Source organism: Acidobacteriota bacterium (genome assembly GCA_016712445.1).
Classification (GTDB): Bacteria; Pseudomonadota; Alphaproteobacteria; order Caulobacterales; family Hyphomonadaceae; genus Hyphomonas.
Genome location: JADJRB010000001.1, coordinates 557,291 through 670,023, shown reverse-complemented (window position 1 = coordinate 670,023; position 112,733 = coordinate 557,291). Strand labels below are relative to the sequence as shown.

General features: G+C 65.0%; 108 protein-coding genes (2 of these 108 running past the window's edge). 56 read left to right on the top strand and 52 right to left on the bottom strand.

Features of this window, described 5'->3' with window-relative positions; translation table 11 throughout:
- The 4 genes from IPK75_03345 to IPK75_03330 form a co-directional block, all read right to left on the bottom strand.
- A protein-coding gene (locus tag IPK75_03345; protein MBK8197383.1) for a glutathione S-transferase family protein crosses the window boundary here: on the bottom strand, positions 1-607 show its 5' portion. It extends 8 nt beyond the left edge of the window; the window shows 607 of its 615 coding nt (coding positions 1-607); its start codon is at positions 605-607; its stop codon lies off the left edge, out of view.
- 78 nt (positions 608-685) lie between these two features.
- Positions 686-2,116, bottom strand: a complete 1,431-nt coding sequence (locus tag IPK75_03340) for an aldehyde dehydrogenase family protein (protein ID MBK8197382.1) — start codon at positions 2,114-2,116, stop codon at positions 686-688.
- 138 nt (positions 2,117-2,254) lie between these two features.
- Entirely contained in the window at positions 2,255-2,452 is a 198-nt protein-coding gene (locus IPK75_03335) for a hypothetical protein (GenBank protein ID MBK8197381.1), read from the bottom strand.
- 5 nt (positions 2,453-2,457) lie between these two features.
- The gene (locus tag IPK75_03330) at positions 2,458-3,981 is read right to left on the bottom strand and encodes a DUF853 family protein (protein ID MBK8197380.1); all 1,524 of its coding nucleotides are present in this window, start codon (positions 3,979-3,981) and stop codon (positions 2,458-2,460) included.
- Positions 3,982-4,123: 142 nt separating this feature from the next.
- Between IPK75_03330 and IPK75_03325 the strand changes: the two genes are divergently transcribed.
- The 6 genes from IPK75_03325 to IPK75_03300 all read left to right on the top strand — a co-directional run bounded on the left by IPK75_03325 (position 4,124) and on the right by IPK75_03300 (position 13,705).
- Positions 4,124-5,233 (top strand): AI-2E family transporter, encoded by a 1,110-nt coding sequence (locus IPK75_03325; protein ID MBK8197379.1) that lies wholly within the window; start codon positions 4,124-4,126, stop codon positions 5,231-5,233.
- Between the two features lie 364 nt (positions 5,234-5,597).
- Positions 5,598-10,319: an NAD-glutamate dehydrogenase gene (locus tag IPK75_03320; protein ID MBK8197378.1), complete on the top strand. Its 4,722-nt coding sequence runs from the start codon at positions 5,598-5,600 to the stop codon at positions 10,317-10,319.
- 181 nt (positions 10,320-10,500) lie between these two features.
- Positions 10,501-10,842 (top strand): hypothetical protein, encoded by a 342-nt coding sequence (locus tag IPK75_03315; GenBank protein MBK8197377.1) that lies wholly within the window; start codon positions 10,501-10,503, stop codon positions 10,840-10,842.
- 43 nt (positions 10,843-10,885) lie between these two features.
- Positions 10,886-12,010, top strand: coding sequence for a tRNA epoxyqueuosine(34) reductase QueG (queG, locus tag IPK75_03310; GenBank protein ID MBK8197376.1), 1,125 nt, complete (start codon positions 10,886-10,888; stop codon positions 12,008-12,010).
- A complete protein-coding gene (mtgA, locus tag IPK75_03305) occupies positions 12,007-13,092 on the top strand; it encodes a monofunctional biosynthetic peptidoglycan transglycosylase (protein ID MBK8197375.1) in 1,086 nt (361 codons plus the stop codon). The genes queG and mtgA overlap by 4 nt, the downstream gene beginning before the upstream one ends.
- A 208-nt stretch (positions 13,093-13,300) precedes the next feature.
- Positions 13,301-13,705 carry a hypothetical protein gene (locus tag IPK75_03300; GenBank protein ID MBK8197374.1) on the top strand — a complete coding sequence of 135 codons (405 nt, stop codon included), beginning with the start codon at positions 13,301-13,303 and terminating at the stop codon, positions 13,703-13,705.
- A 115-nt stretch (positions 13,706-13,820) separates the two neighbouring features.
- Here the strand turns inward: IPK75_03300 and IPK75_03295 are convergent, their stop codons facing one another.
- Positions 13,821-14,738: an SDR family NAD(P)-dependent oxidoreductase gene (locus tag IPK75_03295; protein MBK8197373.1), complete on the bottom strand. Its 918-nt coding sequence runs from the start codon at positions 14,736-14,738 to the stop codon at positions 13,821-13,823.
- Between the two features lie 128 nt (positions 14,739-14,866).
- Here IPK75_03295 and IPK75_03290 point away from each other — a divergent pair, with 128 nt between their 5' ends.
- The 3 genes from IPK75_03290 to IPK75_03280 are packed head-to-tail and all read left to right on the top strand — an operon-like array spanning position 14,867 to position 16,390.
- Positions 14,867-15,517 (top strand): HAD-IA family hydrolase, encoded by a 651-nt coding sequence (locus tag IPK75_03290; protein ID MBK8197372.1) that lies wholly within the window; start codon positions 14,867-14,869, stop codon positions 15,515-15,517.
- On the top strand, positions 15,504-16,094 hold the full coding sequence (locus tag IPK75_03285) for a hypothetical protein (protein MBK8197371.1): 591 nt from the start codon (positions 15,504-15,506) through the stop codon (positions 16,092-16,094). Before IPK75_03290 ends, IPK75_03285 begins: the two co-directional genes overlap by 14 nt.
- Positions 16,091-16,390, top strand: a complete 300-nt coding sequence (locus tag IPK75_03280) for a 4a-hydroxytetrahydrobiopterin dehydratase (protein ID MBK8197370.1) — start codon at positions 16,091-16,093, stop codon at positions 16,388-16,390. The genes IPK75_03285 and IPK75_03280 overlap by 4 nt, the downstream gene beginning before the upstream one ends.
- Positions 16,391-16,948: 558 nt before the next feature.
- Here IPK75_03280 and IPK75_03275 read toward each other — a convergent pair.
- From IPK75_03275 to IPK75_03260, 4 genes are read right to left on the bottom strand one after another with little or no spacing between them, the layout of a single operon-like run.
- Positions 16,949-18,493: a GNAT family N-acetyltransferase gene (locus IPK75_03275; protein ID MBK8197369.1), complete on the bottom strand. Its 1,545-nt coding sequence runs from the start codon at positions 18,491-18,493 to the stop codon at positions 16,949-16,951.
- 9 nt (positions 18,494-18,502) lie between these two features.
- On the bottom strand, positions 18,503-19,813 hold the full coding sequence (locus IPK75_03270; protein ID MBK8197368.1) for a hypothetical protein: 1,311 nt from the start codon (positions 19,811-19,813) through the stop codon (positions 18,503-18,505).
- Positions 19,814-20,497, bottom strand: a complete 684-nt coding sequence (locus tag IPK75_03265) for a response regulator transcription factor (GenBank protein MBK8197367.1) — start codon at positions 20,495-20,497, stop codon at positions 19,814-19,816. It abuts the gene before it with no gap.
- A gap of 6 nt (positions 20,498-20,503) precedes the next feature.
- Entirely contained in the window at positions 20,504-20,968 is a 465-nt protein-coding gene (locus tag IPK75_03260) for a winged helix-turn-helix transcriptional regulator (protein MBK8197366.1), read from the bottom strand.
- Between the two features lie 51 nt (positions 20,969-21,019).
- Between IPK75_03260 and IPK75_03255 the strand changes: the two genes are divergently transcribed.
- Positions 21,020-21,904, top strand: coding sequence for a branched-chain amino acid aminotransferase (locus IPK75_03255; protein MBK8197365.1), 885 nt, complete (start codon positions 21,020-21,022; stop codon positions 21,902-21,904).
- A gap of 67 nt (positions 21,905-21,971) precedes the next feature.
- Entirely contained in the window at positions 21,972-22,496 is a 525-nt protein-coding gene (locus IPK75_03250) for a DUF1003 domain-containing protein (protein MBK8197364.1), read from the top strand.
- A 3-nt stretch (positions 22,497-22,499) separates the two neighbouring features.
- Here IPK75_03250 and IPK75_03245 read toward each other — a convergent pair whose 3' ends face one another.
- Complete coding sequence (locus IPK75_03245) at positions 22,500-23,483, bottom strand: DMT family transporter (GenBank protein ID MBK8197363.1); 984 nt, start codon at positions 23,481-23,483, stop codon at positions 22,500-22,502.
- Positions 23,484-23,511: 28 nt separating this feature from the next.
- On the opposite strand from IPK75_03245, the gene IPK75_03240 reads away from it, so the two are divergent.
- Positions 23,512-24,741, top strand: a complete 1,230-nt coding sequence (locus IPK75_03240) for an FAD-dependent oxidoreductase (protein MBK8197362.1) — start codon at positions 23,512-23,514, stop codon at positions 24,739-24,741.
- 21 nt (positions 24,742-24,762) lie between these two features.
- On the opposite strand, the gene IPK75_03235 is transcribed toward IPK75_03240, so the two are convergent.
- On the bottom strand, positions 24,763-25,722 hold the full coding sequence (locus IPK75_03235; protein ID MBK8197361.1) for a calcium/sodium antiporter: 960 nt from the start codon (positions 25,720-25,722) through the stop codon (positions 24,763-24,765).
- 167 nt (positions 25,723-25,889) lie between these two features.
- Between IPK75_03235 and IPK75_03230 the strand changes: the two genes are divergently transcribed.
- Entirely contained in the window at positions 25,890-26,900 is a 1,011-nt protein-coding gene (locus IPK75_03230; protein ID MBK8197360.1) for a PAS domain-containing protein, read from the top strand.
- Here the strand turns inward: IPK75_03230 and IPK75_03225 are convergent.
- Complete coding sequence (locus IPK75_03225; GenBank protein MBK8197359.1) at positions 26,873-27,598, bottom strand: response regulator; 726 nt, start codon at positions 27,596-27,598, stop codon at positions 26,873-26,875. The genes IPK75_03230 and IPK75_03225 overlap by 28 nt on opposite strands.
- A 69-nt stretch (positions 27,599-27,667) precedes the next feature.
- Positions 27,668-28,309 carry a peroxiredoxin gene (locus IPK75_03220; GenBank protein MBK8197358.1) on the bottom strand — a complete coding sequence of 214 codons (642 nt, stop codon included), beginning with the start codon at positions 28,307-28,309 and terminating at the stop codon, positions 27,668-27,670.
- Positions 28,310-28,428: 119 nt separating this feature from the next.
- On the opposite strand from IPK75_03220, the gene IPK75_03215 reads away from it, so the two are divergent.
- Positions 28,429-28,956: a histidine phosphatase family protein gene (locus IPK75_03215; GenBank protein MBK8197357.1), complete on the top strand. Its 528-nt coding sequence runs from the start codon at positions 28,429-28,431 to the stop codon at positions 28,954-28,956.
- Between the two features lie 119 nt (positions 28,957-29,075).
- On the opposite strand, the gene IPK75_03210 is transcribed toward IPK75_03215, so the two are convergent.
- The 3 genes from IPK75_03210 to IPK75_03200 all read right to left on the bottom strand — a co-directional run bounded on the left by IPK75_03210 (position 29,076) and on the right by IPK75_03200 (position 31,411).
- Entirely contained in the window at positions 29,076-29,378 is a 303-nt protein-coding gene (locus IPK75_03210) for a UrcA family protein (protein ID MBK8197356.1), read from the bottom strand.
- Between the two features lie 82 nt (positions 29,379-29,460).
- Positions 29,461-29,646 carry a hypothetical protein gene (locus IPK75_03205; GenBank protein ID MBK8197355.1) on the bottom strand — a complete coding sequence of 62 codons (186 nt, stop codon included), beginning with the start codon at positions 29,644-29,646 and terminating at the stop codon, positions 29,461-29,463.
- Positions 29,647-29,890: 244 nt separating this feature from the next.
- Positions 29,891-31,411, bottom strand: coding sequence for a deoxyribodipyrimidine photo-lyase (locus tag IPK75_03200; protein ID MBK8197354.1), 1,521 nt, complete (start codon positions 31,409-31,411; stop codon positions 29,891-29,893).
- Between the two features lie 105 nt (positions 31,412-31,516).
- Between IPK75_03200 and IPK75_03195 the strand changes: the two genes are divergently transcribed.
- The 4 genes from IPK75_03195 to IPK75_03180 all read left to right on the top strand — a co-directional run bounded on the left by IPK75_03195 (position 31,517) and on the right by IPK75_03180 (position 35,770).
- Complete coding sequence (locus tag IPK75_03195) at positions 31,517-31,765, top strand: hypothetical protein (GenBank protein ID MBK8197353.1); 249 nt, start codon at positions 31,517-31,519, stop codon at positions 31,763-31,765.
- 85 nt (positions 31,766-31,850) lie between these two features.
- Entirely contained in the window at positions 31,851-33,290 is a 1,440-nt protein-coding gene (locus IPK75_03190) for a glycosyltransferase (protein ID MBK8197352.1), read from the top strand.
- Between the two features lie 78 nt (positions 33,291-33,368).
- Positions 33,369-34,583 carry an acyl-CoA dehydrogenase family protein gene (locus tag IPK75_03185; protein ID MBK8197351.1) on the top strand — a complete coding sequence of 405 codons (1,215 nt, stop codon included), beginning with the start codon at positions 33,369-33,371 and terminating at the stop codon, positions 34,581-34,583.
- 50 nt (positions 34,584-34,633) lie between these two features.
- Positions 34,634-35,770, top strand: a complete 1,137-nt coding sequence (locus tag IPK75_03180) for an acyl-CoA dehydrogenase (GenBank protein MBK8197350.1) — start codon at positions 34,634-34,636, stop codon at positions 35,768-35,770.
- A gap of 15 nt (positions 35,771-35,785) precedes the next feature.
- Here the strand turns inward: IPK75_03180 and IPK75_03175 are convergent, their stop codons facing one another.
- The 11 genes from IPK75_03175 to IPK75_03125 all read right to left on the bottom strand — a co-directional run bounded on the left by IPK75_03175 (position 35,786) and on the right by IPK75_03125 (position 42,461).
- A complete protein-coding gene (locus IPK75_03175) occupies positions 35,786-36,676 on the bottom strand; it encodes an SIMPL domain-containing protein (protein ID MBK8197349.1) in 891 nt (296 codons plus the stop codon).
- A 206-nt stretch (positions 36,677-36,882) separates the two neighbouring features.
- Positions 36,883-37,245: a DUF2853 family protein gene (locus tag IPK75_03170; protein MBK8197348.1), complete on the bottom strand. Its 363-nt coding sequence runs from the start codon at positions 37,243-37,245 to the stop codon at positions 36,883-36,885.
- 161 nt (positions 37,246-37,406) lie between these two features.
- On the bottom strand, positions 37,407-38,306 hold the full coding sequence (locus tag IPK75_03165) for an SIMPL domain-containing protein (protein ID MBK8197347.1): 900 nt from the start codon (positions 38,304-38,306) through the stop codon (positions 37,407-37,409).
- 103 nt (positions 38,307-38,409) lie between these two features.
- Complete coding sequence (gene bfr, locus IPK75_03160; protein ID MBK8197346.1) at positions 38,410-38,886, bottom strand: bacterioferritin; 477 nt, start codon at positions 38,884-38,886, stop codon at positions 38,410-38,412.
- Between the two features lie 196 nt (positions 38,887-39,082).
- Entirely contained in the window at positions 39,083-39,283 is a 201-nt protein-coding gene (locus IPK75_03155; GenBank protein ID MBK8197345.1) for a (2Fe-2S)-binding protein, read from the bottom strand.
- Positions 39,284-39,359: 76 nt separating this feature from the next.
- Complete coding sequence (locus IPK75_03150; GenBank protein MBK8197344.1) at positions 39,360-39,587, bottom strand: helix-turn-helix transcriptional regulator; 228 nt, start codon at positions 39,585-39,587, stop codon at positions 39,360-39,362.
- Between the two features lie 3 nt (positions 39,588-39,590).
- Entirely contained in the window at positions 39,591-39,983 is a 393-nt protein-coding gene (locus IPK75_03145; protein MBK8197343.1) for a hypothetical protein, read from the bottom strand.
- A 147-nt stretch (positions 39,984-40,130) separates the two neighbouring features.
- Positions 40,131-40,922 (bottom strand): hypothetical protein, encoded by a 792-nt coding sequence (locus IPK75_03140; protein MBK8197342.1) that lies wholly within the window; start codon positions 40,920-40,922, stop codon positions 40,131-40,133.
- A 40-nt stretch (positions 40,923-40,962) separates the two neighbouring features.
- A complete protein-coding gene (locus IPK75_03135; protein MBK8197341.1) occupies positions 40,963-41,175 on the bottom strand; it encodes a hypothetical protein in 213 nt (70 codons plus the stop codon).
- A gap of 207 nt (positions 41,176-41,382) precedes the next feature.
- On the bottom strand, positions 41,383-41,532 hold the full coding sequence (locus IPK75_03130; GenBank protein MBK8197340.1) for a hypothetical protein: 150 nt from the start codon (positions 41,530-41,532) through the stop codon (positions 41,383-41,385).
- 2 nt (positions 41,533-41,534) lie between these two features.
- On the bottom strand, positions 41,535-42,461 hold the full coding sequence (locus tag IPK75_03125; GenBank protein MBK8197339.1) for an IS1595 family transposase: 927 nt from the start codon (positions 42,459-42,461) through the stop codon (positions 41,535-41,537).
- Between the two features lie 157 nt (positions 42,462-42,618).
- Between IPK75_03125 and IPK75_03120 the strand changes: the two genes are divergently transcribed.
- Together IPK75_03120 and IPK75_03115 are read left to right on the top strand one after the other, a co-directional pair.
- Positions 42,619-44,208 (top strand): lysine--tRNA ligase, encoded by a 1,590-nt coding sequence (locus tag IPK75_03120; GenBank protein MBK8197338.1) that lies wholly within the window; start codon positions 42,619-42,621, stop codon positions 44,206-44,208.
- Between the two features lie 60 nt (positions 44,209-44,268).
- Entirely contained in the window at positions 44,269-44,598 is a 330-nt protein-coding gene (locus tag IPK75_03115) for a hypothetical protein (protein MBK8197337.1), read from the top strand.
- 70 nt (positions 44,599-44,668) lie between these two features.
- Here IPK75_03115 and IPK75_03110 read toward each other — a convergent pair whose 3' ends face one another.
- Complete coding sequence (locus IPK75_03110; GenBank protein ID MBK8197336.1) at positions 44,669-48,130, bottom strand: indolepyruvate ferredoxin oxidoreductase family protein; 3,462 nt, start codon at positions 48,128-48,130, stop codon at positions 44,669-44,671.
- Positions 48,131-48,257: 127 nt separating this feature from the next.
- Here IPK75_03110 and IPK75_03105 point away from each other — a divergent pair, with 127 nt between their 5' ends.
- Both IPK75_03105 and IPK75_03100 read left to right on the top strand, forming a co-directional pair.
- Positions 48,258-48,755 (top strand): Lrp/AsnC family transcriptional regulator, encoded by a 498-nt coding sequence (locus IPK75_03105; protein MBK8197335.1) that lies wholly within the window; start codon positions 48,258-48,260, stop codon positions 48,753-48,755.
- A complete protein-coding gene (locus tag IPK75_03100; GenBank protein MBK8197334.1) occupies positions 48,748-49,899 on the top strand; it encodes a serine hydrolase in 1,152 nt (383 codons plus the stop codon). The genes IPK75_03105 and IPK75_03100 overlap by 8 nt, the downstream gene beginning before the upstream one ends.
- Here IPK75_03100 and IPK75_03095 read toward each other — a convergent pair.
- The 11 genes from IPK75_03095 to IPK75_03045 form a co-directional block, all read right to left on the bottom strand.
- Positions 49,886-50,788: a hypothetical protein gene (locus IPK75_03095; GenBank protein ID MBK8197333.1), complete on the bottom strand. Its 903-nt coding sequence runs from the start codon at positions 50,786-50,788 to the stop codon at positions 49,886-49,888. The two genes, IPK75_03100 and IPK75_03095, sit on opposite strands and share 14 nt — an antisense overlap.
- Before the next feature lie 81 nt (positions 50,789-50,869).
- On the bottom strand, positions 50,870-51,955 hold the full coding sequence (locus IPK75_03090; GenBank protein MBK8197332.1) for a DUF2332 domain-containing protein: 1,086 nt from the start codon (positions 51,953-51,955) through the stop codon (positions 50,870-50,872).
- The gene (locus IPK75_03085; protein ID MBK8197331.1) at positions 51,952-52,572 is read right to left on the bottom strand and encodes a hypothetical protein; all 621 of its coding nucleotides are present in this window, start codon (positions 52,570-52,572) and stop codon (positions 51,952-51,954) included. The genes IPK75_03090 and IPK75_03085 overlap by 4 nt, the downstream gene beginning before the upstream one ends.
- 82 nt (positions 52,573-52,654) lie before the next feature.
- Positions 52,655-53,836 carry a thiolase family protein gene (locus tag IPK75_03080; protein MBK8197330.1) on the bottom strand — a complete coding sequence of 394 codons (1,182 nt, stop codon included), beginning with the start codon at positions 53,834-53,836 and terminating at the stop codon, positions 52,655-52,657.
- An 86-nt stretch (positions 53,837-53,922) separates the two neighbouring features.
- On the bottom strand, positions 53,923-54,396 hold the full coding sequence (locus IPK75_03075; GenBank protein ID MBK8197329.1) for a glutathione peroxidase: 474 nt from the start codon (positions 54,394-54,396) through the stop codon (positions 53,923-53,925).
- 156 nt (positions 54,397-54,552) lie between these two features.
- Complete coding sequence (locus IPK75_03070; GenBank protein MBK8197328.1) at positions 54,553-54,912, bottom strand: DUF1801 domain-containing protein; 360 nt, start codon at positions 54,910-54,912, stop codon at positions 54,553-54,555.
- Positions 54,913-55,003: 91 nt separating this feature from the next.
- A complete protein-coding gene (locus tag IPK75_03065; protein MBK8197327.1) occupies positions 55,004-55,270 on the bottom strand; it encodes a hypothetical protein in 267 nt (88 codons plus the stop codon).
- A 204-nt stretch (positions 55,271-55,474) separates the two neighbouring features.
- Positions 55,475-57,682 carry a M13 family metallopeptidase gene (locus tag IPK75_03060; GenBank protein ID MBK8197326.1) on the bottom strand — a complete coding sequence of 736 codons (2,208 nt, stop codon included), beginning with the start codon at positions 57,680-57,682 and terminating at the stop codon, positions 55,475-55,477.
- A gap of 67 nt (positions 57,683-57,749) precedes the next feature.
- Positions 57,750-60,971 (bottom strand): efflux RND transporter permease subunit, encoded by a 3,222-nt coding sequence (locus IPK75_03055; GenBank protein MBK8197325.1) that lies wholly within the window; start codon positions 60,969-60,971, stop codon positions 57,750-57,752.
- Entirely contained in the window at positions 60,968-62,239 is a 1,272-nt protein-coding gene (locus tag IPK75_03050) for an efflux RND transporter periplasmic adaptor subunit (protein MBK8197324.1), read from the bottom strand. The genes IPK75_03055 and IPK75_03050 overlap by 4 nt, the downstream gene beginning before the upstream one ends.
- Before the next feature lie 21 nt (positions 62,240-62,260).
- Positions 62,261-63,706, bottom strand: coding sequence for an efflux transporter outer membrane subunit (locus IPK75_03045; GenBank protein ID MBK8197323.1), 1,446 nt, complete (start codon positions 63,704-63,706; stop codon positions 62,261-62,263).
- Positions 63,707-63,929: 223 nt separating this feature from the next.
- On the opposite strand from IPK75_03045, the gene IPK75_03040 reads away from it, so the two are divergent.
- Positions 63,930-65,300 carry a hypothetical protein gene (locus IPK75_03040; GenBank protein MBK8197322.1) on the top strand — a complete coding sequence of 457 codons (1,371 nt, stop codon included), beginning with the start codon at positions 63,930-63,932 and terminating at the stop codon, positions 65,298-65,300.
- A gap of 127 nt (positions 65,301-65,427) precedes the next feature.
- Here IPK75_03040 and IPK75_03035 read toward each other — a convergent pair whose 3' ends face one another.
- The 3 genes from IPK75_03035 to IPK75_03025 all read right to left on the bottom strand — a co-directional run bounded on the left by IPK75_03035 (position 65,428) and on the right by IPK75_03025 (position 67,227).
- Positions 65,428-65,727, bottom strand: a complete 300-nt coding sequence (locus tag IPK75_03035) for a hypothetical protein (GenBank protein MBK8197321.1) — start codon at positions 65,725-65,727, stop codon at positions 65,428-65,430.
- 107 nt (positions 65,728-65,834) lie between these two features.
- Positions 65,835-66,572, bottom strand: a complete 738-nt coding sequence (locus IPK75_03030; protein MBK8197320.1) for a hypothetical protein — start codon at positions 66,570-66,572, stop codon at positions 65,835-65,837.
- Positions 66,573-66,690: 118 nt separating this feature from the next.
- Positions 66,691-67,227, bottom strand: coding sequence for a GcrA cell cycle regulator (locus IPK75_03025; GenBank protein ID MBK8197319.1), 537 nt, complete (start codon positions 67,225-67,227; stop codon positions 66,691-66,693).
- A 229-nt stretch (positions 67,228-67,456) separates the two neighbouring features.
- On the opposite strand from IPK75_03025, the gene IPK75_03020 reads away from it, so the two are divergent.
- From IPK75_03020 to IPK75_02995, 6 genes are all read left to right on the top strand, one after another.
- Positions 67,457-68,290, top strand: coding sequence for an ABC transporter permease (locus IPK75_03020; protein MBK8197318.1), 834 nt, complete (start codon positions 67,457-67,459; stop codon positions 68,288-68,290).
- Between the two features lie 105 nt (positions 68,291-68,395).
- Positions 68,396-69,010, top strand: a complete 615-nt coding sequence (locus tag IPK75_03015) for a hypothetical protein (GenBank protein MBK8197317.1) — start codon at positions 68,396-68,398, stop codon at positions 69,008-69,010.
- Positions 69,011-69,228: 218 nt separating this feature from the next.
- Complete coding sequence (locus tag IPK75_03010) at positions 69,229-69,495, top strand: hypothetical protein (GenBank protein ID MBK8197316.1); 267 nt, start codon at positions 69,229-69,231, stop codon at positions 69,493-69,495.
- A gap of 192 nt (positions 69,496-69,687) precedes the next feature.
- Positions 69,688-70,677: a hypothetical protein gene (locus IPK75_03005; GenBank protein ID MBK8197315.1), complete on the top strand. Its 990-nt coding sequence runs from the start codon at positions 69,688-69,690 to the stop codon at positions 70,675-70,677.
- A gap of 1,027 nt (positions 70,678-71,704) precedes the next feature.
- Positions 71,705-72,688 (top strand): hypothetical protein, encoded by a 984-nt coding sequence (locus IPK75_03000; protein MBK8197314.1) that lies wholly within the window; start codon positions 71,705-71,707, stop codon positions 72,686-72,688.
- A 15-nt stretch (positions 72,689-72,703) separates the two neighbouring features.
- Positions 72,704-73,276, top strand: a complete 573-nt coding sequence (locus tag IPK75_02995) for a hypothetical protein (protein ID MBK8197313.1) — start codon at positions 72,704-72,706, stop codon at positions 73,274-73,276.
- Positions 73,277-73,292: 16 nt separating this feature from the next.
- Here IPK75_02995 and uvrB read toward each other — a convergent pair whose 3' ends face one another.
- Positions 73,293-75,476 (bottom strand): excinuclease ABC subunit UvrB, encoded by a 2,184-nt coding sequence (gene uvrB, locus IPK75_02990; protein ID MBK8197312.1) that lies wholly within the window; start codon positions 75,474-75,476, stop codon positions 73,293-73,295.
- Between the two features lie 130 nt (positions 75,477-75,606).
- Here uvrB and IPK75_02985 point away from each other — a divergent pair, with 130 nt between their 5' ends.
- Positions 75,607-75,933 carry a DUF2200 domain-containing protein gene (locus IPK75_02985; protein ID MBK8197311.1) on the top strand — a complete coding sequence of 109 codons (327 nt, stop codon included), beginning with the start codon at positions 75,607-75,609 and terminating at the stop codon, positions 75,931-75,933.
- A 3-nt stretch (positions 75,934-75,936) separates the two neighbouring features.
- Here the strand turns inward: IPK75_02985 and IPK75_02980 are convergent, their stop codons facing one another.
- Complete coding sequence (locus IPK75_02980; GenBank protein ID MBK8197310.1) at positions 75,937-78,264, bottom strand: hypothetical protein; 2,328 nt, start codon at positions 78,262-78,264, stop codon at positions 75,937-75,939.
- Between the two features lie 226 nt (positions 78,265-78,490).
- Here IPK75_02980 and IPK75_02975 point away from each other — a divergent pair, with 226 nt between their 5' ends.
- On the top strand, positions 78,491-78,862 hold the full coding sequence (locus IPK75_02975; protein ID MBK8197309.1) for a PilZ domain-containing protein: 372 nt from the start codon (positions 78,491-78,493) through the stop codon (positions 78,860-78,862).
- Here the strand turns inward: IPK75_02975 and IPK75_02970 are convergent.
- The gene (locus IPK75_02970) at positions 78,859-79,431 is read right to left on the bottom strand and encodes an RNA polymerase sigma factor (GenBank protein MBK8197308.1); all 573 of its coding nucleotides are present in this window, start codon (positions 79,429-79,431) and stop codon (positions 78,859-78,861) included. The two genes, IPK75_02975 and IPK75_02970, sit on opposite strands and share 4 nt — an antisense overlap.
- Before the next feature lie 307 nt (positions 79,432-79,738).
- Here IPK75_02970 and IPK75_02965 point away from each other — a divergent pair, with 307 nt between their 5' ends.
- On the top strand, positions 79,739-81,202 hold the full coding sequence (locus IPK75_02965) for a sigma-54-dependent Fis family transcriptional regulator (GenBank protein ID MBK8197307.1): 1,464 nt from the start codon (positions 79,739-79,741) through the stop codon (positions 81,200-81,202).
- Between the two features lie 55 nt (positions 81,203-81,257).
- Here the strand turns inward: IPK75_02965 and IPK75_02960 are convergent, their stop codons facing one another.
- Complete coding sequence (locus tag IPK75_02960) at positions 81,258-82,247, bottom strand: MarR family transcriptional regulator/GNAT family N-acetyltransferase (GenBank protein MBK8197306.1); 990 nt, start codon at positions 82,245-82,247, stop codon at positions 81,258-81,260.
- Positions 82,248-82,357: 110 nt separating this feature from the next.
- Between IPK75_02960 and IPK75_02955 the strand changes: the two genes are divergently transcribed.
- The gene (locus tag IPK75_02955; GenBank protein MBK8197305.1) at positions 82,358-82,897 is read left to right on the top strand and encodes a putative glycolipid-binding domain-containing protein; all 540 of its coding nucleotides are present in this window, start codon (positions 82,358-82,360) and stop codon (positions 82,895-82,897) included.
- Positions 82,898-82,901: 4 nt separating this feature from the next.
- Here IPK75_02955 and IPK75_02950 read toward each other — a convergent pair whose 3' ends face one another.
- On the bottom strand, positions 82,902-84,095 hold the full coding sequence (locus tag IPK75_02950) for an MFS transporter (protein MBK8197304.1): 1,194 nt from the start codon (positions 84,093-84,095) through the stop codon (positions 82,902-82,904).
- A gap of 111 nt (positions 84,096-84,206) precedes the next feature.
- Positions 84,207-85,118: a LysR family transcriptional regulator gene (locus IPK75_02945; GenBank protein MBK8197303.1), complete on the bottom strand. Its 912-nt coding sequence runs from the start codon at positions 85,116-85,118 to the stop codon at positions 84,207-84,209.
- Between the two features lie 327 nt (positions 85,119-85,445).
- Between IPK75_02945 and IPK75_02940 the strand changes: the two genes are divergently transcribed.
- The 12 genes from IPK75_02940 to IPK75_02885 are packed head-to-tail and all read left to right on the top strand — an operon-like array spanning position 85,446 to position 98,544.
- Positions 85,446-86,009 carry a division/cell wall cluster transcriptional repressor MraZ gene (locus IPK75_02940; protein MBK8197302.1) on the top strand — a complete coding sequence of 188 codons (564 nt, stop codon included), beginning with the start codon at positions 85,446-85,448 and terminating at the stop codon, positions 86,007-86,009.
- Complete coding sequence (rsmH, locus tag IPK75_02935; GenBank protein ID MBK8197301.1) at positions 86,009-87,037, top strand: 16S rRNA (cytosine(1402)-N(4))-methyltransferase RsmH; 1,029 nt, start codon at positions 86,009-86,011, stop codon at positions 87,035-87,037. The genes IPK75_02940 and rsmH overlap by 1 nt, the downstream gene beginning before the upstream one ends.
- On the top strand, positions 87,034-87,384 hold the full coding sequence (gene ftsL / locus IPK75_02930; GenBank protein ID MBK8197300.1) for a cell division protein FtsL: 351 nt from the start codon (positions 87,034-87,036) through the stop codon (positions 87,382-87,384). Before rsmH ends, ftsL begins: the two co-directional genes overlap by 4 nt.
- Positions 87,381-89,012, top strand: a complete 1,632-nt coding sequence (locus IPK75_02925) for a penicillin-binding protein 2 (protein MBK8197299.1) — start codon at positions 87,381-87,383, stop codon at positions 89,010-89,012. Before ftsL ends, IPK75_02925 begins: the two co-directional genes overlap by 4 nt.
- Positions 89,009-90,445 (top strand): UDP-N-acetylmuramoyl-L-alanyl-D-glutamate--2,6-diaminopimelate ligase, encoded by a 1,437-nt coding sequence (locus tag IPK75_02920; GenBank protein ID MBK8197298.1) that lies wholly within the window; start codon positions 89,009-89,011, stop codon positions 90,443-90,445. The genes IPK75_02925 and IPK75_02920 overlap by 4 nt, the downstream gene beginning before the upstream one ends.
- Complete coding sequence (locus tag IPK75_02915; GenBank protein MBK8197297.1) at positions 90,442-91,878, top strand: UDP-N-acetylmuramoyl-tripeptide--D-alanyl-D-alanine ligase; 1,437 nt, start codon at positions 90,442-90,444, stop codon at positions 91,876-91,878. The genes IPK75_02920 and IPK75_02915 overlap by 4 nt, the downstream gene beginning before the upstream one ends.
- Complete coding sequence (locus tag IPK75_02910; GenBank protein MBK8197296.1) at positions 91,878-93,071, top strand: phospho-N-acetylmuramoyl-pentapeptide-transferase; 1,194 nt, start codon at positions 91,878-91,880, stop codon at positions 93,069-93,071. Before IPK75_02915 ends, IPK75_02910 begins: the two co-directional genes overlap by 1 nt.
- Before the next feature lie 10 nt (positions 93,072-93,081).
- Entirely contained in the window at positions 93,082-94,497 is a 1,416-nt protein-coding gene (locus tag IPK75_02905) for a UDP-N-acetylmuramoyl-L-alanine--D-glutamate ligase (protein ID MBK8197295.1), read from the top strand.
- Positions 94,494-95,651, top strand: coding sequence for a cell division protein FtsW (locus IPK75_02900; GenBank protein MBK8197294.1), 1,158 nt, complete (start codon positions 94,494-94,496; stop codon positions 95,649-95,651). The genes IPK75_02905 and IPK75_02900 overlap by 4 nt, the downstream gene beginning before the upstream one ends.
- On the top strand, positions 95,644-96,744 hold the full coding sequence (murG, locus tag IPK75_02895; protein MBK8197293.1) for an undecaprenyldiphospho-muramoylpentapeptide beta-N-acetylglucosaminyltransferase: 1,101 nt from the start codon (positions 95,644-95,646) through the stop codon (positions 96,742-96,744). The genes IPK75_02900 and murG overlap by 8 nt, the downstream gene beginning before the upstream one ends.
- Entirely contained in the window at positions 96,741-97,115 is a 375-nt protein-coding gene (locus tag IPK75_02890) for a hypothetical protein (protein ID MBK8197292.1), read from the top strand. Before murG ends, IPK75_02890 begins: the two co-directional genes overlap by 4 nt.
- A gap of 13 nt (positions 97,116-97,128) precedes the next feature.
- Positions 97,129-98,544, top strand: coding sequence for a UDP-N-acetylmuramate--L-alanine ligase (locus IPK75_02885; protein MBK8197291.1), 1,416 nt, complete (start codon positions 97,129-97,131; stop codon positions 98,542-98,544).
- On the opposite strand, the gene IPK75_02880 is transcribed toward IPK75_02885, so the two are convergent.
- Positions 98,541-99,296 (bottom strand): hypothetical protein, encoded by a 756-nt coding sequence (locus IPK75_02880; protein MBK8197290.1) that lies wholly within the window; start codon positions 99,294-99,296, stop codon positions 98,541-98,543. The genes IPK75_02885 and IPK75_02880 overlap by 4 nt on opposite strands.
- A 164-nt stretch (positions 99,297-99,460) precedes the next feature.
- Between IPK75_02880 and IPK75_02875 the strand changes: the two genes are divergently transcribed.
- Complete coding sequence (locus IPK75_02875; GenBank protein MBK8197289.1) at positions 99,461-100,954, top strand: MFS transporter; 1,494 nt, start codon at positions 99,461-99,463, stop codon at positions 100,952-100,954.
- Here the strand turns inward: IPK75_02875 and IPK75_02870 are convergent.
- The 3 genes from IPK75_02870 to IPK75_02860 form a co-directional block, all read right to left on the bottom strand.
- Entirely contained in the window at positions 100,951-101,559 is a 609-nt protein-coding gene (locus IPK75_02870; GenBank protein ID MBK8197288.1) for a pilus assembly protein, read from the bottom strand. The genes IPK75_02875 and IPK75_02870 overlap by 4 nt on opposite strands.
- A 4-nt stretch (positions 101,560-101,563) precedes the next feature.
- The gene (locus IPK75_02865; GenBank protein MBK8197287.1) at positions 101,564-102,124 is read right to left on the bottom strand and encodes a pilus assembly protein; all 561 of its coding nucleotides are present in this window, start codon (positions 102,122-102,124) and stop codon (positions 101,564-101,566) included.
- A 138-nt stretch (positions 102,125-102,262) separates the two neighbouring features.
- Complete coding sequence (locus IPK75_02860) at positions 102,263-102,709, bottom strand: pilus assembly protein N-terminal domain-containing protein (protein MBK8197286.1); 447 nt, start codon at positions 102,707-102,709, stop codon at positions 102,263-102,265.
- 357 nt (positions 102,710-103,066) lie between these two features.
- On the opposite strand from IPK75_02860, the gene IPK75_02855 reads away from it, so the two are divergent.
- From IPK75_02855 to IPK75_02810, 10 genes are all read left to right on the top strand, one after another.
- The gene (locus IPK75_02855) at positions 103,067-103,225 is read left to right on the top strand and encodes a Flp family type IVb pilin (protein MBK8197285.1); all 159 of its coding nucleotides are present in this window, start codon (positions 103,067-103,069) and stop codon (positions 103,223-103,225) included.
- A gap of 144 nt (positions 103,226-103,369) precedes the next feature.
- The gene (locus IPK75_02850; GenBank protein ID MBK8197284.1) at positions 103,370-103,885 is read left to right on the top strand and encodes a prepilin peptidase; all 516 of its coding nucleotides are present in this window, start codon (positions 103,370-103,372) and stop codon (positions 103,883-103,885) included.
- Between the two features lie 97 nt (positions 103,886-103,982).
- On the top strand, positions 103,983-104,831 hold the full coding sequence (gene cpaB / locus IPK75_02845) for a Flp pilus assembly protein CpaB (GenBank protein MBK8197283.1): 849 nt from the start codon (positions 103,983-103,985) through the stop codon (positions 104,829-104,831).
- Positions 104,832-104,833: 2 nt separating this feature from the next.
- A complete protein-coding gene (locus IPK75_02840; protein ID MBK8197282.1) occupies positions 104,834-106,336 on the top strand; it encodes a type II and III secretion system protein family protein in 1,503 nt (500 codons plus the stop codon).
- 11 nt (positions 106,337-106,347) lie between these two features.
- Positions 106,348-107,058, top strand: a complete 711-nt coding sequence (locus tag IPK75_02835) for a CpaD family pilus assembly protein (GenBank protein MBK8197281.1) — start codon at positions 106,348-106,350, stop codon at positions 107,056-107,058.
- A gap of 33 nt (positions 107,059-107,091) precedes the next feature.
- Positions 107,092-108,483: an AAA family ATPase gene (locus IPK75_02830; protein ID MBK8197280.1), complete on the top strand. Its 1,392-nt coding sequence runs from the start codon at positions 107,092-107,094 to the stop codon at positions 108,481-108,483.
- A gap of 27 nt (positions 108,484-108,510) precedes the next feature.
- Positions 108,511-109,983: a CpaF family protein gene (locus tag IPK75_02825; GenBank protein ID MBK8197279.1), complete on the top strand. Its 1,473-nt coding sequence runs from the start codon at positions 108,511-108,513 to the stop codon at positions 109,981-109,983.
- Between the two features lie 11 nt (positions 109,984-109,994).
- Positions 109,995-111,017, top strand: a complete 1,023-nt coding sequence (locus tag IPK75_02820) for a type II secretion system F family protein (protein ID MBK8197278.1) — start codon at positions 109,995-109,997, stop codon at positions 111,015-111,017.
- Between the two features lie 12 nt (positions 111,018-111,029).
- On the top strand, positions 111,030-112,049 hold the full coding sequence (locus tag IPK75_02815; protein MBK8197277.1) for a type II secretion system F family protein: 1,020 nt from the start codon (positions 111,030-111,032) through the stop codon (positions 112,047-112,049).
- Between the two features lie 52 nt (positions 112,050-112,101).
- Positions 112,102-112,733, top strand: partial view of an aldehyde dehydrogenase family protein gene (locus tag IPK75_02810; GenBank protein ID MBK8197276.1) — the 5' end (the start) only. The gene runs 871 nt beyond the window's last position; the window shows 632 of its 1,503 coding nt (coding positions 1-632); the start codon lies at positions 112,102-112,104; the stop codon falls past the right edge of the window.

Genomic DNA, 112,733 nt, shown 5'->3' with positions numbered 1-112,733 from the left:
CGACTTCGAGCATTGCCTTGTAAGCAGGGCGGGCCGAGACCTTGTCGAGCCAGGCTTTGGTCGCCGGCCGGTTCGCGAGATCGCCGCGCGCGCCCATGCCTGCAATCTGGAAGCCCATCAGGCAGTCGGCCGCGCTGAAGGCGTCACCCGCGAAGTAGGCATGCTTCGACAAATGCTGTTCGATGAGGTTCGCAGCCTTGTCGCGTTCTTCGCCCATGCGGTTGACGAACGCCCCTTCGCTGACACCGGCGAGCCCGACATACATCGTCACCAGCGAGGGTAGGAACGCCGCACCCTCAGCGGCGTGCAGCCATTCGAGATAGCGCGGGAAATCAGGCGAATCCGGTTTCGGATGCAGCTTGTGGTCGGGGTCGAACTTGGCCAGCAGGTATTCCGCGATGGCGCCCGTCTCCGCGACAACGATTCCGTCATGCTCCAGCAGTGGCGACTTGCCGAGCGGGTGGATCTTCAGCAGCTCGGGCGGCGCCAGCCGGGTCGTCGGATTGCGCTTATGGTGGACGATCTCGTGCGGCACGCCGAGTTCCAGCAGCAGCCAGACGATGCGCTGCGAACGCGAGGCATTGAGGTGGTGAAGTTTCAGGGACATTCGAGTTCCTCTGTATCCGGATAAAAAGAAACGGCAGCTTGCGGCTGCCGTTTCCTGTGTTTCAGCGCAAAGCCAGGTTCACGCAGCCTTGTAGCCGATGACAGCCTTCACTTCGAGGAATTCCTCGAAACCGTGCTCGCCCCATTCGCGGCCGTTGCCGGACTGGCCGTAGCCGCCGAAAGGTGCGGAGAAATCCGGGCTGGAGCCGTTCACGTTGATCTGGCCAGCGCGGATGCGGTTGGCGATGGCGTAGGCGTCCTTCTCCGGACCCTGCACATAGCCGGCGAGGCCATACACGGTGTCGTTGGCCATCTCGACGGCCTGGTCGACGGTGTCGTACGGCAGGATGCAGAGCACCGGCCCGAAGATTTCCTCGCGCGCGATGGTCATGTCATTGGTCACGTTGGCGAACACGGTCGGCCGGGCGAAATAGCCCTTGTTGAAGCCTTCCGGACGGCCCGGGCCACCGGCGACGAGCGTGGCGCCCTCTTCGATGCCCTTCTGGATCAGGTCCTGGACCTTCTGGTACTGGTTGCCGTTCGAGATCGGACCAATGGCGCCCGGCGTCGCTTCGCCCGGCATCATCACCTTCACGGATTCGGCCGTCGCTTTCGCAATCGCGATCGCTTCGTTCTGCTGGTCCTTCTGGACGAACATGCGGCTCGGCGCGTTGCAGCTCTGGCCGGTGTTCGTCATCATCGACATCACGCCGCCAGCAACTGCCTTCTTGAGGTCGGCGTTCGGCAACACGATGTTCGGGCTCTTGCCGCCGAGTTCCTGCGCGACGCGCTTGACGGTCGGGGCAGCGGCCTGCGCGACGAGCACGCCGGCGCGGGTCGAACCGGTGAAGCTCACCATGTCGACATCCGGGTGCGAAGAGAGGACAGCGCCGACGCCCGGGCCGTCGCCGTTGACGAGGTTGAACACGCCCTTCGGCACGCCGGCCTCGTGCATGATCTCAGCGAAGATCATCGCGTCCAGCGGCGCAATTTCGGACGGCTTGAGAACCATCGTGCAGCCCGCTGCGATCGCCGGCGCAACCTTGCAGGCGATCTGGTTCAGCGGCCAGTTCCAGGGCGTGATGAAGGCGCAGACGCCGATCGGCTCCTTGCGCAGAAGGGTCGTGCCCTTCAGCTCTTCGAACTTGTAGCTGCGAAGGATCGCGGCGGCGGTGGCGAAGTGGCCCATGCCGGCCGGCACGTGTGCGCCGTTGGCCAGCCACATCGGCGCGCCCATTTCACTGGAAATCGCTGCGGCCAGTTCCGGCATGCGCTTCTGGATACCGGCCGTGATCTTGTCGAGCAGGTCGGCGCGGTATTCGACCGAGGTCTGCGAGAAGCTGGGGAAAGCTTTCTTTGCGGCGGCAACAGCCTTGTCAGCGTCGGCTTTCGAGCCGAGCGAGATGACGGCAAAGTTTTCTTCGGTCGCCGGGTTTTCGACTTCCAGCTTGCGCGGGGTCACCGGATCGACCCAGGCGCCGTCGATGTAGAACTTGAGGTATTCCTTCATTGGCCGGGTGCCTCCCTTTGGCATGACTGATCTGGGCTCTAAGTAGACTATAGGGCGCGCGCCGCATTTTCGCCACTGCTGACGCTGGGGGAGGGGCAAGCCTCACCGAAGTGTCATCCTGTAAGGCCCAGGCCGCGTTCAGCGCGGGGTGCGCGTCCAGCCGCGGCCCGCCATGCAGACCGTGAACTGGTCGGTATTGTTGTAGCTGGACTGGCTACAGGAGGCGACCGCGGTTTCGTAGGACTGGGCGCCGGGGCTACCGGTCCAGCCTTTTTCACGCGGGCCATAGGTGCAGGCCGAGAGGGCGACGAGGGTGAGGGCGGCGAGTGTGCGCATCGGCGTTACCGTTTCCGTGTTCCGAAAATACCGCGCAAGACATAGCGCACGACTTCGCGGCTGGCGGTCGAGGCGGCGTTGTTGACGGCGCGCTCGCTGGCGGTCATCCGGCGCGAGCGGGTGGTTGTCTTGCCTTTCGCCTTGGCCTTGGCGGCGGCTTCCTTCTCCTTGGCCTCAAGCTTGGCGAGCTTCTCCGCTTCCTTGGCGGCCGCCTCCTCGCGCTTCGTCAGGATCTCGTAGGCGGATTCCCGGTCGATCGCCTTGTCATACTTGCCAAGCACCGGGCTTGCCTTCTGCACCTCGGCACGCTCCGGATCGGTCGCCGGACCGAGGCGGGAAGAAGGCGGACGGATCAGCGTCTTCTGCACCATCGCCGGGGCGCCCTTGGCTTCGAGCGTGGAGACCAGTGCCTCGCCAACGCCCATCTCGGTGATCGCCGCTTCAGTCTTGAAGGCGGGGTTCGGACGGAAGGACGCGGCGGCAGATTTCACTGCCTTCTGTTCGGTCGGCGTATAGGCGCGCAGGGCATGCTGCATGCGGTTGCCGAGCTGCGCGAGGACGCTCTCCGGCAGGTCGCGCGGGTTCTGCGTGACGAAATAGACGCCGACGCCCTTGGACCGGATCAGGCGCACGACCTGCTCGATTTTCTGCATAAGGGCAGCGGGCGCATCGGCGAACAGCAGGTGGGCCTCGTCGAAGAAGAAGACGAGGCGCGGCTTCTCGGGATCGCCGATCTCCGGAAGTTCCTCGAAGAGCTCCGAGAGCAGCCAGAGCAGGAAGGTGGAATAGAGCTTCGGCGAGTTGATGAGCTTGCGCGCGTCCAGGATGTTGATGTAGCCGCGCCCGCTCGTCGTCGTGCGCATGAAATCCGAAAGCTCGAGGGCTGGCTCGCCGAAGAACCGCTCGGCCCCATCGCGTTCGAGCACGAGCAGTTCGCGCTGCACGGCAGAGAGCGAGGCCGGCGCGACATTGCCGTACTTGCGGCTGACTTCCGTGCGCACCGTATCGTCGCCGAGGCTGACCAGCAGCTTGCGCAGGTCCTTCAAGTCGAGCAGCAGGAGGCCGTTGTCGTCTGCATACTGGAAGGCGATGTTGAGCACGCCTTCCTGCACGTCGGTGAGGCCCATCAGGCGCGAGAGGAGCAGGGGCCCCATCTCGGTGATCGTCGCCCGGATCGGGTGACCCGTGTCGCCGAACACGTCCCAGAAGATGGTCGGCGCAGCTTCATATTTCAGTTCGCCCATGCCGATGGCTTCGGCGCGGGAGACGAGGCTGGCATGCGCCTTGTGCGTCTCGCTGCCGGGCATGCAGATGCCCGAAAGGTCACCCTTCACGTCGGCTGCGAAGACCGGCACGCCGGCGTCCGAGAAAGCCTGCGCCATGACCTGCAGCGTCACCGTCTTGCCGGTGCCGGTGGCGCCGGCGACAAGGCCGTGCCGGTTGGCCACCTTGAGGATCAGCGACTGGGCAACATCCGGCTTGCCGGTCGCGTTGGCGTCCGCGCCGCCCAGGAAGATCGTGTCGGTCATGCTCGGCCCTTCATTCTGAACTCCAGCGCTGCAGGCTAGTGGTTTGGCCGGATTCGGCAAGCCGCATCACCCGTGCGCGGCGCTTGACCGCGCCGGACGGAACGCTAAGCGTGCGCGCTGTTCTCCCGGAGATACTTAGCGCATGGACCGTTCTGCCAAGGTAGGAACCTGGATCATTGCCACCGGCGTGATCATTGCCCTGCTGTACTTCGGACGCGACATTCTCGCCACCTTTGCGATGGCCGTTTTCCTGTTCCTGATCATCGAAGGTTTCGCAGCGGCGATCGACAATGCGACCGACCGTCTGGACCTGCGCGCGGCGCGCCTGTTCGCCGTCCTGATCGTCAGCGGCGGCTTCATCGGCTTCATTGCCCTCATGGCGAACGGCGTCGCGGAGTTCGGACGCGATGCGGGCGACTATGAGAACAAGATCAACGCGCTGATCTATGATATCTACCGTGCCTTCGGCCTGACTGATGCCCCGTCGCTGACGCAGCTCGTCTTCAACGAGCGCGGCCAGGTGTTTTTCGCCACCATCGCCAATTCGGTCCGCGGCCTCTCCGGCGATATCGTGCTGATCCTCATCTATGTAGCCTTCCTGTTCGCTGCCCAGGGCGGCTGGTCGAACAAGCTGGACAATATCTTCCCCGATCCCGAGCGGCGGGCGCAGGTGCGCGCCATCGGCAGTGAAGCGCGGCTGGGCATCGAGAAATACCTTTGGGTCCAGACCCTGATCTCAGCCCTGATCACGCTGCTGACCTACGCCTCCCTGCTCGCGCTGGGTGTGCAAAATGCACTGTTCCTGTCGGCTCTGATTTTCGTACTCAACTACATCCCGACGGTGGGGTCGATCGTCGCAGCCTTGGTGCCGCCGCTGTTCGCGCTGGTGCAGCCGGCCGTGCCCGGATGGGTGCCGGGGCTCGTGCCGGAGGACTCCTATATCTACGCGGCCATCGTGTTCGGGATTGTCAGTTTCTGGCAGTTCTCGATCGGCAACTTCGTGCAGCCCCGAATGATGGGCGATTCGCTGAACCTGTCGGCGCTTGTGGTACTTCTGGCCCTTGCAATATGGGGTGTTCTCTGGGGCATTCCCGGCATGTTCCTGTCGGCGCCGCTGACCGTGCTGATGATGATCCTGCTGGCCCAGTCCCAGGAAACACGCTGGATGGCGATCCTCCTGTCGGCCGACGGAAACCCCCAAGGAACAACGCATCACAGCGATGCGGGAACGAATGCGTCCGCCGGTAGTTGATCAGTCGACTTTCCTGTATAGACTGCGCTTGCAGGAACGGGGCTGTTCACCGGTAGATGTCGAATCGTTAACTTTTATTAGACGATTTCGGCATTGATATCGTTGTTCTCGACCCGAAATATGAATTCAGGCTTCCGCGTGCGTCCCCCCACCCAGCCTGCGGAAGATTCTGAAGGGCCCGCCGGACATGTCCCCGTTCGGCGGGCCCGCTTATTTCCGGCCTGAACTCTCCCCCCTTTACGCGCACGCAAACGTCAACGCGCGTTTCCGTTTCTTCCGCTTTGATTCAGACCATGATTGTTGAAGCGCTCACCGCCCGGGAGTAGACCCGAGGGATCAGATTTCCCTTAGGTGAGTCGTATCCATGACCCGTACCGCAGCCGCCACCGGGCCCGAAGGCCAGGTTCTCGAACAGATCCTGCAGGAGGCCGCAGGTGAGGACCTGACCGGTCTCACCGACGCAGACATCAAGGCCCTCTCGGCGGGTCTCTGGAGCTGGGCCTCGCAGGTGCCGGCCGGCGAGCAGGCTGTGCGGGTGCTGCCGCATGCGGCGGGCGCCAAGGGACAGCTCGGGCGCGGCGTGCTTGAAGCGACCGGCCCCGACATGCCGTTCCTCGTCGATTCGCTGCTCGGCGAGTGCGCCGCGCAGGGCCATGAAGTGAAGACGCTGTTCCACCCGGTGGTCACGCTGGCCGACGGGCGGATGGTCTCGGTGATCCAGATCCACACCTCGCTGCTGACGCATGGCGAGGCTGAACTGCTCGAGGCGGGCGCGCGCACGACGCTGGCTGATGTGCAGCGGGCCGTCTCCGACCACCGGGCAATGCAGGCGCGCATGCGCGCCGAAATGAAGCGCCTTTCGGCCGTCCAGCACATCCAGCCGGCCGAGCGGGATGAAGCCGTCGCCTTCCTCGAATGGCTGCAGAAGGAACATTATGTTTTCCTCGGCAGCCGCGAGTATGATTTCGAGACCGATGCGGACGGCCATGTGATGGCGTCCGAGCCGCTGATGGTTGAAGGTTCGAACCTCGGCATCCTGCGCGACGAGAACCTCAACATCCTGTCGCGCGATTCCGAGCCGCTGGTGCTGACCCAGGAAGTCGGCGAATTCCTCGCCCAGCCGGCGCCGCTGATCATCGCCAAGTCGACCCTGCCGAGCCGGGTGCACCGGCGCGTGCCGTGCGACTATATCGGCATCAAGAAATATGACGCGCAGGGCCGGGTGAACGGCGAGGTCCGTTTCCTCGGTCTCTTCACGGCGGAAGCCTATGACGAGACGGCGCGCTCGATCCCGTTCATGCGCCGGCGGGTGCAGAAGATCATGACCGCCTCGGGCGCCGCGCCCGGCGGGCATACCGAAAAGGCGCTGGCCAACCTGATCGAGACCTGGCCGCGCGACGAGCTTTTCCAGACGCGCTCGACGCGGCTAGGTCCGATGATCATGGGCGCGCTGCACCTCATCGGGCGCCCGCGCACGAAGGTTTTCCTGCGGCGCGACGAGTTCGACCGGTTTGTCACGGCGCTCGTCTTCGTGCCGCGCGAGTCCTACGACACGGCGCTGCGCCAGCGCATCGGCGCGGTTCTGACCGAAGCCTACCGGGGCACGCTGCGTTCGTTCCAGCCCTATTTCGATGCCGGCCCGCTGGCGCGCGTGCATTTCGAGATCGGCCTGTCGCCCGGCCATCCGGAGCCGGACGCCGAGGAGATCGAACAACGCATCGCCACGCTGGCACGTACCTGGGACCAGGGTTTCCGCGACCAGCTGATGGAATCAGACCTCACCGGCGCCGACCGGGAAGGGGCCCGTGCCTTCATCGGCGCCTTCAACGCCGCCTACCGCGAAGCGTTCAGCCCGGAAGAAGCGCTGAAGGACGTCACCAGCATGGCCGCGCTCAGCGCCGGCCGGCCAATGGTTGCGCGCGCCTATCGGCGCGAAACCGATGATCTCTCGAAAATCCGTGTAAAGATCTTCGCGCGGGACGGCGCGATTGCCCTGTCGCGCTGCGTGCCGGTGTTCGAAAATCTCGGCCTGTTCGTGCATTTCGAGACGGGCTATCCGGTGCGCCCGCCGGTCAAGCCGGTCGCCGATGCGCCGGATATCTACTGGATCCACTCGCTGTCCATGGAAACAGCAGACGGCTCCGCGCTGGCCCTGAAACAGGTCGGCCATGCGCTCGAAGATGCCTTCATCGCAGTCTGGAGCGGCAAGGCGGATGATGACGGCTTCAACCGGCTCGTGCTGTCGGCCGGCGCCACCTGGCGCGAAGCCGCGCTGATCCGCGCGCTGGCGGCCTACCGGCGCCAGAGCGGGATGGACCAGCCGCAGGAAGTCCAGGAAGCGGCGCTGGCGAACTATCCGGCCGCCACTCGGCGCCTGCTTGACCTGTTCGCCGCCCGGTTCGATCCGAAGGCGCACAAGACGCTCGAGGCCCGCAGCAAGGTTGAAGCCCAGCTGGCGTCCGACTTCGAGGACGTGATGAAGAATGTCGCCAGCCTCACCGACGACATCGTGCTACGCCGGCTGTTCGCGCTCGTGCGAGCGATCCAGCGCACCAACTTCTACCAGTTGAGCGAAGACGGCGAGCCGCGCGACTGGATCAGCTTCAAGGTGGCGAGCCGCGAACTCGCTGACCTGCCGGAGCCAAAGCCCTTCCGCGAAATCTTCATGTCGAGCCCGAAGGTCGAAGGCGTCCACCTGCGCTTCGGACCGGTCGCGCGCGGCGGCCTGCGCTGGTCGGACCGCCCGTCTGATTACCGCACCGAGGTGCTGGGTCTCGTGAAGGCGCAGCAGGTGAAGAACGCGGTCATCGTGCCCGTCGGCTCGAAGGGCGGGTTCTATCCGAAACAACTTCCTCCGCGGACGGATCCGAGCTGGTTCGAAAGCGGCCGCGATGCCTACAAGCAGTTCATCACCGCTCTGCTGGGCCTCACCGACAACCTCGTGAAGGGCAAGCTTGTCCCGCCGCAGGATGTTGTGGTCTGGGACGGCGAGGATCCCTACCTCGTGGTCGCCGCCGACAAGGGCACGGCAACCTTCTCCGACACCGCCAACGCCATCAGCCTCGAGAAGGGCCACTGGCTCGGCGACGCGTTCGCCTCTGGCGGCTCGGCCGGCTATGACCACAAGAAGATGGGCATTACGGCGCGCGGCGCCTGGGAAGCGGTCAAGCGCCACTTCCGCGAAATGGGCCGCGACATCCAGACAGAGCCCTTCACGGTGATCGGTGTCGGCGACATGTCCGGCGACGTTTTCGGCAACGGCATGTTGCTGTCGCCCGAGATCCGCCTGATCGCGGCGTTCAACCACATGCACATCTTCCTTGATCCGAACCCGGATGATCCGGCGAAGGCCCTGGCCGAACGCCAGCGCATGTTCGACCTGCCACGCTCCACCTGGGCGGACTACGACGCGAAGCTGATCTCAAAAGGCGGCGGCATATTCGCACGCTCTGCCAAGTCGATTCCGCTGTCGCCGGAAGTGAAAGCGCTGACCGGCCTCGCCAAGGATGCGGTCACGCCGGATGAGCTGATCAACGCCCTGCTCAAGGCAGAAGCGGACCTTCTCTGGTTCGGCGGCATCGGCACCTACGTGAAGGCCGCCAGCGAAAGCCACGCGGATGTCGGTGACCGCGCCAATGACAGCGTGCGCGTCAATGGCCGCGAGTTGAAAGCCAAGGTGATCGGCGAGGGCGCAAACCTCGGCCTCACGCAGGCGGGCCGCATCGAGTTCGCGCTGGCGGGCGGGCGCCTCAACACGGACGCCATCGACAACTCGGCCGGCGTCGATTCGTCCGACCATGAAGTGAACATCAAGATCCTCGCCGCCGAAGCGATCCGCCTCGGCACGCTCAAGGAGCCGGACCGCAATGCGCTCCTGGCGCAGATGACCGACGACGTCGCCGCGCATGTGCTGAAGCACAATTACGACCAGTCGAACGCCTTGACGCTGATCAGCGCCACCGCCGTCGCCGATCACGAAGCGCTCGAACGGGCGATGGTCTATCTGGAAGAACGCGGCGTCCTGAACCGCGCGCTGGAAGGACTGCCGTCGACGACGGCGATGCAGGCCCGCAAGGAACATGGCCACCCGCTGACCCGGCCCGAGCTCGCGGTGATCCTTGCCTGGTCGAAGATCGTGCTGTTCGACGATCTCGTTGCCTCGACGCTGCCCGATGACCCCTGGTTCGAAACGGTGCTCAAGGGCTATTTCCCGCCGCCGATCGACGGCTTCTCGAAGGCCATGTCGCACCACCGCCTGCGCCGCGAGATCATCGCTACCGTGGTGGCGAACCGGACGCTGGATTTCTTCGGCCCGGTCGGTCTGCTGCGCCTGCGCGAGCTGACGGGCGCCGAGCCCGCCGATGCCGTGCGCGGCCTGGAGGCGGCGCGCGCGGTGCTCGACCTGTCGAACTTCCGCCGCGAAATCTTTGCGCTCGACACCGTGGTGCCCGCCGGCCTGCAGGCCGACCTGCAACTGGAAGCGGTGCATGCCGTCAGCGAGGCGGCCGCCTGGTTCATCCGCGCCGCCGCCGGCGAGACCATCGGCGAAGCGGTCAAGCGGACACAGGCGCCGCTGAACGAGCTGAAGGCTTCGCTGGCCTCGGTGCAGACGTCTTTCCCCGCCTCACGCATCGAGCGCGACGCGCGGGCCTTCGTAAAGCAGGGCGCGCCGGATGCGCTCGCCCGCTGGGCCAGCGCGATGAGCTACTTCTCGCAAGGCCTCGTCGTGGTGGAGGTTGCCCGGCACACGAAGAAGCCGGTGCTGGAAACGGCCGCGGCGTTTTACGCCATCGGGGATGCGCTGCGGCTTGACCGGCTGCGTGCTTCGGCCAGAGAGGGTCTCTCGCTGGCGCCGTTCTGGGACCGCGTGGCCGGCCGTCGCCTGATCGCTGAACTCGTGCGCCTGCAAGCCTCGGCCACCGAGGATGCGCTCGCGGTTGGCGGGGCAGAGGCCTGGCTCGAAGCGCGCAGCGAAGCGCGCCGGCAACTGATCGCCACGCTTTCCGCGCTCGGCAAGGACCGGTCCTGGTCGTTCGCCAAGTTTGCCCTGTCGACGGATGCCGTTCGCCAGTTCATGGGCCGGTGAGGCGTTGAGTTCAGGTGACGTTCAGTGCCTGCCGCTGAAGCTGGCGCAGGTCGGGATGGGGGAACGCATGCGGATGATCTTGCTGGCGGCAGGGACTGCAGCGACACTAGGCGGATGCGCGCTGAAGGCGCCGGCACCTGAAGCGGAACAGCTGGCCGTGCAAGAGACCCTAGAGCCCCCGGTGATCCCACGGCAAAATCCCGGTGACGACGTTTACGTCTATCACAACCTCAAGGGCGACTGCGCCTGGCTGACCCACGGCTATGGGCGCAACAATGCCTGGGGACTGTGGCGGCTCCCCCTCACGCAGGTAACCACCGGCGTGATCTCAGGCGATGAGGCGAACGGGTTCGAGCTCACCTACGCCTGCAAGGATGGCAGCGCCTGCATCGAAGCGGGCGATCTCGAGGAGACGCCCGACCGTGTCGGCGACCATACCATTCCCTTCCAGACACAGGCGCGCGCCGAAGACTGGCTCGCGCAGGTCGGGCGCCTCACGGCGGCCTGCACAGCCGCGCATTGAAGCGCCGTTCCAAGCGGGCGCCGCGGCTGGTATCTGTCTGCCGATGCCCGCGCCCGAAGACACCCTGAGCACCCTCCTGAAGCAGCGCGCCCGCGCGCTCGGCTTCGATGCGGCCGGCATCGCGCGCGCCGACGAGGCCTGGGAGGCCGGCGCGCGCCTCGCCGAATTTGTCGCCGAAGGCCGGCACGGCGAGATGGCGTGGATCGCAGACACGCTGGAGCGGCGCAGCGCGCCGACCGGCATGTGGGCAGGCGCCCGCAGCGCGCTCGTGGTCGCAATGAACTACGGCCCGAATCATGATCCCCTGGAGACACTGACTCAGCGCGAGACGGGCAACATCTCCGTCTATGCACGGGGACGCGACTATCACGACGTGATCAAGTCCCGCCTGAAGCAGCTGGCAGGGGAGGTGGCCGCCGCGACCGGGGCGGAGGTGAAAGTGTTCGTCGACACCGCGCCGCTGATGGAAAAGCCGCTGGCGGCGAAGGCCGGACTTGGCTGGCAGGGCAAGCATACCAACCTCGTCAGCCGCGACCTCGGCAGCTGGTTCTTCCTCGGCACGGTGCTGACGGCGGCGGCGCTTGAGCCAGACCAGGCCGAGCCCGATCATTGCGGCAGCTGCCGCGCCTGCCTCGACATCTGCCCGACGGCGGCCTTCCCGGCGCCCTACCAACTCGATGCGCGCCGCTGCATCTCCTACCTCACCATCGAACATTCTGGCCCGATCCCACGCGAGTTCCGCGCCGCGATGGGCAACCGCATCTACGGCTGCGATGATTGCCTCGCCGTCTGCCCTTGGAACAAGTTTGCCTCGCACGCGTCCGAGGCGGCGCTGTTTGCCCGGGCGGAGCTCAAGACGCCGGGGCTCGACGAACTGGCAGCGCTGGACGAAGCGGCCTTCCGGGAAGTGTTCTCCGGCTCGCCGGTCAAGCGGACGGGCCGCGACCGGTTCGTGCGCAACGTCTGCATTGCGATCGGCAATAGCGGGCAGCCGGCGTTGGCGCCGCGCCTGTTGCCGTTGCTGGACGATGCCTCGCCGCTGGTGCGCGGGGCGGCCGCGTCGGCGCTCGCCCGCCTTGATGCCGCCCGGTTTGCTGCTGAAAAGGCGCTGCGCCGGGGCGCGGAGCAGGATACGAGCGTGCAGGAAGAATGGGATCTCGGGGCATGAGCGACGACATTTTCCAACCTGCCGCAGATACGCCGGCCCCGGCGCCGGAGCCGGGCAAGCCCAAGCGCGACGTGCCCCTCTGGCGGCGTATCGCCGTCGGCGTGGTGCAGGCCGGCGTGGCGGCGTTCGCCCTGTTCCACGTGTACGCACTGGCATTGGCGCTGCTGCCATCGCCCGGCACGATCCTGATGATCCAGCGCTCTGGCGAAGGCCAGAAGGTCCAGCAGGACTGGGTGCCGCTGAGCAAGATTTCGCCCAACCTCGTGCTCGCCGTGATCAGCGCGGAGGATGCGAAGTTCTGTGAGCACGGCGGCATCGACTGGGACGCCATCGAGAAGGCGCGCGAATACAACAAGAAGCATGACGGCAAGAAGCGTCGCGGCGGATCGACGATCAGCCAGCAGACGGCGAAAAACGTGTTCTTCTGGAACGGCGGCGGCATGCCCCGCAAGGCCGGCGAAGCCTGGATGACCTATGTGATCGAGACCGTGTGGGGCAAGCGCCGGATCATGGAAGTCTATCTCAACGTCGCCGAATGGGGCGACGGATTGTTCGGCGCAGAAGCGGCCGCGCAGGCGCGGTTCGGCAAGTCGGCCGCTGACCTGACACCGCTGGAGGCTGCCCGCCTCGCCGCCGTCCTTCCGTCCCCGAACAAATGGAGCGCCGACAAGCCAGGCCCTTATGTGCGCAAGCGGACCGGCTCGATCCAGTCGCGCATGCGTGTGGTGGCGAACGAGGGCTATGCGGCCTGCGTGCTGGGCGACGACTTCCGCTCCAACCTGCCGAAACCTGAACCGGGCCAGCCTAAGCCTGAAGCGCCGGTGTTCGAAGACCTGCCGGAAGCCCCGGACGAGGGCGCGGAAGCGATCGGTGTCGAACCGGAGGCCGCGCCCGAGGTGAATGCCAATGACGCGCTCACCGACATTCTCAACTCGGCCGACGAGACATTCGAAACCGAACCTCTGACCGAGCCCGGCGCGGAGCCCGTTGATCCGCCTGCGGAGGAAGTGGCCCCGGTCGAGGCTGAACCTGAAGCGTCCGTCGAGGATGACGGCGGGCCCACAGTGATCACGCCGCAGTAGCCGGTTTTTGTTGCACAAGTTCGCCCTTGTGCAACGAAACCGGGGCAAGCCGCAAACTTTCTTCGTGTCATCCCGGCGACAGCCGGGACCCAGAAATCCAAGCCGTTCAAGGTCTTCGGGGTCCCGGCTGTTGCCGGGATGACACGGCGCTGAACTTTTTTGCGCGTTTCCAATCCGGCCGGGTCCGCAGCCAGTCTATACTGCGCAGATGTCGGCTTTCCTCAGCATACGGAACTACGTGCACTTCCGGCGTCTCTTCGACGCCGTGCACCCGTTCTTCTGGCCGATCCTCTATTGGCAGCTGAAAGCCGCCTGGCTCGCCCTGCAGCGCGAGAAGCGCACCGGCTTCCTGCTCGGCGTCAGCTGGTGGGGCGGTGTGCGCATCGTCCACCGCGGCGACGTGATGCACACGCCTGCGCCCGATCCGCTCGCGCTGACGCGGCCCCGTTTCGACCATCCCGTCTGGTCCACAAGCGTCCCGACCTGTCTCAGCATTGAGCCCCCGTGCGACGCCATGTCCCCCCGCCTCACGGGGGCTTGCCGGGACCAGCGATCGCACTGCGATCGCCCCGGTAAGGAATCAGGGACTCTTTTGACCCCCAACACTTCGTAGGGCGGGATAAAATCCCGCCATCCACCCTCACGGCATGGCGCATCCGGCGGAATGAAATCCCGCCCGACCTGAACCACCCGGCCAGCCCTCGCTGCGCCGGACGCCGGTGCTACGCCTAAACCGGGTCGTAAGGGAACACGCTCGCCGTCGCGCCGAGATCGGTGAAGCTGCCATTCATCGCCGGGAAGCAATGATCGATCAGCGAGTCCGGGGTCCAGCCTTCAAGGCGCGCCAACGTCTTCACCGGGCGCGGCTGGTCGAACAGGATGACTTCATTGCCGCGCACGCCAAAGATCTGGCCGCTGACCTGGGAGGCCGTGTCGGCGCAAAGCGCAACGGCGAGCTGCGCAACCTGATCGGCGCGCATGCCGTCCTTCATCCGCTGCACGCGCTGCGCGCCCGCTTCATCCTTCACCGGGATGGACGCGATCATGCGGGTCCAGGCGAACGGGGCGATGATGTTCGAGCGCACGTTCTTGGCGGCGCCTTCCATCGCGATGATGCGGCTGAGGCCGGCAATGCCGAGCTTGGCGGCGCCGTAGTTCGCCTGACCGATATTGCCGATCAGGCCGGTGGTCGACGTGAACAGGACATACGAGCCCGCTTCCTTCTCGCGGAAGTGCTCGATGGTGGCGCGGGTGACGTTGAACGAGCCATGCAGGTGAACGTCGATGACCGCTTTCCAGTCGCTTTCGCTCATCTTGTGGAACATGCCGTCGCGCAGGATGCCGGCCGGGTTGATGACCGCGTCGAGACGGCCGAACGTGTCCATGGCTTGGGTCACCATGCCGGAAACCGCCTTGTAGTCGGTGACGCTTTCGGAGTTGGAGACAGCCTCGCCGCCGGCCTTGCGGATTTCCGCAGCGACAGCTTCTGCCGGACCGGCCGAGCCTTCCTCGTCGCCCTTGAGGCTGCCGCCGAGGTCGTTGACGACGACTTTCGCGCCCTGGCGCGCCGCCAGCAGGGCGCACTCCTTGCCGATGCCGTTGCCGCCGCCGGTGATCAGTACGACTTTTCCGTCCAGGACGCCCATGATTTTCTCCCTTTTGTCTCGCGCCGGGACACTACTGCGCCAGCCCGCGCCTGCAAGGGCAGGGCGCCAGAATCGGGACAGAAAAATCAAGGTTTGAAATGGCCGCGCCGAACGGCTAGCAAGCGGCCATGACACGTACCTTCCAAGCCATCATCTGGGATTTCGGCGGTGTCTTCACCTCCTCTCCCTTCGAAGCGTTCAACCGGTATGAGGCCGAAAAGGGCCTGCCGAAGGACTTCATCCGTTCGGTCAACGCCGTGAACCCGCTCGAAAACGCCTGGGCCCTGCTGGAGCGCAGCGAAGTCGATGCCGCCAGGTTCGACGGTCTGTTCCGCGCCGAAGCCAACGCGCTCGGCCATGATGTGCCGGGCAAGGATATACTCGGATTGCTGTCCGGCAGCCTGCGGCCGCGCGTCGTCAACGCGCTGAAGGTCTGCAAGACGAAGGGCAAGGTCGGCTGCATCACCAACAATGCCCCGATCGGCAAGGGCGCCTCGATGACGAACGACGACGCGAAGGCAAAAGAGCTTGCGGCCGTGTTCGACCAGTTCGACCACCTGATTGAAAGTTCGAAACTCGGGATCCGGAAGCCCGATCCGCGCATTTATGCCTTGATGTGCGAAGCGCTCGACGTCGATCCGACGGCCTGCGTCTATCTCGACGACCTCGGCATCAACCTGAAGCCGGCGCGCGAAATGGGCATGGAGACGATCAAGGTGATCAGCGAAGAACAATTGCTCACCGACCTGGAAGCCGTGACGGGCTATGCGCTTCGCTAGCTTCCCCTCGCTGGTGGCTGCGCTGCTGCTGGCCGCCTGCTCGCAGGCCGAGCCGGAAGTGGTGATGGTGCTTCCTCCGGTCCCGGACGATCACCTCGCGCAGGCGCCGCAGGCGCCGCCGCCGGTGGAGATCAGCGATGCCGCCGCCGCAACACGCGACGCGCTGCTGAAGGAGGCGAGCCGGGGTTCATTGAAGGGCCTCGCAAAGATCGCCGCCGGCAATCCGGATTTCCGCTCGAACCTTGGCGGACAGGACCATTTGCAGTTCTGGGACCTGTTGCGGCGAACAGGCGTCGATCCGAACTGGAAGCTGCGCGATCTGTTCGAACAGCCTCCGGGCCTGCGCGAAGTGGACGGTGAACGCTGGTATGTGTGGCCCGATCTGGCAGCCAGGGACGCAGCGGACCTGATCCCGGAGAAGCTGATTTTCCAGGACCGGCGCCGCCTCGAGGACCTGATCCACGAAGACGGTATTGCGAAGATCAGGGCGGGCGAAGGTTATCCCGGCATGCGCACGGCAATCTCGGAAGAGGGTGTCTGGATTTACTTCGTACTCGGACAAGACGGAGAGGAATGACCATGGCTGCAAAGATTGGCGCGGCCGCCGCGCTCAAGGCACTGAAGGGCTGGAAAGCCGTCGAGGGCGACCACGACGCGATCCACAAGGCCTTCAAGTTCGCAGACTTCAAGACCGCCTTCGCCTTCATGTCGGGCGCAGCCCTGAAGGCCGAGCAGATGGACCACCATCCGGAATGGTTCAACGTCTATAACAAGGTCGAGGTGACGCTTACGACGCATGACGCGGACGGTGTCACGCAGAAGGACCTGGAACTCGCCGGTTTCATGGACCAGCTGGCGGCAAAGCTCGGCTAGTAATCGTGAACCCAGTGGCGCGACCAAAGACTCAGGTACGGGCCTGAGGTCTTTGTGGCGAATGTAAAATTGTCAGAATGACCCGCGTTGTAGGCCAGGTCCTGAAGTTGCACGAGGGATCCTGCTTTGGCTTTGGGGGACGCGTAGACTACGACGGCGCAGCCGGAGAATTCAGTGTGTATTCGTTCTAGATGTGTTTGGATCACTGTGGGGTCGGAGGATGCTCGATCTGGACCCCAGCCATAAATGGACACAACACCATTCTCAGATAGCTCAACATAATGCACGAATTCGCAATGGGGTGACGGAAGCCCTACATTGACGCCAATCACCTTTTCCGCGCCATACGGGGCCAAAATAAAAAACAGAACAGCAAGCGCCAGAACTACATCGACGAATGGGGCCAACGGCACATTCGAATCATCGGTCTTCGCCCGTCTCCGCCCCCGCATCGTGAGACTCCTGCTACTCACCCTCTGAGAGTGACAGAAATCACAGGAATTTCAATTCGGATTCAACTTTCAGGAGTTGCGGCCGAATGAATAGTCGATTGATGGTCTACTTCTTCCAGGCCACCCGGTAGAGATCGAACCGGCGGTCCTTGAGATTCTGCACGGCGCCGGACTGGCGGGCGGTCAGGAGATCAGGCAGGGAGAGGTCTGCCAGGGCAATCGTTTCGGTGTTCGGCGCGGTGTCGGCGGCGACGCCGTCGCGGGAGAAGGGGAAGTCCGACGGCGTCAGGATGCAGCTTTCGGCATAGTGGATGTCCATGTTCTCGACATTCGGCAGGTTGCCGACAACGCCGGAGAGGACGACGTAGCACTGGTTCTCGACGGCGCGGGCCTGGCAGCAATACCGTACACGGAGGTACCCACGGCGCTCATCGGTGCAGAACGGCACGAACATCATCAGCGCGCCCTGGTCGACCAGGTGGCGGGCGACTTCCGGGAATTCGGAATCGTAGCAGATCATCACGCCGATCGGGCCGCAATCGGTCTGGATGACGTGGTTGCCTTCGCCGCCCTTGATGTTCCACCAGGTGCGCTCGGACGGGGTCGGGTGCAGCTTCTGCTGGGTGTGGACCGAGCCGTCGCGCAGGAAGACATAGGCGACATTGTGGATGTCGCCGTCTTCCATCTCGGACGGATGGGTGCCGCCGATGATGTTGATATTGTAGGAGACCGCCAGCTTCTCCATGAAGGCGACGAAGCGCGGCGTGTATTCCGAAATCTTCTGGATCGCGGCGACGGGCCCCAGCGGCTTGCTCTCCAGCGAGAGGAGTTGCAGCGTGAAGAGTTCGGGGAAGGTGACGAAGTCGGCGCGGTAGTCGGAGGCGATGTCGACGAAGTACTCGACCTGCTGTTCGAAATCATCGATCGAGGTGATGCGGCGCATCTGGAACTGCACGGTGGCAACGCGCACGCGCTCCGGCAGGGACGTGTCGCCGAAGCCGGGCTTCGCCTTGATCTTGTCCTGCGCGACAGGATTGCGCCACAGCATCTGGGTGGCATGGGTGCCGGACTCGAGGTCTTCGGCCATGTAGTTCCTCAGCACACCAACGACTTCGAAAGTCTGCCGCAGCTGGAAAGACAGGACCGGATCGCGCAGCTTGGACTGGCGCACGGCCTCCACATAGTCGGCCGGGTCCGGATATTCCTTCGTGTGCCGGTGGTAGCCGGGGATCCGGCCGCCGAACATGATCCCCTTCAGGCCAAGGCTTTCGCAGAGTTCCTGGCGAACCTGGTAGAAGCGCTGGCCGATACGCAGACGGCGGAATTCGGAGTCGACCAATACATCCATGCCGTAGAGTATGTCGCCTTCGGGGTCGTGGCGCGCCGCGAAGCCGCCGCCGGTGATTTCGTTCCAGGTGTGCTGGGCCATCGCGATGGCAGAACCGATGACGAAGGTGACGCAGTGCCCGACAATGCGGCCTTCGAATTCGGCGACGAACTGGCCTTCCGGGAAACGGTTGATCTGGCCGAGGATCTGGTCGGACGTATAGCCATAGCCCGCGCCATAAACCTTGTCGTAGAGGGGCAAGAGGCTCGCAATGTCGCGCGGCAGGGCGTTGCGGATGATGAGTTTCGGCTTGGAAGTCGTCATTGCGGGGTCCTAGCGCGGCTCGGTCGGCACACGCAAGACCGCGCGCAGGCCGCCCATCGGGCTCGACATGAGGCGCACGTCGCCGCCATGCGCGCGCGCGGTGTCGCGTGCAAGCGTCAGGCCAAGGCCGGAACCGGACTCGTTCTGGCTGCGCGCGTCGTCGAGGCGCGAGAAGGGGCGGAAGGCTTCCTCGTGCCGGTCCTGCGGGATGCCGGGGCCATCATCGTCGACGACGACTTCGGCCCAGTGCGGTCCGTCGACGAGGCTGATGCGTGCCGTGGGCGCATATTTCACGGCGTTCGAGACGAGGTTTGTGATGGCGCGTTTCAGTGCGAGCGGGCGGCCGACGACCATCACGCGCGACGGGCCGATTACGGGGATATGGGCGCCGAAGCCGGCGGCGATCTCGCGCGTGGTCTGGCCGAGATCGAACGGCTGGGCGGCGTCGCCTTCCTCGCCGCGGGCAAAGGCAAGGTATTCGTCGAGCATCATCGACATGTCGTCGAGGTCTGACTTTGCCGCGCGGATATCTTCGGTCGGCTCCATCATGGCGAGGGCAAGTTTCAGCCGGGTCAGCGGCGTGCGCAGGTCGTGGCTGACGCCGGCGAGCATGGCGGTGCGCTGCTCGGCGAAGGCGGTGAGGCGTTCCTTCATGTCAATGAGGGCGCGCGCCGCGTCGCGCACTTCCGTGGCGCCGGAGGGGCGGAAGCCTTCGAGGTCGCGTCCCCGGCCGAAGGCGCGGGCGGCTTCCGACAGGCGCAGGATGGAGCGGACCTGCTGGTTCAGGAAGCCGATGGCGAGGAGCACCATCAGCAGCGAGAAGGCGATGACCCAGACGATGAAGATGTGCGAGTTGATCATGAAGGCGCGCTTGCGGTCGATGATGATCTCGCCGGTGCCTTGCGGGGTGGGGAAGCGGATATGCACGCGCGAGTCGCCGCGCGCGAGTCCGACGAAGGTCGGCGCGCCGAGACGTCCGGCCAGTTCGGACTTCAGCACGTCATCATACGGAAAGTCCTTCTTGAGGGCATTCTCGTTGAGCGCCTGCGCCGGCAGGGCGCAGGTGAAATAGGTCTCGATCTGGAACTGGATCCGGGTGTGGTCGCTCTCGGTATAACTTGCATTGTAGCAGGCGGCGCGGATCAGGCTGGCATCGCGCGCGATGGCCTGCGCGAGCTTGCGGTTCACTTCCGCGACCTGGCTGGAATAATAGTACCAAGTCATCAGGCTGAGGATCAGCAATACCGGCACCAGAAGCAGCAGCAGGCTGCGGGCATAGAGCCCGCGCGGCGTGAAATCGCGGAGTCGGGGGCTGGCCATCTAGTCGGGCATGAGGCGGTAACCGATGCCGCGCACGGTCTGGATGTGGACAGGCTCTTTCGGGTTCGGCTCGATCTTGCGGCGAAGGCGCGTGACCTGTACGTCCACGGAGCGTTCAAGGCCGGCCGATGTCAGTACGGCGAGATCTTCACGGCTGACCGGATCGCCGGCGTTGCGGGCCAGCACGGTGAGCAGCTGCAGCTCAGCGTCCGTGAGCCGGATACGCTCGTCGCCGGATTTCAGCTCGCCGCGCGCCGCATTGAACACGAGGCCGGACATCTCGATCTCGTCCGGCGGCGGCGCGGATTTCTGCGACCGGCGCAGGATTGCCTCGCAGCGCAGGACAAGTTCCTCCGGCTCGAACGGCTTCGAGAGGTAGTCGTCAGCGCCGGAGCGCAGGCCCTCGATCCGGTCGCTCGTCTGGCCGCGGGCCGTGAGCAGCATCACCGGCGTCTCGCGCGCCGGCCCCTTGCGGATGGACGACAGGAGCGACAGGCCGTCTTCGCCGGGCATCATGATGTCGAGGATGGCGAGGTCAAAGGCGAAGTTTTCCATCAGGCGGCGAGCGCCGGCGGCATCCGGAGAGGCACTCACACGAAAGCCCTTCAGTGTGAGGAAGCGCTTCGTCAGGTCGCGGATACGGTCGTCATCATCGACGATCAGGATATGGGCGGGTTCCTTCATGCGGCGCTACCGGACCAGCGCTTCGAGCAGGGAGCGGGCACCGGCGACGGCTTCCGGACCGCTGGCGCGAAAGGCGAGGCGCAGGCGTTCGCGCACTTCGATGGCCAGCGGCGTGGTGAGCGTGACGCCGGCATCCGACAGCGTCAGCTTGCGGCGGCGGGCATCGCCGGCCTGGCGGGCGCGCTCGATCAGGCCCCGTTCGTCGAGACGGCCGATCAGGCGGGCAAAAGTGGGCACGGTCATGCCGAGCAGGCTGCGCAGCTCGCTGACGGTCTGGCCCGGCTGGTAGCGTACGGCCATGAGAATTTGCAGCTCTGGCTTGCTCAAACCCGCCTTCTTCCGGGCCTGTTCGGCGGCCCGGGCGAGCGTGGATGCGCCTGAAATCAGGAGGCCGGCACTGCGGTCCAGCTCCTGGTCTGTCAGGAACAGCCGGGGGTCAAAAGGTCGGTTCAGGTTGACGTGCGCGGGCATAAGTCGGAAATGAGCCTGAATACGCAGAAAGTTCAAGCGAGGAGCGTTCCAATGGCTGCTGCCCCCTATGATGACCGCGACGGATACATCTGGATGGACGGCGCTTTCGTGCCGTGGCGCGATGCCAAGGTACACGTGCTGACGCACGCGCTCCACTACGCCTCCTCGGTGTTCGAGGGTGAGCGGGCCTATGGCGGCAAGATCTTCCGGTCGCTCGACCATTCGAAGCGCCTGCACCGCTCGGCCGGGATCATGGGGTTCGACATCCCGTTCAGCGTCGACCAGGTCGAGAAGGCCAAGACCGAAGCGCTGGCGAAATCCGGCCTCGAGAGCGCCTATGTGCGCGCGGTGGCCTGGCGCGGCTCCGAGATGATGGGCGTCTCGGCCCAGAACAACACCATCCACCTCGCGGTGGCCGTCTGGAACTGGGGCGATTATTTCGCTGACAAGATGAAAGGCATCCGCCTGACCCACGCCCAGTGGCGCCGGCCGGCGCCGGACACGGCGCCCTGCGAAGCCAAGGCGGCGGGCCTCTACATGATCTGCACGCTGTCGAAGCATGCCGCCGAGAAGGCGGGCTACCAGGACGCCCTGATGCTCGACTATCGCGGGCAGATTGCCGAGGCGACGGGAGCGAACATCTTCTTCGTGCGCGACGGCGTGCTGCATACGCCGACGCCGGACTGCTTCCTGAACGGCCTGACCCGTCAGACGACGATTGCCCTCGCCAAGGCGCGCAAGATCGAAGTGGTGGAACGGGCGATCTTCCCGAACGAGCTGTCGACATTCAGCGAGTGTTTCATCACCGGTTCGGCGGCGGAGCTGACGCCGGTGGCGGAGATCGGCGAGCACCGCTACAAGCCGGGCGCAATTTCCGAGGCGCTGGTGAACGACTATTCGGCGCTGTGCAACGGCAAGCTCGAACTGGCGCTGTAAGCAGGCCCCTGTTGGCCGGCGCGCAGACAGCGTAAAGACTGGCTCCCTGCAGTTTCAGGGAGTTTGCATGATCATTGAGACGGTTGTCAGCCTTGTGAACGCGGCGCTGCATGGGCCGGGCGGCAAGGAAAAATCCGAGCGCGCGGTGGCGGCGTTCAGGTCGCGCCGGCCGCTGGTGCCCGACGCCAATGCCAAGATCGACGCGGCTGCTTCGCGGGGTGACCGGCTGGCCGACACGATCGCGCAGGTGGGTGGATCGTGGCCGTTCATCATCGGTTTCCTGCTGTTCCTGCTTGTCTGGATCGTGACCAACGCCCTGCTGCTGGGGGGCGGTGACCGGTTTGATCCGTACCCGTTCATTTTCCTCAATCTTGTGCTGTCGATGCTGGCGGCGCTGCAGGCACCGATCATCATGATGAGCCAGAACCGGCAGGCCGCAAAGGACCGGCTGGTGGCGAACACCGACTACGAGGTGAACCTCAAGGCGGAGCTGGAAATCCTCGCGTTGCACGAGAAGATCGACCGGCTGCAGGCGCAGCAGGCAGAGGAGTTTGCGCGGCTAAACAACCTGATCGAGACCGGCCGGGCCTGACGATCAGGTCAGGATGTCGCTAGCCGGCATCTTCGCTTCGCGGCGCGCAGCGAAATGGGTGTCGAAGGCAACTACGAGGCAAGCGCCGATAATGATGGCGGCGCCGGCATAGACGCGCCAGCCGGGCACTTCCTGGAAGAAGGCGTAGCCGAGCAGGGCCGACCAGATGAGGCCGGTATATTCGAACGGTGCCAGGGTCTGCGCCTTGGCCTTGGCATAGGCGAGGGTCATCAGCCACCAGATGCCGATGCCGAGGAAGGCGACCCCGGTCATGGCGCCCCAGGAATGCGCCTCCGGCGTCCATTTGCTGAACAGCAGCATGAAGGGCAGCAGGAACAGGGCCGGGAACACGTTCATGAACGTCACCAGCGTCAGGCTGTCTTCCTCTTTCGTCCGCAGGCGGAGGAGGACGATATTGAGCGCATAGAGTACGGCCGACAGGAGGATGGCGCCGGTGCCGTAGAGGCGGTTGCCATCGGGCGGGCCGCCTTCGGTGTGGGCGGTGGCGGCAAGCGCCGCGCCGGCGAAGCCGACGAGGGAAGCGCCGATGGTGACCGGGCTCATCTTCTCGCCAAGGATCACGCGGGCGATCGGGGCGATCATCAGGGCGGCGGTGAAGCCCATCACCACGGCCTCGGCCAGCGCAATCTGGGTCAGGGCATAGAAGAAGGTGAAGGCAGAGATGACCTGCGCCAGCGAGCGCAGGGCGTGGAACCGGATGGCGGGCAGTCCCGGCAGCTTGCGGCGGCTGGCGGCGAACATCGCGAGCATGATCACGGAGCCGAGCATGTAGCGCCAGGTGGTCGCCGTCAGCACGCTCGTGCCGCCGAGCATGACGTGTTTCATCACGGCGTCGACGCTGCATCCGAAGATGACGCCGAAACAGACAAGCAGGATGGGATGGGGCAGGCGCATGCGAGCGCAGCCATTGCCGGGGAAATCGTCAGCGTCAAGCGCGGTCTTGCGGGGCCGGAGACAGGCTGTCATCTTCGCTGGAAACAGGGAGGATGGGCGGATGGCCATTACGCGGCGGACGGCGCTGGGCGCCATGGCGGCGGCGCCGTTGCTGGCCGGGTGTGCGCACTTGCCATCGACCCGGGGCTGGGACGCAATCGTCGTGGGAGCCGGCGTGTTCGGAGCCTGGACGGCCACCGCCCTTCAGGCGGCCGGGCAGAAAGTCTTGCTGGTGGATGCGTGGGGGCCGGCCCATGCACGGGCGAGTTCAGGCGGCGAATCCCGGTTGACGCGGGCCGGATATGGCAGCGATGCGATCTATAGCCGGATGTCGCGGGAATCGCTGGAGGACTGGAAGCGGTTGTCGCAGGACGCCGACCTGCCGCTGTTTCATCCGACCGGCGTGCTGAACCTGTTCCGTGACGACAATCCGTACACAAGCCACGCGACCGGGGGTGAGGCGGTGCTGAAGGATCTCGGCATTCCGCTCGAGCGGCTGACGCCCGCGCAGGTCGCCGCGCGGTTCCCGCAGGTGAATGCCGGCGATGTGTCGTTCGGCCAGTTCGAGCCGGACTTTGGCGTCCTGATGGCACGGCGCAGCGTCATGACACTCGTGCAGGCGTTCCTCGCGCAAGGCGGCGCCTATGCGCAGACGGCTATCCTGCCGCCTCAACCGGGGGAAGCGCTGCGCACGCCGCAAGGCGATACGCTGGAAGGGACGGCTTACGTGTTTGCATGCGGGCCGTGGCTCGCGAAGCTGTTTCCGGGCTTGCTGGCCGAGAAGCTGTTTGCGACGCGGCAGGAGATCTTCTTCTTTGGTCCGCCTGAAGGCGCCACGCGGTTCGGCCCTGCCACGATGCCGGGCTGGACGGACTTCACGCAGGAGGCCGTGCATTACGGCTTCCCGGACCTGGAAGGGCGGGGCTTCAAGATCGCCAATGACGACCACGGTCCGCTCGTTGATTTCGACGCGAATGACCGCCTGGTTACACCTGAAGGCCTCGCCGGCGTGCGGGCGTTCATGGCCCACCGGTTCCCGGCGCTGGCATCGGCGCCTTTGTCGGAATCGCGGGTCTGCCAGTACGAGAACAGTGCCACCGGCGACTTCCTGATCGACCGGCATCCGGCGTGGAAAAACGCCGTCCTGGTCGGCATGGGATCGGGCCACGGGTTCAAACATGGCCCGGCCGTCGGGCGGCGGGCGGCGGCGCTGGTGACCGGAAACGGCGCGCCGGAGTCCCGCTTCACACTCGCCTCGAAGGCAGACCGCCAGCAGCGCTCCGTCCACTGACGGATGCTGCGGCCGCGCGGATCAGACGGCGGCGTTGAGCCCCAGCCAGGTGCAGTAGGCCGTATAGGCTGCCAGCATCACGCCGCCCTCCAGCCGCGTGACTTTCCAGCGCGACAGGGCGGCGGCAAAGAGCAGCGCGGTGGCGGCAATCATCACCCAAATGTCGAACGCAGCGATCTGCGGCGGCACCGCGATCGGCTTGACCATGGCAGTGACGCCGAGGATGCCGAAGATGTTGTAGATGTTGGAGCCGACGATGTTGCCGAAGGCGATGTCGCCATGCTTGCGCAAGGCGGCCATCACCGAGGTGACGAGTTCAGGCAGCGACGTGCCGACCGCCACGATGGTGAGGCCGATGATCGTTTCCGAGACATGGAACATGCGCGCGATGTCGATGGCGCTGGAGACCAGGAAGCGGGCGCCGAGGATCGTGAGCCCGAGGCCGCCGATGACGAAAGCGACGTCCAGCGCGATCAGTCCGGCGGACGGCTTCGGGGCTTCGGCCTGCAAGCCGGCGGCGGCGTCGGAGGCGGCATTGGCGCGGCGCTCCTGCCGGAAGGCGAACCAGATGTAGCTCGCGAGCGAGGCCACGAAAACGCCGCCCAGCCAGACCGAAAGCTGGCCGAACAGGACAGCGCCAAGGCACATTGCGGTGGCGATCGCCAGCACGATGCCATCGCGCTTGAAGGTCTCACGCGCAATCGCAATCGGGTAGATCAGGGCAGCGACGCCGAGGATCAGCAGGATATTGGCGATGTTGGAGCCGACCACGTTGCCGACGGCAATGCCGGGCGAGCCTGAGAAGGCGGCCTGCAGGCTGGTGACGAGTTCGGGCGTCGACGTGCCGAAACCGACCAGGGTCAGGCCGATCAGCAGGGGCGAGATGCGGAACTTCTGCGCCAGCTGGACGGCGCCGCGCACGAGAAGTTCACCGCCGGCGACGAGGAGCACAAGGCCGGCGACCAGGATAAGGAGAGTCATCTGAAAGGGTTTCCCGGGGCACCTGCCCCCGGGCGAGGGATTTGGCCTATCCTCCCGGTTTCGGGAAGGGGCGGGAGGAAATAATTCTGCCGGTCAGGGCTGGCGCTCCCCGCTTTGCGCGCGCGCCGAATGGGGGCAATCTGGCGGCCGGAGAAGGAGCGATCTGCTTGCAACAGCCTGCCGAGTTCAGCGATTTCGCCGGCATTCTTGGCGCCGTGCCGATGCCGGTTGTCGTGTATGACCGCGAGCTGCGATTTGCGTATTCGAACGCGGCGTTCCTGAAGAGCGTGCATCGAGCCTGGGAGGAGCTTGCCGGCCGGTTTGTGGGCGACGTGTTTCCCGAGTCGGAAGAGCGGATGTCGATGATGCGGGCGCGCATGATGGCCGCGCTGGACGGCCAGAGCGGGGGCTATGCCGAGTTGCCCTACCACTTGCCGGGCCCTGACGGGGCGCCGCAGGAGCGCTATTGGCGCTCCACCATGCAGCCGCTGTTCGCGCCGGACGGAAGTGTCACGCATATCGTGCAGTCGGGCGAGGACGTGACGGAGCAGACGCTGCTTCGCCAACAGCGCGACGTGATCGCCTCGGAGCTCGAACACCGCGTGCGCAACACACTGGCGATGGCCGGTTCGCTGGCGATGATCATCGGGCAGAATACGCCAAGCGTCGAGGCGTTCGTCGAATCCTTCACAGACCGGCTGGACGCGATGGGCCGCAACCTTGCGATGATCGCCGACCATGACTGGCAGGGCCTGCCCCTGCGCGCCGTGATCGAAGCGGAGCTGGCGCAGGCGGTGGCGCCCGGCGATCCGCGGGTGCAGGTCACTGGGCCAGACCTGATGCTGACCATGCGATCCGGCCGCTGGGGCGCCATGCTGGCGCACGAGCTGGTCAAGAACGCTGTACGCCATGGCTGTTTCTCCGTGCCCGGAGGGTCCTTGCGCGTCAGCTGGACGCTGGAGGGCGAGACCCTGACGGCGGACTGGGTCGAAACCGGCCGCAAGCACACCGGCGAGCCGCAGCGCCGGGGTTTCGGCTCGCAGATGCTCGACCTCATGCCGGAAGTGTCGGTCGACCGGGTATTCCACGAGGGCGGCATGTCGGTGCGTATCAGGGCGCGGTCATCGACCTTCCGGCTGATCGAGCCGGATCAGCGCCCGCCGGAGACCTTGAAGTAAAGTGCCTGCGTGATCACGGCGCGCACATGTGCGGGTTTGAACGGCTTCGGGATCAGGAAGGTCGGCTCGCCGCTCTTGCCGGCCAGCATGCGCTGCGGGAAGGCGGTTACGAAAATGACCGGCACGGTGAAGGCCTTGCGGATCTCGGCGACGGCATCGGTGCCCTGCGAGCCGTCGGCCAGCTCGATGTCGGCGAGGATCAGGTCCGGGCGTTCAGCCAGCGCGCGCTCGACCGCGGTGACGCGCGTCGCGGAGACGCCTGTGACCGTGTGGCCAAGCTCGGTTGCGATCTGCGTGAGGCTTGCGCCGATCAGTGGCTCGTCCTCGATGATGCTGATCCGGCTCTTGGGCAGGGCGGCGATCTGGCGTTCGGCCTCCGCCACAAGGTCGGCGAAGCCGGCTTCGGTGACGCTCAGCACCGCTGCGGCGTCTGGCGCATTGAACCCTTCCATGGCGGTCAGAAGAAGGGCGCGGCGGGCCGGTGAAGCGGCGTTGGCCTGGGCCGGTTTGCGCGCGGCGAGCGCCCCGTCGAGCGCCTGGAAGAGGCCGATGCGGGTGATGTCGCCTTGCGCCTTGGCGAGCAGGTCTTCGAGGGCGGCTTCAACGCTGGTGTCGCCCTGCGCGGCAGAACCGAGCACCGCGCGCGCGTAACGCCGCAGGTAGGGCAAATGATGCTCGACCGCTTCAGTGTACTTCAAGTTTGCCCCGGCACGTCAGAATCACAGTGTGCACAACGAAAGGCGGTTCGGCAACGCCGATGCGGGCTGTCAGCCCTTGCCGGGCTGCGGCGTCACGCGCAGGTACGGCTTCAGCGCGGTATAGCCTTTCGGGAACAGGCGCGCGATTTCCGCCTCGTCCTTCAGCGACGGCGCAATGATGACGTCGTCGCCGTCCTGCCAGTTGACGGGCGTGGCGACCTTGTAGCCATCGGTCAGCTGCAGCGCATCGAGCAGGCGCAGGACTTCATCAAAGTTTCGGCCGACGCTCGGCGGGTAGATGATCGAGGCGCGGATCTTGCGCGACGGGTCAATCACATACACCGCGCGCACGGTGACCTTCGGGTCGGCGTTGGGGTGGATCATGTTGTAGAGCGTTGCGACCTTCCGGTCGGGGTCGGCGATCATCGGAAAATTCACGGCCGATCCCTGGGTTTCCGCGATGTCAGCGCTCCAGTCAGTGTGATGGTCGAGCGTATCGACCGAGATCACCAGCGCTTTGGCGCCCCGGCGGGCGAATTCATCCTTCAGCTTCGCCGTGTAGCCGAGTTCTGTCGTGCAGACCGGGGTGAAATCGGCCGGGTGGGAAAAGAAGATGACCCAGTCGTCGCCCGCCCATTTGTGGAACCGGATCCGGCCTTCGGTCGTGTCGGCTTCGAAGTCCGGGGCGGTGTCGCCGATCAAAAGGGTCATTCTGCGGTCCTGTCTCTTGATTTCTGCCGCGAAACTAGTGCCTAACGAGGCCCGAACAACCACAGCTGCCTGAAGCCGCCGATGAGAAATCCTCAATGCCGCCGGGAGCGGGTTCGCCCATGAAACGCCTGATCCTGATGCGTCACGCCAAGACTGAGCCCTGGTCGGAGGGCATCGACGATTTCGGGCGTGCGTTGACACCGCAGGGGCACGGCGATGCCAAGCGCATGGCCGAGGAACTGGTTGCGTTGGGCTGGAGTCCGGAATTGATTCTGGTCTCGAGCGCGCGGCGGGCACGCGAGACCTGTTCGGAAGTTGCCAGCATCTTCTCCGGCGAGAAGGTGCGCCCGATGGAGTCGCTCTACCTGACCGGCGTGCGCGGACTGACCGAAGCCGTCAGCCAGAACGACCGCGCGGGCACGTTGATGGTGATCGGTCACAATCCGGGCCTGCACGATTTTGCGCTTTCGATCCTGCGCGAGGGCGGCTCGGAAGACCATCAGGCCTCGCTGCGGCTGAACGAGAAGTTTCCGACCAGTTGCGCGGCGCTCTACGAGGCGCTGGCGCACGGCGCGTTCGTGCCCGCACATTTCCGGCTCGCGCATGTGCTGCGCGCCAAGGATTTCCGCGACGGCGACGGGGACTGAGCTTCTCCTGGCCCAAAAAAAAGAACCGCCTTCGTCTGGCGGGACGAAGGCGGCAGTGGGCGTTGTCGCGGCGAGGCGTATGGAGTGAGAGGCAGGGCGCCGCGACAGCGCAGGCCGGTTCAGCGGTTGGCGTGGACTTCGCTGAGATTGGCGTTGTTGATGGCGCGGACCGTGTTGGTCAGCGTGCGCTCGGTGCAGGCGCGGACCGCGATCTGCTTGCCGTATTTCACGTCGGCCAGTTCCGTTTCGCAGCGGTCGGCGACCTGCTTGCGGATATGGTCATACTCTTCGGCGGCGCTGGCCGGGGTGGCGAGTTTGGCCTTCGAGTAGCCGACATCCATGTTGAACGTGCTGGAGGCGGCGAGGGCCGGCGCGGTGAAGACGGTGACGGCGAGGGCGGCGGCGATGAGGGGGCGGTACATGAGGTGTTTCCTTCCTTGGGGGCTTTTCTGGGGGGGTAGAAGCACCGCCAGGGCAGGGGTTCCCGGCGGTGCTTCAGGGTCGCTACGAGCGGAGCTCGCGGCGGTTCTGGCGGCGGCGGCGGCGGGCGAGGATATCCATCCGTTCCACCGCGACCGTGTCGTTTGCAGCCTCGTACCGGACAGGGGCGGTTCCGGTGGGGCGGGCAAGCGCCGAGACAGCGGCGAATTTTTCGGCACCGATGTCGTTCGAAAGGGCGCGGGGGGACATGATCTATTCTCCTGTTTGTTGTGGGTCTGGTTTCTGTTTCTGCCTTGGCGGGCTGTTCCCGCTGCCGACAATTCGTAGATAGACCAGCACTTATCGTTTTTCAATATTAAATTATCGAAAAAAAATAAAATCAAGCAAAAACAAGGCGATAAATTCATCGAAAAACGATAATTGAGGCTGCGCGATGGCGTCGCGGACTTTTATCGTTGGTCAATATGGGTAGGAATCGGGGCTTGCGGCCGCTTCAGGAGGCGAAGGCGCGTCCGAAGTCGAGATCGAGTTGCGCTTTCGCGGCGGGCCGCTCAGCGGGCCGGGTCGCAGGCCTGCGGCGGCGCGCGCCGATCCGGGCCTGGAAGTCGTCAGCGGCAGCAGCCGGAGCCGCTTGCCGGCGAGCGGCAGCGATGCGGCTGCGCGCTTCATTGGCGGCTGCCTTGTGGTCGACAATCCGCATCGGATAGGTCTGGCCCAGCACGACCCCGGCGGCGGACAGGAATTCCGGAGGCGCATCCCAGGGCGCATGCAGGAAGGCATCCGGCAGCCGCGCAAGTTCCGGCACCCACTGGCGGATGAAAGCGCCGTCGGCATCGAGGAGGCGCGATTGCTTCACCGGATCAAAGATGCGCGGCGCCTCAACATCGGTCGCCGCCGCCTGAAGGCGGGCCTGGGCAAGGTGAATGGCGGGCTCGAAATCGGTGAACAGGCCGGCGAGGCGGCTCGCCGGCAGCCGCCAGTCAAGCCAGAGGTGGTGCGAAACAAAGCCGATCACGAGCGCCCGCGCCTCATGGTTTATCCAGCCGGCGGCCCTCAGCGCGCGCAGGTTGGCGTCAAGGAAGGGGAAGCCGGTGCGCCCTTGCAGCCAGGCGTCGAGCCGCGGATCCGCCGGATCGGCGCAGGGGCGAACGCCGTCATGTGCGGGCACCAGCGTACGCGGATCGAGCGCGGCCTGGCCTGCGTGGGCCTGAAGGCAGCGGCCGCGTTCCGTGAGCCGTTCAAGGAAGATGTGGAGCGACGCAGTGAAGCCTGCATCGTCGTCGGCCGCACGCAACTGCAGGGCGCGCTGCGCGGCTTGCCAGGCCTCGCGGACGGACAGCGTTCCGAAAGCAAGGTGCGGCGAAAGGCGGGAAGTCAGCTCGGTGCCGGCCTGCGGGTCTTCGAGGAAGGAGCGCAGGCATTCGACGGCCGCCGCCCGTCCACCCGGCTGGCGGGCAGGACAGTCCGGCTTGCCGAGGCCCAGATCTTCGGCGTCGGGCCAGACCGGCGCAGGCAGCACGAGTGACCGGATTGCATCCGGCGCCTTTGCGCGCGGCGCGCCCATAGCGGCGTTCCAGCGCGCGTAAAAGGAGCCGGACGGCTCCGGGGATCCTGTGAGGCCCGGTAACGGCTGCTCGCGCATCGCGACGCCGGCGTTGCGTGCCCAGCGATAGACCAGGCGGTCCCGGCCGGCGCACCATTGCAAACCGGTTTCCTGGTAGGCGTGGACGGCCTCAAGGCCGTACTCGCGATGCAGCGCGGCGAGCACTTCGGCGGCCGGGCCGGTGCGCACCACAAGCCGGCTGCCCCGGGCTGCGAGGGCGGCATCAAGCTCGCGCAGCGACTCCAGCAGGAAATCGAACTGGCGGCGCGAAATTTCCGGCTGCGACCAATACTCGGGATCGAAGATGTAGACCGGGAGCACAGGCGCGCCGCTCGCCGCCGCTGCCAGCAGCGGAGCGTGATCGTGGACGCGAAGGTCGCGCCGGAACCAGAGGGCATGAACGCCGGACATGGAACAAATGTAGAACAAACGAGCCGGGGCTTCAAGAGGCGGGCGCATGTGCCCCGTTCTGCCGGAATCCTGCGCCTATCCCAGTGAAGGCAGGAGGAACCACACATGTCCGGACCGACCGACCCTAAGCTTGGCCGACCCACGCATTGCTGGAACTGCGCGTCGCCTTTGCCGGTGTTCACCTATTCCTGCGGCATCTGCGGAACGGACAACACGCCACTGGATGAAATGTCGTCCAGCGCCGGCGGGGCGGACGACAGCGCGGCTGGTACGCCGCCGTCGTCGCGCGCGGCGTTGAAGGCCGCTCTGGAGCGTCAGAGGAAGGCGCTCCGCGACTCGCTGAAGCGCAAGTGAGGCCAAGACGATTTCATTGCGAACGTGAAACGATTGTGATCTAAGGTTTGTGGATAACTTGTGAAAATGCTGTGGGTGCTGGGGCGTGGCGGCCGACGGAGAAGGCTTTTTTGACCGGGCAGGTGAGCCCGGCGGGCAGGGTCTGTTACGCCCGCCCGCAGACCGGCGCGCGGCGCACGCGGCGGCTTTCGGCCTGCTCCTGCGCCGTCCCGGTCACTCCGCCGCTCGCACCCTGACACCGTCGCAGCGGCGTGCATTCGCCCGGCTGTTTGCGCTCATCGGCATCGCTGTCCTCGTTGCGCCCTCCACCATTGCCGCGTGCCTCGGCTGGTCTGGTGCGCTGTTCTTCTTCGCGGTGCTGGCGTTCCGGGTGCGGGTCTACGTTGCTGGCGCAAGCCGCGCTTCGCCGGCCGCGCCGGTCGCCGGGGCGTTGGAAGACTGGCCCGTCTACACGCTGTTGATCGCGCTGAAGGATGAAGCGGAGACCGCTGCGCAGCTCGCGGCGGCAATCCGCGCGCTCGACTATCCGGCTGACAAGCTCGACGTGAAGCTGCTGATCGAAGCAGGCGACACGGCCACGCTCTCCGCGCTGCGCTGCGAGCGCTGGCCGGCCGGGACCGAACTATTGGTCGTCCCGCCTGGTAACCCGCGCACCAAGCCGAGGGCGCTCAACTATGGTCTTGCCCGGGCGCGCGGCGCTTTTGTTGTCGTCTATGATGCGGAGGACCGTCCGCACCCGGATCAGCTGAAGGCGGCGGTGAGGGCGTTTGCGGCGGCCGGCAGCAGTCTCGCCTGCGTCCAGGCGCCGTTGGCCGGGGAGGGCGGCCGTGGCTGGATCGCGGGCCAATGGGCATTGGAATATGCCGTTCAGTTTGGCCGCGTCCTGCCGGGCCTTGCCCGCCTCGGCTTGCCGGTGATGCTGGGCGGCACGAGCAACCATTTCAGGCGTGCAGCACTGGTGTCGGCCGGCGGCTGGGACGCCTGGAATGTCACTGAGGACGCCGACCTCGGCCTGCGCCTCGCGCGCGGCGGCCAGCGTGTCGGGGTCATCGCGCCGCCGACGCGCGAGACGCCGCCCGAGGCCTTGCTTGTCTGGGTCAACCAGCGCTCGCGGTGGCTGAAGGGCTTTCTGCAGACCTGGCTCGTGGTGATGCGCCAGCCACTGGCGGCGCTGCGCGAACTTGGGGTCGGCGGATTCCTCGGGGTGCAGCTGACGCTGGGCGCCGCCATCCTGTCTGCGCTTGTCCACGGCCCTTGGGCGCTCTGGCTGTGCGCTTGCGCGCTGGTGCCCGGCGCCGTGATGGCGCCTGCCTTCGCCGGGCTGGCACTGCTGTCGTACGCGGCGGGCATCGCGATGGCGCTCGCCGCGCCGGGGCAGCTTGGCGTCCGCCGGCTGTGGCTTGCGCTCACCTTGCCACTCTACTGGCCGCTGCAGACGATCGCGATGGGCCGCGCGATCTATGGTCTCGCCAGGTGTCCGCATTTCTGGGCCAAGACACCCCACCGCCCCGCCGGGACTTTCTGACGCCGCGTGAACGCTTGGCGGATGCGGATGGCCGGCTTAGGGTGGCTCGATAATCCGAACATTCCAGGGAGTGAGCCGATGGCCTACGACAATGCCGAGCAACTCGAGGCGTTCCGCGCCGAGACCCGCAAGTGGCTGGAGGAAAACTGCCCGCCTTCGATGCGCACGCCGATGCCGGATGACGAGGTTGTCTGGGGCGGGCGCAATGCCACGTTCAAGAACCCGGAATCGAAACTCTGGCTCGACCGGATGGGAGAGAAGGGCTGGACCTCGCCGCAATGGCCGAAGGAGTATGGCGGCGGCGGCCTGAACCGGGACGAGGCCCGCGTGCTGGAGCAGGAGCTGCGCCGCATCAAGGCGCGCCCGCCACTCTTCTCGTTCGGCCTCTGGATGTTTGGCCCGGCGCTGCTGGAGTTCGGCAACCACGAGCAGAAGCTGCGCTTCATCCCGGATATCCTGAAGGGCAAGATCCGCTGGTGCCAGGGCTATTCCGAGCCGGGCGCGGGCTCTGACCTGGCCGGCCTGCAGACGCGCTGCGAAGACAAGGGCGACCACTACCTGATCAACGGCCAGAAGGTCTGGACGTCCTATGCCGACAAGGCGGACTGGATCTTCTGCCTCGTGCGCACCGACACATCGACCAAGCATGAAGGCATCAGCTTCATCCTGTTCGACATGAAATCGCCCGGCGTGGAAGCGCGCCCGATCCAGCTGATTTCCGGCGAAAGCCCGTTCTGCGAAACCTTCTTCACCGATGTGAAAGTGCCGAAGGACCAGCTGGTGGGCAAGGTCAACGGCGGCTGGGAGATCGCCAAGCGGTTGCTGCAGTTCGAGCGCTCGTCGATTTCGGCCGGCGGCTTCGGCGGCACGGGCGGCTCCGGCATCCTCGGGCCGGAAGAGTATGCCAAGCAGCATATCGGCACCGACGAGAGCGGCCGCCTGCTGGACGGCGACCTGCGCGGGCGCCTCGCCGATCACAAGATGTACTCGAAGGCATTCGCCCTCACTGTGCAGCGCCAGACCGAGCAGGCGAAGGCCGGGCAGGCGGTCGGCCATACGGCGTCTATCCTGAAGTACGGCGCCGCCAAGATGAACCAGGACCGGCATGAACTGCTGATCGAGGCGCTCGGCACCGAGGGACTCGGCTGGGAAGGCGAGGGCTTCGACAAGAATGCCAAGAAGGTCACGCGCCAGTGGCTGCGTTCGAAGGGCAACTCGATCGAGGGCGGCACCAGCGAGATCAACCTCAACGTCATCGCGAAACGCGTGCTCGGCCTGAAGGATCATCAGTAGCCGGACAGACCTTCCGCCCTTTGACCGAATTTGTACCAGGAAATTGAACCATGAGCTTTGTACTGACAGAAGACCAGGAGATGCTGCGCGAGACGGCGATGGCGTTCGCGCGCGACGAGCTGCCGGTGAGCCACCTGCGGGCGCTGCGCGATGGCGGCGCCAATGGCGATGACCGGGAGACGCGCAAGAAGCTGGCGGAGCTTGGCTTCTATGGCGTGATCATTCCGGACGAGCCGGGCGGGGAGACGTTCGGCCTGACCGGCCTTGGCCAGATCCTCGAGGCGCAGGGGCGCACGCTGGCGGCAACGCCGCTGCTGCAGACCGCTCTGATTGCTGCCTCCGCGCTGCAACTCGGCGGGACGCCGGCGCAAAAGGCTGAGTGGCTGCCGAAGATTGCGGGCGGGGAGGCGACCTTCGCGCTGGCGCTCGACGAGTCGGCGCACTTTTCGCCCTACAACATCGCCACCGAAGCCGAACGCGACGGGCAGGGGTTCACGCTGAATGGCCTCAAGAAGTACGTGCCTGACGGGCATTTCGCCGACATGTTCATCGTGGCGGCGCGCACGTTCGGTGAGCCCGGCGACCGGCACGGCATCAGCCTGTTCCTCGTGCCGCGCAAGACCAAGGGCGTGACCGTCAGCATCCTGAAGACCGTCGACAGCCACGGCGCGGCACATATCAGCTTTGATGATGTGCACGTGACCGAAGCGGCCCTGATCGGGCCGGCCGATGAAGGCGCGGACATTCTCGATCCGGTTCTGGACCGTGCGGCCATCGGCATGGCGGCAGAGATGCTCGGCTCCTCGCAGGCGGCGTTCGACATGACGCTGGAATATCTCAACAACCGCAAGCAGTTCGGCCAGCTGATCGGCTCGTTCCAGTCGCTGCAGCACCGCGCCGCGAAGATGTTCGTCGAGCTTGAGATGACACGCTCGTGCGTGGCGGCGGCGCTGGGCGCGGTCGATGCCGGCAAGAATGATGTGGCCGAGCTGGCAAGCCTTGCGAAGGCCAAGGCGAGCGACCTGGTGCATCTCGTGTCGAACGAATGCGTGCAGATGCACGGCGGCATCGGCATGACGGACGCCGCAGAGCCCGGCTTCTACATGAAGCGCGCCCGCGTGCAGGAAACCCTCTACGGATCCGCCAGCTGGCACCGCGACCGCTACGCGCGGCTGAACGGGTTCTAGCCGCCGCGTCCGGGATTACTTTCCGGCCGCGTAAACGACGCAGACGGAAGATGTGATCGTCTGCGGCCTTGCATCGGTCGGCAGGTCGAGGCCTGCGATCTGCTCATCCGTGATCGGCGCGCCGCGCTTCAGTTTTTGGCTGGTGACGGAGACGGTTTGCAGGCGGGACATCGCTTGTGGGAGTTCGTCCAGCATGGTTTCCGCTGTCAGGGTGCCACCCACGATGCCGATTGCCGCCTTGCTCCACCGGCCAAGGCAGGGGCCGTTGCCTTCCTGGATGACGAGCAGCTGGCCGAGCGTCGCGCCGGTCGCGGCGGCGCTGGCCTTTGCGCGCGCAGCGGCGTCAGCGGCGGCGGCCTCATAGGCGGCGCGGTACGCTTCGGCGCTGACCTTTGTGGATATGTCGAGCGATGAGGAATCTTCCGGTCCTGCGGCCAGCGCTGCCGCGCGCACTTTGCCGGCGAGGTCAAGGTCTCCGTTCACCTCCACTTCGATCGAGGCATAGGCGGCATATCCGCGGATCTTGTCGGCGCGCTCATTGTCGACGAGGTCGCCGTCTTCATCCTTGTACTGTTCATACAAGGGCTCCACCTCGACAGAGGTTTCTGCGATGACTTTTGTGCCGCCGGTGCGCTTGATGGCTTCGAAGGCCACTTTCGCGCGTTGAACGGCGCGGGTCATGGCCGTGGCGGCATCCTTGTCGGTCTCGGTGAAGGTCACGTCGAAGCTGGCGGTGTTTGGCGGGATTTCCAGTTCGGCGCGGCCCAGCGCTTCGATGACCGGCGCGCGCGTCCAGTAAGGCGTGACATAGGCATCTTCCTGATAGTCGCGGCCCTCCTTGATCTGGGAGAAGGCGGGCGCGGCAAGCGCGAACGAAACACAGGCGAGAAGGGCAGGGCGAAGCATCGGATTTCCTTTCCTTTGTGGAAGACCGGCATGAATGTCCGATGGTCTGCCTGTCCGGTTTGCAGCCCACCTGAGTTGATCGTTACGATCTTTTTGGTGGAAACCAAGTCACTTCACGCGTGAAAATGTGAGAGGGAAGGCCCGCACAAAAAATCGCCGCCTCGGGCTGGCCGGGGCGGCGATTTGATTCTCAAGTGAAAGATGGCTCAGGCGGCTTTCAGGGCGGCGGCCTTCTTCAGTTCCTTGGCGACGAGATAATAGACGACGGGGCGGTGTTTCGCGCGCACGGCGCGGCCGTACTTCTCTATGGCCGACTTGAGGGCTGTGTGGCCCTTGTCCTCGTCCGAGATTCCGAGCTTCTTCACAATGAAGCTCGTCCGTACACGTTCCATTTCGTCCTTGTTGGACGCGGCAACGGTTGCCGAATCCGGCTTGTAGATTGCGGGCCCGCAGGCCTTCACGCAGGCGTCGAGGAGTGCCATGTCAGGCCGCGCTTCGCCGACTTTCTCTTTCAGGTCGGCCACATACTTCTCGACAAGCAGTTCCTTCGCACTGGGCGCTTTCGCCATGGGATGTTCCTTTTCTGGTTTGTCTGCCTTGGCTCCAAAAAGGAGCGTGACAATGCGTTGGGAGGCGGAGCACAAAGCCCCGCCTCCCCTTAAGACGCCAGTTTGGAAGGTGGATCAACCCTTTTTCACGGGCTTTCCATAATACGTCCGTAGACGGATGTTTACTGATCAACCTTGTAGATCATGCAGACACTGGCTGAGACGCTCTGTGTCTTGTCGTCCGACGGCAGGTTCAGCGCGTCGAGATCGGCCTGCGTGATCGTCACCATGCGCCCGTCAATCATGCCGGAGGCAACCGGCGGCGGAGGCGGCGGGGGAGGCGGCGGCGGCGCGTAGGCCGGCGCGGCGCGGTAGTAGTCATAGTCGCTGCCGCCATAGGACGACCAGCTGCCGAGGCACGGGCCGCTGCCTTCCTGGACGACCATCAGGCGCCCGAGCTTTCCGCCGCTGGCCGAGGCAGTCGACTTCGCGCGGGCCGTGCCGTCTTTCACGGCGGCCTCGTAGGCTTCGCGGTTCATTTCAGTCGTGCGCTCAAGATAGGTCGTGAGGCCGCTCGAATTTTCCGGGCCAATCGCCAGCGCGCCGGCACGCGCCGTGCCAGCCTTCGAGACATCCTGCACCGTGACATTCAGCGACACGCGCGCCTCATAGGCCCGGATCTTGTCGGAGCGCTCGTTGTCGATCTTGTTGCCGTCCTTGTCCTTGTACTGCTCATAGAGTGCAGTGACGTTGACCGACGTGGTGATGACGGAGTCCTTGCCGGCGGATTTCTTGATCGTGTCGTAAGCCAGACGGCCGCGCTCGACGGCGAGCTGCATGGCCTTCTTCGAGTCCTTGTCGGTCTCGAGATAGGTCACCGAGAAGTTTGCGCGGTTCGGCGCGACCTGCATGTCGGCGCGGCCGATCACTTCGATCACCGGCACGCGGGTCCAGTAAGGTGTCGTGAAGGCTTCGTTCTGGAAATCCGGCGCGCCCTGAGCGAGGGCGGGAAGGAAGGCGGTGGCGGCACAGGCGGCCGTTAGGCCGGCCGCGAGGCGGGCATGCAGCGTGAGTTTCGACATTGGAGTCCCCAACAAGACGTGGATGGTTCAGCTGCCGCAGGCGCGCGGCAACGCGCTGAATATCCACGCCTTATTGCGTCGGCACAATGACCCGGACGGGGCCTTATCCGTTCGCTTCGGACTGGAGTTGGGTATAGCGCTCGATGCCGACCCGCTCGATCAGCGAGAATTGCGTCTCGAGGTAGTCGACGTGCTCCTCCTCGTTGTGGAGGATCTTGCCGAACAGGTCACGGCTCACATAGTCGCGCACCTTCTCGCAATGCTCCATGGCGTCGCGAAGGAGCGGGATGGCCAGGTTCTCCATCTTCAGGTCGGCGTGCAGGATCTCCTCGACGCTCTCGCCGATGTGCAGCTTGCCGAGGTCCTGCAGGTTCGGCAGGCCGCCGAGGAACAGGATGCGCTCGATCAGCCAGTCGGCGTGATGCATCTCCTCGATCGATTCCTCGTATTCCTTCTTGCTGAGCTTGGTGACGCCCCAGTCCTTCAGCATCCGCGAATGGAGGAAATACTGGTTGATGGCCGTCAGCTCGTTCTTGAGGGCGATGTTCAGGTATTCGATGACTTTCTTGTCGCCTTGCATGGACGGCTCCTGTGGGGATGGGAGGATAGGGAGATTTACCTAGCCTTATAGGCGAGCGGACGGGCTGGCGCAATAAAAAATCCAATGAAATCAATTGCATATGCAAGTGCGACACACTTGCAAACAGGTGTACGGCGCGTTCCGGCGCGCGGCAGGAACGGCTTGAATTGAAAGGATTTTGGAGTTGTCGCGGGGCCTATTCGGCCGCGAGGATGGCGCCTTGCGGAACGCAGCGATCCATCTGCTCGGCAATCATTTCGCCGATTGTGGTGGAGCACTTGCCGCAATTGAACTTGCAACCATGGTGCGACTGGACGGCTTTCGGGCTGCGCGCGCCCGATTCGACGGCCTCGCGAACCGACCGGCAGTTGATACGATTGCAGACGCAAATGATCATGAGAACCATTTGCAGCACTTGAGAATGAGTGTCAATCGAAGTTTGCGGTTAACGCCTGCGCTCCGCCGCCGCAGTCTCAGCCAGCGGGCGGCCCCTGCCAGCCGAACACGGATTCCACATCTGTCTCGAACACGCGGGCAATCCGGAATGCGCTTTCCAGGGACGGTGAATATTTGCCGAGCTCGATGGCGATGATGGTCTGGCGGGTCACGCCGATCGCCTCGGCGAGGGCCGCCTGGCTCATCGGACCATTCTGTTCGCGCAGTTCGCGGATGCGGTTGGTGATCGGCGGGGGCTTGGCCACGGCTCAGGCTCCCCGGCGGAAGAGGATGATCTGGAACGTGTATTCCGCAATCTGTCCAAGCATCAGCGCCAGGAAGACGAGGTGGAACAGCATGTTGCCGTCGCCGTTCACCGCAAAGTGCCAGAGTGCACCCAGCAAGGGCACCGCGAGGACATAGCCCGACCAATGACCAGCCTTGTCGAGGATGCGTTCTTCGCGCTCGTCGGCGGGGGCATCAGCTTCGCGAGGCGAAAAGACGGACAGGGCGATCATCGCCGTGACCGAGGCGATGACGATCACGACCACATAGGCGATGACGAGTCCGATGATGGGCGGCGCCGTCCGGCCAATGGCGTCAGTGATCCGGACGACCTTGTCGAAATAGAAGATCGCCCCGGCAATCAGGATGAGGGCCATGGCCCATGCGGTTTTTTCTCGGAATGACATGGCAGATCCTTTTCTGTGTCAAAAATATCTTACAAAGACGTGTAGTCTAAGATTTTTTACATGTAAAGTATATTCGACATGTTATATTTGACGTACCCACCCAATGATTCCAGCCTGTCAGCCTGTGATCTTTCGGCACTCGGCCTCAAGGTCATTGATGACAGCCTCTGCCTTTGCCGCGAAAGCATCGACAACCGGCATTGCCGGAACGTTCTTAAGTGCCCCGGATTCCTGAAAGACTACATGGAATGCAAAGCGGTAGTTGTTCTTGATCTTCAAGTTCCCGCCGTGGACCAGCACTGTCATCTCATTGTGCACAGGGTCCCAACGCAGAGCCGGGTGAATAACCGGTCCGATCTCGCCATTTCCAGTGGTGTAGGAGTCAGGGAACCTCCCTCCAGAAACATATCCGACGACTCTCACGCTGACGGTGTGCTTTTGGTTTGCGAGCTTGGCGATTTCCCGAATTTGGTTTCCGCTTTCCGAACCCGGATCACTTCGCGGGTATGGCTCGTGCTTTCGGATAACATCGTGAAGTTCCCGAGGAATGTTGGCTTTAGCGTTTTCCATTCGCCGGTTGAGGTCTTCGAGGCTGGACCTCCACGGGAAATGGACGTCGCCGCTTTTTGGCCGCCTGTTGATGGCACAAACCGCGGCGAACATGGCTTGGTCAAAGGCGTTCTTGGTGTTCGAGATCGCTTCAAAGATACGGCGATCAACGCGATCGGGGATGCTCTCGCTGAGTTTGACCTTAAAGTGATGCAGCCCCGTTTCAGGGTCGATATCAGTCACCTCCACACCGCGTACTCGGGCGAAGTAGCTTTCAAGAACGACGTGCGATTCCTGGATTGCTTCTTTTGCCCAGTTGAGTGAGCGGCGAGGAATTTCGAAATCGTTCAGTTGCGGCATGATGATATTGGGGTGCGAGAATACTCGCACCCCAACCTTTTCAGATCAGCGTCGGCTGTTCAGGCCCGCCAGCCTCAGGGAACTTGTGGCCGTTCAGCACTTCGCTGACGCGGCCGGGGTTCACATCGAACTCAGCGGCAATGCGGTTCACAAACCAACCACGGTCACGGAGATTGTGAAACTCCCGCGCCATCGTCAGCGTGACCCGCTTGCTGGGCTTCCGCTTTTCCTTGTCTTCAGGCTCATCTGCCATTCTAGCACCCAAATAAAGGTGCCGGTGCGGCTTGACTGTCCTACCCGAAACGACTCATAAGAATCATGTCTAGACACCCGCCCGCACCGGCGGTTTTGCACTAAGGCCGTCATGTTCGCGCATGACGGCCTTTTCCATTAGCGAGTGAGTCGCCGGATTCCGCAAGATTAAATTTGAGTCATTTCAAGGGCGTGGTAGATCGTCCGCCTACGGCCTTTTCTTGGCCTTCGGCACGACAGTTTTGAAAGCCTGCTCAAACGTCGCTTTGTCTTCGCCGGCCTCGACTTGCTTTGCGGTATCTAGAAACCTCTCGCGCTGAGGCTTTTCGTCCTTCGGCTTTTGCTTTTTGGCGGGCATTCCTACCGTCCTGAACGAGCTGTTTCGTAAGTGAGTCTCTTGCCTTGGATACCACAAACGATGGCGTTGGCGCGAGCCATGTCATCCACGCCGTTTGCGATGCGGTTGTTATAGCGGAAGTCAAACTCAGCGAGGTAGCGGTGCAGGTGCTGCTTGCCGCAGTGCTGGTAGGTGCCTTTCATGCCGCGCTTGAACACTGAGAAGTAGTTCTCGACGGTGTTGGTGTGCACGTCCGGCTCAGACTGGCTGACATACTCACCAATGCCGTGGTTGACGCTCTTGTGGCCGCTGAACTCCCGGCCGATGCCTCTGTACATATTGGCTTGGTCAGTCAGGATGCGAGCTTCCTTCGAGACGTTCTCTTTGACCAAGGGCCAGATGGTTGCGCGGGTCAGGTCATCGACAACAACCGAGCGGGCTTGCTTGGTGTTGCGATCAACAAGCGACAGGACTTTCATCTTGTGGCCAGCGCCCTTCTTCTTGGTCTTGCCGGGCTCGGTGCCGAAGAAGGTCTCGTCAACTTCCACGCTGCCACCGCCGCCGCCCATCGGAGCAAGGCCGCCAGTGCGCATGGCTTCGCGGATGCGGTGACCCATGAACCAAGCGGTTTTCAGGGTGACGCCAAGGGTGCGGTGAAGCTGGTTGGCGCTGATGCCCTTCTTGCTTGATGCAATCAGGAAGATCGCCTGAAGCCAGAGGTGCAGCTTGACCTTGGAGTCGTGGAAGATGGTGCCGATCTTCACGGTGAAAGGCTTGCGGCAAGCGTAGCACTTGTACACGCCAATCCTGGTGCTCTCGCCGCCCAGCTTGCCGGACTTGTCTACCACGCCGCAGTGCGGGCACACGCGGCCATCTGCCCAGACGCGGGACTCAACGAAGGCGTAAGCGGCTTCTTCGTCATGGAAGTGCGGGGAATTGAGGTATGACATGGGGAACTCCTATGCCGTCAATGTACTAGCTCAGGCTGGGTACGTCAAGTATAATATGTCGAGTATATTCGACATCAAGAATTCCGCCTCGCTTGACGCCTCAGGGCGCGGCCTCTAGGCCCGGCCATACTTTCGAGCCACAAGACTGACATTCCAGATGACCGACCTCTCCGCCCTTGCCCAATCCGCCAAGGCCTGGCCCTTCGAGCTTGCGCGCGCGCTCGAGAAGCGCGTGGCCGAGCAGGTGAAAGCCGGTGAGCGAAAGGCGGATGCGCCGGTGATCTTCGAGACGGGCTATGGCCCCTCGGGCCTGCCGCACATCGGCACGTTCGGCGAAGTGGTGCGCACGACAATGGTGCGCCATGCGTTCGAGGTGCTGACCGCTGGCAAGTATGTGACGCGGCTGATCTGCGTGTCGGACGATATGGACGGCATGCGGAAGATTCCGGACACCGTGCCGAATCCGAAATCGCTGGAGCCTTACCTGCAGCAGCCGCTGACGGCGGTGCCGGATCCTTTCGGCACGCACGAGTCGTATGGCCGGAATATGAACTCGCGCCTCTGCGCCTTCCTCGACCAGTTCGGATTCCAGTACGAGTTCCTGTCGGCGACGGACTGTTACAAGTCCGGCCGGTTCGATGCGATGCTGCGGCGCGCGGCGGAGAAGTATGACGATATCATGGGCGTCATGCTGCCGACGCTCGGCGAGGAGCGCCGCGCGACCTATTCGCCGTTCCTGCCGATCAGCCCGAGCACGGGGCGCGTGCTTTATGTGCCGATGAAGCATGTCGACGCGAAGAAAGGCGAGATCACCTTCGCCGACGAGGACGGCACGGACGTCACCCTTCCGGTGACCGGCGGCGCTGTGAAGATGCAGTGGAAGCCGGATTTCGGCATGCGCTGGGCGGCGCTTGGAGTCGACTTCGAGATGTTCGGCAAGGATCACCAGGCCAACGCGCCGATCTATTCGCGAATCGCCAAGATCCTCGGAGCGCGTCCGCCGGAACAGTACGTCTACGAACTGTTCCTGGACGAGAAGGGCGAGAAGATCTCGAAGACCAAGGGCAATGGCATCGCCGTCGAGCAGTGGCTGACCTATGCGCCGGACGAGAGCCTGTCGCTGTTCCAGTTCCAGAAGCCGCGCGTTGCGAAGAAGCTCTATTTCGACGTGATCCCGAAGGCGGTCGACGAATACCTGACCTTCCTCGAGAAGTTTCCGGCGGAGGATCCTGCGGCGCAGCTTGAAAACCCCGTCTGGCACATCCATTCCGGCCGTCCGCCGCAATGGTCGAGCCCGGTTTCCTTCGCGCTGCTCCTGAACCTTGTGGCGGTGGCCAACCCGACGGATGTCTCCCAGCTCTGGGCCTACATCACGCGCTATGCGCCGGAGGCCTCGCCCGAGACGCATCCGTTGCTGAACGATCTCGCCGGCTATGCGATGCGCTACTACACCGACTTCGTGCTGCCCGCTAAAACCTTCCGGGCACCGACGGAACAGGAACGCGCTGCGATGGCTGACCTGTCGGCGCGCCTCAAGGCGTTCGGCGAGGAGCCGACCGGCGAGAACCTGCAGACGATGACCTTCAGCGTCGGCAACGATCACGGCTTCGAGAACCTGCGTGACTGGTTCAAGGCGCTGTACGAGGTGCTGCTCGGGCAGAGCCAGGGGCCGCGCTTCGGTAGCTTCGCCGCCCTCTACGGAAAGCTTGAGACGGCCGCCCTGATCGATGAAGCACTGGCCCGCTGATTTGTAAGGTGCCTGTTGCGACGGCTCGGCTTAGGCTGGCCGCCTGACAGGAGACCGGACATGCGACTTGCCTTGATTGCACTTTGCGCCCTCGCGCTGCCGCTGGGTGGCTGTTTGGCGTCGAAGATTGTCACAGTGCCCGTGGGCCTTGCAGGCGATGCGCTTGAGGCGACGGGAAAGGGCGTGATGTATGTCGGCGGCACCGCTGTGCGCGTGACCGGCGACGCGCTCGACGGACCGGACGAGATGGTCCGGCTTGAGGTGACCTACAAGAAGGGCAAGAAAACCCGCACCGAGACCAAGACCGTCAAGGCCAAGCATGTCGAGCGCGAAATCGAGAAGATGAGCGAGAAGGGCAAGGTCGTCGACGTGGAAGTCTCGCCGCTCTGACGAGCAGGCAAAAAGCGCCCCGGACTCGCGAGGGGCGGACCGGGGCGAGGAACGCCGGGGGGGGGGTACTCTACTCGGCGGCCGCGATCAGCGTTGTCCTGGCTTTCGGCAGCTTGCCCGAGGGCCAACCGGCCCACAGGTCTGCTTCCTTGAGCTTCGCTTTTGCGGCAGCAGCTTCCTTCACGTGGCCGAAGCCGCGGATTTCGTCTGGCAGCTTGGCGATCTCGACGGCAAGCGCATGATTTGCGCCGGTCAGTTCGCTGGCGAGACGGCCCAGATTCTCAAGGTAGGTGTCGCGCAGGGCGCGCTCCATCTTGCGCTCTTCGGTATAGCCGAAGAGGTCAAGCTTCGTGCCGCGAAGGCCCTTGAATTTCGCAAGCACCTTGAAGCCGGTCATCATCCAGGCTCCGAAATGCTTCTTCTGGAGATGCCCGTGGCTGTCCTTCTTGGCGATGATCGGCGCAGCGAGCCAGAAGCGCAGGTTTCCGCCCTTGAACTGGCTGGCCAGCTGCTCGGCAAACTTTCCGTCCGTATACAGACGCGCGACTTCGTATTCGTCCTTGTAGGCCATCAGCTTGTAGGCATAGGTCGCCGCGGCGCGGGTGAGGTTCTCACCGAGGCCTGCCTTTTCCTCCGCCGCACGTACGCGCGCCACGGCCGCACGGTAGCGATCGGCATAGGCCGCATTCTGGTAGGCGGTCAGGCGGGCGGCGCGGTCCTCGATCAGTTCGTCCAGCGTCTTCGGCTCGACATGGCCCCGCGGGTCGTGCTGGGCTGCAAGGCGTTCCGGCGCGGCGGCGGCGATGCGTCCGATGTTGAACGCCGCCATGTTGTCTTCGACCTTTGTGCCGTTGAGGCGGATTGCGCGGTAAAGACCGCGCAGCGAGACCGGCACCTTGCCTTTCTGCCAGGCATATCCGGCCATGATCATGTTGGTGTAGATCGCCTCGTGCAAGTAACCCACCGCCAGCGCTTCGGCATCGAAGGCCCCGAATTCGGATGCCTGACGCTTCACGCGCGCCGACAGGAGATCGCTTTCGAACCGTTTCGACCGGTCACGGATGAATTCCGAAGTCGGCGTCACATCGGAGTTGGCGTAAGCGGCGGTGCGGCCCGCGTCCATCAGGTTCAGCGCATCGCCGCCAGCAGCCACGACGAGGTCGCAGGCGATGACAAGATCGGCGCTCGCCGGTGGCACACGGCCGGTCGAGATCATCTCGGGCTCGCGGGCGAAGCGGATATGGCTGAGCACGGGGCCGCCCTTCTGGGCAAGGCCGGTCATGTCGAGAGAGGACGCTGCGTTTCCATCGACGTGCGCCGCCATAGCGAGCACGGCGGCAACCGTGGTGACGCCCGTGCCGCCAACGCCCGTGAACAGGATGTTCCAGGGCTGGGCGAGGCTGGGCGTCTCGGGCAGGGGCAGGCCATCCGCATCGAACACCTGGCGCGGTTGCGCCTCCCAGGCGGCTTCACCGTCCTTGATCGTCACGAAGCTCGGGCAGAATCCCTTGAGGCAGGACAGGTCCGTGTTGCAGGTCGACTGGTTGATGCGGCGCTTGCGGCCGAGTTCGGTCTCGACCGGCTCCACCGAGAGGCAGTTCGATTTCACCGAACAGTCGCCGCAGCCTTCGCAGACTTCGGTATTGATGATCGTGCGCACGCGGTCCGGCTGGATCATGCCGCGCTTGGAGCGGCGGCGTTTTTCCGTCGCGCACATCTGGTCATAGATGATCACCGAGACGCCGGGCGTCTGGCGCAGTTCGACCTGCACGTCTTCGAGGTCGTCGCGGTGATAGATCTTGACGCTGCGCGGCAGTCCCTTGACGCCGGCATAGCGGGTCGGGTCTTCCGTCACGATACGGATGGTTTTTACGCCTTCGGCTTCGACCTGCTGGGCGATCATCGCCGGGGTCTGGCCGCTTTCGACATGCTGTCCGCCGGTCATGGCGACGGCGTCGTTGTAGAGGATCTTGTAGGTCATGTTCGCGCCGGACGTCACCGCCGCCCGGATCGCGAGGCTGCCGGAGTGCGAATAGGTGCCATCGCCGAGGTTCACGAACACATGGTCCTCGTCGGTCGCCCAATGCTGGCCGACCCAGCCGATACCTTCGCCGCCCATCTGGCTCGTCATGTCGGTCTTCCGGTCCGGCATGAAGTTCGCCATGTAATGGCAGCCGATGCCGGCAAGCGCGCGTGAGCCTTCCGGCACCACGGTCGACGTATTGTGCGGGCAGCCGGAGCAGAAGTGCGGTGAGCGCACCGTCGGCGAGGCATTGGTGCGCGCGGCTTCCCCGGCGCGGCCGACGCGGTCGAAGTAAGCTTCAGCGCGAGAAGTATCCCAGCCCGTGGGCAGCGCATGCATCAGGGCGCCGGCGATTTCCGGGATCGTCAGAGAGGCGATGTCGGAGAGCAGCGGCGCGCCGTTCGCGTCGCGCTTGCCTTCGATGACCGGGCGGCGCGTTTCGGGCAGGTCGTAGAGCGCCGCTTTCAGCTGGCTCTCGATCAGCGGGCGCTTGTGCTCGATGACAATAACGCGCTCGAGGCCCGCGCAGAACTCGCGCACGCCTTGCGGCTCCAGCGGCCAGGGCATCGCCACCTTGTAGATGCTGAGGCCAAGCGCGCCCGCCTCCTGCGGCGTGAGGCCGAGCGCGGCGAGGGCCTCGAAGACATCGCGCGCTGCCTGGCCCGTGACGATCACGCCGACGCGCGGCTTCGGCGAGGGCAGGATGACATGGTCAAGCCGGTTGGCGCGCACATAGGCCTGCGCGGCGGGCAGCTTGATCTGGCGCAGCCGCGCTTCCTTGTTCAGCGGAACATCGCCGCGGCGCATGTGCACACCGTCTTCCGGCAGCGCGAAAGCGGGCCGCTGGACAGCGAAACGTGCGAGGTCGACATTCACCACCGCGCCGGAATCCATCGTGTCGGCCAGCGCGACCAGGCCGACCCAGGCGCCGGAGAAGCGGCTCATCTCCCAGCCATGGATGCCGTAGTCGAGCACGTCCTGGATGGAGGCGGGGTTGAGCGTCGGAATTTCCGCGTCCTGCATCGCGTACTCGGACTGCGAAGGCAGGGTGGAGGACTTGCAGTTGTGGTCGTCGCCGATTACGGCGAGCACGCCGCCCAGCGCCGAGGTGCCGGCCGCGTTGGCGTGCTTGAACACGTCGCCGGTGCGATCAACGCCGGGCGCCTTGCCGTACCAGATGCCGAACAGGCCATCGAATTTCGCGCCGGGAAACAGGCCGAGCTGCTGCGAACCCCAGACGGCGGTGGCGCCGAGATCCTCGTTGAGGCCTTCCCAGAACTTGATGTCGTGGGCATCGAGCAGCTTCTGCACGGCGCGCAGTTGCTGGTCGTACCCGCCGAGCGGCGAGCCGCGATAACCCGAGATGAACCCACCCGTATTGTGCCCGGCGGCGAGGTCCATCCGCTTGCGATCAAGCGGCAGGCGCACCAGCGCCTGGATGCCGGTCATATAGGCCTTGCCCTCGACAAGTTCGTATTTGTCGTCCAGCGTGACTTCGCGGTGTTTCATGAACGCGCATCCTCGATTCCGGCCCGGGTATATTATTGGGTGAATCGCGTGAAAATGCTTGCCTATCTTGCGCAACTTTTGCTAGTTTAAGCAATAAATTTTCATGAATGAATGTGGCGGGGGAAAATTGTCCCAAGAACTTGATAGCGTAGACGCCCGAATTCTGGACCTGATCCAGCGTGATGCGAGCTTGTCCGTGGCCGAAATCGCCGACCGCGTGGGCCTCTCCTCATCGCCTTGCTGGCGTCGCATCAAGCGCATGGAAGAGGCCGGATTCATCGTCGGGCGGGTGACGCTGATCAACAATCACGCGCTCGGCCTCGACTTCCAGGTGATCGCCAGCGTGAAGCTGTCGCTGCCCAGCCGCGAGAATCTCGAAGCCTTCGAGTCGATGGTGCAGGCCTGGCCGGAGGTCATCGAGTGCATGACCGTGACCGGTGCGGTCGACTACATGATCCATATCGTGACGACCGACATGCACGCCTACGACAATTTCCTGCGCGACAAGTTGCTCGGCTCGAAGCTGGTGTCGGACGTTCAGTCGCGTATCGTCATCCGGGTGTCGAAAAAGACGACCGCCCTGCCGCTCGGACTCGTGCGCCAGACCACCAAGTCCAGTGACTGAGGCCCTGCGCCTCCTGCGCGGGCTATCGCTTTGCTTCGCCTTCTGGATGACACTCGGGTCGGCGCTCGCTGAGCCCCGACAATTCGACCTGCAGGCGGAAGTCGACCGTGTGCGGACGGAGTATGACCTTGTCGGCCTCGGCGCCGTCATCGCGACGTCGAAGGACGGCATAGTCGCGGTGGCGGTTTCGGGTGATCGGGTCAGCGGCAAGGATGATCCCGTTCGGATCACCGACTCCTGGCACATTGGTTCCAACACCAAGATGCTCACGGCGCTGCTCTACGCGCGCCTTGTGGAAGCAGGCCATGCCAGATGGGGCGCGACCCTGCCGGACCTGTTTCCAGCGCTGGCGGCCGACATGGATGCCGGCTGGAAGGAGGTCACGATCGAGGATCTTCTGTCCCACCGCTCCGGCGCTGCGGCGAATGCATCGCTGGGCTGGATGCTGGCAGCGAAGCAGGACAAGCGCCCACTGGACGAACAGCGCGCCGAACTGGCCCGCGCGGTCCTCTCCAGGCCGCCCACCGGTACGCGCGGCGAGTTTGTCTACTCAAACCTTGGCTACATCATCGCTGGCGCGGCGATTGAACAGATTGCCGCCGGCGTGCCGGCGCTGGAAGGCGAGCCTTATGAGGCGCTGCTGCGCGAGCTGGTTATCGGCAAAGGACCGAAAGGCGCGGCCGAAGGTTTCGGCTTCGGCCCACCTGCGCGCGGACCGGAAGGCCATGCGCCCGGCCTGTTCGGGCGCGGCCTGAAGGCGCAGGGGCGCGGCGTCGCCGCCGACAACCCTGCTGCGCTCGGCCCCGCCGGCACCGTCCATTACAGCCTGCGCGGCCACGCGCTCATACTGCTGTCTTTCCTGGATGGCCCGGGCGCCTTGCCGGCCCCGATCCGTAAAAAGCTGATGGCGCCTTATCCGGATGAAAAGTCGGGCTACGCGCTGGGCCTCGGCCTGAAGGAAGATGGCCCAGCGGGCCGCATCTACATGCACGCCGGATCAAACACGATCTGGCTGTCGCAAGTCGTCCTTCTGCCAGCGCGGGGGACCGTCATCATCGTCAATACGAACCAGTACAACCCGAAAGCCGAACAGGCTGTGAGGGAATTGACCGGTCGCCTGATCGAGCACATCAGCGCAGGTTGAAGGCCGAATAGTCCGAGATGTCGACGCCGGGCAGCACGCTCTCGCCTGCCGCTTCATGCGCCGCGATTCCGGCGCGCAGGGCTTCGCCAATGTCCGTTTCCGGATCATCGGCCACGGCCAGGATCATCGCGACCGGGCGCTGCGGCGCCGAGAGCTCAGGGCAGGGCGACTTGCCTTTCGGGCAGGTGACGTCTTTCCGGTTGTAGCCAAGGTCCAGCACGCTGGTCGCCAGCACGCCGGCTTCGCACGGAAGGTCGGCCTCGATTGCGGCCTTCAAGGCATGGCCGCGCGTGTGGGATAGGAATGTGTTGCGCTCCGATGTGCCTTCGACGGACGCGGCGCCAACCGCGATGATGCGGGAAAGGTCACAGATGCCTTCGCCGAGATCCAGCTTGTCGAACGCCGTTTCGACCGGCTGGCTGAGCCCGGCGGCAAAAATGGCGTCTGCCTTGGCAAAGGTCCATGTCTCTTCGCCGACCAGCACATAGACGGTGAATTCGGCGCTTCGCCCGGCCGCGTCGACGCCGGTGAAGCGGGCGGTCTCGCGCCAGCGCGCGTCGGAAAACAACGGTGCCGGTTCGGCCTCGGGCAGCACCTCGGGTTCGGCTTCGGCTTCAGCCGCCGGCTCGGCAACCGGCTCGGCTTCGACGACTTCAGTCACCGGAATTTCGACGAGCGGCGCGGGCCGAGCCTGCGTCGCGGCGAGCGGCAGGATTGGCGCTGACGCGACAGACAACAGGGGATCTTCGCCGACTTCTCCCGGCCTCAGCCTGAGCGACCACCAGGTCGCCACGATACCGAGCAGGAGCAGCAGCAACAGCAGCAGCACGATCCAGCGAAAGCTGTGCTTTTTCTCCGGTGGTGGCAGATCGTAATAGTTCGTCGTCATGTGCCCCGTCCCATGCCTGTGCGAGCAGGTTACCCCAATTTGTCCCGGAAAGGACCTGGTCCTTCAACGTATGTGCCCGGCTCAGGTTGCAACAATTTGAGTGACATGACCATCCGATCGCAGGAACCGGCGGATATTGCTTCCGGGCCAAGTCTTCAGCCAGGTGATGAAATCGCTTGGGGTTATGCCCGCCTGATCCGGGTCCCGAAGGAGCGATGCCGGTTCAAAACAAAGCCAGGCGAGGGGGCGGGCCGGCGTCGCTTCAGCGCCCGCCGCCTCGAGCATTTCGACCAGCGCGCGGCGCACCTCGGCGGGCGGATATTGCAGGAACACGGAATGATAGACCACCGTCAGGCCGGTCTGCGCGCGTGCGGCGAGCCTTGCCGCCAGCCAGTCCGCAGCGTCCGCCTTCTCGACGACAACGCCGGCCGAGACCGCGAGCGCAATCGCCGCGTCCAGCCGCGCAAGCCGCTCCGGCTGGTCCGGCCAGACATATGACTTCAGCCTGAGCGCGGCCAACCGATCGGAGACCAACACCGGGTTCTGATCGCAGGCGGCGCGGGACGCGATCTCCAGTACGGTACCCAGATGCTCCGGCGGCGGACCATTCCACAGGGTATCGATCGTTACATCGCTTGTGCCGGCGCGCTGCCAGCTTGCGGTCCGGTAGCTGAAGCGATCCCAGCAAAGGTTGAGCCCCGCGCTTGCGCCGAGTTCCAGCGTATGCATCGGGCCGGGAAATCGCGCCGCCAGGCTGAGGAAGCCGGGCAGCAGCGCGATGGCGCGCCGCACTTCATTCGTCTGCGGCGGCGAGCGGAGAAAGGCGCGAGCCGCGGGCAGGCTTGCGCAAAGCCAGTCGCGCGCGGCAGGCCAGACCTCCGCCATGGTCCAGTGCGGCTGCTGCGCCGGATACGTCGCCGCGAGGGCGGGCGCCGCGCCGGTCAGTACGCTGTGATGCAGGTACCCGGCGACGCGTAGCGACAGCGCGTCCCGCCGCGGATTCGTTGCCCAACCTTCGACGAGTTCCGCCACCGGTCCGCAAGCCTCGATGTCCTGCGCCATCGCCTCGCACAACGCCGCCATGAACGGCGATCCGAGCGCCGCGCAAAATGCCGCCTGCTCGCGGAAATGTCCGATGATCGCCGACGTCGCGGGCGCCTCGCTCATGTGTGAGCGCTCGGGTGCAACACCGGCCGATAGCCTGCCCGCAAGGCGTCGCAGGTCAGGCGCGGCGTCAGCCGAGTCCCGGCAGCGTGCAGGGGCTGCGCTGGCCCATAGCCCTCGAATGACCAAGGGTGCGCCCTGCCGTCCAGTTTCAGGAACGCGCCTTCGCCCACCGCATACATCGCGCCATCGGGAAGCGTGTCCGGCGCCATCTCTTCGCGGGCGCGGCCCCCGCCGAGAATGTTCTGGATCTCACCCGCCGTCCGGGCATCGATGGCATCGACCGACTGTCCCGCTTGGATCTGGCCTGCCTGGACCAGGGCATCCCGGAACGCCGTCGCGTCGGCCCGCCGGCACTCGAAACAGGGCCGGTGACCGCCGGCCAGGGCGGTCGCCTCATCAAGGAAGAAGAGCTCCGTGTACAGACCGGGCTGCATCAGCGCCCGGCGGCGGCCCTTGAAGTCCAGCAGGCAGATGATCCAGCGTTTGTTGGTCCACCGCCGCGCCTTCAGCGTCTTGTCCGGGTTATGGAAACAGCCACCCCGGTTTCCAAGAAACAGGCCGTGCGCCTTGACGGCATGGATATCCCCGAACGGATCAACACGGTTCTGGAGCGGCATGTTTTCTCCCCCGAAAGCCAAAGGCCCGGACGATGCGGCAAGCATCGCCCGGGCCTCTTGTCAGCCAGATTTCAAACCGGCGTCAGGCACGCTCGATGGCCATAGCGATGCCTTCGCCGCCGCCGATGCAGAGCGAAGCCATGCCTTTCTTGGCGCCGCGGTCTTCCATCGCTGCGATCAGCGTGATCAGCACGCGGGCGCCCGAGGCGCCGATCGGGTGACCCATAGCGCAGGCGCCGCCGTTCACGTTCAGCTTGTCATGGCTGATGCCGAGTTCCTTCATGGCGATCATCGGAACGACCGCAAAGGCTTCGTTGACTTCCCAGAGGTCGACATCCTCGACCTTCCAGCCAGCCTTTTCGAGCGTCTTCTTCATCGCCGGCACCGGCGCCGTGGTGAAGTATTCCGGCTCGTGCGCATGGCTCGACGAGGCGACGATTTTCGCGAGGGGTTTCAGGCCGCGCTTCTTGGCTTCCGATTCCTTCATCAGCACGAGCGCCGCTGCGCCGTCCGAGATTGCCGACGCGTTGGCGGCCGTCACCGTGCCGTCCTTCGAGAAGGCAGGCTTCAGCGTTGGGATCTTTTCCGGCATCGCAGTGCGCGGCAGCTCGTCGGTGTCGATCACGACATCGCCCTTCTTGCCTTTCACCGTCACCGGCGCGATCTCGCGCTTGAACTTGCCGTTCTTGGTGGCGTTCTGGGCGCGGGTCAGCGTTTCCAGCGCATAGGCGTCCTGTTGCTCGCGCGTGAACTGGTACTCACCGGCAATCTTGTCGGCGAACACGCCCATCGGGCCTTTTGCATAGGCATCGGTCAGCCCGTCGAGCGCCATATGGTCCTCGGCGCCCATCGTGCCGTACTTGTGGCCCTTGCGCACGTTCAGCAGGTGCGGCGCGTTGGTCATTGATTCCATGCCGCCGACGATGACGATGTTGGCATCGCCTGCGAGGATCGCGTTGCGGCCCATCACGGCAGCCTGCATGCCCGAGCCGCACATCTTGTTGATGGTGGTGGCTTCGAGGCCCTTGTCTTCACCGGCCTTGATGCCGGCCTGGCGGGCAGGGGCCTGGCCCTGGCCTGCTGGCAGGCAGTTGCCCATGATGATCTCGTTGGCGTCGCCCGGTTTCAGTTTCGCTTCGGCGACGGCAGCCTTGACCGCCAGCGCGCCGAGCTCATTCGCGGAAAACCCGGCAAGGTCGCCGAGCAGCCCGCCCATGGGCGTGCGCGCCATACCAACGATGACAACCGGATCCTTATCAGCCATGGGAGCATTCCTTCCTGGAGTTTCTTAGCGGGTGCAATAAAGGGACTTAGGCGCTCTCACGCAGCGGTCGTCAAGTGCGGCCGGGGTCAGCCGCCCAGGGCCGCCTCGATATCCGCAAGCAGCCCGGCATCATCGGGCTTGGTCTTGGAAGGATAGGCCTTCACCGGCGTGCCGTCGCCCTTGAGCAATACCTTGTGGAAGTTCCACTTCGGCTGCGCATCGTCGCCGAGCTTCGCAACTGCCGCCGCATAGAACGGGTGCTGGCCCGCGCCGGTCACGGCGTATTTCTTCGTCAGCGGGAAGGTCACGCCGTAATTGATCTCGCAGAAGGTTTTCACCTCCGCTTCGGTTCCGGGCTCCTGCGCGCCGAAGTCGTTCGACGGCACGCCGACGATCACGAGGCCCACATCCTTCTTGGCTTCGTAAAGCGCCTGCAGGCCCTTGTACTGCGGCGTGAACCCGCATTTCGAGGCGGTGTTGACAACGAGAATGGCCTTGGCGCCGAGCTGGGTGAGGTCGATCGGCTTGCCGTTGATCGAGGTGAATTCGGTAGCGGTCATGGGCAGGGTCTTCTTTGGAGGGGAAGCGGGTTTCTCGGCCAGGGCGGACGGGCTCGCGGCGGCGGCGAGCGCGGCGAGGAAGCAGATGATCGGTCTGGCAGTCATGTCAGTCTCCACAGGATCGGCCACCGGGATATAGGCCGGCGCGCTGCCGTGTCATCCCTTGGCGCCCGAGACGGCGTCAAGGTCGATGGCGGCGGCGATGATCGCTTCCAGTTCGCAGTCGATGTCGTCGTCGCTGTGAACCTTCACGTGGCGCAGCGACTTGCCCGTGCCTTCGATCCGGTCGGGATAGTCGCCGGCGAGCGCCGCGCCTTTCGCGATCTGAAGGTTGCAGTGCGCGGAATGGCCGATGATCGAGAATACCCAGGCCCGTCCATGCCAGGCCGGATGGCCGCGATAGAGTCCGGATTTCAGTTGCGGCCCGGCGCGCCGCACCGCCGCCGCGAGGGCGGGGCCGACCGTACGCGGGCCGCCGGTGAGCTTGTGGAAATAGTCGTCAATCGGTCCGGTCATCGCGCGCTTGCTCCCAGCCCTGTCTCGACAGGGTGGCCACAGTGCGGATCAGGAGCGTTTTGGCAAGACCGTAAGCGGTCCCGCAGGGGCATCAGCCGCGCAGGCGAAGGCCGGCTTCGGTGTTCTTCTGCCAGACAACGTCCGCCTCGCCTTCGATGCCGACAGAGCGAGCATTGACGGTCACCACGTCCGGAAGGCGTTCGTTGGTCGGGAAGCGGATGCGCAGGCCGGTGCCCGTGAAATCCATCACGACACCCTTGCGGCGATAACCGGACTCGTAGGTCACATAGGCTTCGCGGTAGACCTGCACACGCACGGGGCGCGCGCTGTCCGGGGTTGCTGTCGCAACATGGGACACGCGTGCCGATTCGACGCTTGCCGGTTTCCGGGAACCAAAGAGGCGGGGCATCAGGGACATTTCGGGGCAGTCTTCCAGCGAATTTAATGGGCCTTCGCTGGAGCAATGCATATTGTGGGCCAGTTAAAACGAAATTGCGGCCGCACGCCGAATTAGGGCATGCGGCCGCAAGTCATTAACCAGCCTGCCGGGCTGGCGGCGGATTTACCAGATCCGGATGCGTTCTTCCGGCGGCAGGTACAGGGCGTCGTCCGGGCCGACGTCGAAGGCTTCGTACCACTCGTCGAAGTTGCGGACGATGCCGTTGATCCGGTAGTCCGGCGGCGAGTGCGGATCCGTCAGCAGCTGCTGGCGGGTCGCCTCTTCGCGATACTTGGCGCGCCAGATCTGGGCCCAGCCCAGGAAGAAGCGCTGGTCGCCGGTATAGCCGCCGATTACCGGAGGTTGCTCGGCCTCGCTCACCGTGCCGTCGCCATCCTTGTCGAGGCTCAGCTGGTAAGCCTTGTAAGCCATCGACAGGCCGCCAAGGTCGCCGATGTTCTCGCCCAGGGTCAGCCGGCCGTTAACGCATGTCTTGCCGTCATCGAGCGGGCAATAGCCGTCATACTGTGCCACCAGCGCATCGGTCAGTTTGCGGAAGGCGCCGAGGTCTTCGTCGGTCCACCAGCTGTTGAATGCGCCGAGCGAGTCGTACTTCGCGCCCTGGTCGTCGAAACCGTGGCCCATCTCGTGCCCGATCACGCCGCCGATGCCGCCGTAGTTGATCGCCGGATCCGCTGACAGGTTAAAGAAGGGCGGCTGCAGGATGGCCGCCGGGAACACGATCTCGTTGAAGCTCGGGTTATAATAGGCGTTGACCGTCTGCGGGGTCATGCCCCACTCGGTCTTGTCCACCGTGGTGCCGAGCTTGGACATGTTGTCCTGCAGCTGCCAGGTGCCCATGGCGATCGAGTTCTCGAGCGCGTTGGAGCCCGCCGTCAGCGTGGCATAGGTTTCGAATTCATCCGGGTAGCCGATCTTCGGATTGAAGGTGTTCAGCTTCTCGACGGCTTTCGCCTTCGTCGTGTCGCTCATCCAGTCGAGTGCGGCGATGTTGGACGCCATGGCGGTGCGCAGGTTCGCCACCAGCTTGTCCATCTCGGCCTTGTTCTCAGGCGGGAAGTAGCGCTCGACGAACACCTTGCCGACCGCTTCGCCCATGGCGTTCTCGGTTGCCGACACGGCGCGCTTCCAGCGCTGGCGCTGTTCCGGCTGGCCGCGCAGGGCGGTGCCATAGAACTCGAAGCTGGCCGCATCCACATCTTCCGGCAGAACGTCGGCATGGTCGATCAGGAAGTGCGCCTTCATGTACGGCTTCCAGGTGTCGAGCGGCGTCGCGGCCATCAGCTTGAACAGGGCAGGGAAGCCGCCGCCAAGTTTCTTGGCGTCCGCTTTCGTCAGCCCGGCTTCAGCCAGTTCGGCCGCTGTCGGCGGAATCTCTGCGACGAGGAAATTCTCCTGCGTGTCGAGCCCCATTTCCTTCAGCACCGTGCTCGCCGGGAACTTGCCAGTGATGTTCAGGAACTGCTGGCGCGTCATCTTGTTGTAGGTGATCTCGGGGTTGCGCGACAACGTGCGGTCCCAGTCGACTTTCGCGATTTCCGTCTCGAATGCCATCACCTTCGCGGCTTCAGCCGCCGGGTCAGCATAACCGGCCTTGCCCAGCATGGTCGTCAGCAGGCTGACATACTTGGCGCGCAGCTCGACCGATTTCTCGTCGTCCTTCAGGTAATAATCGCGGTCCGGCATGCCGAGGCCGCCGATGAACATCTGGAAGATGTAGGTCTCGGGGTCCTTGTCATCGACGAAGACATAGCCGGCAATCGGCGAGGCATAGCCGACTTCCGCCATCAACCGGGCCAGGTCTTCAAGGCTGGCAACCGCGTCGATCTTCGAGAGGTAAGGCGTTGCCGCATCCATGCCGGCGGCGTTGATCGCATCGGTATTCATGTAGGCGTTGTAGATCGCGGCGATCTTGCCTTCCGGCGTGTCGACCGCGGGCGAAGCAGCGGCCAGGTCGTCGATGATGAACCGGACGCGCTGCTCGGATTTCTCGCGCAGCAGATCGAACGAGCCATACCGCGAACGGTCGGCCGGGATTTCCATCTGGGCAATCCAGGTGCCGTTGACGAAGGCGTTGAAATCGTCGCCCGGCTTCACGGACGGATCGCCGGCATCAAGGTTCAGGCCCCAGTCGCCCCAGACATCCGGCGACGCAAGTTCCAGCACTTCTTTCGGCTCGGGCGCGGGCGGCGGTTCAGTCACTTCGGGAACCACGGCGAGCGTGGCTTCCGGGGCGACTGGCGCTTCCTTGTGGTGTGCACACGCCGTAATCAGCGCAAGCGAAGCTGCGCCCAGCAAAAGTTTCTTCATGGAATACTCCCTGCATGTCCCCGCCTGGAATGGCGGGCGTTTGGAAAACCGGAAAGGGTAACGCTACTTACTCCGCAGGCGACGGCCGGCCAATCCCGTCAACTGCACTTGTGCCGATCAGTTCATCGTCATCGATCGTCGCATGGCCCGAATAGCTCTCACCGATCTGGCGATACGGCTTGCCGCCCCAGGTCCAGCGGAAGATGCGGCCGATCTCGACGCCGATCGCATACATCGCCGGCACCATCAGCAGCGAGACGAACAGCGCGAAGGTCACCGCATAGGCCAGCGACACGACCATCGGCTTCAGGAACTGCGCCTGCACGGAGCGCTCGTAGAGCAGCGGCGCGAGGCCGACGAACGTGGTCAGCGAGGTCAGCAGGATCGGGCGGAAGCGTGACACGCCGGCATCCACCAGCGCCTGCACGGCACCGGCGCCTTCGTCGCGCCGCTTGTTGACATAGTCGAGCAGCACGAGGTTGTCGTTGATGACGACGCCGGACGCCGCCGCGATCCCGAAGAAGGCGAACATCGCCATGGGCGTGCCGGTCAGCGCCAGCCCGAACAGCGCGCCGCAATAGGCGAACGGCAAGGCCATCATCAGCAGGATCGGCTGGGCGTAAGACCGGAAACCGATCGCCAGCAGGATATACATGGCGCCGATCGCGATCAGCAGCAGGCGCTGGATTTCCGCGAAGAATTCCTGCTCCTGCTCGAAGCCGCCCGCCTCGCCGCGCACGACGTCCGGGAACTCCTGCTTGAACTGCGGCCAGAAGTCCGACTCCATCGCGCCCATGATCCGCGCGCGTCCGCCTTCGCCCAGCACTTCAGCGGACACCGACACCGAACGTACGCGGTTGCGGCGGACAATCCGGTTGATGCCCGGGGCGAACTCGAAGTCGGCAACCTGGGTCACCGGGATTTCGCGGCCGTCGAGCGTCCGGATACGGATAGACGCCAGGCTGTCGAGATCGTTGCGCATCTCCTCCGGCAGGCGGACGCGCACTTCCACGTCCTGGCCATCGCGGGGCAGGCGTTGGGCCAGCTCCCCGAAATAGGCCTGGCGAAGCTGGTTCGACACGTCTGCCAGGGTGATGCCGAGCGTTTCCGCGCCGGGCTTCATCTTGATACGGATTTCCTCGGCGGCCGACGACAGGTTGTCGCTGATGTCATAGACTTCCGCGAAGGTCGAAAGGTGAGCCTTGACGTAATCCGCTGCAGTGCGCAGGCGGTCGAGGTCCGGGTGGCTCAGCGCAAAGGTCACGCCGCTGTCCGGCTGGTTGAACGTGAAGTCGAAATTGATCTCTTCGGCATCCTGGATATCGCCGGTCGCCTTGCGCAGTTCTTCTGCAAGGTCCTTGGAGCGCACGTTCTCGGGGCGCTCTTCCGGCGGAGCAAGGCTGATCCAGGCCTGGACCTGCGTACCGCCCGCCACGATGGACGAATCCCGGATCAGGCCGCCATCGATTTCCGGATGCTGCTTGTCCGTCACTTCGGTCGCCGCCTGCACGCCGGCCTGCAGCTGGTCGCGCACCTGCACGACGCGCTCGAACGGCGTGCCATCCGGCATCTGGATGTTCACCTGGATCAGGTCGGCCTCGATCTCCGGCATGAACTGGAAGGGGACAATGCCGGTCGACTGGATCGTCATCGAAATCGCGAACAGCGAGAAGAAGAAGGCCACGGTCGCGTAGCGGAACTTGATCGCCATCTCCAGCACCGGCCGGTAGATATGGTCCGCAAACCAGATCAGGCTGTCGGCAATGCGGCGCTGGAACGCCATCAGCGCGCCGGTCGGTCCGTCAAACTTCTGCTTCTTCATATGCGCAAGGTGCGCCGGCAGGATCAGGAGGCACTCGAGGATCGAGACGGCCAGCGAGACGACCACGACGAAGGTGATCTGCTGCGTGAACATCCGGGTCGGGCCGGTGACGAACGCCCAGGGCAGGAAGGCGATGATGGTCGTCAGCACGCCGAAGATGATCGGCTTCATCACGAGCTGCGTGCCGATGATTGAGGCATCGAGCCCTTCACGCCGGCCGCTTTCGACTTCCCGGTGGATGTTCTCGCCGACAACGATCGCGTCGTCCACGATCACCCCGATGACGAGCAGCACGGCGAAGGTCGACAGGATGTTCCAGGATACGCCGAGCGTCGGGAACAGCATGATCGAACCGGCGAAGGCCGTGAAGATGCCCGAGGTCACCCAGAAGGCCACCATCGGGCGAAGGAACAGCAGCAGCACCAGCATCACCAGCAAGGCGCCGGAGAGTGCCGACGAGGTGATCAGGTCCATGCGGGCTTCGAAGGCTTCTGAATCGTCCCACAGCTTGTCGATGTTCACACCTTGCGGAAGGATGCCGCTGGTATGCGTGTTGGCGCGCTCGATATACTCGCGGAAGCCGGCGGCATACTTGGTGATGTCCATCTTGTCCGGCTCGGGGATCATCACGAACACGGTGCTGCGGCCATTGAACGATGCGCGCAGCTTGTCGCTGACGAACCCGTCGATCACGTTGGCGACGTCATTGACGCGCACGGTGCCTTGTTCGGTCGTCTGGCGAATAATGATCTCGCCGAACTGGTCAGCGGTGTCGGCAAGGTTGCGCGCGGTCAGCGACACATCGCCTACGGGAGACTCAATCCGTCCGCCGGAGGAGTTCAGCGACGACTGGCGCACGGCATTGGCAACGTCCGACATGCTGAGCCCGAAGCGGCGCAGGGCTTCCTCGGACACTTCGATGCTCACCTGCTCGTCCAGCGTGCCTTGCAACACGGCCAGCTCACCGCCGGGCAGGGCGGCGATCTCGTCGCGCACCTTGTCGCCGATGCGGCGCAGCGTGCGCGCATCCACGTCGCCGTGGATCGCGAGGCCCATGAACCAGTTGCGCTGCTCCCAGCGCTGGACCTGGGGTTCAAACGCCGCCTGGGGCAGGTTGTTGATCTGGTCGACGCGGAGTTTCACCTCGTCGAGGAACGTATCCATGTCGACATCGTCCCGGCCCCGGATGTTGACGACACCGACGCCCTCGCTCGCAATCGACGTGATGCGATCAAGGCCGTTGATGTCGGCAACCGCTTCCTCGATGCGGGTGACGATCTGGTCTTCGATGTCGCGCGGCGAGGCGCCGGTCCAGGCGACCGATACGGACGCGCCGGACACTTTCACGACCGGGAACATTTCCCGCTCCATCGAGGAGTAGCCAAACACGCCACCCGCGAAGAAGATGAACATCAGGAGGTTTGCAGCAACCGAGTTGCGGGCAAACCAGGCGACGATCCCGTTCATGGGTTGGCTCCTTCCTCGCTCGCGGTCGAAGCTTCCGCGACTTCCTTGTCGGCGGCGTCAGCGGCAGGCTTCGGCGGGTTGTGGACCTTCACGGTGCCGTCTTCCAGGCGCTCCATCACGGTTAGGCTCATGCCGTCGAACGGCGCCTGGATGGGGCTGATGATGGCAAGCTCGCCAACGTCAGCGCCTTCATGGAAGTAGGCGCCGTCCCTGTCGGAGAAGGTGACGTCCACCGTGCGGATCGAGAGCTTCCCGCTGTCCGGGTCGCCGATATACAGCTTGTCTTCGCCGCGCAGCGCCGAACGCGGCGCGACCAGTACGCTTTCCAGGCTCTTGCCCTGGATCTGTGCGTCCACGAACAGACCGGGCGCCATCGGCGTGCCGTTGTCCGCGCCGGCGCCGAAGGGATCCTTCAACTCCGCGATGACGTTGATCTGGCGGGTCTGCGAGTTGATGGCTGCACCAGTACGCACGACCTGCCCGCGCCAGGTGCGCGGCTCGCCGCCCACCGTTGCCTTGAAGACGACCTCCGGCCCCGGATTTTCCTTGCTGCTGGCAAAGGCAATCGGCAGGCCCAGCCGGCCGAGTTCGGCGTCCTTCAGCGGCAGCGACACTTCAACGACGTCATTGCCAAAGATGCGGCCGAGCGATTGTCCCGGTGCCACGACCTGACCGATATCGACGCTGCGCTCGCGCACGCGGCCATCGAACGGCGCGATCACCGCGGTACGGGCGAGCGCAAGTTCAGCATCCTTCAGCTGCGATTTCGCAGCATCGAGCGATGCCTGTGCTTCGGCCAGCTGCGGCTCGCGGCGGGCGAGCGGCGAAGCGTCGGTCATGCCGAGGTCTTCGAGGTCCTGCTGGGCCAGTTTCGATTCTGCCTGCTCGCGCGCAAGGCGCTGCTCGGCCGAGGCGACCGTCGAGCGTGCCCGCACGACGCCCAGCTCATAGTCCTGCGCCTCGACGCGCACCAGCACCTGGCCCTTGCGGATGAAGCCACCGTCAATGAAGTCCGGCGAGACATAGGCAACCCGGCCCGAAGTCTGCGGCGCGACGACAATCTCCGTCTTCGGACGGACTTCACCTTGCGCGTCGACCGTCAGCGTCAGGCTCACTTCGCGCACCGGTTCGGCGAAGACGTTGAGGCCGGCGCGCGGCTCGTCGCTCTTCTCGGGTTCCGGCTTCATGGCGTTCACCGCCGCGACGCCGCCGACACCGAGCACGGCAATGATGCCGATCGGGGCGAGAATGGAAATAATGCGGGCCATGGGTAATGCTCCTGCCGTCTGCTACGGCGTCTGGACTTCTGTAGAGGCGGATTGTGCGGCCGGGGTCGGCACACCGCCTCCGAGCGCGAGGTGGTACGACACCCGGTTTATAGCACGGCTGGCGCGCGCCGACACGAACTGGCTTTCCGCCGTCAGCCGGCGCGTCTGCGCGTCGATCAGGTTGAAGATGGTGATGGTGCCGCTGACATACTGGCGTTCGGCCAGTTCCTCGGCATAGCGCGCCTCTTCAAACGACACGCCTTGCGCGGTTTCCTGCTGGGCCAGCAGCACGTCAGCCGTCAGCGCGTCTTCCACTTCGCGCCAGGCCGTCAGCACGCCCGCTACATAGTTCGACACAGAGGCCTCCGCCTGCGCGATCGCCGCTTCCTGCTGCGCCCTCAGCCGTCCGCCGTTGAACAGCGGCTGCGCGAGGCTCGCGACCAGCCGCGCCGCAATCAGCGCCGGATCCACCACGTCGGCAAGTTCGGTCGACGAATTGCCGACCGATCCCGTCACACGCAGCGAAGGCAGCATCGCGAGGCGGGCTTCCTCGGCCCGCAGGCCGGCGCCCACGACCCGCGCTTCCAGCAACGCCACATCCGGGCGGCGCGACAACAGCAGGGCAGGGTTGCCTTCGGCCGCCATCTCGCCGAGCGCCGGAATCTCGCCCGCCGCCGAAATCTCGGCCCGCGGATAGCGCCCGAGCAGCACTTCCAGCCGGCGCGACGCTTCGGTCGAGGCTTGCCGCCGCGCCGCAATCGCCGCTTCGGCCCCCGCCAACGAGCTGCGCGCCGTGCGCAGTTCGAGCGCGCCGAGCAGGCCGGACTGCACACGGCGCTCGGTAATCGTCAGCACCCGCTCGCGCGCTTCATACGACAACAGCGCGATGCGCTCCTGCGCCAGCGCCTCGTTGAGGCGCACCCAGGCAATCGCTGTCTGGGCCGAAATCGAGAGCTCCGTTGCGGCGAGGTCCGCTTCGCTCGCCGCGTAGTCGGCGTCTGCCTGCGCAACCGAATTCGAAACTCGGCCCCAGAGGTCGGCTTCCCAGCTCGCGTCGATGCCAAGATCATACAGCGGATCGTTGAACCGCTCGTCATTGCCCGCCACGACTGCGCCGGTCGAGGTGCCGCCAGCGGCCAGCGATGCCGACAGGCTCGGCAGCCGCTGGCCGCGCGCCGCCCGCGTCAGGGCTTCGCTTGCCCGCGCCAGCGCCGCGCGCGATTCCAGCGTCGGGTTCGCAGCCAGGGCTTCAGCCACGAGCGACGTCATTACCGGATCATTGAACTGGCTCAACCAGTCGGCCGTAGGCGCCGCGCCGGCTACGCCGCGCGCCGCCCATTCGTCCGGCGCATCCGGCAACACGCTGAACAGCGCATTGCGGTCATCGATCAGCCGTTCCGCCGGGTCCGGCGCCGTCGCGCAGGCCGCCAGCATCGCGGAACTCAGGAAAAGGAAGGATTTTTTCATGCGAAGAAGCGGCGCCCGTCAGACTAGGGCGACCGGATACGCCCGCGCTTGCCGAGCGTCAATATGAAATTATCGAAATTCAATAATTTTGTGAGCCCAGTGTGTTAACGCCGCCGGTCCTGTTGGCCGCCGGGGCTTGGCAGACGCGGGAGGCCGGGTTAGCGCCAGCAGGCAGGCCGCTCCTGAAGGGGCCGCGCCAGCCGGTCAGAGGGCAGGGTCGAGCATGAGTGAAGCCGCCGAAAAGCGGGTGGAAGGCGACAGCAGCCGGTCGATGACCCGCCGCACGCGCGACTTCACGGTCATCATCGCCACGACCGGCCTCGTGCTGCTGATGCTCGTCGCCACCGGCGCGCTCGGCCTGATTGAAGCCCTCAGCGCGCTCGGCGTCATCGGCTCGGTCGCCGTCGCCTACTTCGTCGGCTCGGCCGCCCGCGTGCCCGTCACCCCCCGCGACACCTGGCGCGACACCGCCGCGCCGGCCGCCGCCGATCCCGGCCCCAGCCTGCTGGCCGCGCTGCCCCTGCCGGCGCTCGAAATCGGCCCCGGCCGGAAGATCCTCGCCTTCAACCGCCCCGCCGACGAGCTGTTCGAGCTCGCTAACCTTCCGTTTGCCCGTGCCAGCGCGGTGATCCGCTCGCCGGTGCTGCTCGCGGCCATCGACGATGCGCTCGCCCGCCCGGTCACCGGCGCCGTCTCGGCCGAGCTCGAAACCGGCCCGGACGAGACCTGGCGCGCGCATGTCACCCGCGTGCCGGCCGGCCGCAACGTCCTCGTCCTCCTCGAAGACCTCACCCCCGTGAAGCGCGCCGCCCGCGCCCGGGCAGACTTCCTCGCCAATGCCAGCCACGAGCTGCGCACCCCGCTCACGGCAATCTCCGGTTTCATCGAGACCATGCGCGGCCCGGCGAAGGACGATCGCGAAGCCTGGCCCCGCTTCCTCGACATCATGGCCGGCGAATCCGACCGGATGAGCCGCCTGATCGCCGACCTCCTCTCCCTCTCCCGCATCGAATCCTCGCAGCACGTCCTACCGCGCGGCCGGGAGGATTTCGCCGAGATCGTCGCCTCCGCCATGGCAGCCCTCCAGCCCATCGCGGCAGAGCAGGGGATCACCCTCAAGGTCGGCCCCGCCATCGGCCCGCTGCCGATCACCGCGCACCGGGACGAACTCATCCAGGTGATCGAGAACCTCGTCTCGAACGCCGTGAAATATTCGAAAGCCGGCAGCGAAGTGAGCATCCACTACGGCGCCGCCCCGTCGCTCGCCGAAGCGCGCGTCACCGCCTCCCAGCGCTGGGACCTCAGCCAGCGGATGACCCTGCTGCAGGCGCTCGCCCGCTCCCAGTCGCCGGAGCCCGCCGTCTGGCTGCGCGTCGAAGACCAGGGCCCTGGCATCGAGCGCGAACACCTGCCGCGCCTCGGTGAGCGCTTCTACCGCGCCGACCAGTCGCGCGGCGGCAAGATCACCGGCACCGGCCTCGGACTCGCCATCGTCAAGCACATCATGGCCCACCATCGCGGCGGCCTCGCCGTCGAAACCCTGATGGGCCAGGGCACCGCCTTCGGCGCCTGGATGCCCGCCGCCCGCGATTGATCAGCCTACGTCCGGTGTTCCCTCGCCGTGGATACCTGCGCAGGCAGGTATCCAGCGCAGGGAAAAACCGGACCCCCTGCCTTCGCAAGGGTATACGGCGTAAACGCACACTTCATCCGCTCCCGGACTATCGCGGCTCCCACTCGAACAGGTCAAGCGTCTCGTCGCTCGCCCGCTTGCCCTTCATCCGGTCAAAGCAGGGATGGGGGATGTAGCGCCCGGACGGCAGCACCTCGCTGACCGCCGTGCCGCCCTGCGACGGCTTCGAAACGCGGATCGGCGCGCCGCACAAAGGGCAGCATTCCTCCCAGCCCTGGCGCGGCGGGGCCTCGCCGGTATCCGGAATGAAATACACCGTCGCCGCCACCTTCGACCGCTCCGGCCGGTCCGACGCATTCCGGAAATGCTCCCTGCGATGAACCCACATCTTGCGCCTCCAGTATCTGTCCGGCGCTAGGGGTAGCAAAGATGATTGAAGGAACCGTATAAGCGCGCTGGGTTTGAATGCTTGGCGACGGGCGAAACCACAAGCCTTCAGATGAACGGCCCCGCGAGCGTTCTGGCGATTGCGCCAAACCAGTTGGCGCCGAATCCGAACACTTCGATCAGGTGCACCCCGATCATGCTGCTTCCCACGAAAGTGTAGACCCAATGGACGCGGCGCTCGCGAAGGAAGTCGGCGAGCGCGGCGATGACGACGAGGGAGTCTGCAAGCAGCAGCGAGTAGACGAAGACGGGATCGTCGATGGGCGGAAAATAGTGCCGGAACCGAAACCACGCTGGTCCGAGCGAGGCGATGAGCGCCAACAACATCAGCCTTCTGTGAGTGTCCGGCCGGCGCCGCAAAAGGAAAGCGCTGACCGTGAGCACAGAAAAGACAGTCATCTCCATCAGGATTACGAGAAACTCGCGGCTTGCCAGATCTATGTCGCCGGTGGCGGCAGTCCGCTGGCTCGCCAGCGCTCCCACACCAAGCGTTGAAACGACAACACCCGCCACCAAGCCCGCTCCGGCCCATCCCAACCGCTTGTGCAGGCGCAAGTTCTTTCGATGGATCCAAAAAGATTGGGCCGCGAAGAAACCGACCCAGCCGAACAGGAACGCGCCATGCACGTAGATGAGGAGCGGAGCCGAAAATGTGCCGCTGAATAGCGGAAGAAAGAATGTCTTCGCAAAGCCGATGACAGCGACCGCGATGCCGGCCAATCCCATCCACGCAAAGAGACGTGAGCGCGTAGAGCGTGCCGATTGCTGTTGAACTGGCAGTTCCATTCTGGCCGGCCCCCCCATACCGTCGTTTCGTCACCTTCGCCAAAGGCGCCTGAAAAAGCGAGACCCCCGGGGCGGGGGCCGCCGGGGGTCTCTTACGTCCTGCAATGTCAGCGCGGCTTTAGCCGGCAATCCGCCGGACGTAGTCGTATTCGGACTTGCGGGCTTCGCGCTTGCGGGCCGGCTGGAAGGCGACCTGGGCGTGCTCGGTGCAGTAGGGGCCGCAATCGGCCTTGCGGCCGCAAAAAGCAAATTTCGGGTCGGCAGGGTCGCCGATCGGCCATTTGCACATCGTGTCGCGCAGCGTGAGGATCGTCGCCGGGGTGCCGTCGGCCAGCGGCAGCGGGGGCAGGGGCGCGATCGCGACGGCCCGTTCGATGGCCAGCGGCGGGGCCGGCACGCTCGGCGCGGCGGGCTGGGCGGCCGGGGCGGCGGCCATCGAGCCATCCGCCAGGAACCGGGGTTTCGGCCGGGCGAGGCGCGGCGGGCGCTTGACCGGGCGCGACGGGGTGGCCCGGCCCGACAGGCCGAGGCGGTGGACCTTGCCGATCACGGCATTGCGCGTGACGCCGCCCAGTTGCTTGGCGATCTGGGAGGCCGAATGGCCTTCCGCCCAGAGTTTCTTGAGGGTGCTGACCCGCTCATCGTTCCACGACATGTTGGAAATCTCCCGCATCTCTGGGTACGCCTCATTGCTGAGCGCCGAACCCCTATATGTTGATATGGCTGAACGCGCCATCTGTTCTGACACCTAGATATCGTATCAGCGGCGTAATGAAACACAACATGCAGGTCCGGCATTCCACAGAGTTCTAGATGTTGTGGATCGGAATTGCCCCCGCGATGCCCCTCGCAAGTCAGGGCTGCATCGCCTATGTGCAGTAGCCATGCAGACGATTCCCCCGGCCGATCAACCCGCCCACCAGCTGCGCCAGTACGGCGCGTTCAACGGCCTCGGCCTGTGGACGCTCTACCAGCGCGAAGTGGGGCGTTTCCTGAAGGTCTGGATGCAGACGGTGTTTGCTCCGGTGGTGACCACGCTGCTGTTCATGACGGTGTTCAAGCTCGCCTTCGGCGACCGCGGCCAGCTGACCGGCACCTTCGAGGGCCTGCGCTACAATGACTTCCTGGCGCCCGGCCTGATCATGATGGCGATCCTCCAGAACGCCTTTGCCAACACCAGTTCCAGCCTCGTGCAGGCGAAGTTCAACTCGACCCATGTCGACTTCCTGATGCCGCCGCTGTCGCCGCTGGAGCTGACCATCGCCTTCCTCGGCGGGGCGGTCACCCGGGCCCTGCTGATCGCGCTGATCTGCGCCGTAGCCATCCAGCTCTCGGGCCTCGCCAACCTGCCGGTCCGGCACGTCTGGCCGATCCTGTGGTTCTCGGTGACCAGCGCCGTCATCCTCGGCGCCCTCGGCATCCTCGGCGGCGTCTGGGCCGACAAGTTCGACCACCTGGCGGCGGTCACGAACTTCATCATCGTGCCGATGACGTTCCTTTCCGGCACCTTCTACGACGTGAAGGTGATGATCGAGCCGTTCGAGACGATCGCCCACCTCAATCCCATCTTCTACATGATCGATGGTTACCGCTACGGCCACATCGACGCCGCCAACGGCTCGCTCGCCGTCGGCGTGGCCTATACCGGCCTCCTGACCCTCGCCTCGGTCATCGCCGTCTGGGCGATGTTCCGGGATGGCTACAAGTTAAAAGCCTGATTTTCTCCCCTGATGGGCGACATGCTCATTTTTCGCCACATTTCGGCTTCAAGTCGCTTGGGCGGAGGGTGAATACACCCCCGGAAATGGTGATGGAGAATCCATATGAAGTTTACGAAGATCCTTTCCGGCGGGCTGTTGCTCGCTGCGTTGAGTGTTTCGGCGTGCATGAACATTCCCCGTGAGCAGACGGTTGCGGAGTATTGCGCCAATGCCAAGAAGGCGAATGAGAATGTCTGCCGGCTGAAGGTCGAGATCGATGGCACGTCCACCGCGCTGGCCGATACCAACATGCGCCTCAGCGATGCGTTCAAGCTGACCGCTGACGCCCAGGCCACGGCCGACAGTGCCAAGGCGGATGCCGCCGAAGCGATGTCGCGCGCCAACGCCGCCTACGACAAGGACAACAGCATGGTGTGCGAAACCACCACCGTGCAGAAATCCAGCGTCGGCTCCTGCCGTGAAGGCTACACCCTGACGAGCTGCAACCAGACGCGGTACACGTTCCGCGCCGGCGGCCCGTCGATCCTGCGCGAGATCAACGACCAGCAATGCCGTTTCAACGACCGCGTCCTCGAGATGCAGGTGCGCTGCTGCGGTACGGCGAGCTCGGTGCCGCAACCGGCCGACGCGCTGGTCGAGGGCGACGAGCCGGAATCGGTGGAGGCTTCGGCCCCGGCCGAGGAACCGGAAACCACCCCGGCGCCTGTTTCGCCGTAAGCTGAACACTCCGCCCACGGAGTCCACAAACCGTCCACACGCGCGTGTGGACGGTTTTTTGTTGCCGCGCGCGCGTGCCCCGATTTCGCCACAAGCATTAGACGTTTGTGAGGTGCGGAACGGGCACCCCGCCGGCGCGTAGATGCGCCAAGCCCGCTGCACCGGAAATGCGTCCGGGCGGCAGGGTGGCTTAAGGGATGAACCCGAGGAGTACCCCCATGAAGAAACTGATTGCAGTTGCCGCGCTTGCGGCCGCGTTTGCCGCGCCGTCGGCGCTTGCCGGTGAAGACATGACGCTGGCTTCGCTCGACACCGATGCGAACGGCACGCTGTCGCTGACCGAAGTGCAGGCGAAGAAGCCGGAGGTCACCGCCGAGAAGTTCGCGAAGGCCGACACCGATGCGAGCGGCGAGCTGAGCGAAGCGGAGTTCGCGGCCTGGAAGGCCGAGAAAGCCGCGAAGAAAGCCGAAAAAGCGGCTGAATAACGCGGCGCTGCCTGACACCGCAAAGCCCCCGGCGCCGATCCGCGCCGGGGGTTTTTTGTTGCGCAAGGACTGGCCTTGCGCAACGTTTCAGCGGCGGCGCGCCGGCGCAGAGGCGCGGCGGGGCCGCGTCAAGCGGATTATTCTGCATACGGCCAATCCGGCGGGACAGGACGCGGATGTATCCTCTGCGGCATGGCAAAAGGCGGATACGAACGAAAAGACCCGGTGGTCTACGCGGCGCAGCGCCGCGAGCTTGGCGTGCGGGTGCGCGAGGGGCAGGCGATCCGCGTGGCGGCGCGCTTCCTGAACATCCCGTATTCGACCGCCTCGCTCTGGGCCGCGCAGGACGGGCTGCGGCGGGCGGACCGGGCCGCGGATGCGGCGGGAGAGGCGCGCCCGCCGATGGGCGACTGGGCGAAGCCGGGCAGGGGCTGCGCGCTGGCGGCGCTGGGGGGCGAGGAGGAAAACCTTCCGCCGGCGGACTATCCCGAACTGAAAGGGCTGAAGGGGCGCGTGCGGCTGACCAAGCTGAGCGAGCTTTCGGCCTTCCACAGGATGCGCGCGGTGGCGGCCATCGAGGAAGGGTGCATCGGCCTTGCGATGACGAGCCTGCGCGAGGCGCAGCGCCTGCAGCGCGCCTGGCGCACGCTGCGCGACTGGCTCGAATTCCATCCGGAGCCCTACGAGGCGCCGGCGCAGGGCTGGCGCGAGGAATGGGACGAACTCATGCGCGCCGAGGAAGAAGGGCGCGAGCCGGTCTTCAAGCCGAGGACGCCGGAGCAACAGGCCAAGGATGCGATCCGGAACGAGATCTACAAGGCGATTGATGACGCGCGCGACGCCGAACGGCTCGCTTACCATGCGGGCCGGGAGCTGACGGAGGAGGAGGTGAGCGAAGACCGGCTTTTCACCCTGAGCGACGATATCGCGTGCGCCGACCGGCTGATGGCCGAGCGCGAGAAGTGGATGAGCCTGCCGGGGCGCGCGCCGCCGCCGCTGGTGGTCCACCTGCCGCCGCGCCGGTGGCCGGACCCGGCCGATCTCGTGCGGCGCCGGCGTGAGGAGGAAGCGCGCTCGGCCGAGCGGGAGGCGGAGCGCCAGGCGAAAGCTGAGAGGGCCGCGCCGGAGAAATACGGGATCAAGGACGCGTTCCCGGTGATTTATCGGGGGAGGCGGATTTGACGGCGCTTCGGCCCCTTCTCCCTTGGGAGAAGGGGTTGGGGATGAGGGAGTGCCGCGCCGGCGGCGTTACTTGACGTTTTGAGCGGGGCGCCCCCTCACCCCCAACCCCCTCTCCCTGAAGGGAGAGGGGGCTTTGAGTCTTCCTTGCCACGCGCTTGTCAGCGCGCGGCCTCGCTCGGGAAATCGCGATGCGATTTCTGATCCTCGCAAGCCCCCTCACCCCCAGCCCCTCTCCCACAGGAGAGGGGGCTTTGAACGCTGTTCCAAAAAGAAGAAAGGCGTGGTGCCTTTTGAGGGGCATCCACGCCTTTCCCTTGTGTTCCGAATCAGACTACCGAGACACTGTGCTAGCACTCGTGAGCTCAATTCGAGAGACACGGGGTTTCTTTCCAGTGTGCTTCTGAGGCGCACTTTCCATCACCCTCCGCATCCGGACGTTCGCCCTGGCAGGCGCTCGCTCCCGGCTGCGTTGCCTGATACGTCGCTTCCGGGGGGAAGCCCGTTCCTCAGGGCTTGGCCGCCCACTTTCCGCTTGCCGTTCCCTCCTTGCGGAGGCTCGGGTTCGCACCTCTCCAGTCACACCCATCCGAAGATGCGCGCGCTTTCCTGGCGTCCCTTCCGGGACATTCCGGTCTTGGCCACCGCAGTTCGGATTGCGCTCCGGTTGCGGCCTACCGCTCCTCTCGTCACGGCTCGAGTTCCGCTTCGTGAGGCCACCGCCGTTTTTGGTCCCGCTTCCTGCCTGGCCTTTTGCGTCCCCGGTCTCCCGGCTCCGCTCCTGGCCCGGCCCTTGTCGGGGGCGATGGGCTTGGCCTCCGTGTCCTCTGACGGGTGTCCTCCCGTCCGGTTTTCGTTGGCTTAACGAAACGATCTCACCGAACGCGTCCTGAGTCGAGAGCGAGTCCAGAAATTTTCTCGCCTCAAGCGAAGAATTTCACAGATTTAAGACGGGGTGTGAGTTTCCCCGAACTGCTTGCGCAAATGTGCGATCTCTTCCAAGTTTCAACTGAAGATTTGAGGAGCTTTGATGGCTAGGGGCACCAAGCAGTCGACTATTCAATATCGACGATTGTCGGGGTTCAGCAAACCGGTTGAGGGTTTCGACCTCGAAGGAACGATAAACAATGCGCTAAGCCAGACCGCAGAAGGGGTCGTAATCGGCGACGATTTCCGATGTCGAGAATACCAATATGATCCTTATCAAACGTTTGTATTCAGCTGGTACGCAAAAACGTCGTACGGACTGATTGGCGAGCTATGTTGTTTTGAGCCGGCAGGATTCTTGGTTGCGGTAAACCGAACAGCAAACGCATCTAAGACGCTAAATTTGCATCAGATAAAAACACAGGATGGCCATGAGCCTCTGAAGGGCACGCTCTATTTCTTGGTAAAGAACAACCATGTTCTTGTCATGCAGTCTGGCGTGAGCGCAAAGATGCTTGAGCGGTATCTGAACTGGTTGTTTTCCATCAAGACCAAACTTGTTCCCAACTCGAACATGGTTCTGGAAACTCAAGTCGAGATCAAAAGTTTGTCGGCTGCAAGACTGAAGACGGAGGAGATCAGAATATCCCCTCCGGCAGCACAAGCTGACCCTTCTCTGCCTAGAACAAAAAAAGGTTCGCCATCGGGCGATGTGATTCAAACGCTAGCAGTAGATGACAGCAAGTCGTGGAGCTTGTTGGAAGCGGCGGGATTCAAGAAAAAAGACTTTCAGTCGTTTTTGAATCGAACCCAAGGCAAAGGAAAAATCGAAGTTTCGCTAAGCATCAAATTGAAGAACGGTCGATTCAAAGAAACCTTTGATCAATTGCCGCTCGAATCTGTCGCGAGCTACTTTGAGGAGGATGAGGTGAAGCTGTATTCGCCGAATGGTCTGGTCAAAGGAGTGATCAGTACCGGTACATTCAAATGCGATATTCAAATGCATGACTCACTCGTCGATAGACGAAAGCTCGGCACATCCTTTCAGAAAGCGCAGCGAGATTTTGTTGAGCGGGGCTTCATGTGATGATATAGAACAAAGATGGAACAAACTCATTGGCCCACCCTCGTCATATTGGCCATCTGCTTTGTTGCCGGAGGCTTGGCTGCGGCATCCGCTCCTGAATTGTTCAGTCAGGCGGCAAGCGAGATTGTGACGTTTTCGACATTGATGTCTGCAGGTGCGATGTCCGCGGTCGTTCTTGTGCCGACACTTATGTCTCATCGGTTTGGCGATGCTTCCATTCGGAAGAGTGTCCGCGATTTTGCGGAGTATCACGGCGCTTTGTGGATGGGGGCATTTGGCGTAGCAGCAACGCTTGCAGTTATCGTCATTTTTGGAGAGGTGGTTCGATGGGATTTAAGCTTTTCCTGGCGCATTAAGGGAACAGAGCATGTCTTCAATTTTGCGCGAGTTTTGAACGGGCTGGTTGGCTTCCTGTTCTCTTACTTGGTGTTCCGGATTTTTTTTCTGGCCGGAGCTATTCAAGACCTTCTGCGTTCTCTGTTCACTGAAGTTCCAGTGGTCGACAATTCCTCTGAATGCGGATTAGACAATGAAGACCTGCCCGTAGACGAAGAGCACGGGAAAGTTGTCGACTATGGCAAAGAGTGACTGACAGTTGGCGGACTTAAATCCCCAAATCCTGTTCCCGCAGCCGCTTCAGCTCATCGCGCAGCCGGGCCGCATCCTCGAATTCCAGGTTGGCGGCGGCTTCGCGCATCCGCTTTTCCGTGTCGGCGATGACGGCCTTGAGGTTGTGGCCGGATTCACCTGCAAGTGGCAAGGGTTTTGACTCGGCGACGCCCCGCTCGCGGTTGCGGCGGCTGCGGCTGGCGGAGGGCTTGTCGCCCAGCTCGCCGAGGATGTCGGAGACTTCGCGGATGATGGTGCGCGGCGTGATGCCGTGCTCGAGGTTGTAGGCGTGCTGTTTCTCGCGGCGGCGGGCGGTCTCGTCCATCGCGCGCTGCATCGAGCCGGTGACGCGGTCGCCATAGAGGACGACGCGCGCCTCGGCATTGCGCGCGGCGCGGCCGATGGTCTGCACGAGCGAGGTCTCGGAGCGCAGGAAGCCTTCCTTGTCGGCGTCGAGGATGCCGACGAAGGCGCATTCCGGGATGTCGAGGCCCTCGCGCAGGAGGTTGATGCCGACGAGGACGTCGAAGACGCCGAGGCGCAGGTCGCGGATGATTTCGATGCGCTCGATCGTGTCGACGTCGGAGTGCATGTAGCGGACCTTGACGCCGTTCTCGTGGAGGAAGTCGGTCAGGTTTTCCGCCATCTTTTTCGTCAGTGTCGTGATGAGCGAGCGGTAGCCGGCGGCGGCGACGGCCTTCACCTCGGCCATGACATCGTCGACCTGGTTGGCGCCGTCATTCGAGACGGGGCGGACCTCGACGGGCGGGTCGATGAGGCCGGTGGGGCGGATGACCTGTTCGGTGAAGACGCCGCCGGTGCGGTCGAGTTCCCAGGGGCCGGGGGTGGCGGAGACGTGGACGGTCTGCGGGCGCATGGCGTCCCATTCCTCGAACTTGAGGGGGCGGTTGTCGATGCAGGAGGGCAGGCGGAAGCCGTATTCGGCGAGCGTGGACTTGCGCGAGAAGTCGCCTTTGAACATGGCGCCGATCTGGGGGATCGTCTGGTGGGACTCGTCGGTGAAGACGAGGGCGTTCTGGGGCAGGTATTCGAAGAGGGTGGGCGGGGGCTCGCCGGGCTTGCGGCCGGTGAGGTAGCGCGAGTAGTTCTCGATGCCGTTGCAGGAGCCGGTGGCGGCCATCATCTCGATGTCATACTGGCAGCGCTGGGCGATGCGCTGCGCTTCGAGCAGTTTCCCGTGCTTTTCGAAATGGGCGATGGTCTGCTTCAGCTCGACCTTGATCTGCTCGATCGCCTGGGTGAGCGTCGGGCGAGGCGTGACGTAGTGGCTGTTGGCGTAGATCTTGATCGCGGGCAGGCGCTGCAGCGTGCGGCCGGTGAGGGGGTCGAACTCGGTGATGCTCTCCAGCTCGTCGCCGAAGAAGGAGAGCTTCCAGGCGCGGTCCTCGTAGTGGGCGGGGAAGATGTCGAGGCCGTCGCCCTTGATGCGGAAGGTGCCGCGGCCGAAGGCGATGTCGTTGCGGGTGTACTGGTTGGCGACGAGGCGCTCGGCGACCTGCTTGATGTCGATGCGGTCGCCGGTGTTCAGCGTGAAGGTCATCGAGGTGTAGGACTCGACCGAGCCGATACCATAGAGGCACGACACGGAGGCGACGATGATGACGTCGTCGCGCTCGAGGATGGCGCGGGTGGCGGAGTGGCGCATCCGGTCAATGGCCTCGTTGATCGAGCTTTCCTTCTCGATGTAAAGGTCCGCACGCGGAACATAGGCCTCGGGCTGGTAATAGTCGTAATAGGAAACGAAATACTCGACCGCGTTGTCCGGGAAGAAGGACTTGAACTCGCCATAGAGCTGGGCGGCGAGGGTCTTGTTGGGCGCGAGGATCAGCGCGGGGCGCTGGGTCGCCTCGATGATCTTGGCCATCGTGAACGTCTTGCCGGTGCCGGTCGCGCCGAGGAGCACCTGGTCGCGCTCGCCAGACGTGATGCCGTCCACGAGCTCCGGGATGGCGGTCACCTGGTCGCCGGCCGGCTCATAGGCCGAGGCGACGCGGAAACGCCGGCCGCCTTCCAGCTTCACCCAGTCGCGGTCCGGCCGGTGCGGCGTCCACTGGTCGGAGGCCAGCTGGCCGGCCGCGTCCAGCGCGAAGCCGTCGAAGCTGAACGTGGCTGAGGCGTCGGCGACGCCGCGGGCGGGAGGTCGGGAGGGGCGGGCCATGGCCGCAAGATATGGGCGAGCCGCCCCGGAGTGTCTAGTGTTCCTGTTTTGTGCGGTGTAGGCTGCTGACAGCAGATGTCAGCAGGAGGACGCGGTGAAACAGGCAACCGGCCGGCACAAGGTTTTCGACATGGCCTTCGCGAAGGTCTACCCCGCCTATGTCGCCAAGGCGGAGAAGAAGGGGCGCACGAAAGCGGAGGTCGACGAGATCATCCGCTGGCAGACCGGCTACACGCAGAAACAGCTCGAGAAGCAGATCGACAAGGCGGCGAGTTTCGACACCTTCTTCGCCGAGGCGCCGAAGCCGAACCCGGCGCGCGCGCTAATCACCGGCGTCGTCTGCGGCGTGCGTGTGGAAGAGGTCGAAGACCCGCTGATGCGCGAGATCCGCTACATGGACAAGCTGATCGACGAGCTCGCCAAGGGCAAGGCGATGGAGAAGATTTTGCGGGGGTAGGGGCTACTCTTCCGCTTCGTCATCAACCTCGCTGAGCGCCAACGCATTCAGCGCCTCCTCGACTTTCTCAGCCGCGCGGCGGGCGCGGTTGCGCGCCGGATCGGCTCCGTCGATTTCCGACATTAGCTTCAGGAACGTCACAGTCTTGCGATGAATGCCCCGTGTTGCGGGCGGGTTGGTTCCGAAAGCTTCCAGCGCTTCGTAGACCTTGATGCGCATAGGCGCCTGTCCGAGGAAAAGATTTGGCGCCCGGCCAAACTTGGTCTGGATCCGTTGACGCCACTCAGTCTCTGTCGGCGGCAGTACATGTGCCGCGAGCGCCAGAAGTGCGTATTCGTTGCGCAGCATTCCAAAGAGCCGGAGCGCCTCGATTTGGGCGAAAGACAATTCAGGAATCTGTCGGATGTCTTCGATGAGGCCAAGGAGGACGCCGGTCTCGTCCAGCCGGACGACGCTGGTGTCGTCCATCAGTTCGGCGAGGAGTTGCTCAAATTTGTGTTTCTCTTCGAGCAGGCGTTTGCGCTCGGAAGGTACTTGAGAGCCTGAGAGCTGCGGAAAGGAAAGGTTGAACCAGTGCTGGCGCAGCTGGCGGATTTGCTCCGGCGGCGTGCCGGTCAATAGTTTGAACTCCTCAACCATCCATAGGGCCGTGCGGCGCACCGCAGGGCTGTCTGAGTTCAGAAGGTCGGCGAGGCGCTCAGGATTGTAAGGCTCGCCGGGAAGGCGGAGGTTCTCACGCGCAATTATGTGAGCCTTGATCTGATCGAGAAACTCAGGGCGGGGGTGCTGCGTCCTGCCTCTGAAAGCGCTTTCGAAGAAGTCCCTTTCGGCGAAAGGCTCGAAGTGATTCACATGTCCGATCTGGTAGAGCCTCTTCTGGGCGCGAGATCGCTGCCAGATGGCTATAGCCTGGAAGAGCGCGGCCATGATCACAAGGTCCACCATTGCCCGCGCCGCGAAGGTGAGGTGTTTGCCGAGTGGATTGTCAGCGGCGGCCTCGATGGGGGGACTGAGATCGACCTGGTAGATTTCCCACCAGTCGACAAAAGGCACGGCTTTCGCGAGCTCGGCGCCAAAAAAGCTTAGCCAGGCAATAAATGGGTTGGTGGCACGGTTGGCATCTGTGATTTCGAATGCTGTGGTCTGCCATCCGTAGATCTGATGAAGCGCAAGTGGCACGAGCAAGAACAAAGACGCATAGCCGAGCAGCGCTTCATCTTTGAGGTCGTTGTCGAAGCCGACCTGAATCTCCGGGCTCTCCGTTTTGAGCAGGCGCGAGGCAGTCTCCCGGTCTTCTTCAATCCATGCCCAGCGGCGCCCGAGGGCAATCACCATTAGCATTCCGAGGCCAATCGGGATCAGGCCAAAAGGCGGTGCAAGCACGAACCCCAGCGCAGTCAGCGGAATGAGTGACAAGAGAACGAAACTGTGGGGAATGCCGCGGCCCTTCTGCGTCGCGCCCGTGAGAGGGGCGACGATGCGGACAAGCACAGAATCGATGTAGCTGGCGGCGTAGGCAGGAAAAGTGATGGGGTTTGCACCCATTGGTTTCAGTCCGCCGCTTTCTCCAGCTTCATCAAGATACCGGATGATGTGGGGCAGGAATATGAAGGCGACGAACAGCGCGATAACGCCTAACGTAACGAAGAAGGTCAGGTTTGAGGCGAGTTCGGCGGACTCATTGCCCGACACTTTTGCGGCCCAACTGGCCAAGGCAACGATGCTCAACAGGATTCCGGCGCCAACCCAGAATGAAGGCGGCGAAATCGCATCTCTTCTGAAAAGCACCCGAGCGTGCGTTTTTTCCTCTGCCGCAGCCTGCAAATAAATCGCTGACAAGGCAGGGACCAGGGCCAAACCCAGACTGAAGATCAAGGCAGCGACATGGAACACTTTGGCGTCGTCAACTCTGGTGCCGTGCAGATCGAGATCGTTCCACGGTAAAAGACCCGGTTGAGCGGAGAGAAAGGTGAATGCGGTGAGTCCGACGATGAGGACAAAGGCGTAGACGAACAGCTCGCGAAACCCCTGGTGCGCTATTCCGCGCTCGTCCACTTTTCTCTTCCGCGCGGGCTTTTCGAGCGCGGGTTTCAGCCGCCCCCATATCTGGAGCATCCGGGCCATGTTGGCGGCGAAAAGTCCTGCGGCAAGGCAGCCGAGGGCGAGCCAATCGGCCTTCTGTGACTGGAGTTCAGCAAAGAAGGGCGCGGCCAGGATCACAGCGCCTGCCAGAGCTAATGTCAGTCCACTGAATATAAACACTGTGGTCCAGCGCCATACGCCCCAGATGCTGCCTTTGCGCGGTCTGTCTGCGCCGGTATCTTTCGCCATCAGCCGATGCCCCTCCCCAGGCCCCCGTCTCGTCTGTGGCTTTCCACTTTTACGTTTCATTAACCTTCGCGCAAGGGGGGAATTTAGAGCTCTCGAAAATAGGGCGTACCGGCGGCATCAAGACCTGAAGGCTCGTGGCTACGGGCTCCAATTAAATCCTCGCGCACCTGCGATAAAAAATCCCCACCCCAAGGAACTTTCCGGTCTTCGCAAGCATAGGGTAACCATGTGCAAGGCCGAGTTGGATGGAGCGGACGCGCCCGAGGGATCGGGCGGGCGGCAGGAAGTGCGGCTTCCGGCCGACCTGTCCGTGCGCCTTGTCTGGGTCGACATGAGCCAGGCCTGCGCCGGCTGGCTGCGCGATGTGTCGGCCTCCGGCGCGCGCGTGTCGGTCAGCGGCAAGGCCGGCGAGACCCGCGATGTCTACCTGCTGGCCCACCTGCCGGGCGAGCGCGAGCCGCGCCGCATCGGCGCCGTGCTGCGCTGGCAGGTCGGCGATATCGTCGGGCTGCGGTTCGAGCCGCCGGTGCCGCCGGAGCTGGTCTATGCGATGGCCGGGCTCGACGGCCCCCCGGTCAACCAGGCGGCAGTGAACTAGGCGGCGCGGCGCGGCGGGTCGAGCTGTTCGACCAGCAGGGCGCGGGCGCGGCTGACGCGGCTTTTCATGGTGCCGGGCGCGCAGTTGCAGGCCTCGGCGGCTTCCTCGTACGAGAAGCCGAGGCCGAGCACGAGGCTGATGGCATCGGCCATGTCGGCGGGCAGGCGGGCGATGGCGGCCAGCACGCCGGCGCCGTCGGCGGCCGCCTCGGGCGTGCGCTCGTCGATCAGCAACGTGTGGATTGTCTCGTCGGGCGTGGCCACCAGGCGCCGGTCGCGGCGCAGGCGCTGCAGCCATTCATTGCGCAGTATGCGGAAGATCCACGGCCGGAAGGCGCGGGCCGGATCGTAGCTGGCAAAGGCCGAGAGCGCGCGGATGCAGGCATCCTGCACGCAGTCGTCGGCGATGTGCGGGTCCTTGCAGAGCTTGCGGGCATAGGCGCGCAGGGCCGGCAGGCAGTCTTCCACCAGGTCTGCGAACAGCGCCTCGTCTGCGGCCGACAGGCGGGCGGGCCGGGACGCGGGCGCCGCCTGCGAGGACGGCAAAGGCTGTCGCCCGGTAGCGGCCATGGGCTTGAATTCCGTGCTGGTTAACCCGTTTGTTGCGCCAGAAACCTTAAGAAAGCATTGGGCGGAGGTCTAATTGATCCCGGTGGACAGGCGCGCGGCGCACCGCTGGATGTGCTGCGGCGGCTGCAGGCGCGGGGGCAGGCGGGCGGGCGCGTCGCAGGTTAATGCGGGGCAGGGCGGGAATCGTTGAAATTCAAAGGATTTCGCCAACCGTAATTCCATCCCTCTGTGTCAGAACGGGGCGTAACGATGTGGAACGGCATGCCGGATGGCGTCCGTGCACGGATAATACGTGAAGGGTGATACCATGGCCAAGACTATCCTCGTGATCGATGACGATCCGACCCAGCGCCGCCTGTTGCAGGCTGCCGTGGAGAAGGCGGGCTTTGCCTGCCGCACGGCGCCGGACGGCGAGACCGGGATCGCGATGTCGTGCGATGCGCGTGAGGGCATCGATGTGGTCCTGCTGGACCTGACGATGCCGGGCCTCTCGGGCATGGAGACGCTGGACAAGCTGGCCGAACGGCGCAGCGACCTGCCGGTGATCATGCTGACCGCGACCAGCGGGATCGACACGATCGTTCAGTCGATGCGCCGCGGCGCGGTGGACTTCATCGTCAAGCCGGCCAACCCGGAACGTGTGGTCGTCAGTATCCGGAACGCCCTGAAGATGCAGAGCCTGACCGGCGAAGTGAAACGCCTGTCGCGCAAGGCCGAAGGCGGCATGCGCTTCGAGGACATGATTGCCTCGGCGGCCTCGATGCGCGGTGTGATCCGTATGGCGGAGCGGGCGGCGACATCGGACATCCCGGTGCTGATCCTTGGTGAAAGCGGTGTGGGTAAGGAAGTCATGGCGCGCTGCATCCAGGGGGCCTCGGGCCGCGCGGGCAAGCCGTTCGTGACGGTCAACTGCGGCGCGATCCCGGAAAACCTGGTCGAGTCGATCCTGTTCGGCCACGAAAAGGGCGCCTTCACCGGCGCCGTGACGAAATCGCTCGGCAAGTTTGTCGAGGCGGATGGCGGCACGCTGTTCCTTGACGAGGTTGGCGAACTGCCGCTCGACGCGCAGGTGAAACTGCTCCGTGCCCTGCAGGAAGGGGAGGTGGATGCCGTCGGCTCGCGCCGCCCGACCAAGGTGGACGTGCGCATCATCTCGGCCACCAACCGCGACCTTGCCCAGCAGGTGAAGGACGGCACGTTCCGCGAAGACCTGTTCTACCGTCTCAACGTGTTCCCGCTCGACATGCCGTCGCTGCGCGAGCGGCGTGAGGATATCCCGGCGCTGGTCGATCATTTCATCGCCCGTTTCAATGCCAGCGAGGGCGCGAAAGTCGCCGGCGCGTCGGCGGAGACGATGCAGATGCTGCGCACGCATGACTGGCCGGGCAACGTGCGCCAGCTTGAGAATGCCGTGTTCCGCGCGGTGGTGCTGTGCGACGGCGACCTGCTGCGCCCGCAGGATTTCCCGCAGATTTCCGGCCAGACGGCGGATGTGACCAGCCTGCCTGCCTTGCCGGAGCGCGCGCCGCTCCCGGTGGCCGCAAACGATGCGGGCCCGGCCGACCTGTCGACGCCGGTGGCGATCAAGGACAAGGACGGCGAGCTGCGCAGCCTGCAGGATATCGAAAAGGACATCCTTCAGTATGCGATCGAATTCTATGACGGCCATATGAGCGAAGTCTCGCGCCGTCTCGGCATCGGCCGCTCGACGCTTTACCGCAAGGTGCGCGAGTACGATCTCGACGTGCGCGGCGAGCGCGAAGCCGGCTAAGCACCGGAGTCAAAGGGAAGACGGAAAGGCGGCCTTGCGGGGCCGCCTTTTTTCGTCAGCCCCGCGGCGGGCGTGTCAGGTCGTAGGACATCGCCACGTCGCACCGCGCGTAGCGCTTGCCGAAACGCTCCATGATGCCGGCATCGTGCACGAAGCCGGCCTTTTCATAGAGGTGGATGGCGGCGGCGCATTTGCGGTTGGTCAGCAGGAACAACTCGCCGATCGGCAATTGGCGGGCGCGGTCGAGCACGCGGTCCAGCAGGAACTCGCCCGCCTTCAGGCCGCGCGCCGAGGCGCGCACCCCCATCTTGGTCAGCTCGAAGCTCGCCCCCTCGACCGGCATCAGCGCGCAGGTGCCGACGATGCCGCGCTCGCCCGCTTCCACGAACAGGATCTCGCCGCCCCGGTCGAGGATCATGCCCTTCGGGTTCTCGATGATCTTGATGTCATTTTGTTCGAGTACGAACATGTCGGACACCCATTCGCGCGTGATGGCGTCGAACTCCGGCGCGAGCCGGTCATCATATTCGACCAGACGCAAGGCGGGCGCGCCGCTGGCCGCGGTGATCTCGTCCTGGATGCGCTGGCTCAGCGGGCGTGCCTGCAAGCCCTCTTCCAGCCGGCCGATCAGCGTCAGGATGTCGGCGTCCGGTCCCTCGCTCAGCTGCTGGGCGGCGCGGCGCACGTGCGGCCACATGGCGTGTTTCATGTCTTCCACCAGCGCTTCGCCGCGGGCGGTCAGGCGGATCTGTTTCTGGCGGTTGTCGCCCTTCACTGGCATGGTGCGGGTGAGGCCGAGCTTCTGCAGGCTGTTGTGGATGCGCGTCACCGCCGGCTGGCTGATGCCGACCGCCTCGACCGCTTCGCTGACGCTGAGCGGCCCATAGGTGGTCAGTGCCGCCAGCAGCGGGAAATGCGTGGCCTGTACCGGTACGCCGCGCTCGGCGAAGGCGCGTGTCGCGTCCGCCTGCATCCGCTCAGCGAGGCGCTTCAGGCGGCTGCCCAACGCCAAGTATCCCATCTCTGCCAAAACATCGCGCGCCAAGGACGCCTCCCTCATCGATACATGATATATAACATGTTATATATCATGCGAGTCAAGCGGCCCTGTCCGCCCTTGGGGCAACGAACACGGCAGGGGCGCGTTGGACCGCGATGCGACACACTTTCTGCTGGCGAAGACTGGACCGGGACGGGCTGGAGGTGACCTGGGTCACGCACGGCCATTCCGGCATCGGCGTGCGCACCAGCCTGCTGAGTGCGGGCGAATTCCCCCTCGAGCTGCGCCTCGACTGGCAGCTTGATCGTGCGTGGCGCACTCGTTCACTGGTGATCGACCGGCGCGACATGACCAGCCAGCGCCGCATGACCATCGAACGCCTGCCCGAGGCCTGGATCGTCGACGGCGCCGCCCGGTCGGACCTTGCAGCCTGCGACGAGATCGACGTGTCGGCCACGCCGTTCTGCAACAGCCTCGCGCTGCGCATGCTGGGAGAGACCGGCGGTGAACTCACCGCGCTCTACGTCAATGCGCTGGATCTCAGCGTGCGGGCTTCGCGCCAGCGCTACGTGCCGGTGGCGCCCGGCGTCTGGCGCTATGTCGACCTCGGCGTGGCCGCCGGGTTCGAAGCGGAACTCGCCGTCGACGACGCGCTGATGGTGCGTTCCTATGACGGACTGTTTGCGCGGGTGTGACCGGTCAGGCCGCGTCGGCGCTCGCCGGGCGCGTCACGGGCCGGGCCAACCAGGTGAAGCCGAGGCCCGCCAGCGTGACCAGCACCATCAGCCAGTAGATCCGCGTCTGCGCCTCGATGCCGCCCGGCGCGAGGAGGTCGTAGGCGAGGCCGGAGGCGAGACCCGCAATCGCCATCGCCGGGCCGAATACCAGCGCGCCATTGGCTGCGTAGGCGAGGGGCAGTTGTTCGTCAGGCAGGTTCGCCTGCAGGAAGCGCATCGTGCCGATATGCGTCAGCGCGAAACTCGCCGCGTGCAGCAGCTGGAACCCGTAGACCGCCTCCACTGGCAGCACGAAACCCGCCGCTGTCCAGCGCACGAGCGCGCCGAAGCCGCCGAGCCAGAGCAGCAGGTAGGCGGTGGTGTTCTTCAGGAGCTGGCGCGAGAAGGCGAGCAGCAGGATCTCGCCGGCCACGCCGGTCGCCCACAACGCGCCGATATGGCCGCCATCGATGCCCTGCGCGATCCAGACGTTCGACGCGAAGGAATAATAGGCGGCATGGCTCGCCTGGATCAGCGCCGCCGCGAAGATGTAGATGAAGACGCCGGCCTGACGGTACATCGCGAAGGCCTGCGTGAAGGTCGAGAACAGGCTGCGCCGGGCGAGCACGGAGCGCGCGCCGCGCTTGGTCAGCAGCGGGCCAATGGATGCGATCACCGAGGCGGCGATCAGGTAGACCAGTACCCAGTCGGCGCCCCATGCCCCCAGCACGGCGCCGCCCGCGAGGTTCGCCATCACGAACGCCACCGACGCCAGCGCGCGGCCCTCGCCATAGTCCGGCCGGCCATAGCGCGTGCCATAGACGAGGACCGCCTCGAACAGCGGGCCGACAAGGTTCATCGCGCTGTAGACCAGCACGCAGAGGAAGAAATCCACGGCGCGCGGCGAGTCCGGGAAGAGAAGCACATAGCCGCCGAGCGCGATGGCCATGACGGTGGCGAGCGTGCCCCGCAGGCCGTGGTCCTGCGCGATCCCGGCCGAGAGCGGGCCGGTGATGATGCGGATCAGGATGGCGAGCGTGCCGGCGCCGGCGATCTCGGCGCCCGACATGCCGGCGACCTCCTCCATCCAGACCGGCAGGTAGGGCAGGTTGGCGCCCAGCACGAGGTTGACCGCGCCGGCCGCGAGGGTTGCCCGCCAGGAGTCACTGAGCTTCATGCGTGCTGCCGTCCCGCGCCCTGTTGGCGCCGGGCGACTTACGCCCGGTTCGGGCCGCGCCGTAAGCCCCTCGCGCCGAATTTTTCCCGGTGTGGCGGCGGAGACGCGCCTTCAGGCGGCCGGCGCGCGGCGCAGCTGGTCGCGCACGAGTTCGCCCAGCTGGCGGGCTTCGGCGGCGCGCGGGCTGCCGGCTTTCCACGCGATGCCGACCTGCCGGCCGATGATCGGGGTGACAAAGGCGCGCACGGCGACGTCCGGGCCGAGCGTCAGGCCATTGTCGGCGGCCAGGCGCGGGATCAGCGAGACGCCGAGGCCGCCGGCCACCATGTTGACCAGCGTGCCGAGCGAGGTGGCCGCGACCTGTTCGCGGCCGGCGCCGCCCTTAAGGCGGCAGACCGACAGCGCATGCTCGCGCAGGCAGTGCCCGTCCTCGAGCAGCAGCAGGTCCTCGTCCTTCAGGTCTTCCGGCGACAGGCCGTTCTTGCGGGCAAGCGGGTGGGCAGCCGGCGCGGCCAGCAGGAATTCGTCGTCGAACAAGGGCAGCGTCTCGATGCCGGGCGCGTCCCAGGGCAGGGCGATGAAGGCGGCGTCGAGTGTGCGTGCCTTCAGCTGGTCGACGAGGCGGCTGGTGCGGTCTTCGGTCAGGTAGAGCTTGAGGTCCGGGTAACGCTTCGTCAGCAGGCTGACAGTCTGCGGCAGGACGAAGGGCGCAATGGTCGGGATGGCGCCGAGGTTGAAAGGCCCCGAAAACAGCGCGCCGGACGTGGTGACCGCCTGCACGAGGGCGTGCGCGTCGGCGAGCAGGGCAGAGGCGCGCGCCGCCGCGATTTCGCCGGCATGGGTGAGGGACGCGCCGCGCGCCTCGCGCTCGGCCAGTGCCACGCCGAACATGTCTTCCAGCTCCTTGATGCCGGCCGACAGCGTCGGCTGGGTGACATGGCAGGCCTCGGCGGCGCGTGAGAACGAGCCGGTTTCGCCGAGGGCGACGAGGAACTGGAGCTGGCGCAGGGTGGGAAGTGACATAGGTTGTATCTATGCGCGGGCGCAGAACAATCAATTCCCTTTATGCGTCCAGGACGCCGCAGGGGCGGCTGATTTTTGGGCAGCGACATTGCGGGCTGGTAAGGTTGAATGCGCGTCCGGGTAGATTCTCTGCTTCGGGAGGCACCGATGCCGCAGGGCCACACACGGCTGCAAGTCCTGGAAAAGGCGGCGGAAATTTCTCCCTTCCCACGCGATCCCATCGTCCGTGTACAACCAGTTCCGCCGATGACCGCTTTTTGTTCTCTTATTGGACTTGTGTGGAAATCCCGATTCGCTCGAAGCGCCCATTGAGGCCCATACGTGCCCATGATAGTCCACGTTTACACATGGTTTACCCATGGCGGGGTTGAGGCAAATCCAGAACAGGACGGTCGGGTGTTTTATTCCACCTATGAGGGCGCTATTGACGCAAAAGGGCGGGTTTCGATCCCGGCTCCCTTTCGCGCTGCGCTGGGTGGAAACTCCCGCGTTTTCATCTGGATAGCCCCCGACGGCTCGGGCGCCCTGGAGGGCGGCGGCGAGGCGCTGATGGAGCTCTACGCCGAGACCCTGGCGGAGCTTCCCCTGCAATCCCCGGTTCGCGAAGCCTTCGTCACTTCGGTGATCGCCGGGTCGGCTGACCTGAAGATCGATGATACCGGCCGCATCAAGCTGCCGGACGAGTTCTGCGAGGCGGCGGGCATCTCGGGCCGCATCCGGTTCACCGGCGCGATCGAGAGCTTCAAGATCTGGGATCCCGCCCGGTTCGAAGCCCACCGCGCGCGCCAGACCGGCGTCGCGCAGCAGCCTGAAACCCTTGACGCCTTCCATGCGGCCTACCGCGAAGTGCGCCGGCGCCGTGCGGCTGCCTCGCGCGGGGAGGCCGGATGATGGCCGCCCGCACACCTGCCCGCCCGCCGGCTGCGCCCGGCCACCTACCCGTGATGCTGGGCGAAGTGCTCCAGACGCTGGCGCCGGCGGACGGCGACGTGATTGCCGATGGCACGTTCGGCGGCGGCGGCTACACGCGCGCCATCCTGAAGGCTGCAAATTGCAAGGTGCTCGGCATCGACCGGGACCTCGACGCGATTGTCCGGGCGGAGGCATTGGCTGCGGAAAATCCGCGGCTGGTGCCCCTGCTCGGACGATTTGGCGACATGGACACCCTGCTTGAGCAGGCCGGTCACCCGCAGGTCGACGGCGTGGTGCTGGATATCGGCGTGTCCAGTTTCCAGATCGACGAGTCGGAACGGGGCTTCTCGTTCATGAAGGACGGCCCGCTGGACATGCGCATGGGCGCGTCCGGGCCGGCGGCGTCCGATGTGGTCAACCGGATGGCCGAGCGCGACCTCGCCAACATCATCTTCCGGCTCGGCGAGGAGCGCAACGCGCGCCGTATCGCCCGGTCGATCGTCGAGCGGCGCGCCTCGCAACCCTTTGAAACAACGGCAGATCTTGCGGCCCTGGTGGAGGCCGCCGTCGGCGGGCGCCGGGGAGCCAAGATGCATCCTGCGACGCAGACGTTCCAGGCGATCCGCATGTACGTCAATGACGAGCTTGGCGAACTCGCGCGCGGCCTCGCCGCCGCCGAGAAGGTGCTGAAGCCGGGCGGGCGGCTGGTGGTCGTCTCGTTCCACTCGCTCGAAGACCGGCTGGTGAAGCAATGGCTGCGCGAGCGCGCCGGCGGCGTGCCGGCCGGCTCGCGCCACATTCCGCTGATGGCCAAGACCAGGGCGCCGAGCTTCGAGCAGATTACAAACAAGGCGCTGCAACCATCTGAAAACGAAGTGGAAACCAATCCACGGGCACGCTCTGCAAGACTGCGGGCAGCGCGCCGGACACAGGCGGCTGCTTTTGCGAGTCCGGCGGACGACGGAATGGACCTGCCGCCGATATCTGAGCTGGAGGTTTCCTCATGAGCCGGCGTGCATTTTTCTTCGGGTTGCTGGTCGCGGCCCTGCTCGTTTTCAGTCTTTACCGCGCCAAGTACGGCGCCCGCGATACGCAGGCCGAGCTGATGGCGGTCGAAGCCGAGATCGAGCAGGCGCAAAAGGAGAAGGCGGTGCTCGAAACCGAGCTCGCCCATATGAGCCGCAGCGATGCGCTCGAGGAGTACGCGCGCAAGGAACTCGGCATGGTGCCGCCGAAGGCCGACCAGATCGTTGACGAGGATGACCTTGACAAGATCGTCGGCCCGCCGAGCGACGCCATGGTCACCGGCACTGATCCGCAGGCGGACAAACCCGCCCCGGAGGCCACGCCATGAGCGAAGCCTCGCGCGACCGGACGCGGCTGGCAGGGCTGGTGCTCTGCGGGCTGTTTGTCGTCATGGCCGGGCGAGGCGGATACCTGGCGCTGAGCGGCGTGCCGGACAAAGGCGAGGTGAAAGTCGCCGAAGTCAAACCGGCGGCGCTGCGCGCCTCGATCCTTGACCGCAACGGGACGCTGCTCGCCACCAATGTCGAGACGTCGTCCCTGTTCGTGAATCCGAGCCTCGTCTGGGACCCGGAGGAAATCTACAACGGCCTGGTGAAAACCTTCCCGGATGTCGCGAGCGACAACCTGCGCGAAAAGCTGGCCGACAAGTCGCTGAAATTCGTCTGGGTCAAGCGCGGCCTGACGCCGAACCAGCGCCAGGGCGTGATGGACCTGAAGCTGGAAGGCCTCGGCTTCCGCACCGAGGTGCGCCGGTTCTATCCGATGAACCAGCTGGCCGGGCAGGTGCTCGGCCAGGTCAATCCCGACGGCAAGGGCATCGCCGGCATCGAGCTTGCCTCCGACAAGGCGCTGAAAGCGGGCGACGAACCGGTGCGCCTCACCCTCGACGTGCGCGCCCAGACCGCCGTTGAAATGGAACTCGCCACGGCCGCGCAGGATTTCGAGATGGCCGGCGCCGCCGCCATCCTGATGGACACGCACACCGGCGAAGTGCTGGCGATGGCGAGCTGGCCCTCCTACGACCCGAACCGGCCGGACGATTATCTGTCCACGGATCCGGCCCGCATGAACCGCGCCATTGCGGCGGTGTATGAGCTGGGCTCGGTATTCAAGCCGCTGACCCTGGCGGCAGCGCTGGATGCCGGCGCGGTGCGCCCCGAGCAGCAGTTCGATGTCAGCCAGCCGATCAAGCTCGGCCGGTTCGAGATCACCGATACCCACAAGTTCGCCAGGAGCGCCAACCTCACCGAGATCATCGTCGAGAGCTCGAATATCGGCACCGTGCATGTGGCCCGCGAACTCGGCAGCCGGCGCCAGAAGGATTTCCTCACCGAGGCGGGCCTCTTCAGCAAGGCGGCGATCGAGCTGCCGGGCAGCGCAAAGCCGATCCAGCCGCCGCAGTTCGACGAGACCGCCGCCACCACCATCGCCTTCGGCCACGGCCTCGCCGTCTCGCCGCTGGCCTTCCTGTCGGCCTTCGCGGCGCTCGGCAATGGCGGCGAGATGGCCGAGCCCACGCTCATCCTCGACCCCGCCCGCAAGCCCGAACCGAAGCGGCTGATGTCGGCGATCACCGCCGAGACGGTCACCCGCATGATGCGCGAATCTGTGCTGCGCGGCTCTGGCAAGACCGCCGACGTGCCGGGCTACCGCGTGGCCGGCAAGACCGGCACCGGCGAGATCGCGGTCAACGGCGCCTATGACAAGAACGCAAATATCTCGAGCTTTGCGGCGGTGTTTCCCGAGGATGGCCCGCAATATGCCCTGATCGTGACGCTGGATAATCCGCAGGCCCGCGCGGGCCGCGGTGCAACGGCGTCGGCGAGTGCGGCCCCCGTGGCGGGCCGGATCATCGAACGCGTCGCGCCCTTGCTGGGCGTCACCCCCCGCTTCGACGATCAGCGCCCCGCCCGGACCGGGCAGGTCGACATGTCTCCAGAAAGGAGCAATCTGTGAAATTGAAGGACCTCTTCCCGCTTGCCGAGAACGGCGAGACCGAGATCCTCGGCATGACGGCCGACAGCCGCCAGGTGAAACCCGGCTGGTTGTTTGCGGCGCTGAAGGGCAGCGTGCATGACGGCGCGAAGTTCGCAGCGATGGCGCGCCAGCAGGGCGCCGCCGCGATCCTGTCCGATGGCAGCGCCGACGCCGGCGGCCTGCCGCATGTGGTGGCCGATGAACCGCGCCGCGCCCTCGCCCTTGCGGCCAAGCGTTTCCACCCGGCCCAGCCTGCCACCGTGGTCGCCATCACCGGCACCAATGGCAAATCCTCGACGGTCGACTTTGCCCGCCAGATCTGGAGCAGCGCCGGCCTGAAAGCCGCCTCGATGGGCACGCTCGGCGCCATCGGCCCGGCCGGCAAGATCGATGTCGGCCACACGACGCCCGATCCCGTGACCATCCACGAAACACTGGAAATCCTGGCCGGGCAGGGTGTCACGCACTGCGCGATGGAAGCCTCCAGCCATGGGCTCGAGCAGCACCGCCTCGACGGGGTCGATCTCGCGGCCGTCGGCTTCCTGAACTTCACGCAGGACCATCTCGATTACCACGGCTCGATGGAGGAATATCTCCAGTCGAAGCTGCGCCTGTTCAAGTCGCTGGCGCCGAAAGGCGTGCCGGCGATCGTCAATGCCGACAGCCCGCAGCGCGACGTGTTCGAGGCGGCGGCCAAAGACGCTGGCCTGAAGGTCGTCTCGTTCGGCTGGAAGGGCGAAGACCTCTGGATCGACGAGCTGATGCCGAAACAGGCCGGCCAGTCGCTGTTCCTCTACTGGCGCGATGTCGAACAGAAGCCAGTCGAGCTGCCGCTGATCGGCGAGTTCCAGGCGCTGAACGCGCTGGCGGCCGCCGCAATCTGCCTGTCGCTGGGCATGGAGTTCCCGGCCGTAGCCGAGGGCCTGTCGAAACTGAAACCGGTCAAGGGCCGGCTTGAATATGTCGGCCGGACTGAAACCGGCGCGACCGTGTTCGTCGACTATGCCCATACGCCGGACGGCCTCGACGTGCTGCTGCGCGCCGCGCGTCCGCACACGGCCGGCCGCCTGAAGGTGATCTTCGGCTGCGGCGGCGACCGCGACGCCAAGAAGCGCCCGATCATGGGCGAGATCGCCAGCCGCCAGGCCGACGATGTGATCGTCACCGACGACAATCCGCGTTCGGAAGATGCCGCGAAGATCCGCGCAGCGGTCCTCGGCGGTGCCAGGGGCGCGCGCGAGATCGGCGACCGGGGCGAAGCGATCCGCACGGTGATCCGCGAACTGAAGAAGGGCGACACGCTGGTGATCGCGGGCAAGGGACACGAGACCGGGCAGATCGTCGGCAAGGACGTGCTGCCCTTCTCCGACCAGGACGAGGCGCGCGCCGCGCTCGCCGGGAGCCTCGCGTGACCGCGCCGCTCTGGACCTCCGAAGACATCGAACTTGCCACTGGCGGCAGCGCCCAGCAGGCTTTCACGGTCACTGGCACCGTGTCGATCGACACGCGCACGCTGCAGCCGGGCGATCTGTTCGTGGCGCTGACCGATGTGCGCGATGGGCACGACTTCGTTGACGCCGCCTTCAAGGCCGGCGCCGCCGGCGCGCTCGTCTCGAAGCCGGTCGCAGGTGCCCGCGCCGTGATGGTCGGCGATGTGCTGGAGGCGCTGACGGCGCTCGGCATTGCCGCCCGCATCCGCTGCGGCGCGATCCGCACGGCGGTCACCGGGTCTGCCGGCAAGACGTCCGTGAAGGAAATGCTGGCGCGCATCTATGCCGCCTTCGGCCCGGCTCACTCCAACGCCAAGAGCTTCAACAATCACTGGGGCGTGCCGCTGATGCTGGCGCGGATGCCGGAAGCGACGCAGCGCGCGGTGTTCGAGATCGGCATGAACACGCCCGGCGAGATCGCGCCGCGCAGCCAGATGGTGCGTCCGCAGATCGGCATCATTACCAATATCGCGGCGGCGCATCTGGAAGGCCTTGGCTCGGTCGAGGCGATCGCGCGCGAGAAGTCCGACATCTTCGCCGGCCTCGAAGCGGGCGGCACGATCATCCTGCCGGCCGAAGACGCCTTCCTCGATTTCCTTTCGGGCCGGGCCCGCGAACTCTGCCCCACCGGCAATGTCGAAACTTTCGGCCGCTCGGCCGACGCCACCGCGCGCGTCACCGGCTACGAGACCGATGGCCGCACCAGCCGGATCTCGGTCGATGTGGTCGGGCGCGCGGCGAATGTGTCGATCAACGCGGTCGGCGAACACTGGGCGATGAACGTCGCCGCCGCCCTGCTCGCCGCCAGCCAGACCGGACGCTCGGTGGCCGAGTGCGCCGAGGCGCTGTCCGGCTACGCGCCGCCGCCCGGACGCGGCACGGCGGAGACGCTGGCGCTGCCAGATGGCGGAAGTTTCACTTTGATCGACGACGCCTACAACGCAAACCCTGCCAGCATGCGGGCGGCGCTGAAATCGCTCGCGCAGCGCACCGGCGGGCGGCGCCTCGCGGCGCTCGGCGACATGCGCGAAATCGGGTCGACCTCGGCGCAGGAGCATGTCGCCCTGGCCGGTCCGATCGCTGAAGCGGGGGTCGATGGAATATTCCTCGCAGGACCCGAAATGCAGCGCCTCGCCGAGGCGTTGCCGCCGGGTCTTCCCCAGGCATCTGCTCCGTCAGCGGATGACTTGTGGAATCAGCTGCAAAAAGCCCTGAAGGACGGCGATCTGCTCTTGATCAAAGGGTCGAATGCCTCCGGGATGGGACGGTTAGCGGACCGCCTGCGCCAATGGAGTGCAGCGGCCGGATTGGGCAAGATGGAAAGCGGTCCAGAAGGGACTGCGAGGACAAGCTGATGCTGTACGAATGGCTGTCCGCGCCAAGCGGACCCCTCAACCTGCTGAACTATATCACGTTCCGCACCGGCGGCGCGGTGGTCACCGCGTTCCTGATCACGGTGCTGTTCGGCGATGCGATGATCAACTCGCTGCGCGCCCGCCAGGGCAAGGGCCAGCCGATCCGCGACCTCTCGCTGGAACAGCAGATGTCGAAGAAGGGCACGCCGACGATGGGCGGCCTGCTGATCTGGCTCGGCCTGATCGTCGCCGTCGCGCTCTGGGGCAACCTGCGCAACCCCTATGTCTGGGTCACGCTGTTCGTCACCTTCTCCTACGCCTTCCTCGGCTTCCTCGATGACCTCGCGAAGGTCACCAAGCAATCGACCGATGGCGTCTCGGCCGGGGCGCGCCTGATCGCCGGGTTCGGCATCGCCGCCCTTGCCTGCGCCGTGATCATGGGCCTGCACGGCGCACATACGCCGGCTGGCCATGCCGAGTGGGGCCCACTGAACCCGCTCGCCGAGTGGATCGCCATGCTCGCGCCGGAAACCTCGGTCCAGCCCGCCGATCCGGATTTCTCCGGCGGTGTCGCCGTGCCCTTCGTCAACAACTACTTCCTGCCGCTGGGCGGTTTCTTCATTCTGTTCGGGATGATCGTCATCGTCGGCGCCGCCAATGCGGTGAACTTCACCGACGGGCTCGACGGCCTCGCCATCGTGCCAATGACCTTCGCCGCTGCCGCCTATGCGATGATCGCCTACCTCACCGGTAACTTCGTATTCGCCGAATATCTCGGCATCCAGTTCGCCCCTGGCGCCGGCGAGCTTGCCGTCGTGCTCGGCGCGATGATCGGCGCCGGCATGGGCTTTCTCTGGTACAATGCCTACCCGGCCAAGGTCTTCATGGGCGACACCGGCTCGCTCGGCCTTGGCGGCATGCTCGGCGTCGTCGCCGTCGCCACCAAGCACGAGTTCGCCCTCGTCGTGATCGGCGGCCTGTTCGTGATCGAAGCCGTCTCGGTGCTGACCCAGATCGGCTGGTTCAAGATCACCAAGCGCCTGACCGGGGAGGGCAAGCGCATCTTCCTGATGGCGCCGCTGCACCACCATTTCCAGAAGAAGAACTGGCCGGAAACGCGCGTCGTCGTCCGCTTCTGGATCCTCTCGGTCCTCTTCGCCCTCGCGGGCCTTGCCACGCTGAAGCTGAGGTGAGCCGCGCACGATGATCCGGATTACCGAATACGCTGGACGAGACGTTGCCGTGTATGGCCTTGGCCGCACGGGTCTCAGCGCTGCGCTGGCCCTGAAGGCCGGCGGCGCGCGCGTCCATGCGTGGGACGATAACGAGGAAACCCGCGCCAAGGCCGAAGCCGCCGGTATTGCCCTCTCGGACATCAACAAGCGCGACTGGCAGACCTTTGCCGCGCTCGTGCTGTCGCCCGGCATTCCCTACAAGTTCCCGCAGCCGCACCGCCTGGTGCGGATGGCCGAGATGACCGGCGTGCCGGTGATCGGCGACATGGAACTCTTCGCCCGCGCCGTGCAGGCGATGCCCGAGCGCAGCCGTCCGAAGATCGTCGGCATCACCGGCACCAACGGCAAGTCCACTACCACCTCGCTGGTCGGCCATGTGCTGAAGGAGGCGGGCCGCGATGTCCGCGTCGGCGGCAATATCGGCACCGGCGTGCTCGACCTCGCCGCCTTGCACTCCAATGCCATCTATGTGCTCGAGCTGTCGTCCTACCAGCTCGACCTCGTGAAGAGCCTGCACTGCAATGTGGCGGTGATGCTGAACCTGTCGCCGGACCATCTCGACCGGCATGGCGGCATGGACGGCTACCAGGCCGCCAAGATGCGCATCTTCCAGAACCAGACGCCGCAGGACATGGCGGTCGTCGGCTTCGACGACATCTACACGCAGTCCATCGCCATCGGACTGTCCGCCAGCGGCCCGCAGCGGGTGACACAGATCTCCTCGACCTACACGCTGGGCAAGGGCGTCAGCGCGGTCGAGGGCCGCCTCTATGACAATCTCAGCGGCAAGGCGGAATTCATCGGGAAGATGGAAGACTGCCCGGCCCTGCAGGGCCGTCACAATTGCCAGAACGCCGCCGCCGCCTTCGCGGTGTGCCGCGCGCTCGGCCTCGACGCGCCGACGATCATGGCCGGCCTCAAATCCTTCCCCGGGCTTGCCCACCGGATGGAGAACATCGGCTCGGTCAGCGGCGTCCGCTTCGTCAACGATTCCAAGGCGACCAATGCCGAAGCCGCCGCGCAGGCCCTGCGCGCCTTCAAGAACATCTACTGGATCGCCGGCGGCGTGCCAAAAGCGGAAGGCATCCTGCCACTCGCCCCGTTGTTCCCGAACATCGCCAAGGCCTACCTGATCGGGCAGGCGGAAGACGCCTTCACCGCCACGCTGCAAGGCAAGGTGCCGGTGCAGGCCTGCGGCACGATGGACCGCGCGGTCGACGCCGCCTTCCGCGACGCGCTGGCGGCAGGTGATACCTCGCCGGTGGTGCTGCTCTCGCCGGCCTGCGCCAGCTTCGACCAGTTCAAGGACTATGAGCATCGCGGCGACGTGTTCCGCAGCCTCGTCAAGTCGATGATGCCGGCGCCGCTGAAGGAGTCCGCGTGACCCAGTCGGCTTCCGCCGCGCCGCTGCTGCCCCGCGCCGACGCCAGCTGGTTCACCGAATGGCGCCGGACGCTGGACTGGGGCCTCGTCGCCGGCATCCTGCTGCTGGCCGCCATCGGCCTGCTGATGTCGCTAGCCGTCAGCCCCTCCGCCGCCGAGCGGATCGGCTACCCGGACTCCTATCACTTCATCTACCGGCAGGGCGTGCATGCTGCCATCGGCATCGGCCTGATGCTGGCCGTCAGCACGCTCGAACGCAAATGGGCGCGCCGCTTCGCCACCGTGCTGTTCCTCGTCTCGCTCGCGCTGATGGCGCTGGTGCTGGCGCTGGGGCGCGAAGTCAACGGCGCGCAGAGCTGGTTCCGGTTCAGCGCCTTCTCGGTCCAGCCGAGCGAGATCGTCAAACCGACGCTGATCGTCGTGTGCGCCTGGCTGCTGGCGCAGCGCGAGCGCTACCCGGCCGGGCCCTGGCTGGTGGCGGCGTTTGCCTTCTATGCGGCCACGCTGGTCCTCTTCCTGCTGCAACCGGATGTGGGCGGCTCCGCGCTGCTGTCGGCGGCGTTCCTGACCGCCTTCTTCGTCAGCGGCATGCCGAAACGCTGGGTGATCGGCTTCGCCGGTGGCGGGGCGATCCTGTCCACGCTGCTCTACCTCGTCGTGCCCAACGTGAAGCGGCGGGTCGACATGATCTTCAACCCGTCGAGCAATCTCGACACGTTCCAGATCGATATGGCGGCGGCGGCTGCGCGGCGCGGCGGCCTGTTCGGAACGGGTCCGGGCGAGGGGCAGGTGAAGCTGCAGATCCCCGAGGCGCACACCGATTTCATCTTCGCCGTCATCGCCGAGGAATTCGGGCTCGTCGCCGTGATCGCCGTGCTGGCCATCTTCGGGCTGATCGCGATCCGGGGTTTTCGCGCTGCGTCGCGCATCGAGGACGGGTTCGCCCGGGCAGCGGCCTCCGGCCTTTTTGCCCTGTTCGCCATCCAGGCCGCCGTCAACATCGGCGTCAACCTGGCGCTGCTGCCGCCCACCGGCCTGACCCTGCCCTTCATCTCGTATGGCGGCTCGTCGATGGTGGGCATGGGATTGACGCTCGGCCTTGCGCTTGCTCTCGTGCGCGGAGAAGGCACGAGGAGCCGCGGGCCGTATGGCTGACATCCAAGCTGAAAAACTGGTCGTGATCGCGGCAGGCGGCACGGGCGGCCACATGTTCCCGGCGCGCGCCTTCGCCGACGAGCTGCGCGCGCGCGGCTGGAAGACCGCGCTGATCTCGGATTCGCGCGGCCTGCGCTATGCCGCCGATTTCCCGGCCGACTGGAAGGAAGAGATCGAGGCGGCCTCGCCGAATTTCCGCAAGCCGTGGAAGCTGCCCGGCGCGATGCTGAAGATCAATGCCGGCATCGGCAAGGCGTCGAGGCTGCTGAAACAGCACCGCCCGGCCCTCGTGGCCGGGTTCGGCGGCTACCCGGCCTTCCCGGCCCTCGCCGCGGCGCGCCGGCAAGGCGTGCCGATCATCATCCACGAACAGAACGCCGTGCTGGGCCGCGTCAACCGCCAGTTTGCAAAACATGCACGGCTGGTGGCGAGCGGTTTCCAGCGGCTGGATTTCCTGCCCCCCGGCTCGCCGCACATGCCGGTCGGCAACCCCGTGCGCGCGGCCATCCTCGCCGCCGCCAGCCGGCCCTTCCCGCCGACCGACGGCCAGCTCAACATCTTCGTCACCGGCGGCAGCCAGGGCTCGCGTATCATCGGCGAGATGGTGCCGCTGGCGATCGCCCAGCAACTGCCGCCGCCGCTGATGGCGCGCATCAAGGTCGTGCAGCAGGTGAGGGAAGAGCAGGTCGAGGCGGTGCGTGCGGTCTATCGCACGGCAAAGATCGAGAGCGAACTCGCGCCCTTCTTCTCCGACATGCCGGACCGGCTGGCAGATGCGCATCTGGTCATCGCGCGCTCCGGCGCCGGCACGGTCAGCGAACTGGCCGCCGTGGGCCGCCCGTCGATCCTGATCCCGCTCGCGATTGCGATGGACGACCATCAGGCTGCCAATGCCGAAGCGCTGAGCGATGTGGGCGCGGCCGACATGCTTCTGGAGGCGAACGTCAATCCGAAACTGCTCGGCGCGCTGATCGCGGCGCGGCTGTCCGACCCGGAAGACTTGAAGGCGCGGGCGGCGGCGGCGAAGTCGGCCGCCAGGCCGGACGCCGCGAAAGAGCTTGCCGACATGGCCGAGAGGATCGCGGAACTATGATCCGCAACTCCGCTTTGCTGGCGCTTGGCTTCGGCCTTTTCCTCGCGATCGCCGAGGTCGTGCGCAACTGGGGCAACTGGCAGCCCTGGCCGTTCTGGATCGTCGACTTCATCGCCGCCGGCGCGCTGGTCTGGGGCGGGGTGCGCACGCTCAGCCAGGGCTCGTCGCGCCTCTTGTCGGCGGCGTGGGGCTTCACGGTCGGCATCTTCTGGATGTCGTTCTTTTCACATACGCAGGCGCTCAGCAGCGGCGAGGCGCGCAGCTATGCCAGCGGCGCCGTCAACGAGAACCTCCTGACGCTGATCATCGGCGCGATGCTGCTGGCGGCGATTGCCGGACTGCTCATGTCGCTGACGCGGCGCACCATCTAGGACGCAAACCGGCATGACCGCACCCACCCCCTTTTCCGTCGGCCCCGCGCACATCGTTGGCATCGGCGGCATCGGCATGTCCGGCATCGCGGATGTGATGCTGACCATGGGCTACGAGGTGCAGGGCTCCGACGTCGCCGACAGCGCCAATGTCGAGCGGCTCCGGGCACGGGGCGTGAAGGTGTTCATCGGCCACAAGCCCGAGAACGTCACCGGCGCCGGCACGGTGATCATTTCCTCGGCCATCCGGCGCGACAATCCGGAAGTTCAGGCCGCCCGCGCGGCCGGCATTCCGGTGGTGCGCCGCGCCAACATGCTGGCCGAGATCACACGCCTCAAATACACGGTCTGCATCGCCGGCACGCATGGCAAGACGACGACCACCTCGCTGGTCGCCTGCCTGCTTGACGGGGCAGGGGTCGACCCGACCGTCATCAATGGCGGCATCATCCATGCCTATGGCTCGAACTACAAGGCAGGCGAGAGCGACTGGATGGTCGTGGAGAGCGACGAGAGCGACGGCACTTTCACCAAGCTCTACCCGACCTGCGCCATCGTCACCAATATCGATCCCGAACACATGGACCATTACGGCACCATGGAGAAGCTGCGCGAGGCGTTCGACACCTTCGTCGAGAACCTGCCGTTCTACGGATTCGCCGTGCTGTGTACGGATCATCCGGAAGTGCAGGCGCTGGCCGCGCGGGTCACCGACCGGCGCCGCATCACCTACGGCTTCAACCTGCAGGCCGATGTGCGCGCCACCAACCTGACGACCGATCTCAGCGGCGCGCATTTCGATGTCGAGATCCGAAGCGCGGCCGGAAAGCCCAAGATCATCACCGGCCTGACCCTGCCGATGGCCGGCGAGCACAATGTGCAGAACGCGCTGGCGGCGATTGCCGTGGCGCTGGAGCTGGGCGCCGGCGACGAGCAGATCCGCGGCGCGCTGGCCAAGTTCGGCGGCGTCAAACGGCGCTTCACGGCGGTCGGCGACTGGACGCCCGTGAAGGGCCAGGCCCCGGTCAGGATCATCGACGATTACGGCCATCACCCGGTCGAGATTGCCGCCGTGCTGAAGGCCGCCCGCGCGATGCAAGGGAAGGGCGTGCTGGTCGCCGTCTGCCAGCCGCACCGCTATACGCGCCTGCGCGACCTGTTCGAGGAATTCTCCACCTGTTTCGATCAGGCCGACCATGTGCTGGTCGCGCCGGTCTACGAGGCGGGCGAGACGCCGATCCCCGGCATCACGAGCGAAGCGCTGGTGAATTCGATCCGCCGCCACGGACACAAGAGCGCCGCCGCGCTGACGGGCCTCGAGGCGTTGCCGGATGCCGTGCGCAAACTTGCCGGGCCGGGCGCGATGGTCGTCTGCCTCGGGGCGGGGGACATCACGAAATATGCAGGCGAACTCGCCGGCAAGCTCTAGCCGGGTCCGGGGCGCGCAATCCTGCGCGTTTCAACGACAACGGTATCGCCGCTGATCGCCAGCGAGTCCGTCCGGTCGGCCAAGAGCCGCAGCTCCACGTCGCCGCCGGTCTGACCGCCGCCGACGCAGAAGTCCGATGCGTCACCCGCCCGCACGCTGCGCGCGCCGAGGCCCGGGGCGCGGTCGATGCGCGCGCCGCCGGGCCAGCGCAGTTCAACCGCGTATTGCTGCAGCAGCGCCGTGTTGTTTTCTGCCGTGACGCAGATTTCAAGGTCGCCGTCCGGGCCGGCGCTGATGACGGCGCCGCCGAGCCGGCCGCCGGTCACGCCTTCATAAGCGTAGGCGCCGAAGGCATTGTCGACCATCCGGTAGTAGGCCTCGGCCCGCATCCGGCAGGTGCGCGCCCCGAACGAGGCCGGATCGCGCCCGGCATTGCAGATGCCGATCATCTCGTCGTGCATCCGCTGGTCGCACCAGGCCTGCGAACGCTCACGCAGCTCGTAGCAGGCATCGTGGCGCTTGCAGACCGGGCGGAACGGGCCGTCGAGCGCCGGCGCCATGAAGGCGACCAGGGAGGGCGGCAGGTTGTCGGAAATGAATTCCGGGCCGCACCGGTCGGACGGTTTGCGCACCGCGTCTTCGCGCGCCGCATAGCCGGGCTCGCGCGCCGCCGGCCGGTCGATGCCGGGTGAGGCGGCGCAGGCGGCCAGGGCTAGCAGGCCGGTCGAGACGGTCAGTTTCAGCCTTCGCATGGCGGGGTCTCCCGGCCCCTGACTATCGCAGCGCAGCGGCGGGGGAAAGCAGGCAAGGCCCGGCCAGGCTGACGCGCGGGAATGAGCAAAGGCGCTTCCCCTTTCGCGGCGAACAGATACTCTTTCGCCAGCAAGCGCAGGCACATGCGCCAGGAGGAAACAAAATGTCCGAAGTGATTCTGGACGCTGCCCCTGTGGGCGCGCGCGCGATTCCACCGGGGGAGGGCGGCGCACTGGGCAAGACCGGGTTCGCCTGGGCCTGGTTCGAGGCCGTCCGGAATCCCTACTACATCCTCATCGTCATCTATGTGTTCGCGCCGTATTTCGCGCGCGACATTGTCGGCGCCGATATCCTCGCCAGCGGCAAGCTCGACGGGCTGGATCCCGAAGCCGCGCGACGGGCAGCCGGCGCCGAAGGGCAGGCGATGGTGGCCAGCCTGTCCAAGACAGCCGGCTATATCGCGGCCTTCACCGCGCCTTTCCTCGGCGCGGCGTTTGACCGGGGCCTGCGCCGCAAGCCGCTGCTGCTGGTTTGCCTGGCGCTGATCTCGGTGGTCAGCCTGTCGCTCTGGTGGGCCATTCCGGGTCCGGAAGGTTTCTCCACCACGGCCGTGATGTCGCTGCTGATCGCGGCCTATGTGGCCTTCAGCTATAGCGAGGTCGCGCACAATTCGATGTTGCCGGACGCGGCCGCGCCGTCCGCCTTGCCGGCGGTCTCGGGCATGGGGCTGGCGCTCGGCAATGCTGTCGCCACGGTGATGTTTGTCGGGCTGGTCATCTGCTTCGCCCTGCCGGACGCCATCGGATGGCCGACCAAGGAGGCGATGTTCGGCATCGACACCAGCCGGTTCGAGCAGTTCCGGATCGCCGGCCCGCTGTGCGGCATCTGGATGATCGCCTCGATGTGGTATTTCTTCCGCCATGCGCGTGACACCGGGGTGAAAGGCACCTCGCCCATCACCGCGATCAGCGAAGGCGCCAAGGGCGTGATCCGCACGGTGCGGCGCGCGGCTCATCACCGCGAGGCCTTCAAGTTCCTCATTGCACGGATCATCTATGCGGATGGCATGTTCGCCCTGCTGACCATGGGGGCCGTGTATGTCAGCCTGTTCCTCGGATGGGGCCTGATCGAGCTCACCATCTATGCGATCTGGGCCTCGGCCTGGGCGGTGGTTGGCGGCATCTTCGGCGGCTGGCTCGACCAGCGCGTCGGCCCGAAGAACGCCCTCGTCGGCGAACTCGTCGCCATCGTGCTGATCCTGTTCCTCGGCCTGTCGATCACGCGCGACTCGGCCTTCTTCGGGCTCGTCCCGAACGTGAAGCTGTGGGACGCGCCCTTCTTCTCGGGCTCGTCAGACCTGATCTACCTCGCACAGGGCGCGCTGATTGCGGTATTCGCGACGGCCAACATCTCGTCGAGCCGCTCGATGCTGATTCATGTGGCGCCGCCAAAGATGCGCGGGGAGTTCTTCGGCCTCTACGCGATTGCGGGCACGGTCACGGTGTGGATCGGACCGCTGCTGATCGAGCATTTCACTCGCTGGTCGGGTGACCAGCGCGTCGGCATGTCGGCGATTGCCTTGCTGTTCTTCGGCGGCCTGGCCGCGCTGCTCACCGTCAAGCCGACGGCGGCGGCGACCGACGATCAGACCAGCTAGCTCGACGGGCCGAAGCCGGTGGCCGGGTTGCCGTCTTGGGTGCGTGCGATCTGCGTGACCCGGCGGGGGCGCAGGTAGAACACGTCCTTCAGCGTCTGCGACGTGTCGAGCACGAAGCCGATATTGCTTTCGTAATTGTACTCGACTTCCGAGACGATCACCGAACCGGGGCTGGGCACCAGGCCAGCCGGCACGGTGATCAGGGCGTTCGTGGAGTAGGGGGTCATGTGGTAGCCGTCCGACCAGGCAACCCGCGTCTGGCCGTCACCGTTGTCGACCACCGAAGTGATCCGCATACGGGCATTCGCCAGCGAATAGGGCTGCATGGTCACGGTCGCGGCGTTGAACAGTTCCTGCATGTCGGCGTCGCTGACCGTCACGAGACGCGCCGTGAGGTCGCCGAGGCTGGAGGCGGTGGTCGTCACGCGCCGGTCGACGCGCATCAGCAGGCTGAGTTCGATACAGCCGAAATAGATCAGCACCATCAGCGGCGCGATCAGGGCGAACTCGACGGCCGAGACGCCTTTCTCGTTGTACCAGAGGCCCTGGATTCCGCGCCAGCGGGTGCGGCGGGTCAGCGGCGAAAGAAGGGTGCGCAGCGTCATGGCGTCAGGATCCGAACGGCTCGTTGCGGAACACGGCGGACGACTCGAGCAAGTGCTTGTTGCCGGCCATGTTCTGCAGGGGTTTGGACAGGACCGGGGTGATCAGGTCCCACTCATAGAACACCCGCACGGCCACGATGTCGTTGGGGCCGCCGGGCTGGTAGATGAAATCCTGGTTGACGAGGTTGCCATCGGAATCGAGCACCGACCCGCTCGGCGTCGAGGCGAAGTTCGAGACGACCCGCACGTCGATCGACAGGCGGGAATCGCAGTTCAGAAGATCGAAGAATTCGGCGCAGACCGACTGGCGGAACTGTTCGCGGGTGGTGGCGCTGCCCTGGGCCTCGCCGGTGCGCAGCGGGCGGGAGGCTTCAGAGACGGCATGTTCCATCACGGTCGACATGATGAAGATCAGGCAGACTTCGAGCAGGCCGAAGATGAGGAAGAAGAACGGGGCGGCGATCATCGCGAACTCGACCGCGGCGGCGCCGCGCCGGTCGTCGGCAAAGCGTTGCCAGCGCGCCTTGAAGCGGGCTGCGAGGCTGAAATGCTGTGCGCCGTCCATCGTGCCGATCCCCAACTGAGTCAGACCCGTGCGGTCTATCACGTGCCGGTTTGCGAGCGATTTACCCGATCCGTGAAATTTGCCGGATCGGGGGCCGGAACCGGGGCCAGAACCGGGAAAGGGGCCGCCAGTGAAGGCTTACCGGCCGTCGGTCAGTTCCTGCGATTGCAGCTGCTGGTCGATCAGGGCGGAGAAATGGTCCGGATCGTCGCCGATGCTCAGCACGGCCTTGCAGTTGGGCGAGCAATCATAGGTAAACGACTGGCCGGCCCGGTTGATGGTGACCAGCGACGTGGAATTGGTGGTGACCATGACGTCGGAATTGAAGATCTCGCGCCCGCCCTTGTCGAATACGATCAGGTTGGTCGTGCCGTAGCTCTTGCCGGTCACGAACAGGAGGCGCTCGTTGTGCACGGCCACGTCCGCAATGTTCTTGTTGCCGATCACGATGCTGGCGGCGTCGCCATTGATCCGGACGGGGATCGACTTGCTGGTTTCCACGAACAGCTGGTCGGCCGAAGCGGCTGCAGCAAAGGAAAGGGCAACGGCGCCGAGCGCAGCAGCTTTCAGGCAAGTCGTCTTCATACGGACACTCCGGCGTACAGGCATGCCGCAATATTCCAGACTTTGGTTTACTGATTCCTAACCGGGAACCTTCCGGGCCCTTCGCGCATAGGGCAGGAAACATCCTCGCCCGCCAGGCCGCGCGGCGCGCGCTATACTTCATAGTATATAGGCAGCGCAATCGCCGGGCGCCGGCCGTGAGGCCCGTGATTGCTGGCGATCCAGCCCCGCACCTTCACGGTAAACGAATCGCTGAAACGGCTTCACGACTTTTCTGAATCCTTCAATCAGGCGCAAAGAATGTTCGTGTACACCTGTCCTTGTTCCGGGAAGAAAAGTTCAAGCCGGGACATGTCAAATGCATGATGGGAGTTTCCAATGTTTGCACGTTTCCTGAAAGACGAGTCGGGCGCCACCGCTATTGAGTACGGCCTCATCGCCGCCCTCATCGCTGTCGCCATCATCGGCGGCGTCTCCGCTCTCGGCACCTCGGCCAACGCTACGTTCGTCGAAGTTTCGGACGCGATCGCTGGCTAATCGCCACTAGTCAGCTAGTCTGGCTACGGAGCCGCCGGGGACATCCCCGGCGGCTCTTGCGATTCCGGGCCCCGCCCGTGCGCGAAAGGCTTCATTCAAACTTTTGCGGCAGCGTGCGCGCACATCCCGACGGAGCTGCCCCCAATGATCCTCACCGCCCTCGCCGGCCTTTTCCTGGCCCTCTGCGTCTTTGCCGCGCTGCATGACGTCAACCGGCTGACCATTCCCAACTGGCTGAACCTGACGCTGGCCGGCCTGTTCGTGCCGGCGGCGCTGGTCTCCGGCGTTCCGCTCGAAATCCTCGGCGGGCACATCCTCGCCGCCGGTCTTGCCTTCGTCATCGCCTTCGGCCTGTTTGCCTTCCGCGTATTCGGGGGAGGGGACGCCAAGATGATCCCCGCCGTGATCCTCTGGATGGGCCCGTCCGCGGCGCTGCCGTTTGCCTACTACATGGCCATCGTGGGCGGCGCCTGCGCCCTCCTGCTGATGATCGGCAAGCGGAGCGTTCCGGCCTCGTCCGTGCCCGGATTCATGCGCGCGCCGTTCGAGGAAAAGGGCGGCGTGCCCTACGGCGTCGCGATTGCCGGCGGGGCGATCCTGGCCGGGGCTGCTTCGCCGCTACTGCTTGGATTTTATGAAGCGATCGGCCTGGGCGGTTAACGTTCCTTTAGGCGCAGCATGCGAATTTCAAGTTGAACGAAAAGGCTTGCTGCGTCCCGTGGCAACCTGAGCCTTCGAGCAAAAGGAGTGGCGCCGTATGTCGCCGATGCGTATCATCATCCTGCTTATGGCGCTGGCAGCAGCGGGAGGCGCGGCCTTCCTCGTCCTGCAGCTGAGCAAGCCCCGGATCCAGACCGAAACCGTCACGCGCGAACAGCTCCTGATCCAGGAGAAGGAAGTTTCCGAAGTCGACGTGCTCACCGTGACGCGCGACTTCGCGGTCGGCGAGACGATCAAGGCCGAAGAGATGAAATGGGCGCCGTGGCCGAAGGCGAGCCTGGTGGAAGGCTATTTCGTCGAGACCACCGTGCCTGCCTCCATCGAGACGCTGACCGGTTCGGTCGTCAAGACTGCGCTCTACAAGGGCGAGCCGCTGATGCCGCAGAAGATCGTGCAGAAGGGCCAGCAGGGTCTGCTCGCCACGATGCTCGATCCGTCGATGCGCGCTGTCTCCATCGAGATCTCCGCCGAATCGGCCTCCGGCGGCTTTGTCCTGCCGAACGACCGCGTCGACCTGATCCTCACCTATGACCAGAAGGCTGACCCGGACCGCGGCATCAGCGAACGGACGATCTCCACAACCGTCATCCGCAACGTCCGTGTGCTGGCAATCGACCAGAACTATGCCGTCAACGCCGAAGGCGAAACCGCGCGGCTCGGCAGCACCGCCACCATCGAGGTTGCCCCCGAAGAGGCCGAGCTCGTGGCCATGGCCCAGCGCGTCGGCGACGTGTCGCTGTCGCTTCGCCCGCTCGACACCGAAATCAGCGGCACCGACCGCTTCCCGCGCACCGACCTACTCGAAGGCACCAGCGGCGCCGCCGGGGCAGGGATCACGATTGTGCGCAATGGCAAGTCAGCGCCGGCCGGCGTGGGGGGCAACTGAACATGCGTATCCTGAAGATCCTCGCCGTCTCCGCGATCCTTGCGGCCGGTCCCGGCCTGCCGGTGCCTGCCCAGACAGTGCCGAACGGCATGGGAACAACCATCACCTCGGCCGGCAACAGCACGACCTCGCGCAATGTCACGGTGGGCGTCAACAAGTCGGTGATCATCGAGCTTGAGGCACCGGCCGCTGATGTCGTGATCGCCAACCCGGAAATCGCCGATGCCGTCGTCCAGACCTCGCAGCGGATCATTTTCCGCGGCGTGAAATTCGGCCAGACCAGCGCCCTCATCTTCGACCGGGCCGGGCGCACGCTGCTCGACCTGTCGATCTATGTCGAAACCGACATGGCGGCGCTGAGCGAAACAATTGCGCGCCACGTGCCGGATTCGCGGGTGAAACTCGAAAGCCTGAATGGCAGCATCGTGATGACCGGCTCGGTCGACAGCCTTGCGCAGTCAGATCAGGTGAAGAAGCTCGTCTCCGCCTACTTCCCGGTGGGCAATGACGCGCCGCAGATCGTCAACATGCTGCACGTCACGGCGCCGGACCAGGTGCTGCTCGAAGTGCGCATCGTCGAGATGCAGCGCAACGTCGTCAAGCAGCTCGGCATCAACCTGTCCGGCGTGCCGAGCTGGGGCGATTTCGAATCTGCCGCGCTCAGCCCGCCCTTCGCTGCGGCCGCCGAATTCACCAGCGGACTCGGTTTCCCGATCCAGGGACGCTCGCTCGGCGGCCTCACGACCGAACTCGACTATACCAACTACAATGGCGGCAACTTCCAGTCGCGTGCCGGCGCTGCCATCAATGCGCTCGAGCGGATCGGCGTGGTCAAGACGCTCGCCGAGCCGAACATGGTTGCGATGTCAGGCGAGAGCGCCAAGTTCCTTGCGGGCGGCGAGTTCCCGGTTCCGGTGGGACAGGACAACCAGGGCCGCATCACGGTTGAGTTCAAGCCCTACGGGGTCGGTCTCGGCTTCACGCCGGTGGTGCTGTCGGAAGGCCGCATTTCGCTGAAAGTGTCGACTGAGGTGTCGGAGCTGACCTCGCAGGGCGCTTTCCAGGGCCAGCGCCAGCAGGTCGTCGATGCCGATGGCAATGTCATCCAGGTCGAAGGCGTTACCTTGCCGGGCCTGACGGTACGCCGCGCCGAATCTACCATCGAACTGCCGTCGGGCGGCTCCATGATGATGGCCGGCCTGATCACCTCCAAGGACCGCCAGAACCTCGACCAGGTGCCGGGCCTCAAGAAACTTCCGGTGCTCGGCGCATTGTTCCAGTCGCGCGATTTCATCTCCGAGGAAAGCGAACTGGTCGTCATCGTCACGCCTTACCTCGTCAATCCGGCTGCCAAGGGCGAGCTTCGTACGCCTGCGGACGGTTTCGCCAACGCCTCGGATGCCAAGACCATCTTCTTCGGCAAGCTGAACGCGACCTACGGCCGCGACGGCGCACCGGTGAAGGCTGAAGAATACCGCAGCCCTGTGGGCTTCATGGAAGAATAGGGGATAGAGCAATGAGCAACGCCTCCAGACCAAACCTCAAACTCCTCGCGCTCGGCGCCGGCCTCCTGTCGCTCGGCGCCTGCGCTTCCAGCGCGCCGACGGCCTTCTCGGACACCTATCTCGAAGGCACGGCGCTGAGCCGCAACGAAGTGACCGTGGCCAAGCGCACCGAGTTCCTCGAAATCGCGATCAGCCCGGAAGCCAGCGAGCTGTCCTCGACCGACCGTGCGCGCATCCGCAGCTTTGTCGGCGCCTACGCCCAGAGCGGCCATGGTCCGCTGGTGATGTCGCTGCCGGCGGCGAGCGCCAATCCGCAGCTCGCGGTGACGGCGGTGGCCGAGGCCCGCGCCATCGCCTGGGAAAACGGCATCCAGTACGACGAGATTTCCGGCGCGGCGCACGGCGCCGGCGAAGCCTTCTCGCAGCCGATGATCCTGGCCTACCAGGCCTATGATGCCGTCGCGCCGGACTGCGCGTCCAAGGGTACGCTCGATTTCAGCGATGTTTCGTCCAACAACAACCTGCCGACGCTCGGCTGCTCGGTGCGCACCAACCTTGCCGCCATGATCGCCGATCCGGCGGACCTGCTCGGCAACCGCCAGCTCGACCAGAGCGACCTCGCGCGCCGCGAAGTCATCCTCGCGAAATTCCGCCTCGGTGAAGTCACCGGCGCAGAACGCTCACGTGAAGAATCCGGCGCCATCTCGCAGGCAGTGAACTAGGCCGGCGCGTCCGGCAACAGGAGTACGCGTAACATGGGCAAGGAAACGGCACTGTTTGAAGATGACTTCGGCACCGAGTTCGAAGACGTCTTTGCCGAGGACACGCTGACCGGGGCGAACGACCCGGCTCCGGAAAATCCGTTTGCGGAGCAACCGGTGCAATCGGTATCGGACTTCTCGGCCAAGGCCATGGCGCCGGCGCCGTTCACGTTCGCGCCGCTGGAACAGTCGGGCGGCGACGCCGTGCTGCCTGCCATCTCGATCAAGCTCTTCTACGAGCGCGAAGAGACGCGCGAACTGCTGCAGGTCTGCGCCGCCGACCGGCGCATGGGCCGCGCCACGGTGCAATACATTCCCGGCGGCATCCCCGCCGCCATCGCGGACCTGCGCGCCAACACGACACCCAACCTGCTGATGGTGGAATCCTCCGCCCAGGCAAGCCAGGTGCTGCATGAGATCGACGCGCTCGCCGAGCATTGCGACGAGCATGTGAAAGTGCTGGTCATCGGCGCCGTCAACGACATCAGCCTGTATCGCCAGCTGGTTGCGCGCGGCGTGTCAGAATACCTCGTGCCGCCGTTCCAGCCGCTGTCGATCATCCGCTCCATCTCGAGCCTGTTCGCGGACCCGGATGCGCCCTTCCTCGGCAAGCAGATCTCGGTGGTCGGCGCCAAGGGCGGGGTAGGGGCCTCGACGATTGCCCACAACCTTGCCTGGGCGCTCGCCGAGAACACGCATGTCAACACCACGCTGGTCGACCTCGACCTGTCGTTCGGCACCACCGCGCTCGACTTCAACCAGGACACGCCGCAGACCGTGGCCGATGCCCTGCTGGCGCCGGAGCGCGCGGACAACGCGGTGATCGAACGCCTGCTGGCGCGCGCCACCGAACGCCTCTCGCTGTTCACGGCGCCGGCCAATATCAACCAGATCATGGACATCCCGGACGAGTCCTATTCGCTCGTCATCGACAGCGTGCGCCGCAACGTGCCCTACATGGTGCTCGACCTGCCGCACGTCTGGAGCAACTGGGTGCGCAGTACACTGATTGCCTCGGACGAAGTCATCATCGTCTGCCAGCCGGACCTTGCCTCGCTGCGCAACGGCAAGAACATGATCGACCAGCTGAAGGGTCACCGCGTCAACGACCACGCGCCGCGCCTCGTGCTGAACATGTGCGGCGTGCCGAAGCGGCCGGAGATCCCGGTGAAGGACTTCGCCGCTGCCATCGGTGTCGATCCCGAGATCGTCGTGCCGTTCGAGCCGGAAGTCTTCGGCATGGCGGCCAACAACGGCCAGATGATTTCGGAGACCTCGCCGGTCGCCAAGTCTTCGGTTGCCATCGACCAGCTGGCGAGCCGGCTGACGGGCCGCGCCGTGCAGCTGGAAGAGAAATCTTTCCTCAAGAAACTTCTGGGCAAGTAGGCCGGGTTCGACTGAACGGGTAGGCATATGTCTTTCGGAAAACGCTCTGGCTCAACGGCCCCTTCGCTTCCCGGCGCACCCGCCGCTGCGGTGGCCGCGCCCAAGCCGGCTGCGCCGAAACCTGCCGCGCCTGCGCCGGCTGCCGCTGCGGCGCCGGCCGCGCCGGTCAAGCTGAAGACGCCGGAATTCAAGCCGGAGCCGGTCCGCAAGGTCAACCAGCACTCCGAACAGTATTACGCTACCAAGACGACCGTCTTCAACGCGCTGATCGACACGATCGACCTCTCCCAGCTTGCCCAGCTGGACACCGAGAGCGCGCGCGAGGAGATCCGCGACATCGTCGTGGAAATCATCAGTATCAAGAACGTCGTGATGTCGATCTCGGAGCAGGAATACCTGCTCGACGACATCTGTAACGACGTGCTCGGCTATGGCCCGCTGGAGCCGCTGCTGGCGCGCGACGACATCGCCGATATCATGGTCAACGGCGCCGACACGACCTATATCGAGGTCAACGGCAAGATCGAGCGCACCAACATCCGCTTCCGTGACAACGCGCAGCTGATGAACATCTGCCAACGGATCGTGTCGCAGGTCGGTCGCCGCGTCGATGAAAGCTCGCCGATCTGCGACGCGCGCCTGCTGGACGGCAGCCGCGTGAACGTTATCGCGCCGCCGCTGGCGATCGACGGGCCGACGCTCACCATTCGTAAGTTCAAGAAGGACAAGCTGAAGCTGCAGGACCTCGTGCGTTTCGGCTCGATCAGCGAGGCCGGCGCCGAAGTGTTGCGCATCATCGGACATAGCCGCTGTAACGTGCTGATCTCCGGCGGTACCGGTTCCGGCAAGACGACGCTGCTCAACTGTCTCACCGGTTTCATCGAGCCGGGCGAGCGCGTCATCACCTGCGAAGACTCCGCCGAACTCCAGCTGCAACAGCCGCACGTCGTGCGTCTCGAGACGCGCCCGCCGAACATTGAAGGCTCGGGCGAGATCACCATGCGCGACCTCGTCAAGAACTGTCTGCGTATGCGTCCTGAGCGGATCATCGTGGGCGAGGTGCGCGGACCGGAAGCGTTCGACCTCCTGCAAGCGATGAACACGGGCCACGACGGCTCGATGGGCACGCTGCACGCCAACTCCGCGCGCGAAGCCCTGAGCCGCGTCGAATCCATGATCACCATGGGCGGCTTCTCGCTGCCCGCCAAAACCATCCGTGAAATGATCGTCGGCTCGATCGACGTGGTCGTGCAGGCCTCGCGCCTGCGCGATGGCTCGCGCCGCATCATGGGCATCACTGAAGTGCTCGGCCTGGAAGGCGACACGATCGTGCTGCAGGACGTGCTGAAATACGAGATCGACGGCGAGGACGACAACGGCAAGATCATCGGCCGCCACCGCGGCATGGGGATCGGCCGGCCGCGCTTCTGGGAACGTGCGCAGTATTACAACATGGAGCGCGAGCTGGCTGATGCCCTCGACGCGCTGAACAACGCCTGATGAGCAGCAATATCATTATCCTCCTCGTTGCCGTGCTGGCCTTCGTCGCGATTGTCGGCGTCGGCTTCACCCTGACAAGTGGCAAGGGCGACGCCGCCAAGAAGCGGGCCCGCGAGATCGGGGCAGGGCGCGCGCCGCAGATGTCGAAGGCGCTCAGCAAGACAACCGACGACACCGCCAAGCGCCGCGCCAAGACGCAGGAAATGCTCGACAACCTGCGCAAGCAGGACAAGGAGCGCCGGCAGAAATCCGCAAACCAGGATATCGGCTCGAAGCTGACCCAGGCGGGCCTGGAAATGCCGATCACGATGTTCTGGATCGTCTCGGTGATCGCCGGCATCGTCTGCGCGGGCGTTGTGTGGATGTCCGGCGCCGACGGCCTCGTCATCAATGGCATCAGCCTCAAGAGCCGCCCGGTGCTGTGCGCCGCGGCGCTATTCGCCGGCACGTTCGGCCTGCCGCAGTTCGTGCTCAACACGATGATCAAGGGCCGTCACAAGAAGATGGTCAACCAGTTCGCCGACGCGCTGGACGTGATCGTGCGCGGCGTGCGCACCGGCCTGCCGCTGAACGAGTGTATCCGCATCATCGCCAAGGAAAGCCCCGAGCCGCTGCGCAAGGAGTTCCTGACCTTTGCCGACAACCTCTCGATGGGCGCCGGCCTCGAGCGTGCCCTGAGCCAGCTCTACAAGCGCATGCCGCTGCAGGAAGTGAACTTCTTCGCCATCGTGCTGATGATCCAGTCGAAAGCGGGCGGTAACCTCTCCGAAGCGCTGAACAACCTCTCGACCGTCATCCGCTCACGGAAGATGATGCGCGAGAAGGTGAAAGCGCTGTCGTCGGAAGCCAAGGCCTCGGCCTTCATCATCGGCTCGCTGCCCTTCGCGGTGGGCCTGATGGTGTTCATGACGACGCCGGACTACATCATGGAACTGTTCCTGACCGAGACCGGGCACGTCATCCTCGCGATGGCGGCCGGAATGATGGGCGCAGGCATCACCGTGATGCGCAACATGATCAACTTCGACATGTAGGGGGCGCCGGCAATGTATGAGTTCCTCGTCTCCTTCACCAAGCCTGACACGCTGGCGGCTTACCTGGTGTTCGCCGCCGTGTTCGGCACCTTCCTGACGCTCGCCATGCCCTACCTGCAGGGCAACAAGCTGGAGACGCGCCTCAAGGCGGTCGCCACGCAGCGCGAAAAACTGCGCAAGCAGAGCCGCGCGGCGCTTGAGAAGAAGGGCCTTCGCCGCAAGGACGATTCGCTTGTCGGCGACATCTCCTCGAAGCTGAACCTCGCCAAGGCGCTGGAAGATCCGAACGTCGTCAAGCTGATGAACCAGGCTGGCCTACGCGGTCCGGGTCCGATCTCGGCGTTCTACTTTGCACGGATGATCCTGCCCTTCGTCGGCGCGCTGGGCGCTTATCTCTACATCTTCTACGTCAACGACCACGGCCTCAACATCACGATGAAATACGGCTCGCTCGCCTTTGGCGCGGCGGCCGGTTTCTACGCGCCGAACCTCTACATCTCCAACATGGCCCAGAAGCGCCAGAAGTCGCTGATGCGCGCCTTCCCGGACTCGCTCGACATGCTGCTGATCTGCGTCGAGGCGGGCATGTCGATCGAAATGGGCTTCAACAAGGTCAGCCAGGAAATCGGCACGGCCTCGCCGGAGCTGGCGGAGGAATTCGGCATCACGGTGGCCGAGCTCTCCTACCTGCCGGACCGCCGCCAGGCCTACGAGAACCTTGCCCTGCGCACCGGCCATGAAGGCGTGAAAGCAGTCTGCATGGCGCTCGGCCAGGCGGAGCGTTACGGTACGCCGCTCGGCGATGCGCTGCGGATGATGGCCAAGGAAAACCGCGAGATGCGGATGTCGGAAGCCGAGAAGAAGGCCGCCGCCCTGCCGGCGCAGCTGACCGTGCCGATGATCCTGTTCTTCCTGCCCGTGCTGTTCCTCGTCGTGCTGGGCCCTGCCTACATCAAGTACCAGAAGATGCAGGAAAAGAACGCTGCCGCGCCGCAGGTGACCGAGTACGTCGTCAACCGCGATTTCGCCTGATCCCGGCGGGCGGGGGCTTTCCCCGCGCGCGGGGCGCCGCTAGACCCGGCGCATGAGCCTGATCCCGCTTGCTTCGGCAACCCTCGCCCGATTCTCCATTCCCTCGGCCGGCACCGCCGGCACGCTGGCCTGCCGTACGCCTCTGTCCGGCGAGGTGCTCACGCACCTGACTCCGGACGCGCCGGCCAATGTGGAACTGGCCATCGCCCGCGCGGCGGCGGCCTTCGCTACCTGGCGCAGCGTGCCCGCGCCGCGCCGGGGCGAACTGGTGCGCCTGCTCGGTGAGGAACTGCGCGCAGCAAAAGATGACCTCGCGACGCTGGTGACGCTGGAGGCGGGGAAGATCCCCGCCGAAGCGATGGGCGAAGTGCAGGAGATGATCGACATCTGCGACTTCGCGGTCGGCCTCTCCCGGCAACTGCATGGACTGACGATTGCGTCCGAGCGGCCGGGTCACCGAATGATGGAGACCTGGCATCCGGCGGGGATCACGGCGGTCATCACGGCGTTCAATTTCCCGGTGGCGGTGTGGGCGTGGAACGCGGCGCTGGCGCTGGTGTGTGGCAACCCGGTGATCTGGAAACCGTCGGAGAAGACGCCGCTGACGGCGCTGGCCGTGATGGCGGTTTTTACACGCGCGGTGCAGGCCTTTGGCGAGGCGCCGGAGGGGCTGGCGGCGTGCCT

Bases quoted from the DNA above. Each gene is read 5' to 3' on its own strand.
- IPK75_03340 (MBK8197382.1), bottom strand. From the start codon at position 2,116: ATGAAGGAATACCTCAAGTTCTACATCGACGGCGCCTGGGTCGATCCG.
- IPK75_03335 (MBK8197381.1), bottom strand. From the start codon at position 2,452: ATGCGCACACTCGCCGCCCTCACCCTCGTCGCCCTCTCGGCCTGCACC.
- IPK75_03330 (MBK8197380.1), bottom strand. From the start codon at position 3,981: ATGACCGACACGATCTTCCTGGGCGGCGCGGACGCCAACGCGACCGGC.
- IPK75_03325 (MBK8197379.1), top strand. From the start codon at position 4,124: ATGGACCGTTCTGCCAAGGTAGGAACCTGGATCATTGCCACCGGCGTG.
- IPK75_03320 (MBK8197378.1), top strand. From the start codon at position 5,598: ATGACCCGTACCGCAGCCGCCACCGGGCCCGAAGGCCAGGTTCTCGAA.
- queG (MBK8197376.1), top strand. From the start codon at position 10,886: ATGCCCGCGCCCGAAGACACCCTGAGCACCCTCCTGAAGCAGCGCGCC.
- mtgA (MBK8197375.1), top strand. From the start codon at position 12,007: ATGAGCGACGACATTTTCCAACCTGCCGCAGATACGCCGGCCCCGGCG.
- IPK75_03300 (MBK8197374.1), top strand. From the start codon at position 13,301: ATGTCGGCTTTCCTCAGCATACGGAACTACGTGCACTTCCGGCGTCTC.
- IPK75_03295 (MBK8197373.1), bottom strand. From the start codon at position 14,738: ATGGGCGTCCTGGACGGAAAAGTCGTACTGATCACCGGCGGCGGCAAC.
- IPK75_03290 (MBK8197372.1), top strand. From the start codon at position 14,867: ATGACACGTACCTTCCAAGCCATCATCTGGGATTTCGGCGGTGTCTTC.
- IPK75_03285 (MBK8197371.1), top strand. From the start codon at position 15,504: ATGCGCTTCGCTAGCTTCCCCTCGCTGGTGGCTGCGCTGCTGCTGGCC.
- IPK75_03280 (MBK8197370.1), top strand. From the start codon at position 16,091: ATGACCATGGCTGCAAAGATTGGCGCGGCCGCCGCGCTCAAGGCACTG.
- IPK75_03275 (MBK8197369.1), bottom strand. From the start codon at position 18,493: ATGACGACTTCCAAGCCGAAACTCATCATCCGCAACGCCCTGCCGCGC.
- IPK75_03270 (MBK8197368.1), bottom strand. From the start codon at position 19,813: ATGGCCAGCCCCCGACTCCGCGATTTCACGCCGCGCGGGCTCTATGCC.
- IPK75_03265 (MBK8197367.1), bottom strand. From the start codon at position 20,497: ATGAAGGAACCCGCCCATATCCTGATCGTCGATGATGACGACCGTATC.
- IPK75_03260 (MBK8197366.1), bottom strand. From the start codon at position 20,968: ATGCCCGCGCACGTCAACCTGAACCGACCTTTTGACCCCCGGCTGTTC.
- IPK75_03255 (MBK8197365.1), top strand. From the start codon at position 21,020: ATGGCTGCTGCCCCCTATGATGACCGCGACGGATACATCTGGATGGAC.
- IPK75_03250 (MBK8197364.1), top strand. From the start codon at position 21,972: ATGATCATTGAGACGGTTGTCAGCCTTGTGAACGCGGCGCTGCATGGG.
- IPK75_03245 (MBK8197363.1), bottom strand. From the start codon at position 23,483: ATGACAGCCTGTCTCCGGCCCCGCAAGACCGCGCTTGACGCTGACGAT.
- IPK75_03240 (MBK8197362.1), top strand. From the start codon at position 23,512: ATGGCCATTACGCGGCGGACGGCGCTGGGCGCCATGGCGGCGGCGCCG.
- IPK75_03235 (MBK8197361.1), bottom strand. From the start codon at position 25,722: ATGACTCTCCTTATCCTGGTCGCCGGCCTTGTGCTCCTCGTCGCCGGC.
- IPK75_03220 (MBK8197358.1), bottom strand. From the start codon at position 28,309: ATGACCCTTTTGATCGGCGACACCGCCCCGGACTTCGAAGCCGACACG.
- IPK75_03215 (MBK8197357.1), top strand. From the start codon at position 28,429: ATGAAACGCCTGATCCTGATGCGTCACGCCAAGACTGAGCCCTGGTCG.
- IPK75_03210 (MBK8197356.1), bottom strand. From the start codon at position 29,378: ATGTACCGCCCCCTCATCGCCGCCGCCCTCGCCGTCACCGTCTTCACC.
- IPK75_03205 (MBK8197355.1), bottom strand. From the start codon at position 29,646: ATGTCCCCCCGCGCCCTTTCGAACGACATCGGTGCCGAAAAATTCGCC.
- IPK75_03200 (MBK8197354.1), bottom strand. From the start codon at position 31,411: ATGTCCGGCGTTCATGCCCTCTGGTTCCGGCGCGACCTTCGCGTCCAC.
- IPK75_03195 (MBK8197353.1), top strand. From the start codon at position 31,517: ATGTCCGGACCGACCGACCCTAAGCTTGGCCGACCCACGCATTGCTGG.
- IPK75_03185 (MBK8197351.1), top strand. From the start codon at position 33,369: ATGGCCTACGACAATGCCGAGCAACTCGAGGCGTTCCGCGCCGAGACC.
- IPK75_03180 (MBK8197350.1), top strand. From the start codon at position 34,634: ATGAGCTTTGTACTGACAGAAGACCAGGAGATGCTGCGCGAGACGGCG.
- IPK75_03175 (MBK8197349.1), bottom strand. From the start codon at position 36,676: ATGCTTCGCCCTGCCCTTCTCGCCTGTGTTTCGTTCGCGCTTGCCGCG.
- IPK75_03170 (MBK8197348.1), bottom strand. From the start codon at position 37,245: ATGGCGAAAGCGCCCAGTGCGAAGGAACTGCTTGTCGAGAAGTATGTG.
- IPK75_03165 (MBK8197347.1), bottom strand. From the start codon at position 38,306: ATGTCGAAACTCACGCTGCATGCCCGCCTCGCGGCCGGCCTAACGGCC.
- bfr (MBK8197346.1), bottom strand. From the start codon at position 38,886: ATGCAAGGCGACAAGAAAGTCATCGAATACCTGAACATCGCCCTCAAG.
- IPK75_03155 (MBK8197345.1), bottom strand. From the start codon at position 39,283: ATGATCATTTGCGTCTGCAATCGTATCAACTGCCGGTCGGTTCGCGAG.
- IPK75_03145 (MBK8197343.1), bottom strand. From the start codon at position 39,983: ATGGCCCTCATCCTGATTGCCGGGGCGATCTTCTATTTCGACAAGGTC.
- IPK75_03140 (MBK8197342.1), bottom strand. From the start codon at position 40,922: ATGCCGCAACTGAACGATTTCGAAATTCCTCGCCGCTCACTCAACTGG.
- IPK75_03135 (MBK8197341.1), bottom strand. From the start codon at position 41,175: ATGGCAGATGAGCCTGAAGACAAGGAAAAGCGGAAGCCCAGCAAGCGG.
- IPK75_03130 (MBK8197340.1), bottom strand. From the start codon at position 41,532: ATGCCCGCCAAAAAGCAAAAGCCGAAGGACGAAAAGCCTCAGCGCGAG.
- IPK75_03125 (MBK8197339.1), bottom strand. From the start codon at position 42,461: ATGTCATACCTCAATTCCCCGCACTTCCATGACGAAGAAGCCGCTTAC.
- IPK75_03120 (MBK8197338.1), top strand. From the start codon at position 42,619: ATGACCGACCTCTCCGCCCTTGCCCAATCCGCCAAGGCCTGGCCCTTC.
- IPK75_03115 (MBK8197337.1), top strand. From the start codon at position 44,269: ATGCGACTTGCCTTGATTGCACTTTGCGCCCTCGCGCTGCCGCTGGGT.
- IPK75_03110 (MBK8197336.1), bottom strand. From the start codon at position 48,130: ATGAAACACCGCGAAGTCACGCTGGACGACAAATACGAACTTGTCGAG.
- IPK75_03095 (MBK8197333.1), bottom strand. From the start codon at position 50,788: ATGACGACGAACTATTACGATCTGCCACCACCGGAGAAAAAGCACAGC.
- IPK75_03090 (MBK8197332.1), bottom strand. From the start codon at position 51,955: ATGAGCGAGGCGCCCGCGACGTCGGCGATCATCGGACATTTCCGCGAG.
- IPK75_03085 (MBK8197331.1), bottom strand. From the start codon at position 52,572: ATGCCGCTCCAGAACCGTGTTGATCCGTTCGGGGATATCCATGCCGTC.
- IPK75_03080 (MBK8197330.1), bottom strand. From the start codon at position 53,836: ATGGCTGATAAGGATCCGGTTGTCATCGTTGGTATGGCGCGCACGCCC.
- IPK75_03075 (MBK8197329.1), bottom strand. From the start codon at position 54,396: ATGACCGCTACCGAATTCACCTCGATCAACGGCAAGCCGATCGACCTC.
- IPK75_03070 (MBK8197328.1), bottom strand. From the start codon at position 54,912: ATGACCGGACCGATTGACGACTATTTCCACAAGCTCACCGGCGGCCCG.
- IPK75_03060 (MBK8197326.1), bottom strand. From the start codon at position 57,682: ATGAAGAAACTTTTGCTGGGCGCAGCTTCGCTTGCGCTGATTACGGCG.
- IPK75_03055 (MBK8197325.1), bottom strand. From the start codon at position 60,971: ATGAACGGGATCGTCGCCTGGTTTGCCCGCAACTCGGTTGCTGCAAAC.
- IPK75_03050 (MBK8197324.1), bottom strand. From the start codon at position 62,239: ATGGCCCGCATTATTTCCATTCTCGCCCCGATCGGCATCATTGCCGTG.
- IPK75_03045 (MBK8197323.1), bottom strand. From the start codon at position 63,706: ATGAAAAAATCCTTCCTTTTCCTGAGTTCCGCGATGCTGGCGGCCTGC.
- IPK75_03040 (MBK8197322.1), top strand. From the start codon at position 63,930: ATGAGTGAAGCCGCCGAAAAGCGGGTGGAAGGCGACAGCAGCCGGTCG.
- IPK75_03035 (MBK8197321.1), bottom strand. From the start codon at position 65,727: ATGTGGGTTCATCGCAGGGAGCATTTCCGGAATGCGTCGGACCGGCCG.
- IPK75_03030 (MBK8197320.1), bottom strand. From the start codon at position 66,572: ATGGAACTGCCAGTTCAACAGCAATCGGCACGCTCTACGCGCTCACGT.
- IPK75_03025 (MBK8197319.1), bottom strand. From the start codon at position 67,227: ATGTCGTGGAACGATGAGCGGGTCAGCACCCTCAAGAAACTCTGGGCG.
- IPK75_03020 (MBK8197318.1), top strand. From the start codon at position 67,457: ATGCAGACGATTCCCCCGGCCGATCAACCCGCCCACCAGCTGCGCCAG.
- IPK75_03015 (MBK8197317.1), top strand. From the start codon at position 68,396: ATGAAGTTTACGAAGATCCTTTCCGGCGGGCTGTTGCTCGCTGCGTTG.
- IPK75_03010 (MBK8197316.1), top strand. From the start codon at position 69,229: ATGAAGAAACTGATTGCAGTTGCCGCGCTTGCGGCCGCGTTTGCCGCG.
- IPK75_03005 (MBK8197315.1), top strand. From the start codon at position 69,688: ATGGCAAAAGGCGGATACGAACGAAAAGACCCGGTGGTCTACGCGGCG.
- IPK75_03000 (MBK8197314.1), top strand. From the start codon at position 71,705: ATGGCTAGGGGCACCAAGCAGTCGACTATTCAATATCGACGATTGTCG.
- IPK75_02995 (MBK8197313.1), top strand. From the start codon at position 72,704: ATGGAACAAACTCATTGGCCCACCCTCGTCATATTGGCCATCTGCTTT.
- uvrB (MBK8197312.1), bottom strand. From the start codon at position 75,476: ATGGCCCGCCCCTCCCGACCTCCCGCCCGCGGCGTCGCCGACGCCTCA.
- IPK75_02985 (MBK8197311.1), top strand. From the start codon at position 75,607: ATGGCCTTCGCGAAGGTCTACCCCGCCTATGTCGCCAAGGCGGAGAAG.
- IPK75_02980 (MBK8197310.1), bottom strand. From the start codon at position 78,264: ATGGCGAAAGATACCGGCGCAGACAGACCGCGCAAAGGCAGCATCTGG.
- IPK75_02975 (MBK8197309.1), top strand. From the start codon at position 78,491: ATGTGCAAGGCCGAGTTGGATGGAGCGGACGCGCCCGAGGGATCGGGC.
- IPK75_02970 (MBK8197308.1), bottom strand. From the start codon at position 79,431: ATGGCCGCTACCGGGCGACAGCCTTTGCCGTCCTCGCAGGCGGCGCCC.
- IPK75_02965 (MBK8197307.1), top strand. From the start codon at position 79,739: ATGGCCAAGACTATCCTCGTGATCGATGACGATCCGACCCAGCGCCGC.
- IPK75_02955 (MBK8197305.1), top strand. From the start codon at position 82,358: ATGCGACACACTTTCTGCTGGCGAAGACTGGACCGGGACGGGCTGGAG.
- IPK75_02950 (MBK8197304.1), bottom strand. From the start codon at position 84,095: ATGAAGCTCAGTGACTCCTGGCGGGCAACCCTCGCGGCCGGCGCGGTC.
- IPK75_02945 (MBK8197303.1), bottom strand. From the start codon at position 85,118: ATGTCACTTCCCACCCTGCGCCAGCTCCAGTTCCTCGTCGCCCTCGGC.
- IPK75_02940 (MBK8197302.1), top strand. From the start codon at position 85,446: ATGATAGTCCACGTTTACACATGGTTTACCCATGGCGGGGTTGAGGCA.
- rsmH (MBK8197301.1), top strand. From the start codon at position 86,009: ATGGCCGCCCGCACACCTGCCCGCCCGCCGGCTGCGCCCGGCCACCTA.
- ftsL (MBK8197300.1), top strand. From the start codon at position 87,034: ATGAGCCGGCGTGCATTTTTCTTCGGGTTGCTGGTCGCGGCCCTGCTC.
- IPK75_02925 (MBK8197299.1), top strand. From the start codon at position 87,381: ATGAGCGAAGCCTCGCGCGACCGGACGCGGCTGGCAGGGCTGGTGCTC.
- IPK75_02910 (MBK8197296.1), top strand. From the start codon at position 91,878: ATGCTGTACGAATGGCTGTCCGCGCCAAGCGGACCCCTCAACCTGCTG.
- IPK75_02905 (MBK8197295.1), top strand. From the start codon at position 93,082: ATGATCCGGATTACCGAATACGCTGGACGAGACGTTGCCGTGTATGGC.
- murG (MBK8197293.1), top strand. From the start codon at position 95,644: ATGGCTGACATCCAAGCTGAAAAACTGGTCGTGATCGCGGCAGGCGGC.
- IPK75_02890 (MBK8197292.1), top strand. From the start codon at position 96,741: ATGATCCGCAACTCCGCTTTGCTGGCGCTTGGCTTCGGCCTTTTCCTC.
- IPK75_02885 (MBK8197291.1), top strand. From the start codon at position 97,129: ATGACCGCACCCACCCCCTTTTCCGTCGGCCCCGCGCACATCGTTGGC.
- IPK75_02880 (MBK8197290.1), bottom strand. From the start codon at position 99,296: ATGCGAAGGCTGAAACTGACCGTCTCGACCGGCCTGCTAGCCCTGGCC.
- IPK75_02875 (MBK8197289.1), top strand. From the start codon at position 99,461: ATGTCCGAAGTGATTCTGGACGCTGCCCCTGTGGGCGCGCGCGCGATT.
- IPK75_02870 (MBK8197288.1), bottom strand. From the start codon at position 101,559: ATGACGCTGCGCACCCTTCTTTCGCCGCTGACCCGCCGCACCCGCTGG.
- IPK75_02865 (MBK8197287.1), bottom strand. From the start codon at position 102,124: ATGGACGGCGCACAGCATTTCAGCCTCGCAGCCCGCTTCAAGGCGCGC.
- IPK75_02860 (MBK8197286.1), bottom strand. From the start codon at position 102,709: ATGAAGACGACTTGCCTGAAAGCTGCTGCGCTCGGCGCCGTTGCCCTT.
- IPK75_02855 (MBK8197285.1), top strand. From the start codon at position 103,067: ATGTTTGCACGTTTCCTGAAAGACGAGTCGGGCGCCACCGCTATTGAG.
- IPK75_02850 (MBK8197284.1), top strand. From the start codon at position 103,370: ATGATCCTCACCGCCCTCGCCGGCCTTTTCCTGGCCCTCTGCGTCTTT.
- cpaB (MBK8197283.1), top strand. From the start codon at position 103,983: ATGTCGCCGATGCGTATCATCATCCTGCTTATGGCGCTGGCAGCAGCG.
- IPK75_02840 (MBK8197282.1), top strand. From the start codon at position 104,834: ATGCGTATCCTGAAGATCCTCGCCGTCTCCGCGATCCTTGCGGCCGGT.
- IPK75_02835 (MBK8197281.1), top strand. From the start codon at position 106,348: ATGAGCAACGCCTCCAGACCAAACCTCAAACTCCTCGCGCTCGGCGCC.
- IPK75_02830 (MBK8197280.1), top strand. From the start codon at position 107,092: ATGGGCAAGGAAACGGCACTGTTTGAAGATGACTTCGGCACCGAGTTC.
- IPK75_02825 (MBK8197279.1), top strand. From the start codon at position 108,511: ATGTCTTTCGGAAAACGCTCTGGCTCAACGGCCCCTTCGCTTCCCGGC.
- IPK75_02815 (MBK8197277.1), top strand. From the start codon at position 111,030: ATGTATGAGTTCCTCGTCTCCTTCACCAAGCCTGACACGCTGGCGGCT.